Below are 93,696 nucleotides of genomic sequence, written 5' to 3' on the forward strand. Positions count from 1 at the left end.
TTAAATTGGCTAATTGGATTCTCTTTGATAAACCGGAGACCAGCTTTTAAAAAAATTGTCCGGCACAAAGGTTGGGTCGTTTTGACCCAACATTGAAAAGAAAGCTTGTCGGGTCGAAACAATCAGTCAATTACCACGCAGGAATCGCCGCATCGCCAAATAATTCTTTTGCCTTATCAGCAACTTCCGTTGAATTCATTGCTTTAACAAACTCTTCAAGTTGCGGTTTTTTATCACTGCCTTTACGAATGACAATCAGATTGGCATAAGGTGAATCCTTGCCTTCGATAATCAGTGCATCCTTACCAGGACTCAGTCCTGCCGGGATAGCAAAGGTGGTATTAATTACAGCTGCATCAACATCAGGCAAAACACGTGGGAGCTGAGCTGCATCCAGTTCCTTGAATTTTAGATGTTTAGGATTCTGCTCAATATCGTCCGGGGTTGTAGCATCAGTGCTTTTAAGGGTAATCAGATTGGCTTTCTGCAATAACAATAATGCTCTCGCTTCATTGCTGGGGTCATTTGGGATGGCAATTGTAGCGTTATCAGCAATGTCTGAAATTGATTTCAATTTTGCTGAATAAAGTCCTGCCGGGTAGACAAATGTTTTACCAATTACTTCCAAATCATAATTATGCGCCTTCATTGCGGCCTGCAAATAAGGAAGATGCTGATAAACGTTGGCATCCAGGCTACCGTCCTGCAACGCTTCATTAGGCAGATTATAATCATTAAACTCAACGATTTTTACGGTTAAGCCATAATTTTTCTGAGCGACGTCACGCGCTGCTTCAACTAATTCGCTTTCCGGGCCAGCAATAGTTCCGATTGTCAGGGTATTTGGCGAGGGCTTATTGCAGCCTGCCAGACCAAGTACTAATAAAATAACTCCAAAAATTCGCATGTATCCTCCAGACTGTTTAGCTATGAGTGTATTTATTGGCTAGTTTGTCGCCAGCCATTTGTAATAATTGCACGATGACAACCAGAACCAGCACGGTTGCCAGCATAATTCCCGGGTTAAAACGCTGATAGCCATAGCGAATCGCCAGATCACCCAGACCGCCGCCGCCTACAGTACCTGCCATGGCTGAATAATTGACCAGCGTAATGGCTGTTACAGTAACTGCCTGAATCAAGGCCGGAAATGCTTCGGGTAACAGGATGTGTCTGACCATTTGCCAGGTTGTTACTCCCATCGAGAATCCGGTTTCAATCAGCCCGCGCGGCAAATTTTGATAAGCATTATCCGCAAGGCGTGCGAAAAAGGGGGTTGCGCCCAGTGTTAAAGGCACTATTGCCGCATTTAAACCAATAGATGTGCCAACCAGAAGCCGGGTTACCGGAATCAGGGCAACCAGTAAAATGATAAACGGAACTGAACGACAGAAATTGATTAAACCAGAGAGAAACCCGTAAAGCGCAGGGTGGCGCTTGATCCGGCTACTGCTGAAAAGCAGCGTACCCAATGGCAGGCCCAGCAGAACAGCAAGAGCAGTACTGATAATTACCATGTACAGGGTTTCGCCTGTGGCAACCAGTAAATCATAAAACAGAATCAGTGACATACCCTAAAATCTCCACAGTTAAATTTGCCTTGTTGCAACGTTCAATAAATTGAGCAAGCAACTGTTCATCTGCAAACAGTTCGACAATCAATACACCGCAAGTAATGGAATTAAAGCGGTCAATATTGGCCATCAGAATATTAATATCAATCGGTAATTCCCGGCTGGTCTGGCTTATAAAAGGCACAGTCGCATTGTCATCCTGAAAAAACAGGCGCAACACGGGTTTATCGGTTGGAGTGATTCCCAGACGACTGCTCAAGCATGTGGGCAATTCGGGACTAAGCTGGCTGTAAAGCATAGCTTTAGCCTGACTGTCCGGGTTATTAAAAATATTGGATAATGGTACTAATTCTATAATTTTGCCGTTTTCCATCAACGCCAGGCGATGACAAATCCGCTTGACTACTTCCATTTCATGCGTAATTAACACGATAGTAATGCCATAAAGCTGATTAATTTTTTTCAGCAGGGCAAGGATAGATTCAGTCGTTTTGGGATCAAGGGCAGAGGTAGCCTCATCGCAGAGCAGAATTTTAGGCGAACAGGTTAAAGCACGTGCAATCGCTACCCGTTGCTTTTGCCCGCCGCTTAATTGAGCAGGGTAGGCATCCCGTTTATGATCCAGCTCAACCAGCGGCAATAATTCATCAATTTTCTCGCGAATCATGTCTTCGGGAATGCCTTGAATCCGCATAGGCAAAGCGATATTGTCATAAACCGTTTTGGAGCTCAGCAGGTTGAAATGCTGAAATATCATTGCCATTTTATGACGGGCCTGACGAAGACCGGATTCATTTAACTTAGTGATATTATAATTATCAACGATAACGTCGCCATTATCAGGCCGCTCCAGCAGGTTAATACTTCTTAACAGAGTCGATTTACCAGCTCCGCTAGTGCCGATAATGCCGAAGATTTCGCCTTCCTGAATAAAAAGGTTGATATCCGAGAGTGCTTTGGTGGGTCCAAACGATTTGTTTACTGCAATTAATTCTATCATGATCTTAATCAACTTCTGGAAAACTGCGGCGGGAAGTTGCTAAGGAGGGGAAAGCGCCCGCTTTAGCCGAATTTACAATAACAAGTGTTATTGAGCGCCCGCAAGCTAGTTTTCAAATCGGCGCAAAGAACGGAGTATAACCTGAATTTGTTATAAACAGAAGTATTTTTGTAGGTTAGGTTATGGTTGACAATCCAATCGCTTCTTGGCACCCTTAACGCGATTTTATGCAAGGAGAAGCAATCGTGAAAAAAATTCTGTTAGCCGCCGCAGCCAGTCTGGCTTTAAATGCTCATGCCGCTGAACTTAAACAATTTGGTGAGATCGCCAATGCTGTTGATAATGGCAAGCAACTGACTATTGTTATAAAACTGAAACAGTGTGAAGCCGATATTCCGGTTATGGATATCAGTACAGCTGTTACACCAAACGCAATGATGCGCGTAGGCGATAAAATGATCACTGCCTCTGACCGTCATTTTAGTTTAAATGACCCAATGGCAAATGGTTTACCGACTTTTGGCTATGTGAAATATACTCTTTTGGCTGATAGCCGCGCCAGTGTAAAGGTTACCCTGATGCATGCCACTGATTATAGCAAGATCGCTGAATATGAAATCCGTTGCCAGTTAGGCGAAGGCTTGTCGGTTTTTGATAATCAAAAGTAACATTTACCCTCTCCCCAGCCCTCTCCCGATACGGGAGAGGGGGATTAAAAGGCAAGCTAATTTACCCTCTCCCCAGCCCTCTCCCGATACGGGAGAGGGGGATTAAAAGGCAAGCTAATTTACCCTCTCCCCAGCCCTCTCCCGATACGGGAGAGGGGGGTTAAAAGACAAGCTAATTTACCCTCTCCCCCAGCCCTCTCCCGATACGGGAGAGGGGGGTTAAAAGACAAGCTAATTTACCCTCTCCCCCAGCCCTCTCCCGATACGGGAGAGGAGGGTTAAAAGACAAGCTAATTTACCCTCTCCCCAGCCCTCTCCCGATACGGGAGGGGGGGTTAAAAGACAAGCTAATTTACCCTCTCCCCAGCCCTATAATAAGGGTGAGGCTCGCTAATTCCCCTCTCCCGTATCGGGAGAGGGGTAGGGGAGAGGGTAAAAAACTAATGCTCCTTACTCTTCACCAGCAAAAGATTAACCCATGCAATACTTAACGCCGAAACCAACAACGTTACATGAATAATAACCTGCCACATAATATTATTATTCGTCAATTTAGCCGGATCAATAAACGTCCTGAGCAAATGAATAGAGGAAATCCCGATTAAAGCCAGTGCCAGTTTAAGTTTCATGGCGCCTGCATCCAGGTGATCAAGCCATTCAGGCTGATCCGGATGTGCATGCAGCTCCAGTTTGGAAACAAAGGTTTCATACCCGCCCATGGTCACCATAATCAATAGATTGGCAATCATCACTACATCAATTAAATCAAGCACTCCAAGCATGATTTGAGTGTCGGTTACCCCATTCAGATGTGAAACAAGATGATAAAGCTCACCGATAAAGCGATAGGCATAAACGGCAAGAATAATAATTAAACCGAAATAAAGCGGTAACTGCAGCCAACGGCTTGCAAACATTACCCGGCTTAAAAACTGCTTGGTTTGATTCATGTTTTACTCCAGGAGATTATTCTGCGCGAGCCGAACGGCTCATTAAATTATTGACCGCCTCAGAGGGGGTAATTTTATCTTCAAGCAGATCCTTGATTTGGGTACAAATCGGCATTTCAACTGCAACTTTGCCCGCCAGATTATGAACCTGCAATGCATTATGCGCGCCCTCAACAACCTGACCAATTTTATCGGCGGCCTCGGTTTTATTAATTCCCTGGCCAATTAACAGTCCAAACCGCCGGTTGCGTGACTGATCATCGGTACAGGTTAAAACCAGATCGCCAACACCCGCCAAGCCAAGAAAAGTCTCCTGCCGTGCTCCTAATGCTTGTCCCAGCCGGCTCATTTCAGCTAACCCGCGGGTTATAAGAGCGGCTTTAGCGTTAGCGCCATAGCCCAGACCATCGCTTATGCCGCAGGCAATTGCCAGCACATTTTTGACGGCTCCGCATAATTGAACGCCAATCATATCGTTACTGAGATAAGCTCTGATATTCGCCTGATGGATAAGTTGGTGTAACTGCTGTTGGAATGGCGCATTATTACTGGCAATTGTTAATGCAGTCGGCAGCAATCGAGCAACTTCCCTGGCAAAGGAAGGGCCGGAAATAATAGCCGCAGGGTATGCCGCTCCCCATTTTGATGCAACAAGATGGCTTAATAGTTCATTTGATTCTGGATCAAGTCCCTTTGTAAGCCAGGCAATCCCGTTCGCTGGTTTTTCCAGTTTTGATAATAATTGCGCAAAAGCATGAGAGGGTACAGCGATAATTAAATAATCTGCCTGCATACATTCAGCAAGATCGCTTGTCGGCTGTAGTAAAGCAGGAAATTCGACACCGGGCAGATAAAACTGGTTTGCCCGTTCTTTTTTGATAACCTCAACCTGCTGGGGGCGGTGTCCCCAGAGTAAGGTACGGTTGCCAATAGTAGCCAGATGAATGGCAACTGCTGTTCCCCAGGAACCTGCTCCTAATATGGCAACCGTTTGATTAGACATAATTAATGAGTAACTTCAGCTTCGGTTTCTTGTTTACGTTGTTCCAACTGCTGCATATACAGCGCATCAAAATTGATTGGCGCAAGTACCAGCTGAGGGAAGCTGCCGCGGATAACCTGAGAGGTGATTGCTTCACGCGCATAAGGGAAGAGAATGTTTGGGCAGAAACTTCCTAATAAATGATCCAGTTGCTGTGTTACTGTACCCTGAATTGTGAAAATACCAGCTTGTTTGACTTCAGCCAGAAATGCAATAGCATTTTTGTTTTTAACGGTTGCAGTAACAGTCAGTATCACTTCATAAATACCAGCCTCAAGTTCGCGATGTTCAGTATTTAAATCCAGAGATAACTCAGGCTCCCATTGTTGTTGAAACACAGCTGGCGCACCTGGCGCTTCAAAAGAAGCATCTTTTAAATAAACGCGCTGAATCATGAATTGCGCTTCGATATCTTGTTCCTGTACTTTTTGATCACTCATCTTCAATTCCTGTTATTTTAATAGTTCATCAAGCCGCCCTTCACGTTCAAGGGCATATAAATCATCACAACCGCCGACATGATGATCGTTAATGAAAATTTGCGGTACAGTTTGGCGTCCGCTTTTCTTCATCATTTCTTCACGCAAATTATCGTCGTTATCAACTCTGATTTCCTGATATGCCGCTTTTTTGCGATCAAGTAACTGTTTAGCGCTGACACAATAAGGACAGTAACCGGTTGTATATACAATTACATTTGCCATTTTATTTTCCTTTTACCAGAGGTAAATCAGCAGCCTGCCATGCAGCCATACCGCCGGCAAGTACGATTACATCTGTAAATTGATGTTCTTTCAATTTAGCAGCCAGGGCTGGCGATTGCAAACCCTGGGCACAGACCAGGACTAGTGTTTTGTCTTTATATTTGTCCAGTTTACTTTGTTCAATATCGTCTTTGGCGACATTAACGGCATTGATAATATGGCCTTTGCGGAAGCTTTCCTGATCACGCAAGTCAATAATTACCGCTTTGTCTTCGTTAATCATGCCTACCGCAATCCGTGGCGATATTTCCCGGGCACGTTTCTTTCGGGCAAGCAGTTCGTTAATGACGATTAACAATAAAACGATAATTAAACCGGTAAACAGCTGCCAATGATTAGTAATAAACTGGGTAAATTGTGCCATAGTGTATCCGATTAACAATAATAACTGCGCGAATTATCCTTGGAACAAGGATTTAACGCAAGCGTTTCACCGTCTATTTTTAGCCATCTCCTGCAGCCGTTTAATCCGTTCTGCGGTTAAGGGATGAGTTGCAAAAAGCTCAGCCATTTTCTCGCCGCTTAATGGATTTACGATGAATAAATGAGCGGTACTGGGATGGGTTTCGGCATCCTGAAAATGGCTGTTACGGTTATTAATTTCAAGTTTTGCCAAAGCGCTGGCAAGCCATAGTGGATTACCGCATAATCGCGCTCCCGCCGCATCGGCTTCAAATTCACGGGAGCGCGAAACGGCCATCTGAATTAAGCTTGCCGCTATTGGCGCAAGGATCATGGTCGCAAGCGCGGCAATCGGGTTGGGATGAGACTCATCCGATGCGCGTGCTGTTGCTGATGCCCACATGAACATATTGGCCACGCTGCTTATAGCCCCAGCCAGTGTGGCTGCAATAACGCTGATTAAGGTGTCGCGGTTTGTAATATGCGACATTTCATGCGCCAGTACGCCGGTCAACTCTTCAGACGACATGCGGTTAAATAAACCGGAGGTGACGGCAATGCTGGCATGTTCCGGATTTCTGCCGGTAGCAAAAGCGTTAGGTACCGGATTATCAATCAGATACACTTTCGGAGTTGGAATCCCGGCCTTGGTTGCCAACTGTGACACAATACGGTAGATAGGGTGATTATCCTGTAACGGCTGCGCGTTATACATACGCAGCACCATTTGATCAGAAAACCAGTACGCGCCGAAGTTCATAATTGCAGTAAAAACAAGAGCGATAATCAGTCCGGTTTCACCGCCAAGCAGGCCGCCAATAACCAGTAGTAAAGCAGTCAAGCCTGCCAGCAGCATAAATGTTTTTACATTATTCATTACCTTTCTCCCTGCCTGGATAGAGTTTTACGCCTTGCCCTCATAAAAAGCCATAACTTCGGTTAACGGCTGTCCGACAGAGGCAGAAGGCGCTTTAATCATGAGTATCGCCGATAAGGTCGCAGCAATATCAGTCGTTCTGACCGGCCGTGAGATATGCTGTGCCTTAAATAATGGATTAACGAATAATAATGGCACATAGCTGTCATACTGCCAAGGTGTACCATGACTGACCCGTAACGCTTTCTCCGCCAGATCCTGGTAAGCTGGCGGTACCAGATACAGGTCGCCGGTACGGTTCGGGAATCCCATGCGGTCTACTTTTTCAGTCAGCCAATCCTTTTCAGTGCTTGCCAAGGGCAGGGGGTAAGCCTGAAATATGCCTGGATATTGCCGCAGCTGTTCTGCCAGATAACGGGTAACAGCGGCCAGAGAAAGATGCTGTTTGCTAATGATTGTGTGATCAAGGTAGACATAGGGCGGGCTGATGCCCTGCAGGCTTTCGGCAGGCAGATTAAATTTATCAGCGAGTAAAGCTGTTATCTTCTCCCGAAGGTCGCTGGTTTTAATGGCCGGAATCTGCGTGATATGATTTTTGGCAAGATAATCCGGAGTATCCGTTACACCATGATCTGCGGTTAATACAATTAATGTATTTTTAAGGCCAACTTGCTGATCAAGTTGCTTCAAAACTTTGGCCATGGTTTTATCCAGACGCAACAGATTATCTTCCGATTCCAGGCTGTTTGGTCCAAACTGGTGGCCAATAGCATCTACAGCTGAAAAACTGATAGCCAGATAATCGGTTTTGCCCGGAGTTTGCCCCAGTTTTTCTGACTTGAGCAGATCCATAGCGAAATCAGCGGTTAGTTCATCGGCGTTTGGGGTCATGGAAAGAAGTTTGTAATATAGCGGACGTTCCGGGTTGCCGGTGTGGTGAGGAAAGCTTACGCCAAATTCAGAGTAAGTATGGTGAAATATCGGCTCATGGGCAAAGCGATATTGATTGGCTGGTTTGGATAATGTCCAGGTCTCATTAACGGCATCATAATGCGCATTCCAGTCCTGTACCCATTGCGGGTATTTGGTATAGTAATAATCACTGGTGATAAAACCGCCGTTGACTTTGTCAAACCAGAATGCTTTACCTGCATGTCCAGCCAGCGTAATGGCAGAACGATCCTTGAGTGAAACGCCAAATGCCCGTCCTTTTTGCGACAAAATTATTTCATCACTGAACGTTGATGCAACAAGATTGCGCGGTGAACTGCCGGGCGGGGCTACTTTAGTACGGACAGTGGGTAATATTTTTACCGCATCATCATCAACACAATAGACTTCCTTACCCGATTGCCGATCAATCCAGCTGTTACTGACTATGCCATGCAGGGCAGGGTAGCTGCCGGTGGCGATAGTTGAATGGCCTACGCAAGTGACTGTATTGGCATGAGGATGGTGGGCATTATGAAAATCCAGGCTATGGGCCAGCAGGTAATTAAAACCCTCACTGCCAAATTGATCCTGATATTGATGAATCAGATCCCCGCGTAATTGATCGACAACAATCTGTACAATCAGTTTAGGCTGGGCTGGTTCGGCAATCAGTGCACTCGAAGCTAGCATCATTATTAGCGATAATGGTTTTTTCATAATATCTCCATCGGCAACAAAATCGAATGCGCTAATCGTAAGGGAGTTTAAGACGCTGGTAAATGATTTTTTTACTATTCCCCAAATGGCTTCGCCAAAATCCGGCACTGGTTTATCAGAGAATAAAAAATTCACTGTAAAACCCCATGACGAACAGAAATATTTGGTTTACACTGTTGCAAAACAAGGAACCTGAATTGGATTTTATATAACAAGGACAAGGAGCTATTATGCCAGCACAGTTTGTAAAATATGACGACCTCCCTGAAGAATTCAGGAAAATTGTTATCGCATACGTTAAACACACAAACCCTTCCCATACTCTCCCGCCAAGTGCGCCTATTGAAGATCTGATTAATGCAATACCAGATGGTTATCATGGACCGCAATTGCATTTCTTAAATGACGCACTTAAAGATATGAGGGCAACATTTGAGGGCCTGAATAGCGACATGGCCGAGTTGCAGACTGTAATTGATGAAAATGAAGCAATTCTGAAAAACCAAAGCGCTCTTCCTAAAAAACAGAAACAGGACGAAATACGCAAGGAAATAGATGAGGCCAAAGTTAATCTTGCGGCGATAAAGGAAGCAATTGCAGCGAAAAAAATTGAGATAGAGAAAAATTTCTGCACAGCAGCGCTCATGGTACAGGATGTATGTAAAGAAGGGAGTTATTTGAAAAAGTCGCTTCTGGCATCCAAAATTCTGCCGAAAGATTTATTAAACAATAATGCGATCATGCTTGACGCATTGAAATCAGGACTCAGATATTTTCACGGTAAATTGTTTACTCAGACCATGGGTTTCAATAGCGAGCAATATAAAAATACACCTGACAAAGATGTATTAAAGTTATGGACAAAAGGCGCCGGATTATATCAATCTACAATCATTGCTGTCATTAAAGATTTGGTTGGTAAATTACCTCCGGCTCCATCAAGAGATAGCGGTAAAAAAGCCGAGACAGCTAAGTCAATCAACCTGCGAGTGATCGATCCCGATTTTGAAGACATAGTCACTGCTATAGAACATGCCAAGGCAGAATACGATGGGCTTAACCATGGTCATGCTACAAATCCGGAGCGGCTATATGTCTGGGATTTTCTTGATGATGCCATTCAGGCATTACGCGAAAAAGGGCAGGCTTTAAAAAAAGATATTGACAGCATGCAGAAACAAAAAGGAGCTCCGGAGGCTATAAAGAAAGCTCGGCAAGAAGCTAGCGAATTAATTAGATCACAGCTGTTAGGGTGTGTTCAGCTAGTCATGTCGCAACTAGAGAAAATATATAAGAGGGCGCGCACTGGATCCGATACGCATAAAGTACTGCAAGCCGTATTCTACGCCTACCATCCGGAAGGAATCAAGAAAGCAGAAATTGTTACCTACATCGTTGCCGGTCTGGATTTTGTTAGAGAGTTTCTGGCTAAACCCAAGGCTGCGCAAAAAGGTTGCCTGTTATATAAAGATTCTCGCACTGCCTTTGAAAAAATGATTTCTGAGGCGAGTGAGATGTGGTTTCAGCATATCACAACCTTCCATGAAGATAATAAGTATGCGCAATTAGATCAGTACATAGAGCGAATGGATAAGCAAGTAGCTCAGTCAGATACTGCGAAAACGCAAAAAACTTCCTGGATTCCCTCTGTTAAAAGTGTAACACAGGTATTATTTTGGGGAAGTTCGAAAAAGGAATTACTTGACGCAGCGCCTGTTGCAGCATCTGTTCCATCGAAAGATGTTTCTAAAGGAAAAGAAGTCGAAGAGCCTGAAGAAGAAGTAGCCGATAATTCAACCAGCCTTACGGGCTAATCTGATAGCGCCTCTTAATTGAGGCGCCTTATTTATCTTATGACAGCATATCCCTGCTCAATCCAGCTTAAAATACCGCCATCTATCGAATAAAGTTGTTTATATCCCATCTCCGCCAAACGTTCCGCAGCATACAATGAACGCACGCCTCCCTTACAATGCAGGTAAACAGGCTGATTTAAGTCTTTCACGCGGCTGGCGATTTTTGCAGGCAATTCATCCTTTTGAATATGAATAGCGCCTGGAATCCGCGCTTCCTGCCATTCGTAATCTTCCCTGACATCAATCAGGCAGAGATTAGTGTCCTGATCCATGCGTTGCTTTAATTCGTTTACGTCTATGGTCTGTATGGTATTAGCGTTCATAATGTACCTCTCGTGCCGGTGGGCGGGTTAGTGTGGAATGGTGAATAAACCAGTATATCGCAGCGGTCATCACCCCGCCAAGCAACGCGGCAAAAGCCCAGGTGCTTGCCGATACCAGCGCTGGTTTTTGCCCGAGTTGATACAGTTTTCCCGCATCACGGGCAATAGCCCCGGCAAACAATAAATGGATAAGTGCATTAACGAGCAGGAGTAGCCAACGCAGAGTATCAATCTGGGGAGCGTATTGCTGAATAAAAGTATTAATCATAATAATAGGTTAGAAAAGGCAACATTCGGCAATCATACCAAATTGCAGTTATAGAAAACCAGTTGTGAATTCAAAATGAACATTGGTCAAAACGACCCAACCTGCATGATTGCGGGATCACCCTGGAAACTGTATAGTAATCGCTTCCAGTTGCACTATGAGAATAATAATAAGATGAACGTGAATTATGTTCCGGTACCGCATTTGACTACAGTGCATTCGGGGCCGTTATACCATATCGAACAGGTTTTACTGGATAAAGTCGCTACGATTGAAGCATGGTTTCGGGAAAAATGGCAACAGACGCCCCCTCCATTGACTTCCTCGGTTGATTTACGTCATGCCGGTTTTAAACTGTCGCCAGTAGATACCAATTTATATCCGGCCGGTTTTAATAATTTAAATCGTGATTTTCTGCCGCTTTGCGTACAGGCGGCGCAATCGGTACTGATGGATTATTTGCCGACATGCCGAAACATTTTGTTGTTGCCGGAAAACCATACCCGTAACAAATTTTATCTCGATAGCCTTGCAATATTGCGATCTATCCTGACTCAGGCCGGATTTGTAGTCCGCATAGGCAGCCTTGATCCTACCGTGACATCGCCGCTGGAAATGACCAATAACTCAGGCGAAACACTGGTATTTGAGCCGCTGATAAGAAAGGGCGACTGCGTGGGGCTTGCTGATTTTGACGCCTGCTTACTGGTATTAAACAATGATTTATCAACTGGTGTTCCCGAGATTCTGCAGGGTCTTAAACAGCGTATCCGGCCTACAGCCAAACTTGGCTGGTCAAGCCGGTTAAAATCTTCTCATTTTCAATATTTTGATGATGTAGCCAATGAGTTTTGCAAGCTGGTTGATCTTGACCCCTGGGTAATCAATCCCTGTTTCAAGGCCGTAGAAGGAGTCGATTTTATGGCTCAGGAAGGGATGGATAATCTGATAAGCGAAGTTGATCGAATTTTACAAATCATCAAAGATAAATATACGGCATATAATATTAACCAGCGGCCATTTGTTATCGTCAAAGCGGATAATGGTACTTACGGCATGAGTGTGATGACGGTGTATGATGCCAAAGAATTAACGGAGTTAAACCGTAAACAGCGCACCCGGATGTCCGCTAGCAAAGGTAGCCAGAAAGTTGAGCGTGTGCTTATTCAGGAAGGCGTCTATACTTTTGAAACCATGCCTGATGGGGCTGTAGCAGAGCCGGTTGTGTATATGATTGGACAATTTGTTGTCGGTGGATTCTACCGAGTGCATAAAGAGCGTGGTATGGATGAAAACCTTAATGCGCCCGGCATGCATTTCGAGCCGCTGGCATTTGCCCAGGCTTGTAATACGCCAAGAGGCGATCTCAAGCCGCTGGATTGTCCAAATCGTTTTTACGCTTACGGCGTCATTGCTCGCTTGGCCGCTTTGGCTGCTGCCCGGGAAATTGAAGCCATTGGAGGCGAATAATGAAACTAGCGGTTTTAATGGATCCTGTTCATCATATTAAACCGTATAAAGATACGACAGTTGCAATGCTGATGAGCGCTCAGGAACTGGGATGGGAGTGCTATTATTTTACCCCGGTTGATCTCGCTTGCCGGCAGAATCGTGCTTATGCGATAGTTTCCTCAATAACGGTTAAAGACGATCACAGTGCAGATTGGGCGGAAACCGCTGTAGTCGGCGAAATGGCGCTTGCTGATTTTAATATAATATTGATGCGTAAAGATCCGCCATTTGATATGGAATATATATACGCAACCTATGCGCTGGAACTGGCGGAACGCGAGGGCGTGCTGGTGGCAAACCGGCCGCAGAGCCTGCGTGACGCCAATGAGAAATTCTTTGCCATGCATTTTCCGCAATGTTGCCCGGAAACGCTGGTTTCAAAAAACATGGCCAGTTTGCGGTCGTTCTGGCAACAGCATAAAAAGGTGATATTTAAACCATTGGAAGGGATGGGCGGCAGTGCAATTTTTTATGTCGATGAACAAGGTACTAATCTGCCGGTGATACTGGAAGTATTGACAAAGAATCAGACTGTGACGATTATGGCGCAGCAATACATCCCGGAAATTAAGAATAAGGGCGACAAACGGATTATACTCGTGAATGGCGAACCTGTACCCTATGCGTTAGCCAGGATGCCAGCCAATGGGGAGTTACGCGGGAATCTGGCAGCGGGCGCCAAGGGAGAAGTTGTGCCGTTAACTGAGCGCGATTATTGGATCTGCCGGCAGATTGGTCCTGAACTAAGCGCCAGAGGCCTTTATTTTGTCGGTATCGATGTGATTGGAGATTATCTAACGGAGATTAACGTCACAAGCCCTACTTGCGCTCGTGAAATTTCAGCGGCGACGGGCATTGATATTACAGGTAATTTTTTGCGGGCATTAAAAAATTTACCTGGCAATTTTAGTTAAACTTAGGCAGAATGGATACGCACTTTTACGGATGATTATGCGCAATCGTCTGGATATATAAATCTATGCAAAGATAAAAGGGGATTGTTTATGAAGATTAAATTAGTCGCTGCCGCATTGAGCCTTGCCATGTCAACGGCTTTTGCTGCTGATACTGCTACAACTACTAATGCTGCTGCTATGCTGGGTACTGACACTGACAAATTATCTTACAGTATCGGTGCTGATCTCGGTAAGAATTTTAAAAAGCAGGGCATTGAAATCAGCCCGGCAGCAATGACTAAAGGCCTGCAGGATGGTATTTCTGGCGGCCAATTACTGCTTACTGAAGATCAAATGAAAGACGTTTTAAACAAATTCCAAAAAGATCTGATGGCTAAACGCGCTAGTGAAATGACTAAAAAAGCCGGTGAGAACAAAGCTAAAGGCGATGCGTTTCTTGCTCAAAACAAAAGCAAAGAAGGCGTAGTGACTCTGCCAAGCGGTTTACAGTATAAAGTTCTTGAAGCTGGTAACGGCGCAAAACCATCAAGAGATGACACTGTAACTGTAGAATACACTGGCCGTTTAATTAATGGTGAAGTTTTTGACAGCACTGAAAAAGCAGGCAAACCAGCCACATTCAAAGTATCTCAGGTCATTCCTGGCTGGACTGAAGCTCTCCAATTAATGCCTTCCGGTTCAACCTGGGAAGTTTATGTCCCTTCTTCTCTGGCTTATGGCGAGCGTAGCATCGGTGGCCCAATCGGTCCAAATGAAACTTTAATTTTCAAAATTCATTTGATCTCTGTTAAAAAATCTGACGCTTAATTTGTACGTTGGGTCGTTTTGACCCAACACCGACGACCTTGAATCAGACAGATGAGTGTTGGGCTTTACAGCCCAACCTACACACTTTTCATACGATACCCCCGAGTACAGAGCACCATGAAAAAACGCCTGATTATTGTTTTTTTACTAGGATTTTCTTCAGGTTTGCCGCTTGCCCTCATTAGTGGAACATTACAAGCCTGGTTTGCTGATAGTGGTGTATCCGTTCTTGCAACAGGAGCCCTGAGCCTGATTGGATTACCTTATCTTTATCGAATTATCTGGGGCCCGCTGCTGGATCGTTATTCGCTGCTGCCGCTTGGTAAGCGCCGTAGCTGGATATTTACGATGCAGATACTTTTATTGTTATGTTTTAATGCCATGGCGTGGTTCACTCCGGAACAATCTCCGCACTTATTAGCAATGCTGGCCTTAATTGCTGCCTGCTTTTCCGCAACCCAGGATGTGGGAATTGATGCGCACAGGGTTGAATATCTCCCGGCTACTGAACATGGATTAGGCGCTTCGCTTGCTGTTTTGGGATATCGGATTGCGCTACTGGTCGCAGGCGGCCTCGCGCTGGTTATGGCCGATAAAATAGGTTGGGCGTCTACTTATCGGATCATGGGATTGTTAATGTTAGTAGGGGTAGTGGCTACGCTGTGTAGCTCTGAGCCTTCCCGGCAGACCAAATCTGAAATCCCTTTACTCTCTTCCTTTATTGAGCCTGTAAGAGAGCTTTTTGCCCGTAAAGGATCTTTTGCGCTGGTTTTTTTCATTGTGTTTTATAAATTGGGTGAAGCGTTTACTGCAACGACCAGCGGTATTGTAATGCCATTTTTGATTCAAGGCATTGGATTTTCGCTTGATACAATAGGATATATTAATAAAATATTGGGTATAGGCGCCATTTTAGTTGGTGGATTGGTTGCCGGTTTATTATTATTACGCATATCTCTATATAAAGCTTTGCTGCTGTTCGGAATTTTGCAGGCGCTTGCCAATCTTCTGTTTGTCATATTGGCATTAGCTGGAAAAAACGTGATTTTATTCGCGGTTGCCGTAACAGCGGATAATTTTGTTGCCGGTATGGCCTCAACGGCTCTGGTAGCTTTATTTATGCGTTTGGTTAATCAGCAATTTACTGCTACCCAATTTTCATTGCTGGTAGCCATTTCTACTCTGCCAAGAGTTTTATCAGGTCCGTTGGCTGCGTTAATCCAGATGCAAGTGGGGTGGGTTGGCTTATATCAAATCTCTTTTGTATTAGCATTAGGTTTTATCCCATTCCTGAAAAAGCTCGGGCAAGAGAATGGAGAGTGCTGGAATAAAGCCCCGCAAGTTACGTAAGTAGAACAGCATAGATTGGGCAGTAAAGCCCATAGCCGTCAAGTTAAGGAATTTAGTACATTTACTATTCTAATTTCCTACTTACCGGGGCTAAAAGGATTAAATTGTCCCTTTATGAAATGTGCATAATTTAAAAACCTTTAATATCTTCATAAAAGCAAGGAGTTTATTGGGGCGCCTCATGATGGCCTGTTTGACCTGACAGACACTTCTAAAAAACCGGCAACGACACTGCCATTCCTTGTGCTCATCAAGCCATTTTTCTTTTAAGCGGGATACTGTATTAGCCGATAAACCTCGCGCACTCGCCCCAACCAATGCAGATAAGGCATCCGTATAATCACCCGTGGATAACCCCTTTAAATACAGCCAGGGAATGAGTTCTTCCAGGCTTTTAGTACGTCTTAAATAAGGTGGCAATAGCTGGCTGTTAAAGTGAATGCCTGAGCCACTGCGATCACGTACTTTAGGGACCTGAACTTCCACCTCGCCGATTCCTGTCTGAATCTGGCGAGCAGGCAGATACAGGACGGCCATCCAGTAAACGCACTTCAGAATAGGCTGACAGCATCTGGGATAACTCCGCCTCCACCGCTTTCCTTATCAACTCTTTGGCTCCTTGCCTCAGCACCTCGGTTAATGGGTCTTCCACACAGTTTTCTTTCGCTGGTGCTGAACCAAGCTTTAGACTACAATCCTTCATGGCGTATCTCCTTTGTTGATTTTTGTTCCCGCTAAGAACAATCAACAGAATACGCCACCTAATTTAATTTGGCATACACCACTTTCGACTATAACTCTCATCAACTACGCCATTATCAAAAAAGCCAACTCTAGCGGAGTTATTTTTTTCATCTATTTTTTCTAATGCTCTTTGAGCAACAAAGGCGTTAATCAATTCTAGACCTATTAAGTTATTAGCCAATTTAGCTGCTGCTTTTGCTTGCTCCAAAACATCGTCGAGTATTGTAGGCATGCGGATAAATAAAATGTTAGATAATAATATTCTTGTCAATTCAATTTGATTGGGTTGGGCTGCTGAATTAATTAAGGCCTCGTGATAATTACAGGTATCTCTAATTTCCTGTTTCATTTTTCTATCAATACAATCCAAACTTTCTATGAGAGCGTCTATGCAGTGCAACTGAAGGTGCTGAAAGAGAAAAGAGGTTTTAAGCTCTCGCAAAATCCATTTTTGCTCAGAAATACTCGCTTTGGAAGTGAAGTTAAAGGGATTATTAGTTTTGCTTATCCCTTTGGGAAAAATTTTATTTTGCCAGGGATCAGCAACAATAATTGCTTCATTATCTAAAAATAATTTGGCATCAACAGTGATAGCATCTGAGTCGTTCTGGAAAATATCGCTTTGAAGTAATTTATTAAGGCGTGGAATAATAAGCACAAACCCATGATTAACCAGTTCGCTTTCAAACGCTGCATAGAAAACTCTATAGCGTTTAGCTATGTAAGCTGTATTAGCTAGCAGAGCAGATAGATAAGTTGCTTGATCCCCACAGTCGCCTATTCGATATTGGAGCATTAAACGAATGCAAGCGTATGAGTCTTGTTGTGAGGCAAGTGTATCAATTGTATTGTAAATTAAATTTTGCTTAACACCCATTTTTTTATAGGATCCAAATTCACCTCTATCAATATTATGTAAAGAGCCACTATGAGAATAATCTATTTGCGATGCGATGAATCTGCAATAATGCTCAACATAAAGCTCCGTTTTTCATTTAATCTTCCTTTTTTAAAAAAGAGTATCGCCTAAATATCTATGAAATAACTATCCGTACTAATACGGAGGCAATAATAGCGTCCACTACGCCATTTTAAGATTTAGATTATTTCATTATTCTAGGCCTACAGCTGCATAAGGATAAGTGGAATCGCAATAGGTTCGCACCCGATGTTGTCCATACTGTCCCATTCAGCCAAAATCATTTTTCCTGATACTAATCTAATGAATTAAACAGTGTTTGAAGTTTAAGTGTTAAATTTATTCGATCTCGACAGCCTAGTTTTTCTTTTAACTGATTAATATACGTTTCAACAGTTCGTGGAGAAAGGTTTAAATCATAAGCAATTTCTTTAATGCGCTTCCCTTTTAAAAGTAGGTGAATGCAATCCATCTCCCGGCGACTAAAACTAACTTTATCAGCAATCGAATTTTTTTTAAGTGGGTAATCATCACCCTCTTGACCAAAGGATGATTCCAAATAATATACAATTGAACGAGGAACAATACTAAAATAGTCTTTTTCTATTGCCAACTCAATTAACTGATTACTGGTAAAAACATTTAACTGGGCATAGATAATGTCACAGTATTGATAAATATGCTTAAGTGGTTGATTGAGCAAACGGGCCATTTCTGTGTACGACTTTTGACGAAGAAGATAAAATAAACAGCTGGCTTGTATATCGGTTAAGTTTATTCCAGGATAAGTTTTATTGAACATGTAACAGTTTGCCGTGTTTTGCCAATGAGTAATGGGCTCAAGTGCTTTTAATCGCTCAATCGCCGCAATTAAACTTTTATCTTTACTCTCAATACAATGCGAATAAATAGCGACCTTTTCTCCTCGTTGGTTTTTTATAAAAAAGCGATTAAAAATAAAAGGCTCTATTTCTTGATGAAAAGGAAAAGCGTAGACGCCTTGAATTTTATTGCCGTCTTGAATTAATTCTTTATCCAATTTAAGGAAAAAATCGCTTATATTAGCTAAAGGATGAGGGATTGTTATGTCGTTTAATCCATAAAACTCATCAGCGCTGGCTAGTTTACACTCCTCAATAATATTGTTATTGGCACTAACAAACATCGAGTTTAAATCTTTAATGATAAGATAACCGGATATATTGCTAATTAGCCCATCAATATCTAAATCACCTGATTCAAGTAGATTATTTAAGCGCATAATTAATGATTTGCTCTATGCTTTAAAAACAATATGCTTTTTACCAAAGTCTGCCACTAAATACACAGCATTCATCGGGAAGCTCCTCATCCTTATGACGACGATTTGGGGTATATGACGTTACTGGTGGACGCTCACGTTCCCGACGCTCCAGCGCTTCCTCTTCTTCCCTAGTAAAGCCACTTTCGTGTCTATCATTAGCTTCTATCTGACTTGGACTATTAGCAAGCAAAGCTGTCATAGGATGCCTAATATTATTATTTTCTGTTAGCTCTGTCGCCGGCGGAGAAACCCATTGATCATCTTCAAAATACCTACGATATAAATTATTAATAACTAGGTCAAAAAGTGAATTTAATAAACGCAATAAATCAAACATACTATTTCCTTTTATAAAAGGGCCATTGTAAATAATTATTTAACTTGATGTCTAATTTTAGTCAAAATAATATTATTTTCTATCCGTATTATTACTGATAATGATGATTTACTTGCTTGGTCTTTTTGAAAGATAAGCTATCACATGGGTATACCTTAGCGAATTAATAATTTTATGACCAGATTTATAGATATTATTGTTCATTTTGTTATATAATTTAATGTATAGCCCCCAGGCCATTCCTATCCGTACCAAGGTACGTGACGAATCTGGGGCAAGTATTATTGCGTTAGTTTGTAAACAGTTGAGCGCCCAATTTTCAATTGCTTGGCGATTTCTGAAGCCCCTAAGCCTGATTTTCTTAATTCAATCACTTTGTTCCTATCAATAAAAGGTTTCCTGCCAAATTTAACGCCCTTATTTTTAGCTGCATGTCTTCCTTCATTAGTTCGTTCTAAGATTCGATGACGTTCTGCCTGGGCGACCGCAGATAACATGGTTACCATCATTTTGCCCATCGCCCCTTTAGTACTAATCCCATCATCCATAAAACGAATGACGACCCCCAAGCTATCAAATTCTTTAATAAGGCTTATCATATCCGCGGTATCTCTTCCTAACCTATCGAGTTTGGTGACTAAGATGACATCCCCCTTTTCAACTTTAACCTTAAGTAAATTTAAACCGTCTCTATCCGTATTACTTCCGGTTGCTTTATCAGAAAAAATCCGATTTAAATTGACGCCGGCATTTTTGAGCTTCTCTAGTTGAATATCCAAAGATTGTTGATGCGTTGAAACTCGAGCGTAGCCAAAAAGACGCATGAATGTCTCCTAAATCGATTAGTAGAAACCAGTGTCTACTAACTAGTGTTTTGCGATTTAAAAGGTAAGTGCTTTTATTATTGAATACCTCCATCATGCGTTTTTCAGCAAGCTCAATTTCATGTTTCGGTGCTTTTTGCGACTGCTTTTTATAAGCATGCAAAAGCACTATAATATCTTGCTGAATGCAAACATAAAAAAATCGGTAGACGCTGCGTGCGGTTTTAATCTTGATCTCCCAAAGCGAGCCTTTAATTTGTCTAAACTGAACTCTTGGGCTATCAAAACCTAATTCTTGAATATTTTGTAAACAGCCAGCAATGCGTGCTCTAAAAAGCAGATTGATAAATCTGCAACAACGCCGTACAAGCCGCGGTACGTAGGAATCGGGGCTTAGCTTGACGGCCATGGGCAGTAAAGCCCAACACTCCTTCGTTGAAACAGATTTACTTAAAACAAACTCTCCTGCTGCTCATTATTTTCCGGCAATCCATTACCCTCTGACTGTTCATCCGAAGTCGGAACGTCTTTTTCGCGGAAATACTCCACTATCGCGTCAACCTGATTGTTATTAGCGAGCAAACCGGTTTTAGGATCAATTTTTACTGCTACTACATTTTCCGGTTGCGTCATACTGCTTTCAGGAACGCCTTTCAGGGCTGACTTCATAAAATCAATCCACATTGGCAAGGCAAGACTGGCAGCATATTCATGTAGTGATTGCGGATTATCGTAACCCATCCAGGTGGTTACTACGAGATCACGGTTAAAACCGGCAAACCAGGCATCGACCTGCTCATTGGTAGTACCTGTTTTACCAGCCAGGTCATGACGGCCCAAAATAGATGCTGCATGAGCAGTTCCCCGTTGGACTACATCTTTCATAGCTGAAGTCATCAGAAACGCAATATCAGCCGGAATAACACGTGGCGCCAGGGAGTCGGCTTCAGTACTCCTTGCACTGCAGTTATCACAGGCTATAGCGGGTTTAGCCTGCAGCAATACCTTGCCTTCATTATCGGTAATACGGTCAATCAGATAAGGTTCAACTTTAAAGCCGCCATTGGCAAAAACTGCATAAGCCGCTGTCAGCTCCATCGGGCTTACTGACAAGCTGCCTAAAGCCAGTGACAGAGCTCGTGGCAATTGCGCTTTTCTGAATCCAAAACGAGTCGCATAATCGATCGCATAATCAAAACCAATGTCATCCAGTACCCGAATTGAAACCATATTACGTGAACGTACCAGCGCTTCGCGCAGACGGGTAGGGCCGCCAAACTTCATATTATCATTATGCGGGCGCCATAATGTCGGTTGACTGGGATCATCAACAACAATAGGCGCATCATTAATTAATGTTGCCAAAGTATAATCACGGTCGAGAGCCGCGGCATAAATGAATGGCTTGAAGCTTGAGCCTGGCTGCCGGTTTGATTGGGTGGCGCGGTTAAATTTACTTTTTTCAAAGTTAAAGCCGCCAACCAGTGCTTCAATAGCGCCATTATTGGGGTTGAGGGCGATTAAAGCCGCTTCAACTTGTGGAATCTGAGTTAAATACCATTTGTTATCCTGCTGTTTGACATACACAACATCGCCTGCTGCGACAACTTCCCGCGCTCTGGTTGGACGTTTACCCATCCAGCCTTTACGCAAGGCGGGTCTTGCCCATGACAGGCCGTCCCAGCTAATAGTAAATTGCTCGCCGGTATGCGAAACAGCCGTGGCTTCTTTATCGCCGACTGCGACAATTAATGCGGGTTCAAGGTTATTGATAACCTGATAGTTGCCCAGCAGTTTTTTAACAGCGGCCGGTGTGTTATCAAACTTAGCCTGCCGCGCTACCGGACCACGATAACCGTGCCGGCGATCGAAAGACATTAAATGCTCGGCAACTACCTGATCGGCGGTAGCCTGTAAGGGCGCTCTGATGGTTGTGTATACGCTGTAACCCTTGGTATAGGCATCAGGCCCGTAATGATCGTAAAGTGACTGCCTGATCATTTCAGCAACATAAGGGGCGCTTACTTCGATATTGGCGCCATGGTATTTGGCTGCAATCGGCTCTTTCAGCGCTTGTTGGTACTGCTGTTCCGTGATGTAATTTTCTTCAAGCAGACGTTCAAGAACGTGATCACGGCGTTTCCTGGCCGCAGCCGGATTGGCAATCGGGTTTTGGGTGGACGGTGCCTGCGGCAGGCCGGCAATCATAGCCATTTCTCCAAGTGTTAACTGGTCCAGTGATTTGCCATAATAAATTTTGGCGGCAGCGCCGACGCCATATGCCCGATTACCGAGATAAATTTTATTCAAATACAATTCAAGAATTTTTTCTTTACTTAATTCACGATCAATTTTGATTGCCAGCAGAATTTCATTGAATTTGCGTAAAAAGGTTTTTTTGCGGCTGAGGAAGAAGTTACGTGCAACCTGCATGGTAATGGTACTTCCGCCTTGTGACTTGGTTCCTGTTTTAATCATGCGTAAAGTCGCGCGTCCCAGGCCCATAATATCAACTCCCGGGTGCTCGAAGAAACGTTGATCTTCAGTAGCAAGCAGGGCATAGACCAGGGTTTTTGGAATTTTATCGTAAGTTACCGGAATACGGCGCTTTTCACCATACTCCTGAATTAATTTGCCATCCTGGGTATAGATCCGCAGTGGAACTTGCAACTGGACTGTATTAAGCGAGTCCACATCCGGGAGCTGGCTTTCAAGATAAAGATACAGCAGGCTGCCTGCTATAATCATAACAAATGACAGGCTTAAAAGCGCCCATATTCCCGTACGCCAGAAGTAGGTCGGTTTGTTCATAATGGTGAGTGATAATGATCTTGAAGTTGCATCAGGCGAGTATAACCTTATTTAGGGCTTATGGACAATCCGGCAGGTTGAGTCAAACGACCCAAGCCGTCAAGTTAAGAAAATATGTCATCCCCGCGAAGGCGGGGATCTATCTATCATACAAGGTAAGGAGCCAACTTGAGAAATGGATTCCCGCCTTCGCGGGAATGACAGTATCTTTAACTTTATGGCAATGGGTACAGTGCCAGGCCTTCGAGACAAATGCTCCGCATTTTCCTCAGGCTGAACGGCTATGGGTCAACCTACTATGGATTGTGAGTATTAGTGGGTGCGGGAGGATTTGGTAAAGCTGAAATGCCATTCAAGCCATTATGGATACCGAATTGAGTAAGAAACTGTCTTCTGTTATTAAAAAAGCTTGCAGGCATAGTACCAGGGAAAGTTACTGCAGCAGGTGTTTCAGGCTCGGGTTTTGGTTGTTCAGGTTTACGCTGAGCTATAAGAGCAGCGGTTAATTCTTTATTTTTTCCTTTAAGTTCCTCTATTTCCCGTCCTACTGACTGGATTACTTTTTTGTTAGCTTCCTGGACAGCTGCTAAAGCTTCTTTTTCCTGGATTGCAGCATTTCTTTCTTGTAGTGCAGTATCTCTTTCCTGCGTTAAAGTAAGTTTTTCTGCAACCACTGCTTTATATGATCCCATTAATTCTGTAATTTTCTCGTCCTTTTTCTCTAAGGCCTCAGTTTTTTGCCTGTCTTGCATTTGCAGCCTGTCAAAAGCATGGTTTTTTCGCCAATCATCAAATAACTCCTGGACGTATTTTTTTCGCGCCCCTTCTGATTTTGCCAACGATCCTTTCAGTTCATCAAGCAGATTTTCTTCAGTAATAGTGCCAAGCCTGGACAGGCCATTGCTGAGGAAGCCTCGGCTGATAAAACGATCGGCGCTGATGCTTTGCACCTTACCATAGTTGATTACAATATTGCCGTTACTGTATTTCTGATGAATATCAGACAGACTATAAATCGTATCAAGAAAAGATTTAAGCTCTGCTTCAATTGGCGCTGATTGTTCCGGAGTCGGTATTTCATTTTTGATTAATAAAGCGCTGAGTTGTTCGACTATATAAACGATGTAATCCAGCACCGATTTTCTGGTATCATAGATAGTTGTGGCAGTTGCGACTATACCTTTAAGTTTCGCTATTAATTCGGCAGTAGGTTTCTCGATTAGTTTGGCTCTGGTTTTTTCGGGGTCGTGGTCATTAACTTGCTTGTTCAACTCGGTGTAATTAAGCAGCTGAACGGTCTGACTATAATCTTCCCCTGTTTGTGTCTGAGCATATTTTATGACTACTTTAATCAGATTATTTACCAGCGATTCTAATTGCTGCATAACAACTCCTTTGTCGTGTTGTAGTATCCAATCTTCCTGGGCAGGAAACCATTTAGCAGCGTGCAAACCCGGCTGCACACTATAGACGAACATTTTTAACTCTGATTGTCAATCTTTTGTGAGTGATTTCAAGCAGATTGGATCGTCCCGTCCCAACAAAGCTATACAAAAAAAAGTAAGGTTGAGTCAAATCGACCCAACCTTCGGTTAATTTAAATGAATATCATTAAAAAAGATTTCTTTTTACAAGGGTATCAGTTAGCATATTTGCTGGCGTCATTTGGTTTTGGACACTGATTTGAAGCGAATCCAGGGATAATATTAACAGACAGGGAGATTAGGAACGTGCTAAAGCTGTTCAAACCTAAATACCACTCCATGCTTGGGATCGATATCAGTTCAACATCAGTCAAAATCATTGAGATTTCAGGCAAGGATGACAATCGCTGCGTTGAAGGATATGGCAAAGAGCTAATTCCACCAGGAGTCATTGAAAGCAATGCCATCAAAGATATTGATGCGATCGCCTCTTGCATAAAAAAAGTGTTATCCGATGCTCATCTGACTGCCAAGAGCGCTTCCATTGCTGTTCCTGATTCAGCTGTTATCAGTAAAACCATTCAGATTAATGATGGGCTTAATGACGATGAGATTGAAGAATTGGTTATTATGGAGGCGGATAAATATATTCCCTATCCTATTGACGAAATTAATATCGATTTCCAGATTCTTGGTCCATCGGCAAAAAACGCATCGATGCAGGATATTCTGATTGTTGCTTCCCGCAGCGAGAATGTCAGTAATAAGGTTGAGGCAATTACTAAAGCCGGGCTGGAAGTAAAAATAGTCGATGTTGAATCGTATGCCGTGGAAAGGGCTATTCAACATCTGGCTCATGAATTACCCGCTTATGGTCAGGATAAAGTCATTGCTGTGATAGACATTGGGGCTCATTACGCCCACCTGTTTGTTTTTCATGGGATGAAATTGATTTTTACGCGCGAAGAAGAGTTTGGCGGGAAACAATTAGTCGATGCGACTGCCTTGCATTATGGTATTAGTTACCAGGAGGCGTTGCAAAGGCAGGAGCAGGGAAATATGCCTGACGACTATGAGCAAGTGCTGCTAACTCCATTTATGGATAATATTCTGGTTCAGATTAAGCGTACGCTGCAATTTTTCTTTTCAACCAGTCATCATGGTTTTGTCGATCATATTTTATTAGCTGGCGGGGTAGCGAAACTGCCTGATCTGGTACAACTGGTACACGAAAAAACATCGATTCCAACCAGTGTTGCCAATCCTTTCAAACATATCCCGCTGTCAAAAAAAATTAATTCTGCCCGTGTATTAAATGATGCGCCTTCCCTGTTAATTGCATGCGGCCTTGCTTTAAGAAATCTCAGGTGACGCAATGATTGAAATCAATCTATTACCCTGGCGTGAAATCAAACGCGAACGAGAGAAAAAGGAATTCACCACGTTGCTGCTTGCGAGCCTGGTTTTTGCAATCGTGACGGTTTTTTTGGTTAATTATTATGCAACTGGCTTGGTTGATGGTCAAACTCAACGCAACCAGCGCTTGCGGGATGAAATTACGCAATTGGATAAGCAGATTGCAGAAATTAAATTATTGAAGCAGATTAGGGCCGGATTAATTTCCCGCATGATGATTATTCAAAAATTACAAGCCACCAGAACTTTAACAGTCCATTTGTTTGATGAGCTAATCAAGATACTGCCTGATGGCGTGTTTTTAACCGAAGTAAAACGTAATGGCGACAAGATCGTTGTACAAGGATATACAGAATCAAACAGCAATGTGTCGATTCTGATGCGTAATATTGAAAAAAATCCCTGGATACAGGTGCCGGCATTAACTGAAATTAAAAAGAATAAGCAAGCCGAAGATGGTGTAGACAATGAATTTAACTTAAGTTTCATCCTTAAACCTAAAAATAGCTTTGGGCAACCATGAATAACTTTAATCTGAATGAATTAACATTGGATAATGTTGGGCAATGGCCAGCGACAGTGAAGTATATTATGGCCGGGTTAGTTGCCGCAGCAGTGATCGGGTTAGGATATTGGCTTTTTATAAAACCTAATTTTGAACAATATGACAGTTTGCTTGCGCAACAGGAAACCCTGAAACAGGATTTTGAGCGGAAACAACAACAGGCTGCCAATTTACAGGCTTATAAAAACCAGTTACAAATTATGAACGAGCGGTTTGGAAATATGCTAAAGCAATTACCGGCTCAGAATGAAATGCCGGGTTTACTGGAAGATATTTCAAAAACGGGAGTGGCAAGCGGGCTTACTTTTGAACGTTTTGCTCCCGAACCCGAGGTTAAACATGATTTTTATATCGAATTGCCAATCAAAATTGCTGTAATAGGCAATTATCATGAGCTGGCTGTTTTCTTAAGCCGAATTGCGGAAATGAGCCGGATTGTTACGCTGCATGATTTTGATATAAAACCGGTAGATGCTGAAAAACAACAGGTAAAACCGGCAAAGCCTGCGGGCGGTGATCAGCTGAAGATGGAAATAACGGCAAAAATATACAGATACAGGGCACAATGATAGCGAATAACCAGTTAAAAAAATTATTGTCGTTGATCATTCTGACAGCTTGTCTCAGCGCTTGCGTAAGCGAGGCGGACCTGGAGCTGTCAAGGTATATTAATGAAATAAAGCAGCGCAAGGCACGGCCAATTGAACCTATTCCCGAATTTTTGCCGCTGCCCAAATTCAGTTATCCTGAGAACGATAACAGACGCAGTCCATTTAAACAAAAAGAGAAGAAAAAAGCGGCTGATCAACAGGCTCCAAATACTAAGAGACCTAAACAACCATTAGAAATGTTCCCGCTTGACTCATTAAAATTTGTTGGTGTACTAAAGCAGGGAGCGATGATCTGGGCGTTAGTCAGCCAACCCGGCGGCGAGGTGGTGCGAGTACGGCCAGGAGAATATATGGGACAGAATTACGGTAAAATTATCCAGATTAAGGATACTGTCATAAAGCTTGAAGAATCAGTTCAGGCCGAAGGAAAATGGCAGAAGCGGATAACAACTATCAATATCAATACCGGCCAATAGGAGTAAACCCTTGCGTAAATTTATAGTGGCTATATTGTTGTTAACAGCGTTCAGTACCGGCTTATATGCTAAAGATAATGTTTTAGTCGGTTTAAAAACAATCCCGTTACCCGATGACAGGATTCGGATAGATTTTATTTTTTCAGCGCCGATTACCGATTTGCCAGCGAGCTTTATGACTGAAAAGCCATCGCGGTTAATTCTGGATTTCATCAATGCCAACAACGAGCTCGAACCGTCATTACGCGCCAGGAAAATCCAGTTGGGTTCTGTTGTTGATTATGCCATTGTCGGAACTGACAATCGAATTCGCGCCATGTTTAATTTAGCCCATACCGTTTCTTATTCGGGCGCGGTTGCCGGTAATATTTATGCGTTAACTTTTAGTGGCTCAAGTGGTGAAATCTATAAACCGAAGAAGGAAATTTTTGTCACCAAACGCCCGGTCAATGCCCGTTATACCATTACCGGAGTGGATTTTCGGGGTACTGGAAAACAGAGTGGGCGAGTGGTAATCGATGTTAACAGTACCAGTATGCAGATTGATGTCAGCAAAACAGGTCAGCTCATCAAAGTAACTTTTAATAATACATGTGTGTTGCCAAGACTGTTAAAAAGATATGATGTCGCGGATTTTCAAAGTCCGGTAAAATTATTATCGTTAAAACAGATTGGTAAAGATACCAGATTGACCATTACGAGCAAAGGTGATTATGGCTATTATGCCTATCAGGTAAATAAACAGTTTTATATTGATATTTATCCGCTGACTGCCGAAGAAGCCCAGAAAGCAAAACTTAAAAAACAGGTTTTTACCGGCAAGCGATTGTCGCTTAATTTTCAAAAGATTCCTATTCGCTCCGTGCTGCAGCTATTGGCTGATTTTACTGGCATTAATATGGTAGTCAGCGATCAGGTGCAAGGCGATATTACTTTGCGTTTAAATGACACGCCCTGGGATCAGGCCCTGGATATAATTTTAAAAACCAATGGCCTTGATAAACGGCAAACTGGCAATGTGATGCTGATTGCGCCTGCGGCGACTCTTCTGAAACGTGAAAAAGATGAACTGAAAGCCCAACAGGAAGTGACAAGTCTTGCTCCGCTGCGCTCAGAACTATTGCAGATCAATTACGCCAAAGCAATTGATATTGCCACCTTGTTAAAAGATAAAAATACCTCTCTGTTGTCAAAACGCGGCGCATTAAGCGTTGATACCCGAACCAATACGATCTGGATTCAGGATACCGGCAAGCAAATTGAGGACATCAGGGAACTGGTTCAAAAACTGGATATTCCGGTAAAGCAGGTACTCATTGAAGCCCGAATTGTCAATGTAACCAAACAGACTGTGCAGGATCTGGGAATTCGGTTCGGCGTTACACGGCCCACGCATTTATCGGGTACTCTTGAGGGGGCCAATACATTGGTTGCGCCGACCCCGCCTGCTCAAGTACCATTAACCGAGCGCCTGAATCTTGATTTGGGCGCCCCGGTTGCCAATCCGGCAACAATAGGGGTTGCGCTGGCAAAATTAGGCGATAATATATTGCTCGATATGGAGTTGTCCGCTCTGGAAAGCGAAGACAAAGCAGAAATTATTGCCAGTCCGCGCTTAATGACAACTAACCAGCAATCTGCTTTAATTGAGTCCGGTGAGGAAATTCCTTACCAGCAATCAACCTCCAGCGGAGCTACGGCGGTTGCATTTAAAAAGGCGGTTTTAAGTCTGAAAGTGACGCCTCAGATTACGCCGGATAACCGTTTGTTACTCGATTTACAGATTAACCAGGATGCGCCGTCAACCCGAATAGTGAATGGGGTACCGGCTATTGATACAAAGGAAATACAAACTAATGTTCTGGTGGATAATGGGCAAACGGTTGTACTGGGAGGAATATATAAACGAGACAGCCGAAATAATGTAAAACGGGTTCCATTTTTAGGCGTATTACCGGTTGTAGGGGTGCTATTTAGAAATACTCACAAAGATATTAAAAATGAAGAGTTGCTCATTTTCATAACTCCTAGGATAATAACCAACAATTTGGCCATCACGACGGTTGAAGGACAAGGTAAAGTGATTGTAAGAGGCGCTGAGCTGGATAAATTTGGAAAGCCTGTAGTTTATAAGTAAATCTATGCAGGTGCTGAGTAAAACATACGGACAGGATTTTCCTGTTTGTTCAAATAAAGAGGTATGTAATAAAAAATGAGCATAGTTAAAGTACGCAATATTTTTTTAATAGGGCCAATGGGAGCAGGTAAAAGCACTATAGGCCGTACTTTGGCAAAAGAGCTCAAATTGGAGTTCTTTGATTCTGATGAAGTGATTGAAGAACGGGCAGGAGCAGATATTTCATGGATATTTGATATTGAGGGTGAGGAAGGTTTCAGACGCAGGGAGCAAAAGGTTATTGAGGAATTGACCCAAAAAAGCAATATCGTACTGGCAACGGGAGGCGGAGTTGTTATAACGCCTGAAAACCGTAATGCGCTGGCTGGAAGAGGCACTGTGATTTATTTAAAAACCTCCCTGCAACAACAATTTGAACGTACCAAACGCGATACTAAAAGGCCATTGCTTCAAACCGATGATCTGGAAGGCCGGCTTGAAATGCTGCGCGATGAGCGTGAGCCGTTTTACGAAGAGCTTGCAGATATCAGCTTTGAGACAGACAAGCTGACCGTCAAAGCGGTCGCCAATAACATAATTAAATATATCTATGGCGAAGTCTGAGCTGATAGACCAGATAACTGTGCGTTTGCCTGCGCACAGTTATCCTATCCTGACAGGTTATAATTTATTACAAAATGCGGATTTGTTGAGACAATATATTGCCTCATCCCAGGTAATGGTCGTTACCAATACAACTATTGCTCCTTATTATCTCCATTTTTTACAATCTGCATTGAGCGAACGTCAATGTCATACTGTAATTCTTGAAGATGGCGAAATCTATAAAAATCAGGCCAGCCTGTTTAAGATATATGATGCGCTTATTAATAATAATTATCATCGTGATGCGACGCTTGTTGCGCTTGGCGGCGGTGTAGTGGGCGATATTTCAGGTTTTGCCGCTTCGACCTATCAGCGCGGCATCAACTTAGTTCAGATACCTACAACTTTGCTGGCACAGGTTGATTCATCAGTAGGAGGAAAAACCGCCATCAATCATCCGGCGGGTAAAAATATGATTGGCAGTTTTTATCAGCCTCAGGCAGTGATTATGGATTTAAATACCCTGCATACCTTACCGCCGCGTGAGTTTGCAGCGGGATTGGCTGAGGTAATCAAATACGCCGTGTTAGCCGGCGGTGATTTTAAGGATCTGGTCAGTACATCGTTGGCTAACGGATTGACGCCCGCATCCAGGACGTTACCAGAAATTATAAAAATCTGTTGTCAGATCAAGGCTGATTATGTAGTGCAGGACGAACGCGAAACAGGAGTTCGAGCCTTATTAAATCTTGGCCATACTGTGGGACATGCCCTTGAGGCCTATACCGGTTATAGTCGTTGGTTGCATGGCGAAGCAGTAGCAATCGGTTTATACTGCGCAGCATTACTGTCCCGCCGTTATTGTAATCTTGCCGGTAACGAGTTGGCCGAAATTGATAATATGCTGGCGCAGGCACAACTGCCACGGCGAATTCCAGCGGATATTGATTTGGAAAAAGTATTTGCTTTAATGGCAAAGGATAAAAAAATAAAAAATAATGTCTTACGTTTTATTCTGATTAAAAACCTGGGCAGCTGTTATGTTGAGGAAAAAGTAGAGCGCCCGGAATTATATAACGTGTTAAAAAATGCGGTAAAAGGAGAGCAGAACAAATGAATGAGGTAAGGGTAGAATTAACCGGGCAGGATATGCTGAGAAACAATTCTCTTTTAAAGCCTGCCAGCTGGCTTACCAAAATAAGCTTTATTAATCATCTTGTCCTGTTTAATAATGTCCTTATGGCCGTAATGGCTGAAAAAGGGGGCGGTAAGACTTCTTTCGTATCTCTGATGTCGGAAGGCCTTGATCCTGCGATTAAACCTTATGTATTAACTGCCGGTATTCCGTTCGATAGCCGAACATTGCTAAGCCAGTTAACGACCATTTTGCATCTGCGGGAAGAGTCCATTTTAAATCTCGCCAGTGTTATTGACCAGATTAATGAGCGTAAAACCCATGTTCTGGTTATCATTGACAACGCGCACCATATTCCAGACTCATTTCTGCAGCAACTGCTTGATATGCTTAAATCGTATAAAGAAACCAACTATTTCCACGTTTGTCTGGTATCTGATTTTTCTCTCACGGCAAGCCTAGGCAGATTTGATGCAGAGCAATTCAAGAATATGATCCATACCATTGAATTGGGGGCACTGACTGAAAATGAAATGAAAACCTATTTACTGAAAACGCTTCCGGCTCCCAAGCGCATTGACAAGACTATGACCGATAAACGCCTCGAGCAATTTTATTATCTCACGGGTGGTTATATTGCGCGAATAAATGGACAAATGCTGAATTTTTTCAATCCTGATCCGCTGAAACCTGCTGCAAAAAAAGGCATGCTAGCTAAAAAAGCCGGTATGGCGGCAAGTTTACTAATCGCAGGTGCTGCAGCCGGGTATGTTTGGCAGAATGCGGGATTGCTAATCAGGCAAACTGACAAAATCTTGTCATCCCCTTCTAAACCAGAGCCTTTTAGCAGCGGTAAAATTGCTTCAGTTAATCTTGATGAATATTTGCCCAGTGAAATACCGAATTATTATAAAGGCGCAATTCTCGCTACCGTGCAACCTCCGCCGCTGAAAAAAATCTATGAAGAAAATATGGATGATGGCGGTTTGGATAAAATGGTAGTTATGGATAAAGTAGTTGTCATCCCAAAAGAAATTCATAAAACTAACAACCCTGCAGTTGCTCAGACAGTTACCCAAAACCTGTTCACCATTCAATTGCGGGCAGCGCCTACGGCCGAAGAGCTGAAACGTTTTCTCGCAGTCCGAAAAATTGCCGGTCCTACCTATATCACTCAATCCAGCGGTGGAACCAGATATATTCTGGTATGGGGACAGTACAAAGGATATTCGGTAGCAAAAGAGGCACTGCAGCAGCTTTCTCCCGAACTGGCTCAGCTAAAGCCATCAGTTATATCTGTCAAAGGACTTAAAACAGTGAGCTAAATCGGATAGTAGCTTTTGCTTTATGCCGGACAATTTTTATTACTTGTAGGTTGGGTCGTTCTGACCCAACATTACTAATCTTCAATTACATTCAGATATGGAGTGCTTGATGCAAACGCTTGTTGGGTCAAAACGACCCAACCTACAAATTGTCCCGCACATAGCGTAATTGTTTTTTATTGTAAAAGCGTTTTGATTTCTGATAGGCTTAATATATAAGTAGACGGAAAGGAGATTCTTATGTACAAGAAAGTTTTATTTGCCACGGATTTTGATGAAGTTGGCATTAAAGCGGCGCAGAAAGCAAAGAAAATTGCTGATGAAAACGGCGCCGAATTATTGTTGGTTCATGTTGTTGAGCCAATTCCTGCTTATGCCTATCCTGGCTTTGCCGGTTTTGCTGAAATTGAAGTTTCAATCCGTGAGCAGGCAGAAAAAGAGCTGGCTGCCCTGGCCAAAAAATTGGGTGTGGACGATGCGCATTGCATGATTGAGTTTGGTTCCACCAAAAATGAAATTTTACGGGTTGCGAGTGAAAAAAAAGTTGATTTGATCGTAACCGGCAGCCACAACAAACACGGCCTCGCCTTATTGCTAGGCTCCACAGCCGATTCAATCCTGCATGGCGCTGCATGCGACGTCCTCATCGTCAAAACGGATAAATAAGCAGAATGAAGTGTTGGGCTGTAAAGTCCAACACTCCTTCTTGCGGTATTAATGCAGGCACAGTATAATTTATTAATTCACATCCCTATCAATAAGCAAGCATGAAGCTGTTACGTGGAGTACGGCATGTTCCAGCAATTTTTGCTGGCGGCACTGTGGCTACAATTGGCAATTTTGACGGTGTTCATTCGGGTCATCAATCGTTACTAGCTAAATTAAAGGCAGAATCGATCAAACGTAAATTACCCTTGGTAGTGGTATTGTTTGAACCGCAACCGGGTGAATTTTTTCGAGGTAAGCAAGCGCCTGCGCGGCTGTCAAGCCTGCGTGAAAAATTAGCGATCCTGAAGCAATGTCAGGTTGATTATGTGTATTGCTTAAGGTTTAATACACGGTTTGCTTCAATGCCGGCGGAAGATTTTGCCCGGTTTTGGCTGTTTGATATTTTAAAAGTAAATTATCTTCTGGTTGGCAGTGATTTTCGTTTTGGACAGAAGCGTACAGGCGATCTTGAGCTTTTATGCCGGCTTGCAATGGACTACAATGCCCAGGTAGAAACATGCCCGGATTTTGCAATAGCCAGCGGGCGTGTGAGCTCAACAAAAATACGAACCCTTCTTGCAGAAGATAAACTTGAACAGGCTGCAAACCTGTTAGGCCGAACATATAGCCTTTGCGGACGCGTAGTTCGAGGCGCGGGTTTGGGGCGGCAATGGGGAATACCGACAGCGAATGTCGCTATACGCCGTCTGGCGCTTCCATTCACTGGCGTTTACCGCGTCAGGATACATCTGGCAAAAGGTGAAGTTCACAATGGTGTAGCCAACATTGGCTGTCGCCCGACAGTAGATGGCAGCAAAAATGTGCTTGAAGTACATATTTTAAATTTTAATCGCTCATTATATGGTGAAATGATCCAGGTTTCTTTTTTAGAAAAGTTACGCGACGAAAAAAAGTTCTCATCGGTTGATGAGCTAATTGCTCAGATCAGGCAGGATATCGCATCCGCCAAAGCAAAATTACAACTTAACATGGTAGCAGAGTAGATACAGATGGCAGAATACAAAGACACCTTAAATTTACCCGAGACGTCGTTTCCGATGAAAGCAAATCTTGCACAGCGGGAACCTGAAAAACTGGTGAAATGGCAATCAGAGCAACTGTATCAGAAAATAAGAGATGCAAGGGAAGGGCGACAGCGTTTTGTTTTGCATGACGGTCCTCCCTATGCCAACGGCCATCTGCACTGTGGTCATGCGTTAAATAAAATTCTGAAAGACATCATTGTCAAATCAAAAACCTTAAGCGGCTTTGATGCGCCTTTTGTTCCAGGCTGGGATTGCCATGGGTTGCCCATTGAATTAAACGTTGAGAAAAAAATAGGCAAAGCCGGCGTCAAAGTCAGTGCGGAAGATTTTCGCGCCAAATGCCGCGAATACGCTGCAAGCCAGATTGATATTCAGCGCGATGAATTCAAGCGTCTGGGCGTTTTTGGCGATTGGGAGCGTCCTTATGCGACTTTTGATTACAGTTATGAGGCCAATATTGTCCGTGCATTAGGTAAAATTATTGAAAACGGCCATTTGCAACAGGGATTTAAACCGGTTCACTGGTGTATCGAATGCGGTTCTGCATTGGCAGAGGCGGAAGTGGAATATGAAGATAAAACATCGTCTTCCATCGATGTTGCATTTTATGCGGTTAAACCTGAGCAGTTTACAGCTCTATTTGCTGTAGACAATAAGCCGGTGGTTGTTCCCATCTGGACAACAACGCCATGGTCTTTACCGGGCAACGAAGCAGTGTGCTTACACCCTGATCTGGAATATGCCCTGATTGATACTGCGGAGCAATATTATCTGGTGGCAGACAGCCTGACAGAACAAGTTATGCAGCGTTATGGCATCGATAATTACCGCATCGCAGGTAAAGCCAAAGGCAGCGTTTTTCTGCGTTTTGAATTACGTCACCCATTTTATGATCGTATTGTTCCTGTTATCACGGGTGATCATGTCACTACCGATTCAGGCACCGGTTGTGTCCATACTGCGCCTGCTCATGGTCCAGAAGATTATCAGGCAGGCAAAGCCTTTAATTTGCCCTTGATTAATCCGGTATTAAATAATGGCTGTTATGCCAGTGATGTAGAATATTTTGCCAATCAATCAGTGCTGAAAGTTAACCAGCAGATTCTTGATTTATTGCGCGAACGCAATGTCTTATTACATGATGAATTGCTCCGGCACAGCTATCCGCATTGCTGGCGTCACAAATCACCAATGATTTTCCTGGCAACGCCGCAGTGGTTTATTGCCATGGATAAAAATGGGTTGCGTCAGGCTATTCTTGCATCGATTGATGAAGTGAATTGGGTGCCGGAATGGGGCAAGCCAAGAATTCGTAATATGGTTGAAACAAGACCTGATTGGTGTATTTCAAGGCAAAGAGCCTGGGGTACGCCTATTCCTTTATTTATTAATAAAGTAACCCGGGAATTGCATCCCGATACGTTAAGGCTGATTGAAGAAGTTGCAAAACGGATTGAGGAAAAGGGGATTGATGCCTGGTTTGGACTTCAGCCAGCTGAATTATTAGGTCAGGATGCTGAACAGTATGACAAAGTGACAGACACTCTTGATGTCTGGTTTGACTCAGGCGTTTCACACTACAGCGTATTAATGCACAACAAGGAACTGGGCTTGCCGGCAGATGTCTATTTTGAAGGATCTGATCAGCATCGCGGCTGGTTTAACTCATCGTTAACAACAGCGATTGCAATTTATGGTCATGCGCCCTACAAGACAGTATTGACGCATGGTTATACGGTAGATGCCGAAGGTAAAAAGCTTTCAAAATCGAAAGGCAATTATGTCGCGCTTGATAAACTGATTGCCCAGCATGGCGCTGATATTCTCCGCTTATGGGTTTCATCAACCGATTACCGTCAGGAAGTCAGTATTTCGGAAGAAATAATTAAACGGAATGCCGATGCTTATCGCCGTATTCGCAATACGGCGCGTTTCCTGCTGGCTAACCTGTTTGACTTTGATCCCGAACAACATGCATTGCCGTCTGATCAGCTGGTTGACCTGGATAGCTGGGCGATAAAACGCTGCCAGCAACTGCAGGATGAAATAATTGCAGCCTATAATCATTACCACTTCCATTTGATTTATCAAAAAATCCATAATTTCTGTGCGGTCGATTTAGGCAGTTTTTATCTGGATGTGATTAAAGACAGGCAATATACAACCCCTGAAAACAGCCAGGCCAGACGTTCATGTCAAACGGCTATGTATCATATTATTCAGGCACTGACCCGCTGGCTGGCGCCAATTCTGTCGTTTACAGCGGAAGAAATCTGGCAGGTTATTCCTGGCCAGCAAAATGAATCAGTCTTTATTGAAGAATGGTATCAGGCGTGGCCGGTGATTAATAATGTCGATATGGCTTTCTGGGAAACACTGCAACGTGTGCGTGATGAAGTGAATAAAGCGCTCGAAGCCAAACGGCAGCAGGGCATAATTGGCTCTGGACTTGCCGCTGATGTTGTGCTTTATGCTGAGGGCGAGTTGTACGAACAATTACAGGGCCTGGGCAGTGAGTTAAGATTCGTGTTAATTACCTCAGGCGCTACTGTAATGCCGCTGTCAGCGAAGCCGGAACATGCTTTAGGCAGTTCTGAAATTAATCTGGCGATCGAAGTAAAGGCGAGTGAAAATGAAAAATGCGCTCGTTGCTGGCATCGTTGCGCGGATATAGGAAGTCAGGCGAGCCATCCTGAATTATGCGGCCGTTGCGCCGGCAATCTTGATGGACAGGATGAGATAAGGCAATTTGCATGAGAAAACTGTTTTGGCTTGCTTTCAGCGCTGCGGTAATCGCGCTTGATCAAATAACCAAATGTCTGGCGGGTAAATATCTTATTCCTTACTTACCCAAGCCGGTAATGCCGATGTTTAATTTAACCCTGGCATATAATACCGGCGCTGCATTCAGTTTTTTAAGCGATGCAGGCGGCTGGCAGCGGTGGTTTTTTGCCCTGTTCAGTGTTGTAATGAGCATTGCATTGCTGGTATGGCTGATCAGATTGCCGGCAAAGGCCGTATTGCAGTCATTTGCTGTGAGCCTCATTCTTGGCGGGGCAGTGGGTAATCTCTATGATAGAGCTGTATTGGGGCATGTGACGGATTTTATTGATATCTACTACAACAATCATCACTTTCCAGTATTTAATGTCGCCGATATTGCAATTTGTATCGGCGCATTTTTACTAGTAGTTGATTTATGCAAAAACCCCAGTCAATAAGGCATTCGCAAGGGCTTTTAGTTGCTTGCTTTCAGGATTGGCAATGCTGACAGCAGCAACAGCAGGCAGGCTCAGATAGTGCTCTGCCTCTTCCCACTCAACTTCAGCAGGGAATAATCTGAGCATGGGCAGACATTTGTTTAACAAAGCACAGAATGATAATGTTGCTGGATAAGGCCTGGCCTGATGGCAGCCTAATTCCATAGCCTGCATTGCTTCTGATATCGTTGCTACGCCGGGAAGGTAATTGATCGAATACACTGCTGCAGTTTGTGCAATGGCAGGTAAAAATCCCGGGCTGGAAACAAAATGGACGCCTGCATGGTAGCAGTTTTCCAATTGCTGGGTATTGATAATATTGCCAGCGCCTATACGCAGAGCAGGAAATTCCTGAACCAGTCGTTTGAGCAGCCCTTCATCGCAGGTATTAATTTCAGCAATCGAAAAGCCGGCCTGGGCCACTTGTCTAAGGCGTTCAAAAAGAAGAGCATCAACATCAAGAGTAACAATAACAGATTGGTTATTAAACAATTTATCGGTCATTCTTTAATTCACTTGCTGGCGTGACTATTTGCCTATGTTATGTGGGTCTGGATGAAATTGCAAGTGATGGATGCAGCGCCGCCGCAATTATGTTGAAAATGAAGTGTTAGGGAGGCTACGCACATCTTTACCTCCTCTCCCGTATCGGGAGAGGGCTGGGGAGAGGGTAAAAATGAAAACCATCATGCTTACACTTCTCGCATCAATGCTACCATCGAGGTCTGGGAGAAGGAGCGGTTGGCTCTGCCACGGGTTGTGGTTTTGGCTGCGGCATATCCCGTAATTGCAGCGAGTGTTTAAACTGATTGACGGCAGTTATTGCCAGTACAGTACTTGCCAGCCGGCCAACAGGTGTTTGGGCCAGTGATACCTGTTTTGCCTGTAAAGACTGAATTTTTACCGTCAAGTCATGAACGCTATTATGTAATTGCGATTGCCTGGTAAAGAAAAAGCGGTGCTGCTCCTGATCTTTTTGACGTTGGTGATTAACTAATGCCTCAAGATTAAGTGTCTGCTGTTGAGTTTTGAGAAACAGCTCATGAGCGTCTGCTTTTTCTTCCGGGCTTAATTGCTCCAGCGTCTGATTTGCCTTGATTAAATAAAATTTATCACCCTCTTTGACCAGTTTCTGATTGACGCTTAAAACGTATTTTGCTGCTTTGAATGACAGGGTCAATTCACCTTGCTCATCATACAGCTGCTTTTCTTTTCGAATAACAGCAAGCATTTCTTTTAAACCAGCAATTTGCAGATTTAAGGAATTTGCTTCGCGTAATTTTTTTTGGGCATGTTCAATTTGCCCATCATCAAGCAGCTGGATCGCCTCTTCGGATTGTTTACTAATCCGGTTTTCAAGTTTTACCATTGCAGTATCCAGATGTTGAACCTGGCGTTCAATATCGTTCTCGAGCGCGATGGTATCCGCCATCTGATTAATCCCATCGATTGCTTTGTTGTACTGTTTGTATTGTATTTTACGGTGTTTAATTTCTGCAATTTGTTTGGAAACCGCCTGTAACTCATGCTCGATTGAAATAACCTGACAGACATAGTCAGTCAATATTTTTTCAAACTCTATGTCTGATGGCGAAACCGCTAGTACTGTCGAAGCCGGGGCTGTCATTGTAATCAGTGCATGCCCGTCTTCTTCTTTATGGAGATCGCGGAGGGATTGGTTGTATTGTGCATAGAAATGACTTAAATGGCGATGCCTGGCTGCTGCTCGCCGCTCCTGCAGCCTTAACAGAAAACCAATTTTAAAATGATCACGCTTCATTTTCTCGATCAACCGGCTAAAATTGATAGCCTTCTCTGCTTCTTTAAGATCAAATTCGCGCGCCGCTTGTTCTTTTACGGTTGCACCGGCAGAGGTTTTCAGAAAATTGGCGATATCAAAAGTATTTTTCAATCCGAAACGGCCCAGAGTCTGAGGAATTTTTTGGGACTTGTACGCTGTTTGCAAACCTGAATGCAACTCGAAGAGGTTATCAAATGATAACTCGACCGAATCCTTATTTTTCCGCTCTAAAACAATGGATTGTTTTTTACTCATAACCATAAAAACCTCTTACCAGCATCGGGTTACCGGCCCTGATGGCGCCAGTCCGCTTGGCCCGGCTGCAATCCCTTTCACACCCAGGTTATTTAATGTTAGCGTCTGGCAGCGGGTATCATTCTCTGATTGTTGATTTCGCGGCCTTGCTTCAAGAGTATAGCCTGCTGCGGTTGCAGTAATTGCCAGTTGATACCAGCCTTCGGGCGAAAGATTACTGGCCACAATATCGCTGGCTCCTCCAGTACCCATCGTCGCGCCGACATAAGTATTGTGTTCCGAGTAGTAACGCTCCATCCTTCCTGCCAGATCAAGCAGGGCAGACTGTCCGTCGCTTCGTCGGGCACGAGTTATATACTCAAGATAGCTTGGGTATGCTATGGCAATAAGAATACCGAAAATCACCATTGCAACCAGTAACTCAACGAGAGTAAACCCTTTTTTCACAGCTTGTTCCTTGTTAATAATAAAGAATTTAGTCTTTTGCTCCAGTATATACCCAATGCACTTGAAAATGCTATGTTTTGCTTAAAGGAGTGTTAGGCTGTAAAGCCCAACATTCAATTTCTCCTGCAAATAAACTGCTGCATGTCTTCTTCCCAACTTATTGGCGGTAGTCATATACTCGTGTCTTTCTGGCTTCCATATTTTGACAATAGCGTTATTTTACTTTAGCTGGCAAGTGCTTTTTTAAGCCGGCTATGATAAAATGCATTAAAAATAAACAGGACAGATTGTTAATGACAAGTTATTGTGGATACATTGCGTTGGTTGGCCGGCCGAATGTGGGCAAATCGACTTTACTAAACCGTATTTTACAGCAGAAGCTGAGTATTACTTCGCGCAAACCGCAAACGACGCGCCATAGTATTCTGGGTATTCAGACTATTGATGAATATCAATATGTCTATGTCGATACACCGGGTATTCATCAGGGATCTAAAAAAGCGATCAATCGCGTGATGAATAAAACCGCCATCAGCGTTTTACGTGATGTGGATGTTGCTGTGTTTGTTGTTGATGGCAGCCGCTGGCAGGATGAAGATGAGTATGTGCTGAATCTGATAAAGAAAGCGCAGATCCCCTGTATTCTCGCAATCAATAAAGTCGACAAGATAAGTGAAAAGGATGAACTGTTACCCTGGATTGCCCAAATCAGCCAAAAGCATAATTTTGAAGCAATTATTCCACTGTCTGCCAAAACAGGGGTACAGGTTGATAATCTTGAGCAGCAGTTAAAAGCTTATTTACCGGAAGGCCCGCATCTGTTCGCTGATGATCAATTTACTGATAGACCGATTAAATTTCTCTGTGCCGAGTTGCTGCGGGAGAAAATCTTCCGCCTTTGCGGCCAGGAGATTCCATATTCAACTACGGTTGAAATTGAGTCCTATAAAGATGAAGGCAACCTGGTACGAATCCATGCGCTTATTCTGGTAGATAAACTCAATCACAAGCAGATTGTTATCGGGAACAAAGGTCAGAAGTTGAAAGAAATGGCAACTAGCGCCCGTCTCGATATGGAGCAGTTACTGGGCAAAAAAATCTTTTTACAGTGCTGGTGCAAGGTAAAAAGCGGTTGGGCCGATGACGAACGCCTGCTCAGGCAGCTTGGTTATGACAATTGAGAGCTTTAACGCCTGGCTTATCCATAAGCAGCCCTCGGGTGATACCAGTACCAGGCTGACTTTTTTTACTGCTGAAAAAGGAATTGTCACTTGCGACTATAAAGGGGGAAGGACTCCCAAAAAGCAGGCTGCAAGCCAGTTATTTACATCGCTATGGGTTGCAGTGACTTCCCGAAATAACTGGCATTATATCCAAAGCCTTGAATCCCCAGCCCAACCGATAAATCTGCAGGGTATTTCCCTGTTTTCAGCCCTTTATTTAAACGAATTAATCTATTACACCCTAAAACCGCAGGATGCCCAGCCAGAATTATTTGAAGCTTACCAGTTTACCATGCACGCGCTGGAAACGGTGGAGGAACGTTTGGCTATTGAAGTCTTGTTGCGGCAGTTTGAGTGGTTATTATTAAAAAACTGCGGTTATCAATTTGCAGAAGAAACGATTAACTCCGAGCCGTTATCGGCGGATAACCGCTATGTTTATATTCCAGGTAAAGGATTTATTGGCGCAGAAAATGGTTTGCCGGGCGGGGATATTCTGGCGGTGGTTGCAGGGCAGTTTCATGAGGCGGCAGTTTTGAGAACCGCAAAAATTATGATGCGTCAGGCCATTGATTATTTATTGGATGGCAGGGTATTAAAATCCAGATCCCTGTTTAGCAGGTTGGGTCGGCATCCTTAACTTAATGGCAATAAATAAATGCAAACACGTAGGTTGGGTCGTTTGACCCAACAGTTCCATGCCCGAGAAAATTTTAACAAAAAAGCATAGCTGCCCGTAAAAATAAACGTCATAATCAGGCTTTGTAATTATCAGGCAACAGGTGTGATATGTTTAAAGAGATTTTACTGGGTGTTAATATTGATCATATTGCTACCGTACGTCAGGCGCGCGGAACGCGTTATCCTGATCCGGTACAGGCGGCGATTGATGCTGAAGAGGCCGGAGCTGACGGTATTACCTTACATATGCGTGAAGATTTGCGCCATATTCAGGCTCGCGATGTACGGCTGATTAAAGAAGTATTACAGACCCGGATGAATCTTGAACTGGCAGTAACGGACGCAATGCTTGATTTTGCTGAAGAAATTATGCCGGAACATACCTGCCTTGTTCCTGAAAAAAGAGAGGAACTGACTACCGAAGGTGGTTTGGATGTGGTAGAACATTATGATAAGGTAGTGAATGCAGTTAAGCGTTTACAACAGTTTCACAGCGAAGTGTCTTTATTTATTGATGCTGATTTTAAGCAGATTGACGCCGCCGTTGCGACGGGTGCGCCTGTTATTGAAATTCATACCGGCTGCTATGCGGATGCAACAACCGTTGAAGCACGGGAAAAAGAACTGCACAGGATTAAAGAAGCTGCACAGTATGCAGCGGAAAAGGGATTAATTGTTAATGCCGGTCATGGTTTAAATTACCATAACGTCAAGCCGGTTGCGGCAATTAACGAATTACATGAACTGAACATTGGCCATGCGATTATTGCGCGCGCGTTGTTTTGCGGACTCAAAGAGGCGGTAAGGCACATGCGTCAACTCATGGTGGAAGCACGAAACTATGTCAACAAATGACGCTATTGTAATTCGTTTCACCGGCGATTCCGGTGATGGTGTACAGCTATTGGGTGAGCAACTAACCATTACGGCTGCACTGACAGGTAAAGATGTCCGGACTCTGCCGGATTTTCCTGCTGAAATCCGCGCGCCTGCCGGCACGGTTGCCGGCGTATCCGGTTTTCAGCTGGCTATGGCGGAAGAAGCCATTTTTACCGCTGGCGAGACGCTCAATGTGCTGGTCGCGCTTAATCCAGCTGCGCTGAAAAACTCACTGGAATATCTGGCGCCGGGCGGATTGTTACTGATAAATGAAGACAGCTTCCAGGACAAAGACTGGCAAAAAGCAGGCATGGCGCCTGATTTTCTTGCAAATGCCGCTGAACATTATCAGGTTATCAGTGTGCCGCTGATTACCCATACTTTAAAGGCAGTTGAAGCGCTTGAAATGAATCATGCCCAGGCCAAAAAAGCCAAGAATTTTTATGTTCTTGGAATGGTGCTGTGGTTATTTGATTTGCCTACAGAGAGCTGTAATGCCTTTATCAGAAAGAAATTCAAAGCTAATCCAGCTATAGTCAAAGCGAATGAGATGACCTTACTGGCCGGTTATAATTATGCGATGACTCTGGAGCTGAGCCGCCAGCACTTCATGCTTGGCCATGTTAATCGTGAGAGCGGTGAATATCGCCAGATCACAGGGGTAGAGGCAGTGGGTCTGGCACTGGCTGCGCTGGCGGTTGGCACCAAAACCAAAATACTGGTTTCAGGTTATCCAATCACACCATCGTCGGCAATTTTACATGAGTGTGCCCGTCTTGCTGATTATGGAGTGCAGCTGCTGCAGGCTGAAGATGAAATTGCCGCTATCTGTTCTTGTATTGGCGCAGCTTTTGGCGGATGTCTGGCTTTAACTACAACCTCGGGTCCCGGACTTGATTTAAAAAGTGAAGGCCTGGGCCTGGCGGTTATGGCAGAACTGCCGCTGGTAGTTATTGATGTCCAACGTGCCGGCGCATCTACCGGGCTGCCTACCAAAACCGGCCAGAGCGATTTACGGCAGGCGCTATACGGCCGCCATGGTGAAGCGCCTTTGCCGGTCATTGCCGCCAAATCGCCGGCCGACTGCTTTAATACTATTATTGAAGCCTTTACTATCGCAACCAAATATATGACTCCGGTTATTGTATTAATGGATGCATATATGGCAAATGCGGCAGAGCCCTGGAAAATCCCGGCCTTTGATGCGATAAAATTGCCCGAAATCAAAATTAACCGTGATGCCAAGCCTTACCAGCGTGATGAAAATCTTGCGCGTAGTTGGAATATACCGGGTACGCCGGGTTATATTCATCAGTTAGGCGGGCTGGAAAAGCAGGGCGACGAAGGCAAGGTCAGTTATGATGCGGCAAACCATCAGAATATGGTTAATACCCGCGCCCGTAAAATTGCGGGCATTAACCGCGATTATGCTGAGCTGCAGATTGAGGGCAACCAACAGGCTGATACGCTGATAATTGGCTGGGGGAGTACCTACGGCAGCATTAAATCAGCCATTATTCAATGTGAGCTGGATGGCATTGATGTTGCATTTTTACACTTGCGTCACTTAAATCCGTTACCAGAAGCATTAAAGGTTATATTGGATAAATATAAAACAGTCCTGGTGGCTGAATTGAACAGCGGCCAGCTCTGTCAGGTGATACGCGGCCAATATCTGATTGATGCCCGTTCAATCAGTCAGTGCAATGGTCAACCTTTTGCAGTCAGTACTTTGGTTAAGGCAATTAAATCGGAAATAAATCATGACCAACACCTACAAGCGTGAAGATTTTACCAATAGCAATGAAGTGCGTTGGTGCCCCGGGTGCGGTGATTATGCCATTCTGGCTGCTTTACAGCGCTTGTTGCCTGATTTAGGGTTGGCGCCAGAGCAGCATGTTTTTGTATCAGGCATAGGTTGTGCGGGCAGGTTGCCTTATTATATGAATACTTATGGTTTTCATACTATTCACGGCCGCGCCACTGCTGTTGCAACCGGGCTTAAAGCCATGCGTGAAGATTTGACGGTATGGGTTATCACCGGTGACGGTGATGCGTTGAGTATTGGCGCTAATCATTTGGTGCATTGCCTTCGCCGTAACGTTAACGTCAATATTCTGTTATTTAATAATCAGGTATATGGCTTGACCAAAGGCCAGTTTTCGCCGACATCGCAAAAAGGCCAGGTTACTAAAACATCTCCTTATGGGGTGAATAATGAACCTATGAACCCATTGATGCTTGCTTTAGCTTCTGGAGCAGGGTTTGTTGCGCGTGCAGTTGACAAAGATCCCAATCACCTTGCGGCCATTATGAAAAAAGCCTATGAGCACAAAGGTTGTTCGTTTGTGGAAATTTATCAGGATTGCAACATCTTCAATCATGGAGCCTTTGATAATTTCGCATTAAAATCAAATCGTGCCGATAATACGCTGGTATTAGAACATGGCCAGCCATTAATCTATGGTGCCGAGAAAAATTGGGCCTTGACTCTGGACGGTGATAATTTACAGAAAAGCTGTAATACCGAAGCCGCCTGTACCCATGATAGCAGCAATCAGATGGCCGCAATGCGTCTGGCCAGACTGAATTACCCGGATTTTCCGGTGCCGCTTGGGGTTTATTATCAGCAGGAAAAGGAAATCTATAATCTGGATAGGCCAACAACCAAGGCCGGAAGTGATGTAGAGCAGTTATTCCGCGCAAGAGCCAGCTGGCAAAGCTAGATCAGAGTCGGAGTGTTGGGCTTTACAGCCCAACACTCTTTCCCCCACGCAAAAACACCAGACAAAAAAAATCCCGGCTGCAACCGGGATTCAGCTGAGGAATTTGTTAGTCGCGGCTTGAGAACGCGCTCAATAATTGCAGCAGACTGATGAAAAGGTTGTATATTGAAACAAATAGTGTAACAGTCGCTGAAATGTAGTTTGTTTCACCGCCATGGATAATTTCACTGGTCTGGAACAGAATAAGACCTGATGAAATCAGTACGAAGGCTGCTGAAACCGCGAGTTGCAGGGCAGGAATCTGGAAAAAGATTCCAGCAATCATTGCCAGCAGTGCAACCATTGAACCAATGAAAAGGAATCCTGACAGGAAGCTGAAATCCTTACGGGTAGTCAAGGCATAACCTGACAGCGCAAAGAAAATCATACCAGTACCGCCTAACGCTGTACCGATTAATTGCGGTCCATTAGAGAAGCTTGCAATATAAAAATTCAGAATTGGGCCGAGGGTATATCCCAGAAAGCCGGTAAAGGCGAATGCGCTAACCAGTCCCCATATGCTGTTTCTAAGCGCCTGAGTTAAAAACATTAAGCCATAAACACCAACAATCATAACAAGCGGGTTCATGGGGCGTGCATGAATGGCAAAAGCAACATAGGCCATTAAAGCACTGAACATAAAGGTCGCGCCCAGCAGCAAATAGGTATTGCGGAGTACCTTGTTCGTTGCAAGCACGGACTCACTGCGTTGGCTTAAAACGGTCACATCGTTTCTGTTCATCGATAACTCCAAGTTTATTTATATATAGTTTAGCACATCTGTGGGCGATTGCCGACATTTCAAGTCTATAGGCTACAAACTTTGCTGGCAAGGCATTTTTCGATGCCTTGAAAGGTAGAGGGCGTGGCGCTGTGGTAGCAGGCTGTATAATTTGTCGTCTTGCTAAATCATTGTTTTTATAATAGCCTGAACGAACAGTTTTTTAAGTCAATTCATAATCATATGCTTCCTAAAATTGCAGTGTGTCAGATGTTATCTTCGGCGTCCGTAAAGGAAAACTTTAGTCAGCTTGAGCAATTATTAAAAAAAGCGCAAGCAGAACAGGTCGATTTGGCAGTTTTGCCTGAAAATTTTGCTTTTATGGGAATGCATGAAGACGATAAGCTGAAAATAGCTGAGAGCTTTGGCCATGGCGAAATACAGCAAGCGCTTGCACGGCTGGCAAAGCAGTATAATCTTTGGTTGATTGCCGGAACCATACCGCTACGGGCTGATAAAGGCCGGGTGCGGGCGGCAAGCCTGGTGTTTGATAATCAGGGGAAATGTGTTGCACGCTACGATAAAATCCATCTTTTTGATGTCCGGGTTTCTGAAACCGAAGCGCATCAGGAGTCAAAAACAATTGAACCAGGCGATAAATTGACGGTGGTTGATACGCCTGTCGGGAAAATCGGCCTTACTGTATGCTATGATTTGCGCTTTCCGGAGTTATACCGCCAGCTTGAGGAAAAAGGTGCGCAGTTATTTACTGTGCCGTCAGCGTTTACCGCAATCACAGGCGCTGCGCACTGGGAAACGCTATTACGTGCACGGGCAATTGAAAATTTATGCTATGTTCTGGCGCCTGACCAGGGCGGCAAGCACGAGAATGGCCGGCTGACTTATGGTCATTCAATGATAATCGATCCCTGGGGAAAAATTATCGCTCAGCGGGCAGAAACTGGATTTGGCCTGATTTCTGCTAATATTGATCTTAAACACTTACAAAATTTACGCTCTCAGTTTCCCTGTAATAACCACCATGTTCTTGCAAAAAACATGGTTTAGCAAAGGTAAAATTATGACGAAGGCACTGGCAATTGCCAAAGATTTGATATTAAAACCGGCAGCCCTTGATGAATCGGCAGTAGAAAAGTTAATTCGCTCAATGGCTGGCCAGCATGTAGATGATGCTGATCTGTATTTTCAAAGCTGTAGTTACGAATCATGGTATCTGGAAGATTCCCAGGTTAAAAGCGGCAGTTTTTCTATTGATCGCGGAGTTGGTATCCGTGCGGTAAGCGGTGATAAGACCGGTTATGCTTATTGTGATGATATTTTATTACCGGCAATGGAACGTGCGGCTAATGCTGCCCGATCAATTGCTTTAACCTCGACCAGACCGGTAACAGCCGTTCAGGTGTCATCGAATGCAATTGCCCGCTATCAGCCCTTAAATCCAATTGATTCATTGGGCAAACAGGAAAAAATTGCTTTGCTGGAAGCGATTGACAAGGAAGCAAGACGTATCGATCCCCGAGTAATTCAGGTTAATGCTTCTTTAAGCGGCTGTTATGAAGTGGTGCTGGTTGCCGGCATGCATGGCAATATGGTTGCAGATATCCGGCCGCTGGTTAGCGTCAATGTCAGTGTAATAGTCGAGGATAAAAATGGCCGCCGTGAGGCTGCACGTTCAGGCGGCGGAGGCCGGGTAGACTATTCTTATTTTCTGCAGAAAGATCAGGCTTTGCAATATGCCCGCGAGGCAGTCCGTGAAGCATTAATTAATCTTGAGGCTGAAGCCGCGCCGGCTGGAACTATGCCTGTCGTATTGGGCCCTGGCTGGCCTGGCGTTTTATTGCATGAAGCAGTAGGGCATGGCTTGGAAGGCGATTTTAACCGCAAGGGTCTTTCAGCGTTTTCTGGCAAAATGGGGCAACAGGTTGCGGCGAAAGGCGTGACTGTTGTTGACGACGGTACTTTAAGCAATCGCCGCGGCTCCCTGACTATTGACGATGAAGGTACGCCGACGCAATGTACAACGCTTATTGAAGATGGCATATTGGTCAATTATATGCAGGACAAGCTTAACGCCAAGCTGATGGGAATGCAACCGACGGGAAACTGCCGCCGTGAATCCTATGCTCATCTGCCCATGCCGCGTATGACTAATACCTATATGCTGGCTGGAAATTATGACCCGCAAGAGATTATACAAAGCGTTGAACGCGGGCTATACGCGGTCAATTTTGGCGGCGGACAAGTCGATATTACCTCTGGACAGTTTGTTTTCTCAGCAAGCGAAGCGTATCTGATTGAGAATGGCAAGGTAACAAAACCGGTTAAAGGCGCTACACTGATTGGTAATGGGCCGGATGTGATGCAGAAAATCAGTATGATTGGCAATGATTTGGCGTTGGATGGCGGAATTGGAGTTTGTGGTAAGGATGGCCAGTCGGTTCCGGTTGGGGTAGGGCAGCCTACGCTAAAAATCGATGCACTGACTGTCGGGGGAACACGTTAAGACAGGTTATATATACCACGTCACTGAGGGAACAGCGATGACTAAAATAAATGGAAAAAAACTGTTGAACGAATGGTTGTTTCAAAATGAAAAGGATCATGGCGACAAAGTTTATTTACGTCAACCGCGTCAGGGTCAATGGTATGAATATACCTGGGGGCAAGTAGTCCATCAGGCGAGGCAGGTAGCGCGTTTTCTGCGGGAATCAGGCCTTCAGCATGGCGACAGGGTAGCAATTTACTCAAAGAACTGTGCTGAATGGTTTATTACCGATTTTGGCATCAGCCTGGCAGGGATGGTTAACGTTCCCTTGTTTGCCAATCAACACCATGAAAGTATTGAGCATGTCTTGAGCCATGCCGAGATTAAAATGGTTTTTGTGGGTAAACTGGATAATCCTGTGCATGCAAGAGCGGCGATCCCGACTTCGTACCCTACGGCCGGGTTTGATTATCATAATGAAATTCAGGTTGATACTAAATGGCATGAGATACTGGCAAAAGAGCCGTTAAACGATCTGCCGCAGGTAAAACCAGATGATCTATACACAATAATTTATACCTCAGGAACGGCAGGAATGCCTAAAGGTGCAGTGTATACACATGACACAATTGCAAATTATCTCGCCTTATATCCGCTTGATATCGCCCGTATTTGCAAACTCAATCACTATCATTTGATCTCTTATTTACCGCTAGCCCATGTCTATGAACGCTCGGCAGTGCAATTAGGCAGCATTACTATTCCCTGTGACGTATCCTTTGTCGAGAGCCTTGAAAAATTTGCGGAAAATCTGCGGGAAATAGAGCCGACATTTTTTACCGCAGTTCCCAGAATCTGGGGCGTGTTTCAGCAGAAAATAGAACAGAAGCTTCCACCGAAGAAAATGAATATCCTGCTTAAAATCCCGGGGTTATCGTTACTGATTAAAAATAAAATACGCCGGCAATTGGGTTTGGCACGCTGTAAAAACTGTTTTTCAGGCGCTTCCCATTTACCCATTAGCATCATTGAGTTTTTTAATAAATTGGGAATAAAAATTCAGGAAGGATATGGTCAGAGTGAAAACCTTGCCTATGCGACCTTTTCAATGCTTGAGGAGCGTAAACCGGGTTATGTCGGAACCGCCAGGCTGCAAGTGGATTTGAAATTAAGTCCAGAAGAAAATGAATTGCTAATCAAATCGCCTTGTCTAATGAAAAGATATTATAAAGAACCGGAATTAACCGCTGCAACCATTACTGAAGATGGCTGGTTAAAAACAGGCGATATTGCTGAAATTGATGGATTTGACCGAGTCAAAATTCTGGGGCGGCTATCAGAAAACTTTAAAAATCAAAAAGGTGAATTTGTCGCCCCTGGACCGATTGAAAAACTGTTTACGGTGGATGGTTCAATTGAGCAATTATGTCTGATTGGTCAGGGATTACCAAGCAATGTTCTGTTAGTAACCTTAAGCGAGACTGGCCGAGAGAAAGACAGGGACGTTCTGCAGCAAATGCTGGTTGATAGCCTGCATCAGATTAACGGTAAATTAGCCAGTTATGAAAAAATCAGCCATATTATTATCGTTGCTGAGCCATGGGCGCCTGATAACGGTTTACTAACCCCCACCTTAAAGGTCAAGCGCCGGGCAGTGGAAGCTCATTACCGTGAATTGATTGATGCTGTTATTGAAAAGCCAAAAGCTGTAGTGTGGGATGGATTTGTTGAATAAGAGAGTAGCCTTGATGCAGCGAAGCGTAATCAAGGTTTGCAAAGAACATTTAAAATATAATTGTTTTATTTCATTGATTCGAAAGGGTCGTTCATGGTAACACCAGAACTCGAGGACGCGTTGTTAGAAGAAGAGCAAACGTTAACAAATCTAAACCAGGAAGCTGATTTAAGTGAAACCGATGAGGATAAAGGGCATGTGTTAAGTGAGAATAAGTTAAGCACTTGCACATCAACAACGTCTACAGCTGTCAGCGCTTCTGCGTCTTTAGTTGCTCCTGACATAAGTGGACTTGAATTATTTAGTTCATTGCCTGTTGAACTCTTACAGCGCATCGTCAAACAACTTGATCCTCTGTCGGTTGCTAACCTTCGATCCAGTTGTCGTTTTTTTTATGATAATAGCAGGAATCTGGCCGCTCTTCATACATTTCAACGATTTAAAGTTAAAGCGATATCGGGCGGTAATAGGCACACTTGCCTTTTGACAAAAAACAATGAGTTATATGTTTGCGGTGACAATAACACCGGCCAATTAGGTTTAGGCGATACGAAAGAAAAACCTCATTTTACCCGGGTCAATTTAGAGGTGTTGCTTACAACAGGAGAGGTGATTACTCAGATTAGTTCTGGTAATTGGTATACTGTATTTTTAACTAACAAGAGTAGGGTGTTTAGCAGCGGTTACAATACAAATGGCAAGACAATGGGTTTGCCTGGTGATGAATGCAATTTATTTAAAGAAGTCACAACAATAAGTATTGATAAAAATCAAACCATTGATTTTCTTTTTTGCATAACCAAAGTCACCATTCTTATCACCAGCAACAAAAAATTATGGATATATGGTGAGATTAAGCAGAACAACTTATCCAACCCGATTGATTTATCCTCAACATTAAACGCCTGCGAGAATATTGTATCGGCGACAATAGAATACGAGACGGATGACAGTTGTATTGTGCTATTGACCAATAACCAACGCATTATTAGTGTTGTGATAGGTCAAGAGCAGTGGGAAGTGCGCACAAATGACCTAAGTAATGGCCTAAGTGCTTGCCAGTCTGGTAAATTATTCTTTGCTCCTGTTGAGTGTGATAATCGTTACTGGGTGAAAAATACAGCCTTTTGGACCGCAAAAGATTGGTGCCAGTTTGATTTTCGAATGGGGGAATTAAAAATTAGCAAAGAGCTTTTGCCATTTACCGAGTCTGATGAAACCATAGTGGCTGCCACCGCAGGTGATTGTCACACCTTATGCTTAAGTAGTAAAGGGCGCGTTTATGGTAAAGGCTTAAACACCAGTGGCCAGCTTGGTGCCGACGAAGACATTAAAGATTACAAATCCTGGCGATTATTAACTCTTGAGCTTGATAAGGGTGAAAAAATTACCCATATTGAATCGTCTTGCAACACATCCTTTTTAACTACGAACAAAAACCGTTTGTTTGTGGCTGGGGATAATGAAGCAGGCCAGCTTGGGTTAGGGCATAAAAAACCTGTTTATCATTTCCAGGAGGTTATCCCACGCTACCTTCAGCAAAAGGACGTTATCGAACCATCTTCATTCCCCTCATTGTCATGACATAATAATGTATCCAATCTGGGATTTCCCTTCCTTGACAAAATATTATCAGGATTTTTTAATGATTCAATCACTTGATCATGATGCAGGCCTTGAACCCATTTCCTCAATTTTTCATAATGTTGATGCAGCACGTCGAAATCTAGCCTGGAATATAAATAACTTTCGCAGCCATGATCATGGCATCAATAGTAATGAGCTGTTAGCAATTTTAAAGAAGCGAACAAATTTGCTCGGCTAGAGAATTAATCACAACCTTTCACACCACCTATAATAATCCCTTAATCTTCCTCTGATATAATAAATCCCATTCTTCGTCAAATAAGATTCTCATGTCACTGTATATTCATGGTACTAATTCTCTCATTTTACCTTTATTAAAAGCGACAAACTTCAACATAATTTCTCCGCCTCACAGTTTAGAACAATATACACTTGCACCATTCGGCGGTGAAATTTCAAAAGGAGGATATCAGCGGCTTGATAATGACGGGATTGCCTTTGGCACTTTGGAAACAACACAGAGCCCTGTTGGTGGGACAGAACGATATACCCTGCGTAAAATTCTTGATAAATATGCTAACCAACTTGAGCCTTACTCAATTGAAAATAACAAGCAACACCTGAATGATTGTGTGAGTAATCTGATGAGTAGAGCTTGTAGCGAGTTTAATACTTTGTTGATTTATCTCGCCCGTGCTAAACAAACAGGGCTTACAACTGATGAAGTGCTTGATCAAGGCAAAATTGCTGCTATCAAAGAAAATCTTGAGTTAACACGACAGTTTTTGCATTTGTTTTTATTACTTGGTTCAAAAATTAATATCAAAAATCTAAATGATATTAATCCATACAGTGAGCAAGCGCGCCGATTATTTTTTCCCTTGACCAGTTCTGATGAAGCCTGGTTTTCATTTGTCAGTGTATGTGCGCGTATCAAAAAAAGCCAGCTGGATATTGCAGCAATTATCAGAAATGGCGATTTTTCAGAGAAAGCACTACAACCGGTTATCAACGTGCTGAATGGGAGTGAGGATGATTTTTTCATTACCGGCAGCGAAGTGAAGTTTGATCCGGATTATCAGAACGTGTCTTATGCCAGGAAAGCTTGCAATGATGGCCATTTTTTTTCGTTTTCAACAAACAGAGGTACAACGATAATCGAGCATTTTCAGGACATGCTAAGAGGCAGTATTATGCCCTCATATTTCAGTAAATTACATGCCCAGATAAAAAAATATCTTGCAATTATTGATAAAAAACAGGTGTTATTTGAGCGTCTGCTAGCCAAAGAGCCTGAAAATCTTTTGACCGAAGACATTGCTTGTTTTACTAACAAACCTTTTCCACTTGTTTTAGTCGTAGAAGAGACTGATAAAATAACCCTATTTGATGAGCATACCAAAGAATACCGTTCGTTTTCACCGTTAATAATTGGAGAAGACATAAAGACCATTGCTACCACTGCTGAACATCAACTGCTGTTGGCTAATTATTTCTATACGCAGGAAAAAAAAGTTAAAGTAATTACAATTCAAGAGTTAAATAACCTTCGTCTGGAACAGACAATTGCACCATTACTGAGTTTTTTCAGGGATAATTATGACAAAAAATTCAAAAATACTAATAGCGCAGGGTTGGTAAAAATTAAGCAGTTGCTGCATTCTAATCGGGATCATCAGGAAAAATTGCAGGAAATTATTAAAATAGCAAAAGAAAAAACAGCGCCGGGATGGAGGTTATGGTATAGCCAAAGCCACTTTTTTGGTCGGGGCCGCCATGAATCTGTGCATCAGTTGTATAAAAAAATCGCAAATATTATTCCGCAACAATTTCATTTGTCTGACAATGGTGAAAAAGCCCTGAGAGATCAGCTTACCGAGATCGGCGCCTTGTTAAAACAGGAAACCTTTGTGCATGGTTCTACATCGAAGATAAATCTATAAGGGTATTTTGTGCGCTTTACCTCGTCTCTGTAATTAAATCCTGGCACTCCGCTTGACTTTGTATGGCGGAATAGTCATAAATGCCGTATTCCACCAATTTAATTTTGGAAATACTAATGAAACGATTCGCTATCGTATTTCTAGCGCTATTTGAAATCTGTGCGAACCTTTGATTTAAAGGAGTACTGTTTTTGAGATATAAAAAGACGGCTTGGAGTAAAGTCGTCCTCTTTTGCTTAGCTTGACGGCTATGGGCTTTACAGCCCAGCCTATACTTCTATAAACCTTTGCCCTGTCAACTCTGGACAAACGCTTGCGGGTGTTATACATTGCCTGTTTTAGCCGGAAAAATGTATGCGTATTGCCTTAGGGGTTGAATACGATGGAAGCCAATACCATGGCTGGCAGGCGCAGGCTGGTTTACATACCATACAACAAGTCATAGAAACAGCGCTTGGCCGCATTGCCGACAGTGAAATCAGTGTTGTATGCGCTGGCCGAACTGATACTGGCGTACACGCAACCAATCAAATTATTCATTTTGACTCTGATAAAGAACGGACTATCCGTTCCTGGATTCATGGCGCCAATTCTTATTTACCTAAGGATGTTTGCGTCCGTTGGGGACGTGAAATGCCGGATGATTTTCATGCCCGATATTCGGCGACAGCCAGACGTTACCGTTATATTATCTATAATGCGCCGATAAGGCCGGCTTTATTGCGCAGCAGTGTAACCTGGCAGTATCGTCAGCTTGATCATCGGGCAATGGATTCTGCTGGCAAGTATCTGTTGGGGGAGCATGACTTTACATCTTTTCGTTCGATAGAATGTCAATCTAATACACCTATGCGTAATATCCATAATCTGCAAGTAAGCCGCTGCGGGGATTTGGTTATGCTGGATATCACTGCCAATGCTTTCCTTCATCACATGGTGAGAAATATTGCTGGCGTATTAATTGCTGTTGGTTCAGGTAAAAGAAGCATTGAATGGGTAAAAGAAGTACTTGATGCCAAAGATCGCCGTTTAGGGGCAGAAACGGCTCCGCCCTACGGTTTGTATCTGGTTGGTGTAACTTATCCCAAGCATTTTGCGATTTCCCAGGCGCCGTTAGGGCCGTTGTTTTTATGGGAGCGTTAGGTTGGAGGCGCAGCGGGTAAGAATCAAAATGTGTGGCATGACGCGCAGGCAGGATATCGATTATGCCATTGCGCTGGGCGCTGATGCCATTGGTTTGATTTTTTATCCGAAAAGCAGGCGCTATGTGACGGTTGAGCAGGCAAAAATTTTGCTGCGGGAAATACCGCCATTGGTGAATATCGTTGCTGTTGCCGTAGATCCTGAGCCTGATGACCTGAAGCGATTAATTAATGAATTACCCATTGACACCATTCAATTTCATGGTAATGAAAAAGTGGAGTTCTGCCAACGATTCGGCAGGCCATATATCAAAGCGGTGTCAGCCAGAAATTCGCAACTGATAACTGCTGCTATGGATAAGTTTCAAACTGCCTCTGCCATACTGGTTGATACACCTTCAGCAGAATATGGCGGCAGCGGGCAGGCTTTTGACTGGCAAATCATTCCTGAACGCCGGACCCGGCCGCTAATCATTGCCGGCGGATTAAACCCGCAGAATTGCATTGCGGCGGTCAAACTTAATCCTTATGCGCTAGATGTATGCAGTGGTATTGAACAATCGCCAGGTATCAAGGATCATCATAAGATGAAACAGTTTGTTGACGTTTTAAGGGGGAAGCATGACTAAGCAAGAATTACCTGATAACCAGGGGCATTTTGGGCCTTATGGCGGAATGTTTGTCGCAGATACCTTGATTCATGCCCTGCAGGAACTGCAGCAGGCTTACAATAAATATAAAAATGATCCTGAGTTTCTTGCTGAACTTAACGATGAGCTCACGCATTATGTCGGCAGGGAAACACCTCTTTATCATGCCCGCCGGCTAAGCGAAGAAACAGGCGGGGCGCAAATTTATTTAAAACGGGAAGATTTGAATCATACCGGCGCTCACAAAATCAATAACACGGTTGGCCAGGCATTACTGGCAAAGCGGATGGGCAAAACCCGGATTATAGCTGAAACCGGAGCGGGTCAGCATGGCGTTGCCTCGGCGACAGTCGCCGCCAAGCTTGGCCTGGAGTGCGTAGTCTATATGGGCTCCGAAGATATCAAGCGCCAGTCAAGCAATGTTTATCGTATGAAACTTCTGGGTGCGACAGTCGTGCCGGTTACTGCCGGTTCAAAAACTTTGAAAGATGCCCTGAATGAAGCCATGCGCGACTGGGTAAGCAATATTGACAATACTTTTTATATTATTGGCACCGTTGCAGGCCCGCATCCTTATCCGCAATTGGTAAGAGATTTTCAGGCGGTGATTGGCCGTGAAGCACGGGCGCAAATGCTTGAAAGAACAGGCTGTCTGCCTGATGCGCTCGTTGCTTGTGTTGGCGGCGGCTCAAATGCCATGGGGTTATTTTATCCTTTTTTAAACGATGAATCGGTCGCTATTTACGGCGTTGAAGCCGCTGGAAAGGGATTGGAAACAGGCATGCACGCGGCATCTCTGATCGCCGGCAAGCCCGGGGTACTGCATGGCAACCGAACTTATTTACTCTGTGATGAATATGGCCAGGTAAAAGATACTCACTCTGTTTCGGCCGGACTTGATTATCCGGGCGTTGGACCTGAGCATGCCTGGCTTAAAGACAGCGGCCGGGTCAGGTATGTGCCGATTGATGATGAAGAGGCGTTGCATGCTTTTCGGACATTAACCCGTACCGAAGGCATTATCCCGGCGTTAGAATCAAGCCATGCCGTGGCTTATACGCTGAAACTTGCGAAAACAATGAAACCGGCACAGCGGATTATTGTCAATTTATCCGGCAGGGGAGATAAAGACATGCACACTGTGGCGGCAATTGATGGCTTGACTGTTTAAACCGGATACTGACATGAAAAATCGAATCGACACGAAACTGCTGCAGCTGCAAACCGCAGGCAAAAAAATGTTAAGCCCTTATATTACTGCCGGCGATCCTGAGCCAGGACTGACAGTACAGCTGATGCATACACTGGTGAAAGCAGGGGCTGATTTGCTTGAAATCGGTATTCCATTTTCTGATCCCATGGCAGAAGGGCCGGTGATTCAGGCAGCAATGGAAAGGGCCCTGAAGCATGGTGTACATTGTGATTACGTGCTGGATATGGTAAAAACCTTTCGCCAAAATGACCAGCAGACGCCGATAGTATTAATGGGTTATGTTAATTCAGTCGAATTTTATGGCTATGAGCGTTTCGCTCAAAATGCAAGCGCTGCGGGAGTCGATGGTACGATTCTGGTTGATTTGCCGCCTGAAGAGAGCGGGCAAGTTGCTGATATTTGGCAGAAACATAATCTGCGCAGCATTTACCTGTGTTCGCCAACAACGTCTGATGAGCGGATGGCGCTAATAAATCATTATGGTAATGGTTACCTGTACTATGTTTCGCTGAAAGGGGTGACTGGTTCCAGTGATTTTGACCTTGAGAATGTCAAACAGCAGTATAGCTACCGCAAATCGCAGACCAGACTGCCGCTTATGGTTGGGTTTGGTATCAAGACTGCCGAGACGGCGGCTGCCGTAGCAGATTTTGCGGATGGGGTGATTGTAGGGGCTGGCGTAATCAACGCCATCTATGACGCCTGGCAGGCTGGCAGTGATTGCACTGAAGCCGCTTTTTCTTTAATTAACTCAATGCGACAAGCAATAGATAACAATGGATAACAGAATGACAGAAAGCAGTGAAAAAAGAGCGCATTTTATTCGTCAATTGATAACCGATGAATTGGCATCAGGCAAACATAGCAGGGTGATTACCCGTTTTCCGCCTGAACCTAATGGCTATCTGCATGTAGGGCATGCGAAATCAATTTGCCTGAACTTTGGTCTGGCAGAGGAATTTCAGGGAAAATGCTTTTTACGTTTTGACGACACCAATCCGACCAAAGAAGAGCAGGAATATGTCGATGCCATTATTGAAGATGTGCGCTGGCTGGGTTTTCAATGGTGCGATATTACTCACTCGTCTGATTATTATCAGAATCTTTATGATTTTGCCATTCTGTTAATTGAGCAGGGAAAAGCATATGTAGACAGTTTGTCTATGGAAGAAATTCGCGCTTATCGTGGCACTTTGCAAGAGCCTGGCCGTGAAAGCCCTTATCGTAATCGTCCAGTTGCGGAAAGCCTTGATTTATTTAAACGAATGAAAGCCGGCGAGTTTGCTGACGGCACCCATGTTTTACGGGCAAAAATCGACATGTCTTCCGGCAATATCAATATGCGGGACCCGGTTTTATATCGTATTCGTCATGCGAGCCATCAGAGAACGGGCGATGAGTGGTGTATCTATCCGATGTATGATTATGCGCACCCTGTTTCTGACGCGATGGAATATATTACTCACTCATTATGCACTCTTGAGTTTCAGGATCATCGTCCTTTATATGACTGGTTTATTGAAAATCTGCCGGTACCAGCCCGCCCTGTACAGACCGAGTTTGCCCGGTTGAACCTGTCTCATACCGTAACCAGCAAACGTAAGCTAAGACAGCTGGTTGAGGAAAATGTGGTTAATGGCTGGGACGATCCGCGTCTGCCGACTTTAAAAGGCATGCGAAAACGCGGTTATCCGGCGGCGGCCATCCGTGAGTTCTGTGAGCAGATTGGTATTTCACGCAGTGATTCGGTTATTGATATGTCGATTCTGGAGGCCTGTGTGCGTGATGAGCTTAACCGTACTGCCAAGAGGGCATTATGTGTGCTTGAACCATTAAAGATAGTGATAGAAAACTATCCGGAAAACCAGACTGAAGAGCTGAGCGCGTCATTCAACCAGCAAGATCCGGATGCGCCGCGCCGGGTGTTGCCATTCAGCCGCGAAATTTACATTGAGCGCAGCGATTTTATGGAGCAACCGCCAAAGGACTACTTCCGCCTTACACCTGGTACCGAAGTGCGTTTGCGCAATGCCTATGTGATCCGCTGTGAGCAGGCGATTAAAAATGAACAAGGCGAAGTGGTTGAATTACGTTGCACTTACGATCCTGAAACATTAGGTAAAAATCCTGTCGGCCGTAAAGTCAAAGGTGTAATCCATTGGGTTTCTGCGCCGCATGCTTTTCCAGTCACTATTTACCAATATGACCGCCTGTTTAACGATGCCAATCCGGCTCGTGAAGAGGATTTCCTGCAATTTCTCAATCATGATTCACTGAATGTGCAACAGGCTTACTGTGAGCCTGCATTGGCCAATCAGCCTTTAAATGAAGTATTTCAGTTTGAGCGGTTAGGTTATTATCAGGTTAATCAGGTAAATGACGGAAAGGTTACGGCATTTAACCGGGTTGTCGGCTTAAAGGATACTTGGGCTAAAATAGGCTAAGGAACAGGCATGCTTCATATATACAATTCATTAACCCGAAAGAAAGAAGTTTTTATTCCTCTGGTACCCGGTAAAATTGGGCTTTATGCCTGCGGCATAACAGTCTATGACCGTTGCCACCTGGGCCATGCCCGTTCAATGGTGTGTTTTGATGTCATAGTCCGGTTCCTGAGAGAGCAGGGCTATGAGGTAACTTTTGTACGTAATATCACTGATATTGATGACAAAATAATAGCTCGTGCCAATGAGCGGGGCATGTCAATCAATGAACTGACCAGCTTCTATATTCAGGCTATGCATGATGATGCCAGTGCATTAAATATTTTACCGCCGGATATTGAGCCGCGGGCAACAGGGCACATTGATTCGATTATTGGTCTTATCCAACGGTTGATAGATAGCGGTTATGCTTACGTGAGCGATAATGGCGATGTCTGTTTTGAAGTTGCGCGTTTTAAGGACTACGGTAAATTATCCAATAAGGATATCGAAGCGTTGGTTGTCGGGGCGCGTATTGATGTTGTAAAAGAGAAACGCTCGCCGCTAGATTTCGTGTTATGGAAAAAGGCAAAAACAGACGAACCAAGCTGGCAGTCGCCTTGGGGCGAAGGCAGGCCTGGCTGGCATATTGAGTGTTCAGCGATGGCCATGCATGAGCTGGGTGAGCATTTTGATATCCATGGCGGCGGTCTGGATCTCCAGTTTCCTCATCATGAAAACGAAATTGCCCAGAGTGAAGCAGCGAGCGGGAAACAGTTTGCCAATTATTGGCTGCATGTTGGAATGCTGCAGGTTAACAATGAAAAAATGGCTAAATCGGTCGGCAATTTCTTTACCATTGAAGAGATATTAAAGAAATATCATCCGGAAGTGGTGCGTTATTTCCTGCTGAGCAGTCATTACCGTAGTCCGTTGAATTATTCGGAAGAAAATCTGACCAATGCCGGCAAGGCGCTTACTCGACTTTATCAGGCTTTGAAAGATACGCCTTGTACCAATGAGTCAATCGATGACGAATGGGAGAAGCAATTTAACGATGCAATGAATGACGATTTTAATACGCCTGTCGCTTTGTCGGTATTATTCCAGTTAAGTCATGAACTAAATAAAACCCGTCAGCCTCATTTGGCGGCTACGCTGAGAAAACTGGCTTCTACTTTAGGCTTGTTACAAATTCTGCCCGAGCAGTTTTTACAAGCTGGCCTGGAAAGTATTGACCGGCAAAGTATAGAGAAGTTAATTAAAGAGCGACTGGAGGCGCGAGCGCGGAAAGACTGGGCAAGGGCTGATGAAATCCGTGATACTCTGGCGGGGCATGGCATAGAGCTGGAGGATGGCGCTCAGGGTACGAGCTGGAGAAAGCGGGCGGAGTAAAGAGCCGCAATTCCCTCTCCCCAACCCTCTCCCGATACGGGAGAGGGGGCTTCAGTAGGAAGATAGAATTGCAGCCATGTTAAAAAGCTCCCTCTCCCGTATCGGGAGAGGGTTGGGGAGAGGGAAAAAATTAGCGCAGTAAGGCACAAACATCCTTGTTAATATTCCCCTAATAATTAAAGTATAAAATAAGTTAATATTCTACGTGACAAAATTAGCATTATGCGTACTTATAACTTGCTATACCCGCACCACAGTCAAGAGCTGGCAATCTATTTAGAAATAATCAGTAATCTAACCCCGGAAAAATTAAAGTATATATCTGATAAAGCGCGTAACTTACTGGAAGAATTAACTATTGCATCAAACCCCTATACTGTATTATTTACCATGGTTAATTTGTATATTGCTCAAAAAGGGTCAGATGGCGTTATTATGTTTTATCAATCTGTCAATCAAGCAAAATGGCTGATTCATGTTTCCAAAGATATAAAGCACGACCTGAATCTGAATATAAAAAAAGGAGAAATTGAAAAACAAAAGCGCAAATTCTGTGTCGCCGAAGTAATATTCGCAGCAATAAAAAATAATCCATCCTTAAAGCAGGTTTGTAATGATTTTTCTGAGCAGCAGTTACGTAAATATGCAGTTTATACGGGAAGCATAAACTGGAATGCAATTTCTTCAGCAATTGAAAAAAGCGTTCGGGATCAAAATTGCATGCCTGAAGAAATAATAGACCCTATACCCGAAAACCAGTTAGAAAACGGTTCAGTAATAGAGCGTGATAATATGGATTATAAATCACCAGACTGGTAATTTATCAATGTTGGCTGGTTACCCGTAAGATTTCAGACAATGAGGTATCGCCAGCCAGCACTCGCTTAAAACCATCCTGCCGAATACTTGGCGTTTTGGGGCGGATGTAATTTTCAATCGCCTGCAGGCTCTCATTGCGGTGAATAAAACCACGTAAATTCTCATCAATTGTAATTAACTCATAAATTCCGGTCCGGCCACGAAATCCTAAATTATTACATTGATCACAACCTTTGGGTTCATACACCTGAGAAATATCAATGTCTTCGCCAATCTCCATTAATTCCTTTTCATCTGCGCGCAGGATATGAGGAGTTTTACAATGCGGACAAAGCTTTCTGACCAGACGCTGTGCAATAAGGCCAATAATACTTGAAGACAATAAGAATGATTCAACACCCATATCATGCAAACGGGTCAAGGCACCGAGGGCGCTATTCGTATGCAGGGTAGATAATACCAGGTGACCGGTTAAACTCGCCTGAATCGCAATTTCAGCCGTTTCCAAATCACGGATCTCACCGATCATCACCACATCAGGGTCCTGGCGCAAAATCGCTCTGAGCCCTTTGGCAAAGGTCATTTGCACGCGGGTATTGACCTGAGTCTGGCCGACACCGGGCAAATCATACTCAATTGGATCCTCAATGGTGAGAATATTGCGGGTTACCTGATTAAGTTCCGTCAGCATGGCATACAGCGAGGTGGTTTTACCAGACCCGGTTGGGCCGGTTACCAGAATAATGCCGTGGGGCTGTGCGATCATAGAGCGCATCGTAGTTAACGTTTCAATCGGCATGCCAAGCAGGTTTAAATCAAGCTGGGCTGCCTGTTTGTCCAGAATTCTCAGTACAATCCGCTCGCCGTGGTTGGAAGGCAGAGTAGAAACCCGAACATCAATATTATGCCCGCCGATGCGCAAGGCTATGCGCCCATCCTGGGGAATACGCTTCTCCGCGATATCCAGCTTTGCCATCACCTTGACCCGGGAAATGACCAGCGGTGCAATTGCGCGCTGGATTTCCAACACTTCATGCAGGACACCATCAATCCGGTTACGAACCATAACCCGATTCTCATAGGTTTCAATATGAATATCCGATGCTTTTTGCTTGATAGCCTGCGTAAATAAGGCATTAATTAATCGGATAACCGGCGCATCATCCTGGGTATCCAGTAAGTCTTCGCTGCTGGGCAGCTGGCCTGCCAGTAACGATAAATCGATATCTTCTTCCATACCAACGGCAGCATCCAGCACAGATGATTGCGATTGATAGCACTGCGCCAGATGCTGTTGAAATTCAGTTTCATCGACTTGTTTTAAATTGAAAGAGGATTGCAGAAAACGGCTTACTTCAGCCAGCACCGGCAAAGAGGGTTCAGATAAATGGTACAAAGTAATGGCGCTTTGCTCATCCCACATAGCAACCACGCCATGTTTTTTAGCAAAGCTATAGGGTAAGCGCCGGTTTTTTTCCTGATTACTTTGCACTGTCATTTAGTCATTATAACCTGTTTCGGATGGCGGCTGAAAGGCCTTGGCAAATCAGCTGTTTCCAGAGCCGGCAGCACCATGTCGTCATTTCTCGGGTTATAATCCAGATCTCTGATCCAATCCAGTTCGTAATGGCGCAAGCCATTGTATTTACCGCCGCTCACTTGCAGCGCTTCGCGCTCATTGTGCAGAATGATTGGCTTGATAAATACCATTAAAACCCTTTTTTCACGGTTATTGATATTGCGTTGAAACAGGCGGCCAACACCAGGTATATCACCAAGAATTGGCAAGCGATTGTTATCATTTGCCAGATTATCTTGCGTAAGCCCGCCAAGCACGACGATATCGCCGCTTTCTACCTGAACGGAGGTGACAATACTGCTGATTTTAAAGACTGGATTATTGGTATTGACTTCGTTGGCCTGATCAAGCGTGTCATTGCCCTGGTCAATCTGCATCTGGATGCCCTGACCGCGGGTAATCTGTGGTCGAACATATAAGTGCAGGGCGACATTGACGCGATCAAAGGTGGTATATGGGCTGCCGCCGGGAGCTGTTCCATTAGCATTGTTAGGATAAGAAGTCGAAGCAACGGATACCTGCTTTCCAACCAGGATTTTAGCCTGACGATTATCCAGTACCACTACGGATGGCGTCGATAAAATATTCGCCTTATGTTGACGTGCCAGCGCATAAATCTGAGCCTGAAAATCCGAGGTCCTGGTTTTGGAATTAATAATGGCAAAGCCGGGGCGGAAACTGGTTGCTTTACCTGTCTGCTGATTACTTCCCCACTCAATGCCAAGATCAGTAATATCTGCTTCGTTTACTTCCGCAACCAGCGCTTCAATCAGGAGCTGGGCTGGTCGTATATCAAGCTGACTGATAACTGATTTCAAGATACGGATTAGACTTGCCGGTGCATTAATAATAATCGAATTGGTATTAGGTTCGGCTATAAGCTGCACGCTTGGTTTTGTTGAGCCTTCATTCTGGGTAGACGCACTGGACGTGTTTGGAGTGGCGGCAGGATTAACAGACGATGCGTTACCGGTTGTATTGCTGTTGTTGGTATTGCTATCAAAAGTGCTATTGCTATTATTTGCCAGGCTGGAGGCAGGGTTTGTGCTGTCAAGCGCCGGGCGGGTAATTGTGCCTATTGTGGTGCCGACATTGCCGCTGAAATTGGCTTGGGCAACCCCAGCCAGAATGGGAACCAGATCTTCTGCCCGCATGTAATTTAAATAAATGACTTGTGTATTACTGTTTGAACTGCGTGACCCTTCGCGATCGAGGCGGGAGATTAATAAGCGCATTCTGATTCGTTCAGTCCGGTTGCCGCTGAGCAAAATTGAATTACTGCGATCATCAACAGCCAACGCTGCCTGACTATGGGTAGCGCTGCCTTGCGGGACTTTAACCAGATCTTTCAGGGTATTGGCAACATCCATTGCCAGAGCAGATTTTAAGTGAACGACATCAATCCCATTGGAGGTTGAACTATCAACCTGCTTGATAATTTTGGCCATTTGCCTGATGTTATTGGCCCGTCCTGATAAAATCAGCATATTTGATGGGCCATAAGCAGCGATATTGCTCCATTGAGGCATTAATGGTCTGAGTACCGGTACCAGTTGTTCGGCGGGAACATAATTAACCGGAATCACTTCTACCATCATTTCATCGCCTCTCGGCGGTGTGCGTAACAGGCTGAGTGAATCTGCCGACATGGTTTTGGCATCAATATTGGGTACAATTTTAATCACATCACCGCTCGGTATCGCGGCATAGCCAGATACTTGCATCATCGATAAAAAGACTTGATAAAGTTCTTTATCAGACATTGGGGTTCCAGAAACAATCGAAATTTTGCCCTGAACGCGGGGGTCGATGATAAAATTTTTACCCGTTACCCGCGAAACCTCGGCAATAACAGCCCGGATATCGGCATTACGCAGATTCCACAGTTTTTTCCGTACATCAGGGATGGTCTGGGTTTCTGGTTTGTCCTCAGATTGTGCAACTGGAGGCCGGACGGGCAGAGTGTCTGTGCTAGGCATATCACGTAATTGCTGCTGGATTGCTTCAGCCTGAGCCCGATCGATAATCGGACCGATTTTGACAATGTAAAGATTACGGTCTGCGGCATGCTCAATTGTTACCGGTTGTTTTAACAGCGAGGATAAGCGGAATTTTAATTGCAGCGCGTTATTTTCATGCGGAAAGGCACCCGCATCAAGCATATATGCAGCCTGTCCATCGATGGTTACAGTCTTAATGTCTATATCTGTGGCATAAGCCAGAATAAAGCACGCTGTTAATAGTAAAAAAGCAATCTTTCGCATTCAACAACCATTAAATCCCTGATTTCTACATCATATCTAAATTTATCAGGATTCCATAGTGCTTTTGCAGGAATTTGGATTTTTAATTCGGGTGAGACTGTTCGATGTCATTGAGTCTTATTTAATTGTTTGATGCGTTGATTTTGTTAATCGGGAGAAACATGCAGGATATCTAAATGGTGGCTATGGGTGGACTCGAACCACCGACCTCAGCATTATGAGTGCCGCGCTCTAACCGGCTGAGCTACATAGCCACAAGACGGCGTGATTGTGTCGTTTAATGAGGCTGATGTCAATATAAAAATAAATATTTTAAATAAAATACTATTTGAACACGCTATAAATTGATAAAATAATGATCTGTTTGGGCGGATTTGGTGATTTCATGGCTTCTCGTTTGCTGCAACTATTTTTTATATTTTATCAATTTATCCACAATATATTTAATTATATCTCGTCAAAGGAGCCATATCCTGAATTAAGAAAAATTCCAGATGTACTTAGGAATATCAATCACTTTGAGCATTATATGTCGCTTTACGAGCAATTAATCAAAATAAACCCTGATGACTATAATCAAAGCTCAAAGACAGAAGGGCCTTTAGTGCATTACCGTCTTCGACTGGACGGTGATGGCTTAATAAGATTAAGTGATATACGAGAGCAAAATATTTCATATTCACCTCATGAAGCAAAGCAAATCGCCATTGCTATTTACCAGTTTGCATATAGTTATACGTTAATGAATGACAAAAAAGATTATCGCTTCCTCGATGCAGCGATTGGCTCATTTTTAATGCGGCCTTTCACTACAATTCATGGTACCGATGATGTACGTGCAGTGAATAATCTGTTTCGGCAAATGGTTTTTTCATACAAGCAGAAAATTGAAAAAAACCGTCAGAATTTACCGAATGAAGAACACGCTAACAGTGCGCGATTGATTCAGCGGGCTTTTAGAAAGCATAGGTTTCAGCAGAATAATAAACCGATTGAACCGCTATCTGAAGATTTAAAACAATCTATGCATGTTCATTTGATCTTGGAAAATCCAAGAAAACCAGAACCAAGGGCTGTATTAACAGTTAAGCAAAAAATGCAATGGTCTCAGTTGGCAATCCCTGGTATGGAAGAATTGGCGCAAAAAGTTGCCACTCACCTTGTATTTCAACGTAATCATAATAAATTTATCAGTCGCTTGCGGGAAGTTGTCAAGGATTTTAACCAGTTTCTGCATAGCCTTCCCTCTGATCAGCAAGAATATGTGATTGTTGTACCGAGAGAATCAAGAGCAAAAAGCAACCATTGGGTTACTGGGCTTGCTTTACATTACCTGGTTAAAAAGCCTTTGGCCATACTGTTTGCGGATGAAACCAAAGAGTTTATTACCAAAAATCAGACGATCAGGCATATGGTTTTTCTGGATGACGCTTTATATTCGGGGCGACAGATGGAGCAATTGGTGTCGCGCGCTAATCAACCAGGCATCAATTCAATATTGATTTTGCCTTTTTATTCCAAACGTATCTTTTATCTGCAGCGTTCTAACGTTTGTTTTTTAGGTGAGCTCATGCTGACGCCACATGATATGATTTGTGATAAACGTATACAACCGCAAATGTGGACAACAGAAGATAATGAGAAACTTAACAAAAATCTGCCTAATAACTGGTCATGGGCCTCCAGTAAAATCGGGGTGTTTTTCGACCATAGAGTCGCAGATAATGCATCCACATTCTTAAATGATCTCCATGCCATTAATCAACATGGCGAGGAGCTGGTTCCACCCTCATATACTCAGCGACCATATAATTAAGTTCCGTGACGAAATTTTTTGCCGGATTCTTGCGGACTGTTGAAGACATTAAATGGAGAGATATATAAGTTTTGCGATTATCTGACATTTTTTTTAAACGGTATATAATTATAGTTAGTCATAAATTTTTCTTTGTTTAACAAGGAGAGCAATTATGTCAACTAACAAAAGCTTTCAATCGAATAAAACCTCTAAAAGTTCAAATCCTGTCCATAATGAAAAACGGGAAAGCCGGCGTTTAAAAAGAGATATTGCAGGCGAAGGTAGTTCGCTAAAACATCAGAAAGACAAAACAGTTAATCCTTCCGATAGCGATGTATAGTGGGTTTCGGCAGCTTTCTTAACAAGCCGCTCATGAACACTGGTTTGAAGTTATTTTGCAGCCACATACATTTTCCTTGTCATAAAACAGGCATAATTCAAAAAAACAGCACTATTGATTAATGTTGATCTGATTGATATAATAATGAACAAAAGGCATTCAGAGGATTTTACAGTGCTGTCCACTGCGGAATTGATAAAATATTTTATTATGACGGCATCAATGCAGTTTGAGCCGATTTCGGATATTCTGAATAATTACGCTCGGGCTATTGTCGAGCTTTCAAAAGATCGGAAAAACTGGGCAGAGATGGTCGGGAATCAACGCCTTTTATTGGCGTTGATCCAATCAATGCAGAAGGGCGATGAACAGATTAAAGCGCATGTCATAGGAGCTCTTGCTAATCTGACGCAGATTGAACAGAATCAGGCTAAAATAGCTGCTGTCGAAGGTATGTTGCCTGCGTTGCTTGGGCTAACAAAAAATCTGAATACGGAAATTCAAGTATGTGCAATACTCGCCTTAAGCAATCTGGCATCTCATGAACAGAATCAGGTTAAAATAGCTGAGATCACAGACATGTTGCCTGTTTTGCTTGAATTGACAGAGCATCCGGTTAAGCAAATTAAAGTATATGCAACAGGTTGCCTGGCTAATCTGGCAATGCATAAGCAGAATCAGGTTCGAATTGCTGATGTCAACGACATGTTACTTGCTTTGCTTAGATTAACAAAACGTCCGCCTGCTCAGATTGAACTTCAGGCAGCGCAAGCCTTGGCTGATCTGGCATCTGATGAACAGAATCAAGTTCAGGAAGCTGCTATCGAGGGCATGTTACCCGCTTCGCCTGAGCCCGAAAAAAATTTAGATACGCAAGTTCGAATACAGGCACTAAGAGCCTTGAGCAATTTGGCATCACATCAACAAAATAAGGTTAGAATCGCTGCTGTAGAAGGTATGTTACCGGCCTTACTTGAGTTAACGAAGGATACGAACCTTCAATTGGAGGCAGTAAAAACTTTAGGCAGACTGGTATCTCATAAAGAGAATAAGGCTCGAATAGCAGCGGTCGAAGGCATGGTACCCGCTTTGCTTGAGCTAACACAGCATCCAGATACGGAAATTCAATTCCGAGTAATTAGCGACTTAGCCAATCTGGCGTCCGAGCAACAAAATCAGGTTCAAATGGCCGCTGTCGAAGGCATGTTACCCACTTCACTTAAGCTGGCAAAACACGCGGATCCGCAATTTAGGGTACGGGCAATAGCAACCTTGGTCGTGCTGGCATTGCATGAACAGAATTGGGTTCAAATGGCTGCTGCTATCGAAGGCATATTCCCCCTTTTGCTTGAGCTAACAAAACAGCCAGATGAGAACATTCAGTTATCGGCAATCATATGCTTGACCAATTTGTCATCTCAGCAACAAAGTATGGGTCAAATAGTTAAGGTAGATGGCTTGTTGACCGCAGTGCAGGGCCTAATGCAACATACTAATCTGCAAATTCAATATCAGGCAAAAAGATTTTTAACAAATCGGACAAGGTACCTGAACCAGCAGGCACTTACAGCGCCAGCCGCGAATGGGCAAAGTAATCAAAGTGCGGCGCCTGCAGAAAATAACATGCCCGGCACATCAGCCCTGAAACGTACACACCCGGAGAAATTTTTCTCAACAACTGATGACAATAACAAGAGAAGAAGGATTGGGGAATATTCTTCTACATCCCCCGCTTGTAATCAATAATTTCTCCTTGCAGCTCACTGCCATTCAGTTAAGAAAATGTAACATCCCCGCGAAGGCGGGGATCCATCCATCAAACAAGGTAAGGAGCTAACTTGAGACATGGATTCCCGCCTTCGCGGGAATGACAGTATCATTAGCTTAATGGCAGTGGGCGGGGATTTATCCCTCAAATAAGATAAAAAGTCAACTTGAGAAAAAGATTCCCGCAATTGAAGAATATTTGTCTAGTTGTTATAATAATTGCCAAATTAATTCAGGAGATTTTACAGTGCCTTTCAATGCGCAACTTATAGATGATTTTATTGATTTAGCATCAAATCAGACTATGCCAGGCCCGGATAATCTAAATAGTGCTGCACGCATTATTTTAGAGCTTTTAAAAGATAAGAGACACTGGGTACAGATGGTAACAAATCAACGTTTTTTACCGGCATTGCTCCCATTAATGAAAGAGGGTGATGAGTTTACTAAAAAATGTGCAATAGGAGCCTTGCTTCATCTGACAAGTTCAAAACAGAAGCAGGTTCAAATAGCTGCTGTCAATGATATGTTGCCTGCATTGCTTGGGCTAACAAAAAACCCGGATATGCCAATTCAATTTCTGGCAATATGGGCTCTAACCAATCTGTCATGGCCTGAACAGAATTGGGTTAAAATAGCTGATGTCGAAGGCATGTTGCCCACCTTGCTTGAACTGGCAAAGCATCCGACAAAGAACATTAAACTATTTGCATTAATTGGCTTGGCCAATCTGGCGTTGCATCCACAGAATCACGTTCGAATGGCTGATGTCAACGGCATGTTGCCTGTTTTGCATATTCTGGTAAAACGTTCGCCTATTCCAATAGAAATTCAGGCAGCGCAAGCTTTGACTTCTCTGACAGTTGATGAACAAAATCAGGATCAGGTTCAAGCGGCTGCTGCTTTCAAGGACGTATTATCCGGTTTGCCTGAGCCAGAAAATTGGGATGAAAAAATTCAATTATATGCATTAAGGACCTTGAGCAATCTGGCAGCGGATAAACAGAACCAGGTTAAAATAGCTGCTGTCGAAGGCATGATACCTACTATGATTGAGCTAGTAAAACATTCAAATATCCAAATTCAATCATGGGGAATAATTGGCTTGTCCAGGTTGTCATCTCAACCCTGCAGTATGGCTCAGATGGTGAGAGTTGTTGGCAAATTGCCCGAACACGTGCAGCACCTTTTACAACATACTGATCCGGACATTCAATTGCATGCAACAACGTTTTTAGCTAATTGGAAAAACTACTTGAGCCAGGCACCTACAGTACCAGCCGCGAATGCCCAAAGTAATCAAAGCGCGGCGCCTGCAGAAAATAACATGCCCGGCACATCAAGTCTGGAACGTACATACCCGGAGAAATTTTTCTCAACAGCTGATGACAATAACAAGAGTAGAAGGATTGGAGAATATTCTGAGGCGTCCCCCGCTTGTAAACAATAACTTCTCCTTTGCAAAGGAATTTCGCCCGTAAACCTATTATACTAAGTAAAATAGCCAGAGCGCGGAATAAGGCAATATAAGATGGATGCGCAGAAGGAGCAAACAGGGATGTTACGCCAATGGCAATTATTATTTGTTTATAATTGCTATCGGGTTTTTTGTATTGTAGCGTTTATTGCCTTATTCTTTTTTACCAGTCCGACATTTGATTTTTCTGATTTTATCTTTGGATTGATTCTGCTGACTTACATTTTCTGGGCGATTTTCTTTTTTTATCTTCAGCGAATAAAACTTCCCGGATTCAACGTCCAGGTATTATGGTCAGGAACGCTCGATATTATTTATCTGATAATCCTTATCAGCGGCGTCAATGATATTCGCTCCGGGTTGGTCATTTTACTCAATGTGACGGTCGCAGTCCTCAGTATTCTGGTGCCAGGCCGGCTTGCAATTTTTTTTGCCGCGGTAGCCAGTTCTATTTTGCTCGGAGTCGGGTTTGTACATTATTTGTATGACGACAGGCAGATGCTTGACTATTTTTATTCCAGCGGGATGCATGGCATAGGTATTTTTGCAACTGCATTGACTGCATGGTATCTGGCGAACAGAGTGCGCAGCAGTGAGTTAATTGCTGAGCACCGTGGTATTGAATTAGCCGATATGCAACGAATTAATGAATATATTATTGAACGTTTACATTCCGGGGTTATTTATCTGGGCGCAGATCAGCAGATACAATTAATTAATACTGCAACCCGGCATTTTTTTAACCTGCAACCTGATACTGAAATAAAATCCCTCGCTGAACTCTCAACTGCCTTGACTCAAAAATACAATCAGTTCCTCGACAAAATCAATTATGATTTAAGGCCGGCTCAGACGATTATTGACAGTCCTTATCTACGCGTCCATTTTTTTGCTGCCAGTGATTCGCCGCAAACAGCCGTTGTTATTTTTCTTGATGATATGTCAGCGATTGCGCAACAGGCACAGCAATTAAAACTTGCTTCTCTGGGGCGTTTTTCAGCCAGTATTGCTCATGAATTAAGGAATCCTCTTGGCGCTATTTCCCATGCAGTGCAGCTGTTTGGCGATAATCAGGCGTTGAATGAGGAAGATGCCCGCCTGAAGCAGCTCATAATTAATAATTGTAACCGAATGAATAATGTGATCAAGAATGTGCTCCAGCTGTCGCGTCGGGAAAAATCACAGCCCCAGATCATTGAGCTCATGCCTTTTTTTGAGCAGTTCAAGCATGAGTTCTGCAGTCATAATACCTGTAATATTATTATTGAAACGCCTGACGAGCCGATTTCAGTCCTTTTTGACAAGAGCCAGCTCGAACAGATTCTGGTAATTCTCTGCGATAATGCCATTCATCACGGCAAAAATGAACGGGGAGAGGCTATTATTATAATCAGGGCCAAACAAGACAGCAGAACAGCTGAAATCAGTATCTCCGATATGGGGAGGGGAGTGCCGCAAAATCTTGAACACGACATATTTGAACCGTTTTTTAGCACGGTACGCACCGGTCTTGGGATGGGGTTATTTATTGCCAAAGATTTATGCGAAATTAATCAGGCTAACCTGACTCTGACTTATGCCCGAGAGAAAAGTTGTTTTGTGATTACGCTTAATCAAACCAGTGAGATGCAGTTATGAATAAAAACTGTGTACTTGTTATTGATGATGAACCCGATATTTGCGAGCTATTATCGCTTACCCTGACCCGCATGGGGCTGAATTGTATAACAGCAAATAGTTATCAGCAGGCGCTGACGCAGCTGGAAGCCCGTAATTTTTCATTAGTACTGACTGATATGCGCCTGCCTGATGGCGATGGCATTGATGTGGTAAAATTTATCCAGAAGAACAAACCGCAGTTACCGGTTGCAGTGATTACGGCCTATGGCAATGTCGAGGGAGCAGTCAATACCTTGAAAGCCGGAGCTTTTGATTATATTTCAAAACCGGTTGATTTGACGCTGTTAAAAGACCTGGTAACAACAGCATTATCCATGCAGCAAAAAAAAGTGACTCCACCAGCGGATACGTTGCTTGGCAATAGCACGGTGATGAAAGAATTGAAAAACAGTATCGAAAAACTGGCGCGTAATCAGGCTCCGGTCTTTATTCTGGGTGAATCTGGAGTCGGTAAAGAACTGGTCGCGCAACTTATCCATCGCCAGGGGCCGCGTGCTGAAAAGCCATTTATTCCGGTCAACTGCGGCGCAATTCCGGCTGAACTGATGGAGTCTGAGTTTTTCGGTCATAAAAAAGGCAGTTTTACAGGCGCAATCGCCGACAAGGCCGGGCTTTTTGAGGCGGCCAATGGGGGAACTCTGTTTTTGGATGAAATCGCCGAGTTGCCTCTGGCTATGCAGGTTAAATTGCTTCGCGCCATTCAGGAAAAAGCGATTAAACCAATCGGGGAGCATAATGAAATACCGGTTGATGTCAGGATTCTCAGTGCCAGCCATAAAAATTTACAGGCTGAAATTATCGCTGGGCGTTTTCGTCAGGATTTGTATTATAGGGTTAACGTCATCGAATTAAAGGTACCGACTCTGCAGGAGCGGCTTGAGGATATTCCGCTTCTTGCCAACCATATTTTGAAAAAACTGGCTGAAAAACAACAGCGCGGTGTGGCTCCGTTATCAAAAAACTGTATTCAGGCTTTGCAGGCTTATCCCTTTCCGGGTAATGTCCGTGAGTTAGAAAATATTCTGGAGCGGGCAATAGCGCTCTGTGAAGATAATACGATTAATGTAAGCGACTTGCATTTGCCGCAGCAAAGCAGTTTGCCGGTTACCGCGTCGAAAGAAAGCATCAAAGATCTTGATGGCTCTTTGCATGATCATGAGAAAGAAATTATCTTAAACGCCCTGGAGAAAACGAAGTGGAACCGTACAGCAGCGGCCAAAATACTTGGCGTTAGCTTCAGGACATTACGTTATCGGTTAAAGAAATTGGGATTGGATGAGTAAGTTGGGTTACTCTTGAGCCAGAAACTTTACCTCATCCATCATAGCATCAGTCCGAGCCAGTAAATACCGATCGTTTTTTGCCAGTATTTTAGCCTGGCGCAGACTGCGCAGGGCTTCCCGGTGGCGTCCCTGAAGCAATTGGCATTGCGCCTCAGTGAAATAGGCATAAGCCTTCTGATTGGCGGCAGATTGTGCTCTTGCCAGCTGTTCGCATAAAATCAAATCCTTTTTAAAGCGCCGTGAACCTTTGAGTAAAACGGCTGATGCTTTTTCTGCTTTTCCAGCAGCCAGCAACCCCTGCCCATATGCCATCAGTGCGGCATAATTTTCGGGATATAATGTTTGCAAGTCCTGAAGCCTTTTAATAGCGGCCTCATATTCCTTATTGCCGGTTTCGGCCTGCGCCATAGCGATTTGATAAAATAAATTATTATTGTCATGGGCTAATAATGGATTGATAAGGGATTTGGCTTGCCCGAATTGATTTATGCCAAGCAAAGCCAGTGCATGGCCAAAGGCGCAGGCGGCAGCAGGCGTTTTTTTATTGCAGCCGTGTTGGTAATACTCGAGTAACTGCTTGCTATCGCGGGCAACATCATTACGTAATAATTCTTTAAACAAAAAATAATCCATGCTGTCAGCGTGATCTTTATTTTTCAACTGAAAACTTCGGTTTTCCGCTTCCGCAATCCGGTCTTCATCAAGCGGGTGAGTGCGTAAAATGGCGGGAATATTGGCGGTATAATAATAACGGGCACTTTGTTGCATTTTCTTAAAAAAACCAGCCATTGCCCGGGGATCAAATCCTGCCTGGCTGAGCATGCTGATTCCGATACGGTCCGCTTCTTTCTCATTTGCCCGCGTGAAATTAATATTATCCTGAGCAAAACCAGTCATAGTCGCAGCCATTGCTCCGCTACCCAGGGTCGGATTAATTGCGCCAAGGGCTGCAGCGGCCAGCAGAGAAGCCAGCATGGGAATCTGCATTTGTTTCTGATGTTCAAGCATACGGTATAGATGATGCAAACGGACGTGGGCTATTTCATGCGCCATAACGGCTGCCAGTTCACTCTCATTCTCACTGGCCAGGATAAGCTGCGAATTAATGCCGATATATCCGCCCGGACCGGCAAAAGCATTAATTTCAATGGATTTGACAATAAAAAAATAGGGTACCCGAATGTGCCCATAAGCGGCCAATTGCTTTCCAATATGATTTATATACTGTGTGGCCAAGGGGTGGCGCTCAACACTGTCAGCTTGATTAATTTGCTGTACGAACTCCTTTTCAAGTTCGTCAAGCTCCTGATTTGAATAGGGGGAAAAGCTATACAAAGGATTGCAGAACAGCATTGCTGCCAGGATGATTTTTATTTTCAAACCAGGCCCAGATCCTTGTCTCACGAATTACCTTCCTAATTCAATCATTTCTTGACAATAATAAACAATTTGCTTCTTCATGTACAAATTTATCAGTACAACTTAAGACAAAAATTGCTTTGCACAGGACAATTTTTTTGTATTACATGTAGGTTGGGTCGTTCCGACCCAACATTTCTTCAATCACTTTTCAGATCTTGAGTGCCTGATAAAAGGCTTGTTGGGTCAAAACGACCCAACCTACAAAATTGTCCTTTGCAAAGGAAATAAGGTTAGTTTTTGCTCTAAAAATATCAGAGTGGAGGTGATTTTTACAAGTAGTATGAATAGGTTGTTGAATGACCAGAGTTTAGTGTGAAATCTATTGCAATAGCGACTATAATAAAATTGAATAATTTGTTATCATGCGATGATTTTAACCCGTTGATTTTACTATGCACAGACAATTTATGATTGCGGCGCTTGAACAAGCCTGGAATGGCCGGGGTTTTTGCGCGCCTAATCCAGCGGTAGGAGCTGTTGTTGTGCATAATGATAAAATTATAGCAAGTGGCTGGCATCATGGTGTAGGAACAGCTCATGCTGAACAGGCCGCACTGCAACAATTATCGGAATACCCTAATGATATCACCTTGTATGTGACCCTTGAGCCCTGTAATCATTGGGGGCGAACGCCGCCTTGTGTTTCCGGCATAATTGCCGCAGGTGTTAAACGCGTTGTCTATGGTTATCCCGATCCCAACCCTGTTGTAGCAGCGAATAACACGCCTCAGATACTGAAAGAAAATGGCATAGAAGTTATTCATTATCCATTGGCTGAGATTGATCAGTTTTATCAAAGCTACTCCTGGTGGACACGGACCCGAAAACCGTGGGTTACGGCCAAAATTGCGCAATCGTTAGATGGTAAAATAGCAGCCCGCAATGGACAGCCGGTGAAATTGTCAAACGACGCCTGCGCACAGTTTACCCATCAGCAACGGCTACATAGTGATATTATTTTAACTAGCTCAAAAACAGTCATTAATGACAATCCCAGGCTTAATGCCAGACTGAAAGATAAAATATATGCCAAGCCGATTGCTGTTATTGATAGTGATTTAGCGGTAAAGGCAACTGCTGAAATTTTTACAACGGCTCAATTTTGCCGTATATTTCACGCCGAGTCAGTGCAGCCAGAGCAAAAAATTGCCAATTGTGACTATCATGCTGTCAAAATGGAGAAGGGGCGTCTGGATTTGCATCAAATCATTACTCATCTCGGCAGTCTGGGATATCACGATGTCTGGGTTGAGGCCGGCGGTGAATTGTTTTCAGCATTGCATAAACAGGGATTGATTAATAAAACATATCTGTATATTGTTCCCAGGATTTTGGGCAATGCCGCAATATCAGCATACCATGACGATATTTTCCAAAATCGGGAGTATGATATCTTATGGCAGCCGTTCGCTGATAATATGATAGTCGATATTGTCTGGCAGGAGAGGGAATGCGTACATTCTTAATCAAGTTATGGCGCGCCCTTAATTATAAAACGTTTGCTATTTTTAGTTATTTGACCCGTATTATTGCGCATCCGCTCACTATTTCGGGCCAGTTGAAAAATGAGGTTGAATAATGTCAACAAGCCCTTTTACGACAATTGAACACGCCATTGAAACCATCAAGGCTGGCGGCATGATTATTTTAATGGATGACGAAAATCGTGAAAACGAAGGGGATTTGGTTGTTGCCGCTGACTTTGCAACAGCTGAGGCGGTCAATTTTATGTCCCGTTTTGGCTGTGGTTTAATCTGTTTGTCAATGGCTGATGAGATGGTCGACAGGCTGGGGCTGCCCATGATGTCAAACAATAACCGTTCGCCATACGGCACGGCTTTTACTGTTTCTATTGAGGCTGCAAACGGCGTATCAACAGGCATCTCAGCCAGAGATAGGGCCACAACAATTGCCGTTGCAATTGATCCGGCAGCGACTCCTAAAGACGTAATTACACCAGGCCACGTTTTTCCTTTAAAAGCTAGAAAAGGCGGGGTGTTAGAACGTCCTGGCCAAACAGAGGGCAGTGTTGATCTGGCGAAACTCGCTGGATTAAAGCCTGCTGCCATGATTTGCGAAATCATTAATGAAGATGGCACCATGAGCCGTCGTGATGATCTGGCGGCTTTTTCGCGCCAGCACAATATTCCAATGGTGACTGTACGTGATTTGATTGATTATCGGGTTCGCCGTGAGCAATTGGTAACGGTAGCTGCCAAATCAAATATTCCTCTTCATGAGTATGGTGATTTCACCATGACTGTTTTTAAAAATCAGCTGGATTCAGCCGAACATTTTACTCTGGTAAAAGCACCGGCAACTTCCGGGCAGGCGCCGTTGGTACGGATACACTCTGAATGCATTACTGGTGATGTGTTTGGCTCGTGCAAATGTGATTGCGGCGAGCAGCTTAAACAGTCTCTGGCACTGATTGCAAAGCAGGGCGGTATGCTTATTTATTTAAGACAGGAAGGTCGAGGGATAGGCCTTGCAAACAAATTGAAAGCTTATGAATTGCAAGAGCAAGGTTTAGATACGGTGGAAGCGAATTTGAAGCTTGGTTTACCGGCTGATGCACGAGATTATGCGATTGCGTTTCAGATTCTGAAATTTTCAGGCATTGATGTTTTGCGTTTACTGACAAATAATCCTGAAAAAGTCCAGGCGCTTGAAAAATACGGGATTCAGGTTAACGAGCGAATTCCTTTAACGGTTACGCCATCTCATGCCAATCGCAATTATCTGAAAACCAAACAAATCAAGCTTGGTCACTTTTTAACCATTGATTAAGGATAATTATGAAATTTATCAATGCTGCCGCAGGAGAGCGTACTTCTTCTTTTCCCGTTGCAATTGTTGTCAGTCAGTTTAATCAGCCAATCACCGATGAACTGAAAAACGGCGCAATAGCACGGTTGCAGCAAGCCGGTATTAAAGATAGCGATATTACTGTGATTGAAGTACCAGGCGCAGTTGAGATCCCTTTAATTGCCAAACGCCTGGCAATTAAAGGCGAAGTTGAAGTTATCATTGCCCTGGGCGCTGTCATCCGCGGCGAAACAACTCATTATGATTACGTTTGTAATCTGGTTAGCGACGGTTGCCAGCAGATTGCTCTCGAATACAATATTCCGGTTATCTTTGGTGTCCTGACCACTGAAAATGATGAGCAAGCCTGGGACAGACTAGGTGGAAAGCACGGCCATAAAGGCAAAGACGCCGCCGATTGCGCACTGGATATGCACACAATTTTACGTGCATTGTAATTATATCCATTACCGCAGCTTGGGTCTTATTGACCCAACAAAACCCTTTCCTCAAACAAAAAAATAAAATCACTACTAATTCTGCCTGCTTTTTGATAAAATTAAGCCCCGTTCATATGCAAAAATAATTAATCCGCTTACAAGCGGGTTCAGGCATTCCAAACGGGGTCTTTCATGGCAAACTATTTATTTATTACTGGCGGTGTAGTTTCTTCTCTTGGCAAAGGTATTGCCGCAGCCTCACTGGCCGCTATTCTTGAAGCGCGTGGCTTGAAAGTCACTCTGATTAAGCTCGATCCATACATCAACGTTGATCCCGGTACAATGAGCCCTTTTCAGCATGGTGAAGTATTTGTTACCGAAGATGGGGCTGAAACAGATTTGGATCTTGGGCACTACGAGCGTTTTGTACGCACGACCATGACCAAGCGCAATAATTTTACCTCAGGTAAAATCTACGAAACCGTGATTAAAAAAGAACGGCGGGGCGACTACCTTGGCGGCACGGTTCAGGTTATTCCTCATATCACCAATGAAATCATCCGTTCAATTAAAGCTGGAGCAGAAGGTTTTGATGTTGCCATGATTGAAATTGGCGGAACAGTAGGGGATATTGAATCATTACCGTTTCTTGAAGCAATCCGGCAAATGCGTATTGAGCTTGGTTCCCAACGCTCCCTGTTCATTCACTTGACCCTGGTACCCTATATTCCGACGTCCGGCGAAACCAAAACCAAACCTACCCAGCACTCGGTAAAAGAGCTCCGTTCTATTGGTATTCAGCCCGATATTTTAATCTGCCGTTCAGAAAAGCCCCTTTCAGTGGCGGATCGGGCTAAAATTGCTTTATTTACCAACGTTGAAAAAGAAGGGGTTATTTCACTCCAGGATGCCAAAAGCATTTACCAGATCCCAATGATTCTGCACGAGCAAGGACTTGATGAAATCGTTGTCAGGAAGCTGGGCATGTCTATTGAACCTGCTAATTTGCAGGAATGGGAAGCAGTTGTTGCCGCTCAGGCAATACAGACCAGAACCGTCAAAGTAGCTATGGTAGGCAAGTATACCGAATTAAATGATGCCTATAAATCGATCAATGAAGCGCTTTGTCATGGCGGAATTCATACTCAGACCAAGGTGGAAATCGTTTATATTGATGCTGAACTGATTGAAAATAAGGGCACTGAATTACTGGCTGATGCGGATGCAATATTAATTCCAGGCGGGTTCGGCGAGCGCGGCATCGAAGGTAAAATCCGTGCGATTCAATATGCCCGCGAAGCCAAAGTGCCGTTTTTGGGAATTTGCCTTGGCATGCAAACCGCAGTGATTGAATTTGCCCGTAATGTAGCCGGTATGACCAATGCCAACTCCACAGAGTTTGACAAAAGTACGCCTTATCCGGTTGTGGGCTTAATCAACGAATGGATGGAAGCCGATGGCAGCGTCAATCTGCGTGATGAAAACACTGATTTGGGTGGAACCATGCGGCTTGGAGCTCAGAAATGCCTGCTGGATCGCAGCTCAAAGGCATATGCCATCTATCAGAAAGAGCAGATTTTAGAACGGCACCGTCATCGCTATGAGGTCAATAACCAGTTAGTTGGAAAGCTGGTTGAAAAGGGGCTTGTGATTTCTGGCCGCTCAGGCGATAACACATTGGTTGAAATGGTGGAGTTGCCAGATCATCCCTGGTTTGTTGCCTGCCAGTTCCACCCTGAATTTACTTCAACCCCGCGCGATGGCCATCCCTTGTTTATACAGTTTGTTACTGCTGCCCGCGCGTATCACGAACAGAAGGATAACTAATGAAATTATGTGGTTTTGAAGTCGGCATTGAATCGCCCTTGTTTTTAATTGCTGGTCCCTGTGTGATCGAAAGTGAAGAAATGGCGCTGGAAACAGCCGGGTATCTGAAATCGATCTGTGCGGAACTTAAGCTGTCTTTTATCTATAAATCGTCTTTTGATAAGGCAAACCGCTCTTCTTTGCACAGCTATCGTGGACCCGGTTTTGAAAAGGGCTTGCAGATCCTTGAAAAAGTGAAGCAACAAATTGGCGTTCCTGTGTTGACCGATGTTCATGAAGACACCCCATTGCTTGAAGTAGCAAGCGTGGTTGATGTACTGCAGACGCCGGCTTTTTTATGCCGGCAAACCAATTTCATCCAGAAAGTTGCTGCCTTGAACAAACCGGTTAACATCAAAAAAGGGCAATTTCTGTCGCCCTGGGAAATGAAACATGTGGTAACAAAAGCACAAGCCTGCGGTAATCAGCAGATTATGGTGTGCGAGCGCGGAGCCAGTTTTGGATATAATAACCTGGTTTCCGATATGCGTTCACTGCAAATCATGCGCGAAACCGGCTGTCCGGTTGTCTATGATGCCACTCATTCAGTTCAGTTACCTGGCGGCAATAATGGCACATCGGGGGGGCAGCGTGAATTTGTGCCTGTATTGGCAAGAGCGGCAGTCGCAGCTGGAATTGCCGGAATATTTATGGAAACTCACCCAAATCCGGACAAGGCATTAAGCGACGGCCCAAATAGCTGGCCTCTGGAGCAAATCAAACCACTGCTGGAAAGCCTGCTAGCTATCGACAAAGTAACCAAAGCAAGCTGTTTTGTGTAATCGAGAAATTGTCATTCCCGCGAAGGCGGGAATGACAGAAACCTTAATCTATTAAGATAGTTATAAATGCCTGAAAATATCAAAATTCTCGTCATTGGTGCAGGTATAGCGGGTCCTGCTGTTTGTTATTGGCTAAGAAAATTTGGCTTTTCTCCTGTATTAATTGAAAAATCTGGTTCTATTAGGAAAGGGGGACAGGCGCTGGATGTTCGCGGCATAGCGACTCATCTCGCTCGAGAAATGGGTGTTTATGATCAAATCTGTGATAGACGCACGCGAATAGAATTCGGTCGTTTTGTAGATTCATCTGGTAAAGTTCTACATGAAGAACAGGGTGAGAAATTCGGGTTCAGGCAAGATGATGAAGTCGAAATTCTGCGCGGTGATTTGGTTGAAATCCTGATGAAAACAATTGCTGATGTACCTTGTTATTTCAATCAATCCGTTACCAGCATTGACCAGAGTGCTGATAACGTCACAGTCGCATTTATGGACGGCAAGATTGAAAAGTATGACCTGGTAATTGCTGCAGATGGTATTCACTCTGCTGCAAGGCGTATGATTTTTGATAAAAATGAATATCAGTTAATTCATCTTGACTCCTACCTTAGTACATTTACCATTCCAAATTACCTGGGTTTGAGCCACATAGGCCTGGAGTGTGAAGCTAATCATAAAATAGTATCAATAAATAGCGATAATAACCCTGAAATAGCAATAGCCGGATTTATGTTCCGATCGCAGCATATCCTGAACGACATCCGGGATGAGCAGGAGCAAAAACAATTCCTGCGGGATACTTTTCGCGATTTTGGTTGGGAAACACAAAATATTCTAAATCGAATGCCGGAAAGCGATGATTTTTATTTTGATGCTATTACGCAAGTAAAAATGAATAACTGGACTAAATGTCGAGTAGCGCTTATAGGCGATGCAGGGTATTGTCCTTCTCCGTTATCTGGCCAAGGTAATAATTTGGCATTCGTTGGAGCATATATCCTTGCGGGAGAATTAAAAGCTGCTAATGGTAATTATATGCAGGCCTTTGCTCGTTATAATGAACTACTACGCCCTTTCGTTGAGGCTAATCAAAAGTTTGGTGTTTGGGTAAGTAAATCATTCCTTGTAGAAGATGAAGTTTCCAAGGAAATTGCAGAAGAGCGCTCAAAGAGAACCCTGGCCATGATAAAATCCGTTTCAAATGCGATTACCTTACCTCAATATGAATAATTAAATCAACTAGGTAACGTCCCTAAAGTTTTTGCTTATTTAAAGCACAGATTTTAAAATTTACCCATATCCGCCCCCTCTCCCGCGAAAGGAATTTGAATAGTATACAGATGGTTCTTCGCGGGAGAGGGTTGGGGAGAGGGGATGTCACGAATGGTAATAGATGATGCGCTTTGGACAAATTACTCGATATAACAAAATCAACTATATATGCCCCTATAGGGACTTGTCGTTTAAATTTAAATCCTAGTCGATTTGCTCGAAGGTAATACCATAGATGCTGCTCTGTAAGAGTTCTTTGCCTACTTAATTTCTTTGCGTGTTGCCTCAGTATCGATTTGTCCACTTCCCTCTCCCCAACCCTCTCCCGCGAAGGATCATCAGTATATTATTCAAATTCCTTTCGCGGGAGAGGGAGCAGATTGGGGTAAATATAAAAATCTGTGCATTAAATAAACAAAAAAACTTTAGGGACGTTACCTAATGAATTTAGAAAAAATTGAGCGAGAAGCAAAATCTTAAGCAGACCACGTTTGTGAGTTAAAGGTAATCTTTATTGTTCATGTGATTTAAAATTTATTGATTTACAAGAAATTAGCTGATGTTCTTGGCGGAGAGACAGGGATTCGAACCCTGGGAAGGTTTCCCTTCAACGGTTTTCAAGACCGCCGCAATCGACCACTCTGCCACCTCTCCGAGACGAATACTATCGCAACCCCTATTTCATTGCAAACGTTTTTTTTATTATTTTTGCTTTTGATGAAAAAAATTGGTTGAAACCTCGCAAATTCAGTTGTGATGGGTATAATGTCGGACATTCAGTTACGGTATTTATTCGTGCAGGTGTATGATATGAAACGAATTCAGGCAATTACCCTGGCAGCTGTTGTAGTGTCGCTTACAGCATGTTCATGGTGGAATAAAGATGAGGATGATTCAAGTCCTTTTAAAGGCATGACTGCAAAGCAGCTTTATACAGAATCAAAAGCTGCTTTGAAGAGCGGTGAGTATGACAGCGCTGCCAAACGTCTTGAGGCGATGGAGTCCATGTATCCGTTCAGCGAGTATGCCGAACAGGCGCAGATGGACTTGGTTTATGCTTATTATAAGAAAGAAGATTATGCTTCGGCGGCGGCAACAGCGGAGCGGTTTATTCATCTTTATCCGCGTGCTAAAAATGTGGATTACGCCTATTATATGAAAGGACTGGCTAACTTCCAGCAACCGCGCGGTACTTTTGCAAATTATTTGCCTATGGATGAATCCTGGCGTGATCCAGGAACTCAGGCGCAGGCTTATGCTGATTTTTCTATGCTGGTTGAGCGTTTCCCGCAAAGCCGCTATAAGCCAAACGCGCAACAAAGAATGCTCTACCTGAGAAATATGTTTGCTCAGCATGAATTGAATATTGCCAAATACTATTTTAAACGCAAAATGTATGTTGCTGCTGCCGAGCGGGCTGGTTTCCTGGTGAAAACCTATCAACAGGCTCCAAGCGCTCAGGAAGCCTTGATTATTATGTACCAGGCTAATAAGGCGCTGGGACTAAATAAAGCTGCTGATGATGCTCTGGCCGTTTATAAAGCCACTTATCACAGTATGCCGCAAGGTATTACAGAATAGGAACAAACACTGTGGCCAAAGCCCTTTGCCGCTATTTGTTGTTTACTTGTTTAGCGCTGGCAGCGTCAGCGCTGCAAGCCTTATCGTCTGATGAAGCTTTATTGCTCCGCAAGGATTTCCAGCTGTATCAGGCCTGGTCTTTAAGCCGAAACTATTATTTTGGTACTTCGCTTCCTCGTGATCGCTTGTCGGCCCTTGCCTGGCAAATGGTGTATGTTGATTTGCTTCCTGCAGGTTACCCGCAGAAAGATCAGATGTTATCTTTCTTTTTGAATGGACTCAGCCAGGAGCAAGTGCAGCAGGCCAAGGCCCGATCAAAACAGTTAATCGAAAATTATAATCTTGGTGCGCCATTTTCCGAGGAAAATTTAAGCAAGGCATATGCCTTGCGTGATGAAACGAATAATTGGCAAGCATTACAACCCGAATATGTTCCGTATTCTGCGGCAGGCAGATTTAAAAACTGGATCGAGTGGATCGCTGATCATATAGGCCGGGAATTTGCGGCCATGCTGGATCAGAAAGGGTATCGATTGCTGACCGCTCACGCTTTTCCGATTGTTTATGGCCAGGTAGCAGTTAAAGGCCCTGAAGCTCCGGAAATGGTGTTAGCAAACATCCCTCTATCAGAAAACGGTTACTTTGTGGCTCATGCAGATACGGCTACGTTGCATTTTCAATTGGCAGGTTATAAACCGGTTGCGGTAAATATCAATCCTGAGCAACAAATTCAAGCTATTCCGCCGGTTGTTCTGGAGCCTTTGCCGCATAGTAAAAAAACAGGGGTAGTCGGCCGGATTTTACCCTGGAATGGTTTTACACAAGGTAATATTTTGTTACAGGCTGATGATGGCGATCCTTCGCCACGCGATCCCTGGAAACGGCCAGCCATACCACTTACCGTTACCAATACCGGTCAATTTTATGCAACCGGGTTAGCGCCCGGGCGTTATAAATTATTTATTAATACCGCCGGATTGAGTACGGTTGTGAAATTTGCAGCGAAAGAGGGTGAGATTCGCGGGCTTTCGATTATTGATCTGCGTAGTAAGATTTATTCACGTAAATAGAAGATGTTGAAATGTTGGGCTTTACAGCCCAGCACTAGGCAAAAACCTCATCCGCTATTTTATTTTCCACCGTGGTTTCACTGTTGCCATTTAACCCGGCAATCAAATCATCGGTCAAGGCACGCAGTTCACCAGCCAACAGGGTCAGGGCCGCATCACGCTGTAAATACTCTTCTTCCAGCTGTTGAGTTTCGTTAAATTCATCAATCAGATAATCCAGAGTTTTCAAGCGCTTGAAGGTCAGATCATGAGTCAGGGTAAACTGAATGCGTTCTTTCCAGATCAAGGAGATTTCGGCTGCAACCAGACCTTGGGATAAAAGGGTAATTATCTCTTCTGCCGGCATTTCATATCCCTTGCAATTAACCCGTTTTTTCTCATCGCTTAAAGAAAACAGCAGACAATCAGAAGCAAGCTGGAAAGAAGGAGGTAACAGGGCAGGGTCATTGATCCATTCAGCAAAACGTGTTGCCAGGTTTTCATGATAAAATAACGGCTCCAGTTGTAATCCAGGCACCGATTTACGAAGTAAGGAAATTAACTGCGAAGCCTGATTATCGCTTGCGGTATTAACAATTAACCGTTTGCTTTGAGTATCAAGCAAGGCTAGCAGGCGCTTCTGGACACAGAATGATTTGGGTAATAATTCAAACTCCAGATCTTCCGCCATTTGAGCTTTTTCAGCACGTTTAATTTTACGGCCTTGTTGGGCTTCAAGGGTATTGATTCGCTCGGCAAGCAATTTGTTAATTACACCGCGCGGTAAAATGCGCTCTTCTTTTCCGAGGCAGATCACCGCGCTGCCGGCAACTTCCTGGATTAACTCATCTGCGTAAGCAGGTAACCAGCCATAGGTGAATCGGGCATGGGGCGGACAGGCTTTTAATGTTTCTTCTGCCAGCAACTCCTGCAGATTAACCTCTTCCTTCATCTCATAATTGTAAACCAGTGCATTATTAAACCACATAGTAGATCCTTTTGAAGCAAATCATGATGCTAACATGTTCCAGAGTAAATTTGCAGTCATCTACCAAAATGCGTTAATTGCAATAACATAGGATTTAAATTCTGACGTATCACGGCCTGCCAGAGTTTTCCATACACCGGCAATAAGCCCGACGTTGGAATTAAAATTCCATTCCAAAGCAGGAGCAATGGTTATCTCATCAGTCGGATTCTGCCCGATATGTGCAGGCTGTCCAGCGCTGTTTGTGCCTGCATATCCGCTGAAACGAGTGCGGTGGCGATGGGCAAAGAAACCTTCCATTACTGCGACAAGGTGCTGGGTAAGGCTTAATTCGCCAGCAATATCGATACTTTGTAAATCGCCGGGATGTACATTGCCTAAAGTATTTGCCGCACCGCCGAAACTGTTATAGCCATAGACACTGACATCAGCAGCATAAACATAGGCAAGACTTAAACGGGTACGGAGATAATGAACATCTGTAATAGGCAGTAAATGCTGGAAATTCAAATTAAACGCAGTCTGATAACTGCCAATCCCGGTTGAATCGGTTCCATTATTGACAGGATCGAGATCTTCAAATTTACCGGTAGGAATAATTTCCTGAATGGTGACACGTAAATCAGGTATCAAACGCCTGCCTTTTTGTTCAATAAGCTGATAACCGAGGGTTGCACTTACATCGCTCATATGGTGAGAGTTCTGGCCATGGAAACGATTGTAAGCATAAGGGGCGCTGAATTGCACATCCATAGAGTCTGAAATACCATGTGTAAATATCGGATTACCTACTATACTGCTGCCCATAGGAGCATGAGTAAGTTTCCAATGCCGGTTATATATGCCTTCGTTGTCAGTGAAAAAACCATAGACCTCAAGATTGGTATGTCCGGCAGGAATGGTATGGCCCGAAGGCGCCAGTAATGGGCCTGTATACCAGGGAGCTGCAAACAATACGGAATTATATAATAAAAACAGAAGGGAACCAATAAATCGAATGACTGCCTGTCGCATAATGCTCCTTGTATGAACTGATTTGTCTTGCGGTGAGCAACAAGTCTGATGTAGATTAGCCCACTTTATTATTTGGAAAATAGTTTACTTATGCATACAGCAGTTTATCTTCATCAAGCCAAAGAAAGCAATATCCGCCGAGGCCATCCATGGATATTTCCCAAAGCAATAGACAAAATCAAAGGTAAGCCGACTACTGGCGGTCTGGTCGATATCTTTGATTCACAGGGTCAGCAAATGGGCATGGGGGTCTATAATGAACATTCGCTCTATCGAGTCAGAGTGCTGGCGCTTAATGAGGCCGGACTGACGCTTCAGGCGCTGGTTATCAGACGTTTGCAGCAGGCTAAATCCATTCGTACCGCCTTAAACCTGCCTGATGCACAAACAACGGCATTTCGGTTGTTTAACAGTGAAGCCGATGGTTTGTCAGGCTTAACCATAGATTGCTTTAACCAGGTATGTGTAGTGGCCAGTTCAGCTTACTGGGTAGAGTTAAATCGGGAAATTATTACTGAGGCTATTCAGACCGTGCTCAAACCCGAGCAAATTATCTGGTTGCCGCAGACAAAGCCATTGTCTCAGGATGGCTGGACAATAACTGATGCTCCCAGGGAAAACGCTCACAGTACTGAAGTGCTGGAGGCGGGCGTCCGTTATCAGGTCAATTTTGCGCAGGCGCAAAAAACCGGATTATTTCTGGATCAACGAGAAAACCATCAGCGGATAGCAGCGTTGGCAAACGGTAAGCGGGTATTGGACTTATATAGTTATACTGGCGGCTTCGCTTTGCATGCCGCGAAGGCTGGCGCTGCTAAAGTAACGGCCGTTGACAGTTCAGAGCAGGCCATTGCGCAGGGACGGAGTAATGCTGCTTTAAATGGCCTGGATCATATTGAATTTGTAGAGGCGGATGCCCGCGATTATCTTGGGCATGCCGGAGAATATGATATTGTTATTCTTGATCCGCCAAAGCTGGTTCCATCCCAGCAGCATTTGCAGAAGGCAAAAAATTACTATCGTTTTCTGCATCGGGAAACGTTTAAGGCTATGCGTTCAGGATCGTTATTGATGACATGTAATTGTTCGTCTGCCTTGTCGCCGCAGGAATTTTGTAACCTGGCCAGTTCACAGGCTGCGGCTGTTGGTAAGCAGGTTCGTTTGCTTGGGGTCTTTGGACCGTCAAGCTGTCATCCTGTGTTGCCTGCTTTTCCTGAGGGAAATTATTTGACAGCTGTGTTGCTTGCTGTAGTGTGAAGGGTTGCTTTGCAAATTCCGAGCGGGTAAGGATGCCCGGTTAAAGTCTGTTTCGCAAACACGCATGAAGTCATCCTGACGCTCCCAGATGCCCGTCCCTGGCATCTGAGGGTTTGCAAAACAGACTTTAACCGGGCATCCTTACTGCAATTTTGGGAGTGCCGGCAACGCTGTGTGTTTTATGTTAAGGAGAACATTATGTTATTACAAAAAGAAAAAACCTGTCTGGTTTTGGTTGATGTGCAGGAAAAATTAATTCCATTAATTCATAATCATTCGGATGTAGTAAACCGCTGCCAATGGTTGATGCGGCTGGCACGCGAATTGTCTGTACCTTGTGTAGTCAGTGAGCAATACCCTCGTGGGCTTGGTCATACGGTGCCTGAGTTGCTGCAGGATAACCATAGTACCATCATTGAAAAGGTTCACTTTTCCTGCTGGCGTGAACCGTCTTTCAAAAATGAGTTACAGACGATTAATCGTGATCAGATTGTTTTGATTGGTATAGAAACGCATGTCTGTGTGCTACAGACGGCAATTGATTTACATGATGCCGGTTTTCAGGTTTTTGTGGTTGTTGATGCTGTCGGTAGCCGGAATGAGCTGGACTATCGTTATGGCTTAAAACGGATGAAACAGACAGGGGTGCATTTGGTTACTTCTGAAATGGTGTTTTTTGAATGGGTAGAAAAAGCAGGATCGCCGGAATTTAAAGCATTAAGTCAGTCTTATTTAAAATAATAACGAGGGATTGTGATGAAACTGGATAACCAAGTTGTAGTCATTACGGGTGGAGGATCGGGCTTGGGCGCTGCTTGTGCGGATTATTTCAGCAAGCATGGCGCACGGGTAGCGATTTGGGATAAAAACCCTGGTAAAAAAAGCGATAAAATAGCGCTTGGCATTAGTTGCGATGTCAGTTCTGAATCAGAGATTGAACGGGCATTACAAGAAACTGTCAATATGGTTGGCGTACCACGTATTTGCATTAACTGTGCAGGAATTGCGCCGGCTAAACGGATGGTTGGTAAAGAAGGCGCGATGCCGCTTGAGGCTTTTAAGCAGGTTATTGATATTAATCTGATCGGTACCTTTAACGTGATGCGGGTTACGGCCGCTGCAATGTCCGGACTGGAGCCGGATGCGGAGTCTGGCGAACGCGGGGTAATTATTAACACGGCTTCTGTCGCAGCTTATGAAGGACAAATTGGCCAGATGGCCTACAGTGCGTCAAAAGGCGGTGTGGTCGCTATGACCTTGCCGGCAGCGCGTGAGCTTGCCCAGCATGCCATTCGAGTGAATACTATCGCCCCTGGCTTAATGGCAACGCCAATGTTGTTAGGCATGCCGCAGGAAGTGCAGGATAGCCTGGCTAGTACGGTGACATTTCCCAAGCGGCTTGGACATCCAGAGGAATACGCGGCTTTGGCGGCGCATATTGTTGAAAATGAATTAATTAATGGTGAAGTAATCAGGCTTGACGGGGCATTAAGAATGCAGGCGCGTTAATTCAGGAAAAAGAATTTTATAGCTTGCTCATCACTTTAGCGGTAAACTATTGCCCTTTGTTAAAAATTTGATGAGACCAGTCTATGTTAGAAGTAAATCAGATCACTTTTTCGTTAGCCGATCTTGAAAAGCGGGTAACAGCGCTTCGGGGGTATCTTTGACTTTGATGTCAAAAAAGAACGTCTCGAAGAAGTTGTCCGTGAACTTGAGTCGGCTGATGTATGGAACAAACCCGAGTATGCGCAGGCGCTTGGAAAAGAACGGGCGCAGTTGGAATCTGTAGTAAATCAGTTGCAGAATCTTACCCAGTCTCTTATTGATCTTGGCGAACTGTTTGAGCTTGCCCGGGAGGAAGATGACGAACTGGCCATTGCTGATGTTTCTTCCGAACTTAACAGTATTGAGCAGCAGGTCGCTGATCTTGAATTTCGCCGCATGTTCTCCGGTAAAATGGATGGCGCCAGCGCTTATCTCGATATTCAGTCCGGCTCAGGCGGCACTGAGGCGCAGGATTGGGCTGAGATGCTGTTGCGGATGTATTTGCGCTGGGGTGAAAAACATGGTTTCAATACCGAACTGATTGAATGCTCCGCCGGCGAGGTTGCAGGCATTAAAAGCGCTACTATTCATTTTACCGGCGAATATGCCTATGGTTGGCTGCGTACAGAAACCGGCGTGCATCGCCTGGTACGTAAATCCCCCTTTGATTCTGGTAATCGGCGCCACACTTCATTTGCTGCGGTATTTATCTCCCCTGAAATTGATGATGATATTGAAATCGAAATCAACCCCGCTGATTTACGCGTTGACACTTACCGGGCGTCAGGCGCAGGCGGCCAGCACGTAAACCGTACGGACTCGGCAGTTCGGATTACCCATGTACCCAGTGGTATTGTTGTTCAATGCCAGAATGATCGCAGCCAACATAAAAACCGTGATCAGGCAATGAAGCAATTACGAGCTAAACTGTATGAAATGGAATTGCAAAAGAAAAATGCCGAACAACAGGCATTGGAAGAAAGCAAATCCGATATTGGATGGGGATCGCAAATACGTTCTTATGTTCTTGATCAATCGCGGATTAAGGATTTGCGTACTGGTGTAGAAACCAGTAATACCCAGGCAGTATTGGATGGCGATCTTGATCAATTTATTGAAGCCAGTTTAAAAGCAGGAGTAGAGGCATGACCGAAGAATATCTGGATGAAAGCGAAGTCTATCAAATCCGTAAACAAAAATTAGCAGACTTACGCGAGCAGGGATTTAATTTCCCTAACCAGTTTCGTCGAAAGTATTTGGCTGACAGTTTGACGCAGCAATATGGCGATAGTGATAAAGAATCACTGGCAAATCAGCATATTCAGGTCGCTGTTGCCGGCCGTATTGTACTGCGCCGCGTAATGGGGAAGGCAAGTTTCTTCCATATTCAGGATGTTTCCGGCCGGATTCAGGTTTATATCCGGCAAAATGATTTACCCGAATTATATGAGCAGTTTAAACATTGGGATTTAGGCGATATCGTTGGTGTAGAAGGGTATTTATTTAAAACTAATACCGGTGAACTTTCTATCCATGCCGAAGGTGTTCAGCTTTTAACAAAATCTTTGCGGCCCATGCCTGACAAATTTCATGGTTTGGCTGATCAGGAAATGCGCTACCGTAAACGCTACGTCGATTTGATTGCCAACGAAGAAACTCGAAAAACATTCCTGATGCGTTCGCAATTAATTAAAGCATTCAGGCAATTTATGGATAGTCACCAGTTTTTGGAAGTTGAAACGCCAATGATGCATCCGATCCCCGGCGGAGCGGTGGCCAGACCGTTTGTGACTTACCATAATAGTCTGGATATGGAAATGTTTTTGCGGATTGCCCCCGAGCTTTATTTAAAACGCCTGGTGGTCGGCGGTTTTGAGCGGGTCTATGAAATTAACCGTAATTTCCGTAACGAAGGGTTGTCTACCCGCCATAATCCGGAATTTACCATGGTTGAATTTTATCAAGCCTATGCTGATTACAAGGATTTGATGAATTTTACCGAGGAATTACTGCATCACTTATGCGATGTCGTCTTAGGTACCCGCCATATTGAATATCAGGATAAGGTAATTAATTGTGCTGATCCCTTTGCCCGTTTGAGTGTTACCGAAGCAATCCTGCACTATCTGCCGCAGATAAGCGCGGATCAAATTGAAACTGTTGATGGTTGCCGTGCAATCCTGAAACAGAAAGGTTATGCCTTCAAAACGACAGACGGCCTGGGTAAGTTGCAAATGATTCTGTTTGAAGAGGAAGTGGAGCATCTGTTAATCCAGCCTACCTTTATCACCGGTTATCCAACCGAGGTTTCGCCGCTCGCGCGACGTAGCGACGACAATCCTGATCTGACCGATCGTTTTGAGTTTTTCATTGCCGGCCGCGAAATTGCCAATGGGTTTTCAGAGTTAAATGATGCCGAAGATCAGGCAGAACGATTTCATCTTCAGGTGAAAGAAAAAGACGCCGGTGATCTCGAGGCAATGCATTTTGACAGCGATTATATTGAAGCGCTGGAGTACGGCATGCCGCCGACAGCGGGTGAAGGGATAGGGATAGACCGCCTTGCGATGTTATTCACAAACTCGTCATCAATACGTGATGTCATTTTATTCCCGCATTTGCGCAGATAAGGAAACGGCAGCCCGATAAACCCGGGCTGCAAACTATTAGTTAGCCACAAGGAGAAGGCAATGAAGTTATATTACAGTAAGGGGGCATGTTCGCTGGTTGTACGTATTATCCTTAATGAGCTGAGTTTGAAAGCTGATTATGAGGCGGTTGATCTCAAGGATAAAAAAACAGCCGCAGGGATAAATTTTTTAACGGTTAATGCCAAAGGCGCTGTACCAACTTTAGAGCTGGATAATGGCGAAATTCTGACGGAAAACGCAGTCATTATGCAGTATCTTGCTGACAGCAATAAAGCAACTAATCTTCTGCCTGCTATTGGCGATTTTAATCGTTATCGCGTGCTTGAGTGGGTCAACTATATCACGACTGAATTACACAAAGGATTTTCGCCTTTATTTAATCCAAATCTTGATCAGGAAATTAAAAAAACAATTTTTATTCCTCAGTTGCAGAAAAAATTCAGTTACGTTAATGATTGTTTACAACGTAGTACTTATTTAATGGGCGATAATTTTACCCTGCCTGATGCCTATTTATTTGTTATGTTAAGATGGGCGCATGCTTTAGGGCTTGATTTGAAAGCATGTAATCATTTAACAGACTATTACAATGGACTAAGAAAACGCGCTTCTGTCGAGCAGTCATTGCAGCAGGAAAAAGAGTAACTCAGGCTGGATTGTTTCGAATCTGGATTTTGTCATTCCCGCAGGCGGGAATGACAAAAACTAGCACTTTTATTTTGCAATCCCTTTTGCTGCGAAAAAAGCCACTAAACCAAAAAACATTGTTTGTAAGGGGTGTTTTTGTATGTAATCAAGCCAATCACCTCCGGATTTTTTTATTTCATCGACACCTTTTTCCATCATTTCAGAGGTTTCATTTTTTAAATTATTCATAATTATTTTCCTCAAAAAAATTAGTTAATAATTATTTAATTTACATAAATAGATTAAACATTTTTTCAACAAAATTTCAATTCTTTTTTTATTTTTTATTTAAATTAATGTGTGTTGGGCTGTAAAGCCCAATGGCGCTGCCTTAAGCTGTACAAAAATTGCGATATAGAAAAAAAGAGCTAA

Annotated in this window: 86 protein-coding genes, 2 tRNA genes and 2 pseudogenes; 57 read left to right on the forward strand and 33 right to left on the reverse strand. The window is 43.8% G+C overall.

From position 1 onward, the window contains the following. Nucleotides 1-130: 130 nt before the first annotated feature. From ACFORL_RS04845 to ACFORL_RS04855, 3 genes are read right to left on the reverse strand one after another with little or no spacing between them, the layout of a single operon-like run. Nucleotides 131-907: a MetQ/NlpA family ABC transporter substrate-binding protein gene (locus ACFORL_RS04845; protein ID WP_382341659.1), complete on the reverse strand. Its 777-nt coding sequence runs from the start codon at nucleotides 905-907 to the stop codon at nucleotides 131-133. A gap of 16 nt (nucleotides 908-923) precedes the next feature. Next, complete coding sequence (locus ACFORL_RS04850; protein ID WP_382341661.1) at nucleotides 924-1,571, reverse strand: methionine ABC transporter permease; 648 nt, start codon at nucleotides 1,569-1,571, stop codon at nucleotides 924-926. Next, nucleotides 1,549-2,574: a methionine ABC transporter ATP-binding protein gene (locus tag ACFORL_RS04855; RefSeq protein ID WP_382341663.1), complete on the reverse strand. Its 1,026-nt coding sequence runs from the start codon at nucleotides 2,572-2,574 to the stop codon at nucleotides 1,549-1,551. Before ACFORL_RS04855 ends, ACFORL_RS04850 begins: the two co-directional genes overlap by 23 nt. 245 nt (nucleotides 2,575-2,819) lie before the next feature. Between ACFORL_RS04855 and ACFORL_RS04860 the strand changes: the two genes are divergently transcribed. Further along, nucleotides 2,820-3,242: a VirK family protein gene (locus ACFORL_RS04860; protein ID WP_382341664.1), complete on the forward strand. Its 423-nt coding sequence runs from the start codon at nucleotides 2,820-2,822 to the stop codon at nucleotides 3,240-3,242. Between the two features lie 440 nt (nucleotides 3,243-3,682). Here ACFORL_RS04860 and ACFORL_RS04865 read toward each other — a convergent pair whose 3' ends face one another. From ACFORL_RS04865 to ACFORL_RS04895, 7 genes are all read right to left on the reverse strand, one after another. Next, a complete protein-coding gene (locus ACFORL_RS04865; RefSeq protein ID WP_382341665.1) occupies nucleotides 3,683-4,192 on the reverse strand; it encodes a TIGR00645 family protein in 510 nt (169 codons plus the stop codon). Between the two features lie 16 nt (nucleotides 4,193-4,208). After that, nucleotides 4,209-5,195 carry an NAD(P)H-dependent glycerol-3-phosphate dehydrogenase gene (locus ACFORL_RS04870; protein WP_382341666.1) on the reverse strand — a complete coding sequence of 329 codons (987 nt, stop codon included), beginning with the start codon at nucleotides 5,193-5,195 and terminating at the stop codon, nucleotides 4,209-4,211. A gap of 2 nt (nucleotides 5,196-5,197) precedes the next feature. Next, nucleotides 5,198-5,674 carry a protein-export chaperone SecB gene (gene secB, locus ACFORL_RS04875; protein ID WP_382341669.1) on the reverse strand — a complete coding sequence of 159 codons (477 nt, stop codon included), beginning with the start codon at nucleotides 5,672-5,674 and terminating at the stop codon, nucleotides 5,198-5,200. Between the two features lie 12 nt (nucleotides 5,675-5,686). Then, complete coding sequence (grxC, locus tag ACFORL_RS04880) at nucleotides 5,687-5,938, reverse strand: glutaredoxin 3 (protein WP_382341672.1); 252 nt, start codon at nucleotides 5,936-5,938, stop codon at nucleotides 5,687-5,689. A 1-nt stretch (nucleotide 5,939) separates the two neighbouring features. Beyond that, on the reverse strand, nucleotides 5,940-6,362 hold the full coding sequence (locus ACFORL_RS04885) for a rhodanese-like domain-containing protein (RefSeq protein WP_382341674.1): 423 nt from the start codon (nucleotides 6,360-6,362) through the stop codon (nucleotides 5,940-5,942). A gap of 66 nt (nucleotides 6,363-6,428) precedes the next feature. Beyond that, on the reverse strand, nucleotides 6,429-7,277 hold the full coding sequence (gene htpX / locus ACFORL_RS04890) for a zinc metalloprotease HtpX (RefSeq protein WP_382341676.1): 849 nt from the start codon (nucleotides 7,275-7,277) through the stop codon (nucleotides 6,429-6,431). Between the two features lie 27 nt (nucleotides 7,278-7,304). Then, nucleotides 7,305-8,927, reverse strand: coding sequence for an alkaline phosphatase family protein (locus tag ACFORL_RS04895; RefSeq protein ID WP_382341817.1), 1,623 nt, complete (start codon nucleotides 8,925-8,927; stop codon nucleotides 7,305-7,307). Between the two features lie 230 nt (nucleotides 8,928-9,157). Here ACFORL_RS04895 and ACFORL_RS04900 point away from each other — a divergent pair, with 230 nt between their 5' ends. Further along, entirely contained in the window at nucleotides 9,158-10,741 is a 1,584-nt protein-coding gene (locus ACFORL_RS04900) for a hypothetical protein (protein ID WP_382341679.1), read from the forward strand. Between the two features lie 32 nt (nucleotides 10,742-10,773). Here ACFORL_RS04900 and ACFORL_RS04905 read toward each other — a convergent pair whose 3' ends face one another. Then, nucleotides 10,774-11,106: a rhodanese-like domain-containing protein gene (locus ACFORL_RS04905; RefSeq protein ID WP_382341681.1), complete on the reverse strand. Its 333-nt coding sequence runs from the start codon at nucleotides 11,104-11,106 to the stop codon at nucleotides 10,774-10,776. Next, the gene (locus tag ACFORL_RS04910) at nucleotides 11,096-11,374 is read right to left on the reverse strand and encodes a hypothetical protein (RefSeq protein WP_382341683.1); all 279 of its coding nucleotides are present in this window, start codon (nucleotides 11,372-11,374) and stop codon (nucleotides 11,096-11,098) included. The genes ACFORL_RS04905 and ACFORL_RS04910 overlap by 11 nt, the downstream gene beginning before the upstream one ends. A 174-nt stretch (nucleotides 11,375-11,548) precedes the next feature. On the opposite strand from ACFORL_RS04910, the gene gshA reads away from it, so the two are divergent. The 4 genes from gshA to ACFORL_RS04930 all read left to right on the forward strand — a co-directional run bounded on the left by gshA (nucleotide 11,549) and on the right by ACFORL_RS04930 (nucleotide 15,960). Next, a complete protein-coding gene (gshA, locus tag ACFORL_RS04915; protein ID WP_382341820.1) occupies nucleotides 11,549-12,844 on the forward strand; it encodes a glutamate--cysteine ligase in 1,296 nt (431 codons plus the stop codon). After that, on the forward strand, nucleotides 12,844-13,800 hold the full coding sequence (gene gshB / locus ACFORL_RS04920; RefSeq protein WP_382341685.1) for a glutathione synthase: 957 nt from the start codon (nucleotides 12,844-12,846) through the stop codon (nucleotides 13,798-13,800). The genes gshA and gshB overlap by 1 nt, the downstream gene beginning before the upstream one ends. Nucleotides 13,801-13,890: 90 nt before the next feature. Next, entirely contained in the window at nucleotides 13,891-14,610 is a 720-nt protein-coding gene (locus tag ACFORL_RS04925) for an FKBP-type peptidyl-prolyl cis-trans isomerase N-terminal domain-containing protein (RefSeq protein WP_382341687.1), read from the forward strand. Nucleotides 14,611-14,727: 117 nt separating this feature from the next. Continuing rightward, a complete protein-coding gene (locus ACFORL_RS04930) occupies nucleotides 14,728-15,960 on the forward strand; it encodes an AmpG family muropeptide MFS transporter (RefSeq protein ID WP_382341689.1) in 1,233 nt (410 codons plus the stop codon). A 234-nt stretch (nucleotides 15,961-16,194) separates the two neighbouring features. On the opposite strand, the pseudogene ACFORL_RS04935 reads toward ACFORL_RS04930, so the two are convergent. From ACFORL_RS04935 to ACFORL_RS04970, 8 genes and pseudogenes are all read right to left on the reverse strand, one after another. After that, a pseudogene (locus tag ACFORL_RS04935) lies at nucleotides 16,195-16,663 on the reverse strand (transposase); the annotation flags it as partial. Between the two features lie 63 nt (nucleotides 16,664-16,726). After that, nucleotides 16,727-17,581 (reverse strand): hypothetical protein, encoded by an 855-nt coding sequence (locus tag ACFORL_RS04940; RefSeq protein ID WP_382341691.1) that lies wholly within the window; start codon nucleotides 17,579-17,581, stop codon nucleotides 16,727-16,729. A gap of 337 nt (nucleotides 17,582-17,918) precedes the next feature. After that, nucleotides 17,919-18,884: a helix-turn-helix transcriptional regulator gene (locus ACFORL_RS04945; protein ID WP_382341693.1), complete on the reverse strand. Its 966-nt coding sequence runs from the start codon at nucleotides 18,882-18,884 to the stop codon at nucleotides 17,919-17,921. Between the two features lie 40 nt (nucleotides 18,885-18,924). Continuing rightward, nucleotides 18,925-19,263: a hypothetical protein gene (locus ACFORL_RS04950; RefSeq protein ID WP_382341696.1), complete on the reverse strand. Its 339-nt coding sequence runs from the start codon at nucleotides 19,261-19,263 to the stop codon at nucleotides 18,925-18,927. Between the two features lie 281 nt (nucleotides 19,264-19,544). Then, nucleotides 19,545-20,087, reverse strand: coding sequence for a recombinase family protein (locus ACFORL_RS04955; RefSeq protein ID WP_382341697.1), 543 nt, complete (start codon nucleotides 20,085-20,087; stop codon nucleotides 19,545-19,547). Next, nucleotides 19,981-20,496: a type II toxin-antitoxin system RelE/ParE family toxin gene (locus ACFORL_RS04960; protein WP_382341698.1), complete on the reverse strand. Its 516-nt coding sequence runs from the start codon at nucleotides 20,494-20,496 to the stop codon at nucleotides 19,981-19,983. The genes ACFORL_RS04955 and ACFORL_RS04960 overlap by 107 nt, the downstream gene beginning before the upstream one ends. A 41-nt stretch (nucleotides 20,497-20,537) precedes the next feature. After that, on the reverse strand, nucleotides 20,538-22,898 hold the full coding sequence (locus tag ACFORL_RS04965; protein ID WP_382341700.1) for a penicillin-binding protein 1A: 2,361 nt from the start codon (nucleotides 22,896-22,898) through the stop codon (nucleotides 20,538-20,540). A 296-nt stretch (nucleotides 22,899-23,194) separates the two neighbouring features. Further along, the gene (locus ACFORL_RS04970; protein ID WP_382341702.1) at nucleotides 23,195-24,283 is read right to left on the reverse strand and encodes a hypothetical protein; all 1,089 of its coding nucleotides are present in this window, start codon (nucleotides 24,281-24,283) and stop codon (nucleotides 23,195-23,197) included. Between the two features lie 345 nt (nucleotides 24,284-24,628). Between ACFORL_RS04970 and pilM the strand changes: the two genes are divergently transcribed. From pilM to lspA, 12 genes are all read left to right on the forward strand, one after another. Continuing rightward, on the forward strand, nucleotides 24,629-25,693 hold the full coding sequence (gene pilM / locus ACFORL_RS04975) for a type IV pilus assembly protein PilM (RefSeq protein WP_382341703.1): 1,065 nt from the start codon (nucleotides 24,629-24,631) through the stop codon (nucleotides 25,691-25,693). A 4-nt stretch (nucleotides 25,694-25,697) separates the two neighbouring features. Next, nucleotides 25,698-26,261 carry a PilN domain-containing protein gene (locus ACFORL_RS04980; protein ID WP_382341705.1) on the forward strand — a complete coding sequence of 188 codons (564 nt, stop codon included), beginning with the start codon at nucleotides 25,698-25,700 and terminating at the stop codon, nucleotides 26,259-26,261. Beyond that, nucleotides 26,258-26,872: a type IV pilus inner membrane component PilO gene (gene pilO, locus ACFORL_RS04985; RefSeq protein ID WP_382341707.1), complete on the forward strand. Its 615-nt coding sequence runs from the start codon at nucleotides 26,258-26,260 to the stop codon at nucleotides 26,870-26,872. The genes ACFORL_RS04980 and pilO overlap by 4 nt, the downstream gene beginning before the upstream one ends. Next, complete coding sequence (locus ACFORL_RS04990; protein ID WP_382341709.1) at nucleotides 26,869-27,390, forward strand: pilus assembly protein PilP; 522 nt, start codon at nucleotides 26,869-26,871, stop codon at nucleotides 27,388-27,390. The genes pilO and ACFORL_RS04990 overlap by 4 nt, the downstream gene beginning before the upstream one ends. A 10-nt stretch (nucleotides 27,391-27,400) precedes the next feature. Continuing rightward, nucleotides 27,401-29,527, forward strand: a complete 2,127-nt coding sequence (locus tag ACFORL_RS04995) for a type IV pilus secretin PilQ (RefSeq protein WP_382341711.1) — start codon at nucleotides 27,401-27,403, stop codon at nucleotides 29,525-29,527. Between the two features lie 75 nt (nucleotides 29,528-29,602). Beyond that, the gene (gene aroK, locus ACFORL_RS05000; RefSeq protein ID WP_382341712.1) at nucleotides 29,603-30,130 is read left to right on the forward strand and encodes a shikimate kinase AroK; all 528 of its coding nucleotides are present in this window, start codon (nucleotides 29,603-29,605) and stop codon (nucleotides 30,128-30,130) included. Beyond that, on the forward strand, nucleotides 30,117-31,229 hold the full coding sequence (aroB, locus tag ACFORL_RS05005; RefSeq protein ID WP_382341714.1) for a 3-dehydroquinate synthase: 1,113 nt from the start codon (nucleotides 30,117-30,119) through the stop codon (nucleotides 31,227-31,229). Before aroK ends, aroB begins: the two co-directional genes overlap by 14 nt. Beyond that, the gene (locus tag ACFORL_RS05010) at nucleotides 31,226-32,572 is read left to right on the forward strand and encodes an AAA family ATPase (protein WP_382341715.1); all 1,347 of its coding nucleotides are present in this window, start codon (nucleotides 31,226-31,228) and stop codon (nucleotides 32,570-32,572) included. Before aroB ends, ACFORL_RS05010 begins: the two co-directional genes overlap by 4 nt. 240 nt (nucleotides 32,573-32,812) lie before the next feature. Further along, nucleotides 32,813-33,238 carry a universal stress protein gene (locus tag ACFORL_RS05015; RefSeq protein WP_382341717.1) on the forward strand — a complete coding sequence of 142 codons (426 nt, stop codon included), beginning with the start codon at nucleotides 32,813-32,815 and terminating at the stop codon, nucleotides 33,236-33,238. 101 nt (nucleotides 33,239-33,339) lie between these two features. Further along, nucleotides 33,340-34,284 (forward strand): bifunctional riboflavin kinase/FAD synthetase, encoded by a 945-nt coding sequence (gene ribF, locus ACFORL_RS05020; RefSeq protein ID WP_382341719.1) that lies wholly within the window; start codon nucleotides 33,340-33,342, stop codon nucleotides 34,282-34,284. Between the two features lie 6 nt (nucleotides 34,285-34,290). Beyond that, nucleotides 34,291-37,083 (forward strand): isoleucine--tRNA ligase, encoded by a 2,793-nt coding sequence (ileS, locus tag ACFORL_RS05025; RefSeq protein ID WP_382341721.1) that lies wholly within the window; start codon nucleotides 34,291-34,293, stop codon nucleotides 37,081-37,083. Then, complete coding sequence (lspA, locus tag ACFORL_RS05030; RefSeq protein ID WP_382341722.1) at nucleotides 37,080-37,547, forward strand: signal peptidase II; 468 nt, start codon at nucleotides 37,080-37,082, stop codon at nucleotides 37,545-37,547. The genes ileS and lspA overlap by 4 nt, the downstream gene beginning before the upstream one ends. Here lspA and ACFORL_RS05035 read toward each other — a convergent pair. The 3 genes from ACFORL_RS05035 to ACFORL_RS05045 all read right to left on the reverse strand — a co-directional run bounded on the left by ACFORL_RS05035 (nucleotide 37,524) and on the right by ACFORL_RS05045 (nucleotide 40,089). Beyond that, complete coding sequence (locus tag ACFORL_RS05035; RefSeq protein ID WP_382341724.1) at nucleotides 37,524-38,090, reverse strand: multidrug DMT transporter permease; 567 nt, start codon at nucleotides 38,088-38,090, stop codon at nucleotides 37,524-37,526. The genes lspA and ACFORL_RS05035 overlap by 24 nt on opposite strands. A gap of 208 nt (nucleotides 38,091-38,298) precedes the next feature. Continuing rightward, nucleotides 38,299-39,642, reverse strand: coding sequence for a hypothetical protein (locus ACFORL_RS05040; protein WP_382341726.1), 1,344 nt, complete (start codon nucleotides 39,640-39,642; stop codon nucleotides 38,299-38,301). 15 nt (nucleotides 39,643-39,657) lie between these two features. Further along, nucleotides 39,658-40,089 (reverse strand): type IV pilin protein, encoded by a 432-nt coding sequence (locus ACFORL_RS05045; RefSeq protein WP_382341728.1) that lies wholly within the window; start codon nucleotides 40,087-40,089, stop codon nucleotides 39,658-39,660. 293 nt (nucleotides 40,090-40,382) lie between these two features. Between ACFORL_RS05045 and era the strand changes: the two genes are divergently transcribed. From era to ACFORL_RS05070, 5 genes are all read left to right on the forward strand, one after another. Further along, nucleotides 40,383-41,270: a GTPase Era gene (era, locus tag ACFORL_RS05050; protein WP_382341729.1), complete on the forward strand. Its 888-nt coding sequence runs from the start codon at nucleotides 40,383-40,385 to the stop codon at nucleotides 41,268-41,270. Continuing rightward, a complete protein-coding gene (gene recO, locus ACFORL_RS05055; RefSeq protein ID WP_382341731.1) occupies nucleotides 41,260-41,952 on the forward strand; it encodes a DNA repair protein RecO in 693 nt (230 codons plus the stop codon). The genes era and recO overlap by 11 nt, the downstream gene beginning before the upstream one ends. Before the next feature lie 149 nt (nucleotides 41,953-42,101). Further along, complete coding sequence (gene pdxJ, locus ACFORL_RS05060; protein ID WP_382341733.1) at nucleotides 42,102-42,848, forward strand: pyridoxine 5'-phosphate synthase; 747 nt, start codon at nucleotides 42,102-42,104, stop codon at nucleotides 42,846-42,848. Further along, nucleotides 42,835-44,658 carry a 2-oxoacid:acceptor oxidoreductase subunit alpha gene (locus ACFORL_RS05065; RefSeq protein WP_382341735.1) on the forward strand — a complete coding sequence of 608 codons (1,824 nt, stop codon included), beginning with the start codon at nucleotides 42,835-42,837 and terminating at the stop codon, nucleotides 44,656-44,658. The genes pdxJ and ACFORL_RS05065 overlap by 14 nt, the downstream gene beginning before the upstream one ends. Next, the gene (locus tag ACFORL_RS05070) at nucleotides 44,636-45,598 is read left to right on the forward strand and encodes a 2-oxoacid:ferredoxin oxidoreductase subunit beta (protein ID WP_382341738.1); all 963 of its coding nucleotides are present in this window, start codon (nucleotides 44,636-44,638) and stop codon (nucleotides 45,596-45,598) included. Before ACFORL_RS05065 ends, ACFORL_RS05070 begins: the two co-directional genes overlap by 23 nt. A gap of 106 nt (nucleotides 45,599-45,704) precedes the next feature. On the opposite strand, the gene ACFORL_RS05075 is transcribed toward ACFORL_RS05070, so the two are convergent. Continuing rightward, nucleotides 45,705-46,379, reverse strand: coding sequence for a Bax inhibitor-1/YccA family protein (locus tag ACFORL_RS05075; protein WP_382341740.1), 675 nt, complete (start codon nucleotides 46,377-46,379; stop codon nucleotides 45,705-45,707). 222 nt (nucleotides 46,380-46,601) lie between these two features. Between ACFORL_RS05075 and ACFORL_RS05080 the strand changes: the two genes are divergently transcribed. The 13 genes from ACFORL_RS05080 to ACFORL_RS05140 all read left to right on the forward strand — a co-directional run bounded on the left by ACFORL_RS05080 (nucleotide 46,602) and on the right by ACFORL_RS05140 (nucleotide 61,771). After that, a complete protein-coding gene (locus tag ACFORL_RS05080) occupies nucleotides 46,602-47,426 on the forward strand; it encodes a carbon-nitrogen hydrolase family protein (RefSeq protein WP_382341741.1) in 825 nt (274 codons plus the stop codon). A 13-nt stretch (nucleotides 47,427-47,439) separates the two neighbouring features. Beyond that, on the forward strand, nucleotides 47,440-48,882 hold the full coding sequence (tldD, locus tag ACFORL_RS05085) for a metalloprotease TldD (RefSeq protein WP_382341743.1): 1,443 nt from the start codon (nucleotides 47,440-47,442) through the stop codon (nucleotides 48,880-48,882). Nucleotides 48,883-48,919: 37 nt separating this feature from the next. Then, a complete protein-coding gene (locus ACFORL_RS05090; RefSeq protein ID WP_382341745.1) occupies nucleotides 48,920-50,599 on the forward strand; it encodes an AMP-binding protein in 1,680 nt (559 codons plus the stop codon). A 93-nt stretch (nucleotides 50,600-50,692) separates the two neighbouring features. Continuing rightward, nucleotides 50,693-52,183, forward strand: coding sequence for an F-box protein (locus tag ACFORL_RS05095; RefSeq protein WP_382341746.1), 1,491 nt, complete (start codon nucleotides 50,693-50,695; stop codon nucleotides 52,181-52,183). 61 nt (nucleotides 52,184-52,244) lie between these two features. Then, on the forward strand, nucleotides 52,245-52,424 hold the full coding sequence (locus tag ACFORL_RS05100; protein ID WP_382341748.1) for a hypothetical protein: 180 nt from the start codon (nucleotides 52,245-52,247) through the stop codon (nucleotides 52,422-52,424). 91 nt (nucleotides 52,425-52,515) lie between these two features. Then, the gene (locus ACFORL_RS05105; RefSeq protein WP_382341750.1) at nucleotides 52,516-54,129 is read left to right on the forward strand and encodes a hypothetical protein; all 1,614 of its coding nucleotides are present in this window, start codon (nucleotides 52,516-52,518) and stop codon (nucleotides 54,127-54,129) included. Between the two features lie 354 nt (nucleotides 54,130-54,483). Beyond that, entirely contained in the window at nucleotides 54,484-55,272 is a 789-nt protein-coding gene (gene truA, locus ACFORL_RS05110) for a tRNA pseudouridine(38-40) synthase TruA (RefSeq protein ID WP_382341752.1), read from the forward strand. A 1-nt stretch (nucleotide 55,273) separates the two neighbouring features. Continuing rightward, on the forward strand, nucleotides 55,274-55,900 hold the full coding sequence (locus ACFORL_RS05115; protein ID WP_382341754.1) for a phosphoribosylanthranilate isomerase: 627 nt from the start codon (nucleotides 55,274-55,276) through the stop codon (nucleotides 55,898-55,900). Beyond that, a complete protein-coding gene (gene trpB / locus ACFORL_RS05120) occupies nucleotides 55,893-57,092 on the forward strand; it encodes a tryptophan synthase subunit beta (protein ID WP_382341756.1) in 1,200 nt (399 codons plus the stop codon). The genes ACFORL_RS05115 and trpB overlap by 8 nt, the downstream gene beginning before the upstream one ends. Nucleotides 57,093-57,105: 13 nt before the next feature. Further along, nucleotides 57,106-57,918 (forward strand): tryptophan synthase subunit alpha, encoded by an 813-nt coding sequence (gene trpA / locus ACFORL_RS05125; protein WP_382341758.1) that lies wholly within the window; start codon nucleotides 57,106-57,108, stop codon nucleotides 57,916-57,918. Nucleotides 57,919-57,922: 4 nt separating this feature from the next. Further along, complete coding sequence (locus ACFORL_RS05130; RefSeq protein WP_382341760.1) at nucleotides 57,923-59,578, forward strand: glutamine--tRNA ligase/YqeY domain fusion protein; 1,656 nt, start codon at nucleotides 57,923-57,925, stop codon at nucleotides 59,576-59,578. A gap of 9 nt (nucleotides 59,579-59,587) precedes the next feature. Then, entirely contained in the window at nucleotides 59,588-60,952 is a 1,365-nt protein-coding gene (gene cysS, locus ACFORL_RS05135) for a cysteine--tRNA ligase (RefSeq protein WP_382341762.1), read from the forward strand. Between the two features lie 222 nt (nucleotides 60,953-61,174). Next, nucleotides 61,175-61,771, forward strand: coding sequence for a hypothetical protein (locus ACFORL_RS05140; protein ID WP_382341764.1), 597 nt, complete (start codon nucleotides 61,175-61,177; stop codon nucleotides 61,769-61,771). Nucleotides 61,772-61,775: 4 nt separating this feature from the next. Here the strand turns inward: ACFORL_RS05140 and lspE are convergent, their stop codons facing one another. The 3 genes from lspE to ACFORL_RS05155 all read right to left on the reverse strand — a co-directional run bounded on the left by lspE (nucleotide 61,776) and on the right by ACFORL_RS05155 (nucleotide 65,868). Then, on the reverse strand, nucleotides 61,776-63,269 hold the full coding sequence (gene lspE / locus ACFORL_RS05145; protein ID WP_382341766.1) for a GspE family T2SS ATPase variant LspE: 1,494 nt from the start codon (nucleotides 63,267-63,269) through the stop codon (nucleotides 61,776-61,778). Beyond that, nucleotides 63,266-65,614 carry a GspD family T2SS secretin variant LspD gene (gene lspD, locus ACFORL_RS05150; protein ID WP_382341768.1) on the reverse strand — a complete coding sequence of 783 codons (2,349 nt, stop codon included), beginning with the start codon at nucleotides 65,612-65,614 and terminating at the stop codon, nucleotides 63,266-63,268. The genes lspE and lspD overlap by 4 nt, the downstream gene beginning before the upstream one ends. 177 nt (nucleotides 65,615-65,791) lie before the next feature. Then, nucleotides 65,792-65,868, reverse strand: a tRNA-Met gene (locus ACFORL_RS05155). Nucleotides 65,869-65,999: 131 nt separating this feature from the next. Here ACFORL_RS05155 and ACFORL_RS05160 point away from each other — a divergent pair. The 6 genes from ACFORL_RS05160 to ACFORL_RS05185 all read left to right on the forward strand — a co-directional run bounded on the left by ACFORL_RS05160 (nucleotide 66,000) and on the right by ACFORL_RS05185 (nucleotide 73,959). After that, entirely contained in the window at nucleotides 66,000-67,430 is a 1,431-nt protein-coding gene (locus ACFORL_RS05160; protein WP_382341770.1) for a hypothetical protein, read from the forward strand. 154 nt (nucleotides 67,431-67,584) lie between these two features. Next, nucleotides 67,585-67,752, forward strand: coding sequence for a hypothetical protein (locus ACFORL_RS05165; RefSeq protein ID WP_382341772.1), 168 nt, complete (start codon nucleotides 67,585-67,587; stop codon nucleotides 67,750-67,752). A gap of 144 nt (nucleotides 67,753-67,896) precedes the next feature. Continuing rightward, nucleotides 67,897-69,498 carry a HEAT repeat domain-containing protein gene (locus ACFORL_RS05170; protein ID WP_382341775.1) on the forward strand — a complete coding sequence of 534 codons (1,602 nt, stop codon included), beginning with the start codon at nucleotides 67,897-67,899 and terminating at the stop codon, nucleotides 69,496-69,498. A gap of 268 nt (nucleotides 69,499-69,766) precedes the next feature. Further along, complete coding sequence (locus ACFORL_RS05175) at nucleotides 69,767-70,969, forward strand: hypothetical protein (RefSeq protein WP_382341777.1); 1,203 nt, start codon at nucleotides 69,767-69,769, stop codon at nucleotides 70,967-70,969. An 81-nt stretch (nucleotides 70,970-71,050) separates the two neighbouring features. Continuing rightward, complete coding sequence (locus tag ACFORL_RS05180; protein ID WP_382341779.1) at nucleotides 71,051-72,634, forward strand: sensor histidine kinase; 1,584 nt, start codon at nucleotides 71,051-71,053, stop codon at nucleotides 72,632-72,634. Beyond that, entirely contained in the window at nucleotides 72,631-73,959 is a 1,329-nt protein-coding gene (locus ACFORL_RS05185) for a sigma-54-dependent transcriptional regulator (RefSeq protein ID WP_382341781.1), read from the forward strand. Before ACFORL_RS05180 ends, ACFORL_RS05185 begins: the two co-directional genes overlap by 4 nt. Nucleotides 73,960-73,965: 6 nt before the next feature. On the opposite strand, the gene ACFORL_RS05190 is transcribed toward ACFORL_RS05185, so the two are convergent. Continuing rightward, entirely contained in the window at nucleotides 73,966-75,312 is a 1,347-nt protein-coding gene (locus ACFORL_RS05190; protein ID WP_382341822.1) for a M48 family metalloprotease, read from the reverse strand. 461 nt (nucleotides 75,313-75,773) lie between these two features. Between ACFORL_RS05190 and ribD the strand changes: the two genes are divergently transcribed. The 7 genes from ribD (at nucleotide 75,774) to ACFORL_RS05225 (ending at nucleotide 82,507) form a co-directional block, all read left to right on the forward strand. Beyond that, nucleotides 75,774-76,847, forward strand: coding sequence for a bifunctional diaminohydroxyphosphoribosylaminopyrimidine deaminase/5-amino-6-(5-phosphoribosylamino)uracil reductase RibD (gene ribD, locus ACFORL_RS05195; RefSeq protein ID WP_382341783.1), 1,074 nt, complete (start codon nucleotides 75,774-75,776; stop codon nucleotides 76,845-76,847). Beyond that, entirely contained in the window at nucleotides 76,832-76,960 is a 129-nt protein-coding gene (locus tag ACFORL_RS05200; protein ID WP_382341784.1) for a hypothetical protein, read from the forward strand. Before ribD ends, ACFORL_RS05200 begins: the two co-directional genes overlap by 16 nt. Further along, nucleotides 76,960-78,171, forward strand: coding sequence for a 3,4-dihydroxy-2-butanone-4-phosphate synthase (gene ribB, locus ACFORL_RS05205; protein WP_382341786.1), 1,212 nt, complete (start codon nucleotides 76,960-76,962; stop codon nucleotides 78,169-78,171). Before ACFORL_RS05200 ends, ribB begins: the two co-directional genes overlap by 1 nt. 8 nt (nucleotides 78,172-78,179) lie before the next feature. Continuing rightward, a complete protein-coding gene (gene ribH / locus ACFORL_RS05210; RefSeq protein WP_382341788.1) occupies nucleotides 78,180-78,647 on the forward strand; it encodes a 6,7-dimethyl-8-ribityllumazine synthase in 468 nt (155 codons plus the stop codon). A 174-nt stretch (nucleotides 78,648-78,821) separates the two neighbouring features. Then, entirely contained in the window at nucleotides 78,822-80,456 is a 1,635-nt protein-coding gene (locus tag ACFORL_RS05215; protein WP_382341791.1) for a CTP synthase, read from the forward strand. After that, nucleotides 80,456-81,277, forward strand: coding sequence for a 3-deoxy-8-phosphooctulonate synthase (gene kdsA / locus ACFORL_RS05220; protein WP_382341793.1), 822 nt, complete (start codon nucleotides 80,456-80,458; stop codon nucleotides 81,275-81,277). Before ACFORL_RS05215 ends, kdsA begins: the two co-directional genes overlap by 1 nt. Nucleotides 81,278-81,343: 66 nt before the next feature. Next, nucleotides 81,344-82,507 (forward strand): tetracycline destructase, encoded by a 1,164-nt coding sequence (locus ACFORL_RS05225; protein ID WP_382341795.1) that lies wholly within the window; start codon nucleotides 81,344-81,346, stop codon nucleotides 82,505-82,507. Between the two features lie 193 nt (nucleotides 82,508-82,700). Here the strand turns inward: ACFORL_RS05225 and ACFORL_RS05230 are convergent. Together ACFORL_RS05230 and ACFORL_RS05235 are read right to left on the reverse strand one after the other, a co-directional pair. Beyond that, nucleotides 82,701-82,853 (reverse strand): annotated as a pseudogene (locus tag ACFORL_RS05230) (DUF559 domain-containing protein); the annotation flags it as partial. 262 nt (nucleotides 82,854-83,115) lie between these two features. Then, nucleotides 83,116-83,203, reverse strand: a tRNA-Ser gene (locus ACFORL_RS05235). Between the two features lie 156 nt (nucleotides 83,204-83,359). Here ACFORL_RS05235 and ACFORL_RS05240 point away from each other — a divergent pair. Beyond that, entirely contained in the window at nucleotides 83,360-84,130 is a 771-nt protein-coding gene (locus ACFORL_RS05240; RefSeq protein ID WP_382341797.1) for an outer membrane protein assembly factor BamD, read from the forward strand. An 11-nt stretch (nucleotides 84,131-84,141) separates the two neighbouring features. Continuing rightward, complete coding sequence (locus tag ACFORL_RS05245) at nucleotides 84,142-85,200, forward strand: hypothetical protein (protein WP_382341798.1); 1,059 nt, start codon at nucleotides 84,142-84,144, stop codon at nucleotides 85,198-85,200. A 34-nt stretch (nucleotides 85,201-85,234) separates the two neighbouring features. Here ACFORL_RS05245 and ACFORL_RS05250 read toward each other — a convergent pair whose 3' ends face one another. Together ACFORL_RS05250 and ACFORL_RS05255 are read right to left on the reverse strand one after the other, a co-directional pair. Then, nucleotides 85,235-86,167 (reverse strand): recombination-associated protein RdgC, encoded by a 933-nt coding sequence (locus tag ACFORL_RS05250; protein ID WP_382341800.1) that lies wholly within the window; start codon nucleotides 86,165-86,167, stop codon nucleotides 85,235-85,237. Nucleotides 86,168-86,227: 60 nt separating this feature from the next. After that, nucleotides 86,228-87,181, reverse strand: coding sequence for a hypothetical protein (locus tag ACFORL_RS05255; protein ID WP_382341802.1), 954 nt, complete (start codon nucleotides 87,179-87,181; stop codon nucleotides 86,228-86,230). Nucleotides 87,182-87,271: 90 nt separating this feature from the next. Here ACFORL_RS05255 and ACFORL_RS05260 point away from each other — a divergent pair, with 90 nt between their 5' ends. The 6 genes from ACFORL_RS05260 (at nucleotide 87,272) to gstA (ending at nucleotide 93,282) form a co-directional block, all read left to right on the forward strand. Further along, nucleotides 87,272-88,438, forward strand: a complete 1,167-nt coding sequence (locus tag ACFORL_RS05260) for a class I SAM-dependent rRNA methyltransferase (RefSeq protein ID WP_382341804.1) — start codon at nucleotides 87,272-87,274, stop codon at nucleotides 88,436-88,438. Nucleotides 88,439-88,636: 198 nt separating this feature from the next. Beyond that, entirely contained in the window at nucleotides 88,637-89,179 is a 543-nt protein-coding gene (locus ACFORL_RS05265; protein ID WP_382341806.1) for a hydrolase, read from the forward strand. A gap of 15 nt (nucleotides 89,180-89,194) precedes the next feature. Continuing rightward, nucleotides 89,195-89,947, forward strand: coding sequence for an SDR family NAD(P)-dependent oxidoreductase (locus ACFORL_RS05270; protein WP_382341807.1), 753 nt, complete (start codon nucleotides 89,195-89,197; stop codon nucleotides 89,945-89,947). Nucleotides 89,948-90,030: 83 nt separating this feature from the next. Then, nucleotides 90,031-91,135 (forward strand): peptide chain release factor 2 gene (gene prfB, locus ACFORL_RS05275; RefSeq protein WP_382341809.1). Its coding sequence is split into 2 segments (ribosomal slippage): nucleotides 90,031-90,105 and nucleotides 90,107-91,135, totalling 1,104 coding nucleotides; the frame shifts between segments, so codons are not numbered across the junction. Further along, nucleotides 91,132-92,616 carry a lysine--tRNA ligase gene (gene lysS, locus ACFORL_RS05280; protein WP_382341810.1) on the forward strand — a complete coding sequence of 495 codons (1,485 nt, stop codon included), beginning with the start codon at nucleotides 91,132-91,134 and terminating at the stop codon, nucleotides 92,614-92,616. The genes prfB and lysS overlap by 4 nt, the downstream gene beginning before the upstream one ends. 60 nt (nucleotides 92,617-92,676) lie before the next feature. Beyond that, entirely contained in the window at nucleotides 92,677-93,282 is a 606-nt protein-coding gene (gene gstA, locus ACFORL_RS05285; protein WP_382341812.1) for a glutathione transferase GstA, read from the forward strand. Nucleotides 93,283-93,351: 69 nt separating this feature from the next. Here gstA and ACFORL_RS05290 read toward each other — a convergent pair whose 3' ends face one another. Continuing rightward, the gene (locus ACFORL_RS05290) at nucleotides 93,352-93,513 is read right to left on the reverse strand and encodes a hypothetical protein (RefSeq protein ID WP_382341815.1); all 162 of its coding nucleotides are present in this window, start codon (nucleotides 93,511-93,513) and stop codon (nucleotides 93,352-93,354) included. Nucleotides 93,514-93,696: the final 183 nt, after the last annotated feature.

This window comes from Legionella dresdenensis (assembly GCF_042649825.1).
In the GTDB taxonomy this organism is placed as follows: Bacteria; Pseudomonadota; Gammaproteobacteria; order Legionellales; family Legionellaceae; genus Legionella_C; species Legionella_C dresdenensis.

Excerpts from the sequence above, each read along its gene's own strand:
- ACFORL_RS05255 (WP_382341802.1), bottom strand. The coding sequence starts at position 87,181 with ATGCGACAGGCAGTCATTCGATTTATTGGTTCCCTTCTGTTTTTATTA.
- ribD (WP_382341783.1), top strand. The coding sequence starts at position 75,774 with ATGCACAGACAATTTATGATTGCGGCGCTTGAACAAGCCTGGAATGGC.
- ACFORL_RS05095 (WP_382341746.1), top strand. The coding sequence starts at position 50,693 with ATGGTAACACCAGAACTCGAGGACGCGTTGTTAGAAGAAGAGCAAACG.
- ACFORL_RS05250 (WP_382341800.1), bottom strand. The coding sequence starts at position 86,167 with ATGTGGTTTAATAATGCACTGGTTTACAATTATGAGATGAAGGAAGAG.
- ACFORL_RS04970 (WP_382341702.1), bottom strand. The coding sequence starts at position 24,283 with ATGCAGCAATTAGAATCGCTGGTAAATAATCTGATTAAAGTAGTCATA.
- ACFORL_RS04895 (WP_382341817.1), bottom strand. The coding sequence starts at position 8,927 with ATGAAAAAACCATTATCGCTAATAATGATGCTAGCTTCGAGTGCACTG.
- ACFORL_RS05070 (WP_382341738.1), top strand. The coding sequence starts at position 44,636 with ATGACCAACACCTACAAGCGTGAAGATTTTACCAATAGCAATGAAGTG.
- lspA (WP_382341722.1), top strand. The coding sequence starts at position 37,080 with ATGAGAAAACTGTTTTGGCTTGCTTTCAGCGCTGCGGTAATCGCGCTT.
- cysS (WP_382341762.1), top strand. The coding sequence starts at position 59,588 with ATGCTTCATATATACAATTCATTAACCCGAAAGAAAGAAGTTTTTATT.
- ACFORL_RS05260 (WP_382341804.1), top strand. The coding sequence starts at position 87,272 with ATGCATACAGCAGTTTATCTTCATCAAGCCAAAGAAAGCAATATCCGC.
- ACFORL_RS04885 (WP_382341674.1), bottom strand. The coding sequence starts at position 6,362 with ATGGCACAATTTACCCAGTTTATTACTAATCATTGGCAGCTGTTTACC.
- ACFORL_RS05010 (WP_382341715.1), top strand. The coding sequence starts at position 31,226 with ATGAATGAGGTAAGGGTAGAATTAACCGGGCAGGATATGCTGAGAAAC.
- ACFORL_RS04905 (WP_382341681.1), bottom strand. The coding sequence starts at position 11,106 with ATGAACGCTAATACCATACAGACCATAGACGTAAACGAATTAAAGCAA.
- aroK (WP_382341712.1), top strand. The coding sequence starts at position 29,603 with ATGAGCATAGTTAAAGTACGCAATATTTTTTTAATAGGGCCAATGGGA.
- era (WP_382341729.1), top strand. The coding sequence starts at position 40,383 with ATGACAAGTTATTGTGGATACATTGCGTTGGTTGGCCGGCCGAATGTG.
- ACFORL_RS05240 (WP_382341797.1), top strand. The coding sequence starts at position 83,360 with ATGAAACGAATTCAGGCAATTACCCTGGCAGCTGTTGTAGTGTCGCTT.
- lspD (WP_382341768.1), bottom strand. The coding sequence starts at position 65,614 with ATGCGAAAGATTGCTTTTTTACTATTAACAGCGTGCTTTATTCTGGCT.
- ACFORL_RS05190 (WP_382341822.1), bottom strand. The coding sequence starts at position 75,312 with ATGCTGTTCTGCAATCCTTTGTATAGCTTTTCCCCCTATTCAAATCAG.
- ACFORL_RS05265 (WP_382341806.1), top strand. The coding sequence starts at position 88,637 with ATGTTATTACAAAAAGAAAAAACCTGTCTGGTTTTGGTTGATGTGCAG.
- kdsA (WP_382341793.1), top strand. The coding sequence starts at position 80,456 with ATGAAATTATGTGGTTTTGAAGTCGGCATTGAATCGCCCTTGTTTTTA.
- ribH (WP_382341788.1), top strand. The coding sequence starts at position 78,180 with ATGAAATTTATCAATGCTGCCGCAGGAGAGCGTACTTCTTCTTTTCCC.
- ACFORL_RS05270 (WP_382341807.1), top strand. The coding sequence starts at position 89,195 with ATGAAACTGGATAACCAAGTTGTAGTCATTACGGGTGGAGGATCGGGC.
- ACFORL_RS04980 (WP_382341705.1), top strand. The coding sequence starts at position 25,698 with ATGATTGAAATCAATCTATTACCCTGGCGTGAAATCAAACGCGAACGA.
- ACFORL_RS04925 (WP_382341687.1), top strand. The coding sequence starts at position 13,891 with ATGAAGATTAAATTAGTCGCTGCCGCATTGAGCCTTGCCATGTCAACG.
- gshB (WP_382341685.1), top strand. The coding sequence starts at position 12,844 with ATGAAACTAGCGGTTTTAATGGATCCTGTTCATCATATTAAACCGTAT.
- ACFORL_RS04955 (WP_382341697.1), bottom strand. The coding sequence starts at position 20,087 with ATGCGTCTTTTTGGCTACGCTCGAGTTTCAACGCATCAACAATCTTTG.
- ACFORL_RS05040 (WP_382341726.1), bottom strand. The coding sequence starts at position 39,642 with ATGAGTAAAAAACAATCCATTGTTTTAGAGCGGAAAAATAAGGATTCG.
- ACFORL_RS05200 (WP_382341784.1), top strand. The coding sequence starts at position 76,832 with ATGCGTACATTCTTAATCAAGTTATGGCGCGCCCTTAATTATAAAACG.
- ACFORL_RS04855 (WP_382341663.1), bottom strand. The coding sequence starts at position 2,574 with ATGATAGAATTAATTGCAGTAAACAAATCGTTTGGACCCACCAAAGCA.
- grxC (WP_382341672.1), bottom strand. The coding sequence starts at position 5,938 with ATGGCAAATGTAATTGTATATACAACCGGTTACTGTCCTTATTGTGTC.
- secB (WP_382341669.1), bottom strand. The coding sequence starts at position 5,674 with ATGAGTGATCAAAAAGTACAGGAACAAGATATCGAAGCGCAATTCATG.
- ACFORL_RS04940 (WP_382341691.1), bottom strand. The coding sequence starts at position 17,581 with ATGGGTGTTAAGCAAAATTTAATTTACAATACAATTGATACACTTGCC.
- ACFORL_RS05075 (WP_382341740.1), bottom strand. The coding sequence starts at position 46,379 with ATGAACAGAAACGATGTGACCGTTTTAAGCCAACGCAGTGAGTCCGTG.
- ACFORL_RS04910 (WP_382341683.1), bottom strand. The coding sequence starts at position 11,374 with ATGATTAATACTTTTATTCAGCAATACGCTCCCCAGATTGATACTCTG.
- ACFORL_RS05215 (WP_382341791.1), top strand. The coding sequence starts at position 78,822 with ATGGCAAACTATTTATTTATTACTGGCGGTGTAGTTTCTTCTCTTGGC.
- ACFORL_RS05080 (WP_382341741.1), top strand. The coding sequence starts at position 46,602 with ATGCTTCCTAAAATTGCAGTGTGTCAGATGTTATCTTCGGCGTCCGTA.
- lspE (WP_382341766.1), bottom strand. The coding sequence starts at position 63,269 with ATGACAGTGCAAAGTAATCAGGAAAAAAACCGGCGCTTACCCTATAGC.
- ACFORL_RS04870 (WP_382341666.1), bottom strand. The coding sequence starts at position 5,195 with ATGTCTAATCAAACGGTTGCCATATTAGGAGCAGGTTCCTGGGGAACA.
- ACFORL_RS04930 (WP_382341689.1), top strand. The coding sequence starts at position 14,728 with ATGAAAAAACGCCTGATTATTGTTTTTTTACTAGGATTTTCTTCAGGT.
- pilO (WP_382341707.1), top strand. The coding sequence starts at position 26,258 with ATGAATAACTTTAATCTGAATGAATTAACATTGGATAATGTTGGGCAA.
- ribB (WP_382341786.1), top strand. The coding sequence starts at position 76,960 with ATGTCAACAAGCCCTTTTACGACAATTGAACACGCCATTGAAACCATC.
- ACFORL_RS04960 (WP_382341698.1), bottom strand. The coding sequence starts at position 20,496 with ATGGCCGTCAAGCTAAGCCCCGATTCCTACGTACCGCGGCTTGTACGG.
- ACFORL_RS05165 (WP_382341772.1), top strand. The coding sequence starts at position 67,585 with ATGTCAACTAACAAAAGCTTTCAATCGAATAAAACCTCTAAAAGTTCA.
- ACFORL_RS05015 (WP_382341717.1), top strand. The coding sequence starts at position 32,813 with ATGTACAAGAAAGTTTTATTTGCCACGGATTTTGATGAAGTTGGCATT.
- ACFORL_RS05130 (WP_382341760.1), top strand. The coding sequence starts at position 57,923 with ATGACAGAAAGCAGTGAAAAAAGAGCGCATTTTATTCGTCAATTGATA.
- ACFORL_RS05090 (WP_382341745.1), top strand. The coding sequence starts at position 48,920 with ATGACTAAAATAAATGGAAAAAAACTGTTGAACGAATGGTTGTTTCAA.
- ACFORL_RS05100 (WP_382341748.1), top strand. The coding sequence starts at position 52,245 with ATGATTCAATCACTTGATCATGATGCAGGCCTTGAACCCATTTCCTCA.
- ACFORL_RS04845 (WP_382341659.1), bottom strand. The coding sequence starts at position 907 with ATGCGAATTTTTGGAGTTATTTTATTAGTACTTGGTCTGGCAGGCTGC.
- ACFORL_RS04900 (WP_382341679.1), top strand. The coding sequence starts at position 9,158 with ATGCCAGCACAGTTTGTAAAATATGACGACCTCCCTGAAGAATTCAGG.
- ACFORL_RS05185 (WP_382341781.1), top strand. The coding sequence starts at position 72,631 with ATGAATAAAAACTGTGTACTTGTTATTGATGATGAACCCGATATTTGC.
- ACFORL_RS05170 (WP_382341775.1), top strand. The coding sequence starts at position 67,897 with ATGAACAAAAGGCATTCAGAGGATTTTACAGTGCTGTCCACTGCGGAA.
- lysS (WP_382341810.1), top strand. The coding sequence starts at position 91,132 with ATGACCGAAGAATATCTGGATGAAAGCGAAGTCTATCAAATCCGTAAA.
- ACFORL_RS04990 (WP_382341709.1), top strand. The coding sequence starts at position 26,869 with ATGATAGCGAATAACCAGTTAAAAAAATTATTGTCGTTGATCATTCTG.
- ACFORL_RS04965 (WP_382341700.1), bottom strand. The coding sequence starts at position 22,898 with ATGAACAAACCGACCTACTTCTGGCGTACGGGAATATGGGCGCTTTTA.
- recO (WP_382341731.1), top strand. The coding sequence starts at position 41,260 with ATGACAATTGAGAGCTTTAACGCCTGGCTTATCCATAAGCAGCCCTCG.
- ACFORL_RS05160 (WP_382341770.1), top strand. The coding sequence starts at position 66,000 with ATGGCTTCTCGTTTGCTGCAACTATTTTTTATATTTTATCAATTTATC.
- ACFORL_RS04945 (WP_382341693.1), bottom strand. The coding sequence starts at position 18,884 with ATGCGCTTAAATAATCTACTTGAATCAGGTGATTTAGATATTGATGGG.
- ACFORL_RS05180 (WP_382341779.1), top strand. The coding sequence starts at position 71,051 with ATGGATGCGCAGAAGGAGCAAACAGGGATGTTACGCCAATGGCAATTA.
- ACFORL_RS05140 (WP_382341764.1), top strand. The coding sequence starts at position 61,175 with ATGCGTACTTATAACTTGCTATACCCGCACCACAGTCAAGAGCTGGCA.
- trpA (WP_382341758.1), top strand. The coding sequence starts at position 57,106 with ATGAAAAATCGAATCGACACGAAACTGCTGCAGCTGCAAACCGCAGGC.
- ACFORL_RS05225 (WP_382341795.1), top strand. The coding sequence starts at position 81,344 with ATGCCTGAAAATATCAAAATTCTCGTCATTGGTGCAGGTATAGCGGGT.
- truA (WP_382341752.1), top strand. The coding sequence starts at position 54,484 with ATGCGTATTGCCTTAGGGGTTGAATACGATGGAAGCCAATACCATGGC.
- aroB (WP_382341714.1), top strand. The coding sequence starts at position 30,117 with ATGGCGAAGTCTGAGCTGATAGACCAGATAACTGTGCGTTTGCCTGCG.
- gstA (WP_382341812.1), top strand. The coding sequence starts at position 92,677 with ATGAAGTTATATTACAGTAAGGGGGCATGTTCGCTGGTTGTACGTATT.
- ACFORL_RS04865 (WP_382341665.1), bottom strand. The coding sequence starts at position 4,192 with ATGAATCAAACCAAGCAGTTTTTAAGCCGGGTAATGTTTGCAAGCCGT.
- trpB (WP_382341756.1), top strand. The coding sequence starts at position 55,893 with ATGACTAAGCAAGAATTACCTGATAACCAGGGGCATTTTGGGCCTTAT.
- ACFORL_RS05035 (WP_382341724.1), bottom strand. The coding sequence starts at position 38,090 with ATGACCGATAAATTGTTTAATAACCAATCTGTTATTGTTACTCTTGAT.
- pdxJ (WP_382341733.1), top strand. The coding sequence starts at position 42,102 with ATGTTTAAAGAGATTTTACTGGGTGTTAATATTGATCATATTGCTACC.
- ACFORL_RS05065 (WP_382341735.1), top strand. The coding sequence starts at position 42,835 with ATGTCAACAAATGACGCTATTGTAATTCGTTTCACCGGCGATTCCGGT.
- ileS (WP_382341721.1), top strand. The coding sequence starts at position 34,291 with ATGGCAGAATACAAAGACACCTTAAATTTACCCGAGACGTCGTTTCCG.
- ACFORL_RS04850 (WP_382341661.1), bottom strand. The coding sequence starts at position 1,571 with ATGTCACTGATTCTGTTTTATGATTTACTGGTTGCCACAGGCGAAACC.
- ribF (WP_382341719.1), top strand. The coding sequence starts at position 33,340 with ATGAAGCTGTTACGTGGAGTACGGCATGTTCCAGCAATTTTTGCTGGC.
- ACFORL_RS05290 (WP_382341815.1), bottom strand. The coding sequence starts at position 93,513 with ATGAATAATTTAAAAAATGAAACCTCTGAAATGATGGAAAAAGGTGTC.
- gshA (WP_382341820.1), top strand. The coding sequence starts at position 11,549 with ATGAACGTGAATTATGTTCCGGTACCGCATTTGACTACAGTGCATTCG.
- tldD (WP_382341743.1), top strand. The coding sequence starts at position 47,440 with ATGACGAAGGCACTGGCAATTGCCAAAGATTTGATATTAAAACCGGCA.
- ACFORL_RS04950 (WP_382341696.1), bottom strand. The coding sequence starts at position 19,263 with ATGTTTGATTTATTGCGTTTATTAAATTCACTTTTTGACCTAGTTATT.
- htpX (WP_382341676.1), bottom strand. The coding sequence starts at position 7,277 with ATGAATAATGTAAAAACATTTATGCTGCTGGCAGGCTTGACTGCTTTA.
- ACFORL_RS05105 (WP_382341750.1), top strand. The coding sequence starts at position 52,516 with ATGTCACTGTATATTCATGGTACTAATTCTCTCATTTTACCTTTATTA.